117 protein-coding genes, 1 pseudogene, 1 riboswitch and 1 other annotated feature (1 of these 120 running past the window's edge) are annotated in these 115,343 nt (G+C 36.5%); of the genes and pseudogenes, 101 read left to right on the forward strand and 17 right to left on the reverse strand.

The annotated features are described in order from the left end of the window. From JG537_RS03470 to queF, 13 genes and pseudogenes are all read left to right on the forward strand, one after another. A partial coding sequence (locus JG537_RS03470) for a hypothetical protein (RefSeq protein ID WP_199543613.1) occupies positions 1-357 on the forward strand: 357 nt, incomplete at its 5' end. Between the two features lie 471 nt (positions 358-828). Further along, positions 829-2,207 (forward strand): annotated as a pseudogene (locus tag JG537_RS03475) (ISLre2 family transposase). Then, positions 2,191-2,571, forward strand: a complete 381-nt coding sequence (locus JG537_RS03480; protein ID WP_132869026.1) for a DUF1149 family protein — start codon at positions 2,191-2,193, stop codon at positions 2,569-2,571. The pseudogene JG537_RS03475 and the gene JG537_RS03480 overlap by 17 nt, the downstream one beginning before the upstream one ends. After that, positions 2,571-3,419 carry a DegV family protein gene (locus tag JG537_RS03485; protein ID WP_132869027.1) on the forward strand — a complete coding sequence of 283 codons (849 nt, stop codon included), beginning with the start codon at positions 2,571-2,573 and terminating at the stop codon, positions 3,417-3,419. Before JG537_RS03480 ends, JG537_RS03485 begins: the two co-directional genes overlap by 1 nt. A gap of 25 nt (positions 3,420-3,444) precedes the next feature. Beyond that, on the forward strand, positions 3,445-4,212 hold the full coding sequence (gene dapB, locus JG537_RS03490; RefSeq protein WP_132869028.1) for a 4-hydroxy-tetrahydrodipicolinate reductase: 768 nt from the start codon (positions 3,445-3,447) through the stop codon (positions 4,210-4,212). Next, a complete protein-coding gene (locus JG537_RS03495) occupies positions 4,209-5,414 on the forward strand; it encodes a CCA tRNA nucleotidyltransferase (protein WP_132869029.1) in 1,206 nt (401 codons plus the stop codon). Before dapB ends, JG537_RS03495 begins: the two co-directional genes overlap by 4 nt. After that, positions 5,411-7,279 carry an ABC-F family ATP-binding cassette domain-containing protein gene (locus JG537_RS03500; protein WP_132869030.1) on the forward strand — a complete coding sequence of 623 codons (1,869 nt, stop codon included), beginning with the start codon at positions 5,411-5,413 and terminating at the stop codon, positions 7,277-7,279. Before JG537_RS03495 ends, JG537_RS03500 begins: the two co-directional genes overlap by 4 nt. 48 nt (positions 7,280-7,327) lie before the next feature. Then, a complete protein-coding gene (locus tag JG537_RS03505; RefSeq protein ID WP_199543615.1) occupies positions 7,328-9,067 on the forward strand; it encodes an ABC transporter ATP-binding protein in 1,740 nt (579 codons plus the stop codon). Between the two features lie 2 nt (positions 9,068-9,069). Continuing rightward, complete coding sequence (locus JG537_RS03510; RefSeq protein WP_199543617.1) at positions 9,070-10,839, forward strand: ABC transporter ATP-binding protein; 1,770 nt, start codon at positions 9,070-9,072, stop codon at positions 10,837-10,839. Positions 10,840-11,005: 166 nt separating this feature from the next. Further along, a complete protein-coding gene (gene queC / locus JG537_RS03515; protein WP_199543621.1) occupies positions 11,006-11,659 on the forward strand; it encodes a 7-cyano-7-deazaguanine synthase QueC in 654 nt (217 codons plus the stop codon). Continuing rightward, complete coding sequence (gene queD, locus JG537_RS03520) at positions 11,659-12,105, forward strand: 6-carboxytetrahydropterin synthase QueD (protein WP_074560363.1); 447 nt, start codon at positions 11,659-11,661, stop codon at positions 12,103-12,105. Before queC ends, queD begins: the two co-directional genes overlap by 1 nt. Beyond that, positions 12,098-12,811 (forward strand): 7-carboxy-7-deazaguanine synthase QueE, encoded by a 714-nt coding sequence (gene queE, locus JG537_RS03525; RefSeq protein ID WP_199543624.1) that lies wholly within the window; start codon positions 12,098-12,100, stop codon positions 12,809-12,811. The genes queD and queE overlap by 8 nt, the downstream gene beginning before the upstream one ends. Before the next feature lie 153 nt (positions 12,812-12,964). Next, the gene (queF, locus tag JG537_RS03530; RefSeq protein ID WP_074481646.1) at positions 12,965-13,456 is read left to right on the forward strand and encodes a preQ(1) synthase; all 492 of its coding nucleotides are present in this window, start codon (positions 12,965-12,967) and stop codon (positions 13,454-13,456) included. Between the two features lie 39 nt (positions 13,457-13,495). Here the strand turns inward: queF and JG537_RS03535 are convergent, their stop codons facing one another. After that, a complete protein-coding gene (locus tag JG537_RS03535) occupies positions 13,496-13,993 on the reverse strand; it encodes an HdeD family acid-resistance protein (protein WP_199543625.1) in 498 nt (165 codons plus the stop codon). A gap of 235 nt (positions 13,994-14,228) precedes the next feature. On the opposite strand from JG537_RS03535, the gene gdhA reads away from it, so the two are divergent. The 8 genes from gdhA to JG537_RS03575 all read left to right on the forward strand — a co-directional run bounded on the left by gdhA (position 14,229) and on the right by JG537_RS03575 (position 23,278). Further along, complete coding sequence (gdhA, locus tag JG537_RS03540) at positions 14,229-15,578, forward strand: NADP-specific glutamate dehydrogenase (RefSeq protein WP_199543627.1); 1,350 nt, start codon at positions 14,229-14,231, stop codon at positions 15,576-15,578. 157 nt (positions 15,579-15,735) lie between these two features. Next, positions 15,736-16,239 carry a GNAT family N-acetyltransferase gene (locus JG537_RS03545; protein ID WP_199543629.1) on the forward strand — a complete coding sequence of 168 codons (504 nt, stop codon included), beginning with the start codon at positions 15,736-15,738 and terminating at the stop codon, positions 16,237-16,239. Positions 16,240-16,241: 2 nt separating this feature from the next. Next, positions 16,242-16,652, forward strand: a complete 411-nt coding sequence (locus JG537_RS03550; RefSeq protein ID WP_199543631.1) for a peptide deformylase — start codon at positions 16,242-16,244, stop codon at positions 16,650-16,652. Between the two features lie 153 nt (positions 16,653-16,805). Continuing rightward, the gene (locus JG537_RS03555) at positions 16,806-17,246 is read left to right on the forward strand and encodes a MarR family winged helix-turn-helix transcriptional regulator (protein ID WP_199543633.1); all 441 of its coding nucleotides are present in this window, start codon (positions 16,806-16,808) and stop codon (positions 17,244-17,246) included. Positions 17,247-17,249: 3 nt separating this feature from the next. Beyond that, positions 17,250-19,064: an ABC transporter ATP-binding protein gene (locus JG537_RS03560; RefSeq protein WP_199543634.1), complete on the forward strand. Its 1,815-nt coding sequence runs from the start codon at positions 17,250-17,252 to the stop codon at positions 19,062-19,064. Then, on the forward strand, positions 19,054-20,826 hold the full coding sequence (locus JG537_RS03565; protein ID WP_199543636.1) for an ABC transporter ATP-binding protein: 1,773 nt from the start codon (positions 19,054-19,056) through the stop codon (positions 20,824-20,826). The genes JG537_RS03560 and JG537_RS03565 overlap by 11 nt, the downstream gene beginning before the upstream one ends. Before the next feature lie 107 nt (positions 20,827-20,933). Next, the gene (locus JG537_RS03570) at positions 20,934-22,805 is read left to right on the forward strand and encodes a hypothetical protein (RefSeq protein WP_199543639.1); all 1,872 of its coding nucleotides are present in this window, start codon (positions 20,934-20,936) and stop codon (positions 22,803-22,805) included. A gap of 2 nt (positions 22,806-22,807) precedes the next feature. Beyond that, positions 22,808-23,278 (forward strand): pyridoxamine 5'-phosphate oxidase family protein, encoded by a 471-nt coding sequence (locus tag JG537_RS03575; RefSeq protein WP_199543641.1) that lies wholly within the window; start codon positions 22,808-22,810, stop codon positions 23,276-23,278. A 54-nt stretch (positions 23,279-23,332) separates the two neighbouring features. Here JG537_RS03575 and JG537_RS03580 read toward each other — a convergent pair whose 3' ends face one another. Next, on the reverse strand, positions 23,333-24,181 hold the full coding sequence (locus tag JG537_RS03580; protein WP_199543643.1) for an AraC family transcriptional regulator: 849 nt from the start codon (positions 24,179-24,181) through the stop codon (positions 23,333-23,335). Positions 24,182-24,400: 219 nt separating this feature from the next. Between JG537_RS03580 and JG537_RS03585 the strand changes: the two genes are divergently transcribed. From JG537_RS03585 to JG537_RS03645, 13 genes are all read left to right on the forward strand, one after another. Further along, positions 24,401-26,272, forward strand: coding sequence for a glucose PTS transporter subunit IIA (locus tag JG537_RS03585; RefSeq protein WP_199543645.1), 1,872 nt, complete (start codon positions 24,401-24,403; stop codon positions 26,270-26,272). A 13-nt stretch (positions 26,273-26,285) separates the two neighbouring features. Continuing rightward, entirely contained in the window at positions 26,286-27,032 is a 747-nt protein-coding gene (locus JG537_RS03590; RefSeq protein WP_199543647.1) for a ChbG/HpnK family deacetylase, read from the forward strand. A gap of 84 nt (positions 27,033-27,116) precedes the next feature. Further along, entirely contained in the window at positions 27,117-28,034 is a 918-nt protein-coding gene (locus JG537_RS03595) for a glycine betaine ABC transporter substrate-binding protein (RefSeq protein WP_199543653.1), read from the forward strand. A gap of 15 nt (positions 28,035-28,049) precedes the next feature. Next, a complete protein-coding gene (locus tag JG537_RS03600; protein WP_199543657.1) occupies positions 28,050-28,403 on the forward strand; it encodes a putative quinol monooxygenase in 354 nt (117 codons plus the stop codon). Positions 28,404-28,421: 18 nt separating this feature from the next. Beyond that, the gene (locus tag JG537_RS03605) at positions 28,422-28,862 is read left to right on the forward strand and encodes a PPC domain-containing DNA-binding protein (RefSeq protein WP_199543658.1); all 441 of its coding nucleotides are present in this window, start codon (positions 28,422-28,424) and stop codon (positions 28,860-28,862) included. Positions 28,863-28,879: 17 nt separating this feature from the next. Beyond that, positions 28,880-29,665 (forward strand): acetoin reductase, encoded by a 786-nt coding sequence (locus tag JG537_RS03610; protein ID WP_199543659.1) that lies wholly within the window; start codon positions 28,880-28,882, stop codon positions 29,663-29,665. Between the two features lie 21 nt (positions 29,666-29,686). After that, positions 29,687-30,304 carry a hypothetical protein gene (locus JG537_RS03615; protein ID WP_199543660.1) on the forward strand — a complete coding sequence of 206 codons (618 nt, stop codon included), beginning with the start codon at positions 29,687-29,689 and terminating at the stop codon, positions 30,302-30,304. 15 nt (positions 30,305-30,319) lie between these two features. Further along, positions 30,320-31,090 (forward strand): protein-ADP-ribose hydrolase, encoded by a 771-nt coding sequence (locus tag JG537_RS03620; protein ID WP_199543662.1) that lies wholly within the window; start codon positions 30,320-30,322, stop codon positions 31,088-31,090. An 18-nt stretch (positions 31,091-31,108) separates the two neighbouring features. Further along, entirely contained in the window at positions 31,109-31,627 is a 519-nt protein-coding gene (locus JG537_RS03625; protein WP_199543664.1) for a hypothetical protein, read from the forward strand. Between the two features lie 50 nt (positions 31,628-31,677). Continuing rightward, a complete protein-coding gene (locus JG537_RS03630) occupies positions 31,678-32,547 on the forward strand; it encodes an SIR2 family NAD-dependent protein deacylase (protein WP_199543670.1) in 870 nt (289 codons plus the stop codon). 35 nt (positions 32,548-32,582) lie between these two features. Beyond that, positions 32,583-33,461: a nitroreductase family protein gene (locus JG537_RS03635; protein WP_199543673.1), complete on the forward strand. Its 879-nt coding sequence runs from the start codon at positions 32,583-32,585 to the stop codon at positions 33,459-33,461. A gap of 36 nt (positions 33,462-33,497) precedes the next feature. Next, on the forward strand, positions 33,498-34,397 hold the full coding sequence (locus JG537_RS03640; protein WP_199543674.1) for an alpha/beta hydrolase: 900 nt from the start codon (positions 33,498-33,500) through the stop codon (positions 34,395-34,397). A gap of 138 nt (positions 34,398-34,535) precedes the next feature. Next, positions 34,536-37,052: a glycoside hydrolase family 3 N-terminal domain-containing protein gene (locus tag JG537_RS03645; RefSeq protein ID WP_199543678.1), complete on the forward strand. Its 2,517-nt coding sequence runs from the start codon at positions 34,536-34,538 to the stop codon at positions 37,050-37,052. Positions 37,053-37,151: 99 nt separating this feature from the next. Here the strand turns inward: JG537_RS03645 and JG537_RS03650 are convergent, their stop codons facing one another. Then, complete coding sequence (locus tag JG537_RS03650; RefSeq protein WP_199543680.1) at positions 37,152-37,724, reverse strand: NADPH-dependent F420 reductase; 573 nt, start codon at positions 37,722-37,724, stop codon at positions 37,152-37,154. A 172-nt stretch (positions 37,725-37,896) separates the two neighbouring features. On the opposite strand from JG537_RS03650, the gene JG537_RS03655 reads away from it, so the two are divergent. The 9 genes from JG537_RS03655 (at position 37,897) to JG537_RS03695 (ending at position 44,434) form a co-directional block, all read left to right on the forward strand. Continuing rightward, positions 37,897-38,226, forward strand: coding sequence for a winged helix-turn-helix transcriptional regulator (locus tag JG537_RS03655; protein ID WP_039690545.1), 330 nt, complete (start codon positions 37,897-37,899; stop codon positions 38,224-38,226). Positions 38,227-38,344: 118 nt separating this feature from the next. Beyond that, the gene (locus tag JG537_RS03660; protein WP_199543682.1) at positions 38,345-39,298 is read left to right on the forward strand and encodes a zinc-binding dehydrogenase; all 954 of its coding nucleotides are present in this window, start codon (positions 38,345-38,347) and stop codon (positions 39,296-39,298) included. Between the two features lie 8 nt (positions 39,299-39,306). Further along, on the forward strand, positions 39,307-39,756 hold the full coding sequence (locus tag JG537_RS03665; protein ID WP_134775334.1) for a MarR family winged helix-turn-helix transcriptional regulator: 450 nt from the start codon (positions 39,307-39,309) through the stop codon (positions 39,754-39,756). Beyond that, positions 39,749-40,375 (forward strand): ABC transporter permease, encoded by a 627-nt coding sequence (locus JG537_RS03670; protein ID WP_157339483.1) that lies wholly within the window; start codon positions 39,749-39,751, stop codon positions 40,373-40,375. Before JG537_RS03665 ends, JG537_RS03670 begins: the two co-directional genes overlap by 8 nt. 23 nt (positions 40,376-40,398) lie before the next feature. Then, positions 40,399-41,172: an ABC transporter ATP-binding protein gene (locus JG537_RS03675; RefSeq protein ID WP_199544525.1), complete on the forward strand. Its 774-nt coding sequence runs from the start codon at positions 40,399-40,401 to the stop codon at positions 41,170-41,172. Beyond that, positions 41,165-41,791 carry an ABC transporter permease gene (locus JG537_RS03680; RefSeq protein ID WP_199543684.1) on the forward strand — a complete coding sequence of 209 codons (627 nt, stop codon included), beginning with the start codon at positions 41,165-41,167 and terminating at the stop codon, positions 41,789-41,791. Before JG537_RS03675 ends, JG537_RS03680 begins: the two co-directional genes overlap by 8 nt. Before the next feature lie 89 nt (positions 41,792-41,880). Next, the gene (locus tag JG537_RS03685; RefSeq protein WP_199543686.1) at positions 41,881-42,516 is read left to right on the forward strand and encodes a GTP pyrophosphokinase; all 636 of its coding nucleotides are present in this window, start codon (positions 41,881-41,883) and stop codon (positions 42,514-42,516) included. 2 nt (positions 42,517-42,518) lie between these two features. Continuing rightward, positions 42,519-43,199 carry a response regulator transcription factor gene (locus tag JG537_RS03690; protein WP_199543688.1) on the forward strand — a complete coding sequence of 227 codons (681 nt, stop codon included), beginning with the start codon at positions 42,519-42,521 and terminating at the stop codon, positions 43,197-43,199. Between the two features lie 8 nt (positions 43,200-43,207). After that, positions 43,208-44,434, forward strand: a complete 1,227-nt coding sequence (locus tag JG537_RS03695; RefSeq protein WP_199543689.1) for a sensor histidine kinase — start codon at positions 43,208-43,210, stop codon at positions 44,432-44,434. Positions 44,435-44,477: 43 nt separating this feature from the next. Here JG537_RS03695 and JG537_RS03700 read toward each other — a convergent pair whose 3' ends face one another. The 3 genes from JG537_RS03700 to JG537_RS03710 all read right to left on the reverse strand — a co-directional run bounded on the left by JG537_RS03700 (position 44,478) and on the right by JG537_RS03710 (position 46,852). After that, positions 44,478-45,323: an aldo/keto reductase gene (locus JG537_RS03700; RefSeq protein ID WP_199543691.1), complete on the reverse strand. Its 846-nt coding sequence runs from the start codon at positions 45,321-45,323 to the stop codon at positions 44,478-44,480. A gap of 66 nt (positions 45,324-45,389) precedes the next feature. Beyond that, positions 45,390-46,304, reverse strand: a complete 915-nt coding sequence (locus JG537_RS03705) for a LysR family transcriptional regulator (protein WP_199543693.1) — start codon at positions 46,302-46,304, stop codon at positions 45,390-45,392. A gap of 395 nt (positions 46,305-46,699) precedes the next feature. Then, positions 46,700-46,852 (reverse strand): hypothetical protein, encoded by a 153-nt coding sequence (locus JG537_RS03710; protein ID WP_199543695.1) that lies wholly within the window; start codon positions 46,850-46,852, stop codon positions 46,700-46,702. Between the two features lie 25 nt (positions 46,853-46,877). Here JG537_RS03710 and JG537_RS03715 point away from each other — a divergent pair, with 25 nt between their 5' ends. The 13 genes from JG537_RS03715 to fni all read left to right on the forward strand — a co-directional run bounded on the left by JG537_RS03715 (position 46,878) and on the right by fni (position 58,094). Further along, entirely contained in the window at positions 46,878-47,903 is a 1,026-nt protein-coding gene (locus tag JG537_RS03715; RefSeq protein ID WP_199543697.1) for a uroporphyrinogen decarboxylase family protein, read from the forward strand. A gap of 60 nt (positions 47,904-47,963) precedes the next feature. Next, complete coding sequence (locus JG537_RS03720) at positions 47,964-48,842, forward strand: transporter substrate-binding domain-containing protein (protein WP_199543699.1); 879 nt, start codon at positions 47,964-47,966, stop codon at positions 48,840-48,842. A gap of 9 nt (positions 48,843-48,851) precedes the next feature. Next, positions 48,852-49,544: an amino acid ABC transporter permease gene (locus JG537_RS03725; protein ID WP_199543701.1), complete on the forward strand. Its 693-nt coding sequence runs from the start codon at positions 48,852-48,854 to the stop codon at positions 49,542-49,544. A gap of 10 nt (positions 49,545-49,554) precedes the next feature. Continuing rightward, a complete protein-coding gene (locus JG537_RS03730) occupies positions 49,555-50,235 on the forward strand; it encodes an amino acid ABC transporter permease (protein ID WP_199543703.1) in 681 nt (226 codons plus the stop codon). 20 nt (positions 50,236-50,255) lie between these two features. After that, complete coding sequence (locus JG537_RS03735; protein ID WP_199543705.1) at positions 50,256-51,014, forward strand: amino acid ABC transporter ATP-binding protein; 759 nt, start codon at positions 50,256-50,258, stop codon at positions 51,012-51,014. A gap of 137 nt (positions 51,015-51,151) precedes the next feature. Next, the gene (locus JG537_RS03740) at positions 51,152-51,835 is read left to right on the forward strand and encodes an amino acid ABC transporter permease (RefSeq protein WP_199543707.1); all 684 of its coding nucleotides are present in this window, start codon (positions 51,152-51,154) and stop codon (positions 51,833-51,835) included. Beyond that, positions 51,795-52,472 carry an amino acid ABC transporter permease gene (locus JG537_RS03745; RefSeq protein WP_199543709.1) on the forward strand — a complete coding sequence of 226 codons (678 nt, stop codon included), beginning with the start codon at positions 51,795-51,797 and terminating at the stop codon, positions 52,470-52,472. The genes JG537_RS03740 and JG537_RS03745 overlap by 41 nt, the downstream gene beginning before the upstream one ends. Then, positions 52,460-53,224 (forward strand): amino acid ABC transporter ATP-binding protein, encoded by a 765-nt coding sequence (locus tag JG537_RS03750; RefSeq protein ID WP_199543710.1) that lies wholly within the window; start codon positions 52,460-52,462, stop codon positions 53,222-53,224. Before JG537_RS03745 ends, JG537_RS03750 begins: the two co-directional genes overlap by 13 nt. A gap of 34 nt (positions 53,225-53,258) precedes the next feature. After that, positions 53,259-54,137, forward strand: a complete 879-nt coding sequence (locus JG537_RS03755; protein ID WP_199543711.1) for a cysteine ABC transporter substrate-binding protein — start codon at positions 53,259-53,261, stop codon at positions 54,135-54,137. A 166-nt stretch (positions 54,138-54,303) separates the two neighbouring features. Further along, positions 54,304-55,182 carry a mevalonate kinase gene (mvk, locus tag JG537_RS03760; protein WP_199543717.1) on the forward strand — a complete coding sequence of 293 codons (879 nt, stop codon included), beginning with the start codon at positions 54,304-54,306 and terminating at the stop codon, positions 55,180-55,182. Continuing rightward, entirely contained in the window at positions 55,164-56,114 is a 951-nt protein-coding gene (mvaD, locus tag JG537_RS03765; RefSeq protein ID WP_199543719.1) for a diphosphomevalonate decarboxylase, read from the forward strand. The genes mvk and mvaD overlap by 19 nt, the downstream gene beginning before the upstream one ends. After that, positions 56,101-57,099, forward strand: a complete 999-nt coding sequence (locus JG537_RS03770; protein WP_199543721.1) for a phosphomevalonate kinase — start codon at positions 56,101-56,103, stop codon at positions 57,097-57,099. Before mvaD ends, JG537_RS03770 begins: the two co-directional genes overlap by 14 nt. After that, positions 57,096-58,094 carry a type 2 isopentenyl-diphosphate Delta-isomerase gene (gene fni / locus JG537_RS03775; protein ID WP_199543723.1) on the forward strand — a complete coding sequence of 333 codons (999 nt, stop codon included), beginning with the start codon at positions 57,096-57,098 and terminating at the stop codon, positions 58,092-58,094. Before JG537_RS03770 ends, fni begins: the two co-directional genes overlap by 4 nt. 24 nt (positions 58,095-58,118) lie before the next feature. On the opposite strand, the gene trhA is transcribed toward fni, so the two are convergent. From trhA to JG537_RS03795, 4 genes are all read right to left on the reverse strand, one after another. Further along, positions 58,119-58,775 carry a PAQR family membrane homeostasis protein TrhA gene (gene trhA / locus JG537_RS03780; protein WP_074481671.1) on the reverse strand — a complete coding sequence of 219 codons (657 nt, stop codon included), beginning with the start codon at positions 58,773-58,775 and terminating at the stop codon, positions 58,119-58,121. Continuing rightward, positions 58,765-59,208 carry a DUF1836 domain-containing protein gene (locus tag JG537_RS03785; RefSeq protein WP_132869344.1) on the reverse strand — a complete coding sequence of 148 codons (444 nt, stop codon included), beginning with the start codon at positions 59,206-59,208 and terminating at the stop codon, positions 58,765-58,767. The genes trhA and JG537_RS03785 overlap by 11 nt, the downstream gene beginning before the upstream one ends. A gap of 144 nt (positions 59,209-59,352) precedes the next feature. Beyond that, positions 59,353-60,627, reverse strand: coding sequence for a hydroxymethylglutaryl-CoA reductase, degradative (locus JG537_RS03790; RefSeq protein WP_199543725.1), 1,275 nt, complete (start codon positions 60,625-60,627; stop codon positions 59,353-59,355). After that, positions 60,617-61,792 carry a hydroxymethylglutaryl-CoA synthase gene (locus tag JG537_RS03795; protein ID WP_199543741.1) on the reverse strand — a complete coding sequence of 392 codons (1,176 nt, stop codon included), beginning with the start codon at positions 61,790-61,792 and terminating at the stop codon, positions 60,617-60,619. Before JG537_RS03795 ends, JG537_RS03790 begins: the two co-directional genes overlap by 11 nt. A 328-nt stretch (positions 61,793-62,120) precedes the next feature. On the opposite strand from JG537_RS03795, the gene JG537_RS03800 reads away from it, so the two are divergent. From JG537_RS03800 to mmuM, 6 genes are all read left to right on the forward strand, one after another. Beyond that, on the forward strand, positions 62,121-62,960 hold the full coding sequence (locus tag JG537_RS03800) for a thymidylate synthase (RefSeq protein ID WP_199543743.1): 840 nt from the start codon (positions 62,121-62,123) through the stop codon (positions 62,958-62,960). Between the two features lie 82 nt (positions 62,961-63,042). Further along, positions 63,043-63,537, forward strand: coding sequence for a dihydrofolate reductase (locus JG537_RS03805; RefSeq protein WP_074481676.1), 495 nt, complete (start codon positions 63,043-63,045; stop codon positions 63,535-63,537). A gap of 228 nt (positions 63,538-63,765) precedes the next feature. After that, positions 63,766-64,995: an ATP-dependent Clp protease ATP-binding subunit ClpX gene (gene clpX / locus JG537_RS03810; protein ID WP_199543752.1), complete on the forward strand. Its 1,230-nt coding sequence runs from the start codon at positions 63,766-63,768 to the stop codon at positions 64,993-64,995. Between the two features lie 10 nt (positions 64,996-65,005). Further along, positions 65,006-65,599 carry a ribosome biogenesis GTP-binding protein YihA/YsxC gene (gene yihA / locus JG537_RS03815; protein WP_199543755.1) on the forward strand — a complete coding sequence of 198 codons (594 nt, stop codon included), beginning with the start codon at positions 65,006-65,008 and terminating at the stop codon, positions 65,597-65,599. A gap of 136 nt (positions 65,600-65,735) precedes the next feature. After that, positions 65,736-67,112, forward strand: coding sequence for an amino acid permease (locus JG537_RS03820; RefSeq protein WP_199543757.1), 1,377 nt, complete (start codon positions 65,736-65,738; stop codon positions 67,110-67,112). Between the two features lie 10 nt (positions 67,113-67,122). Then, positions 67,123-68,067: a homocysteine S-methyltransferase gene (gene mmuM, locus JG537_RS03825; RefSeq protein ID WP_199543765.1), complete on the forward strand. Its 945-nt coding sequence runs from the start codon at positions 67,123-67,125 to the stop codon at positions 68,065-68,067. Between the two features lie 39 nt (positions 68,068-68,106). Here mmuM and JG537_RS03830 read toward each other — a convergent pair whose 3' ends face one another. Further along, on the reverse strand, positions 68,107-68,775 hold the full coding sequence (locus JG537_RS03830; RefSeq protein WP_199544527.1) for a YoaK family protein: 669 nt from the start codon (positions 68,773-68,775) through the stop codon (positions 68,107-68,109). Between the two features lie 217 nt (positions 68,776-68,992). Further along, the gene (locus tag JG537_RS03835; RefSeq protein WP_199543768.1) at positions 68,993-71,101 is read right to left on the reverse strand and encodes an ATP-dependent Clp protease ATP-binding subunit; all 2,109 of its coding nucleotides are present in this window, start codon (positions 71,099-71,101) and stop codon (positions 68,993-68,995) included. Positions 71,102-71,503: 402 nt separating this feature from the next. Next, positions 71,504-71,639: a sequence feature (ribosomal protein L10 leader region), on the forward strand. A gap of 28 nt (positions 71,640-71,667) precedes the next feature. Here JG537_RS03835 and rplJ point away from each other — a divergent pair. The 3 genes from rplJ (at position 71,668) to JG537_RS03850 (ending at position 73,060) form a co-directional block, all read left to right on the forward strand. Continuing rightward, complete coding sequence (gene rplJ, locus JG537_RS03840; protein ID WP_199543770.1) at positions 71,668-72,171, forward strand: 50S ribosomal protein L10; 504 nt, start codon at positions 71,668-71,670, stop codon at positions 72,169-72,171. Positions 72,172-72,239: 68 nt separating this feature from the next. Next, entirely contained in the window at positions 72,240-72,608 is a 369-nt protein-coding gene (gene rplL / locus JG537_RS03845; RefSeq protein WP_004232036.1) for a 50S ribosomal protein L7/L12, read from the forward strand. Between the two features lie 125 nt (positions 72,609-72,733). Further along, the gene (locus tag JG537_RS03850) at positions 72,734-73,060 is read left to right on the forward strand and encodes a hypothetical protein (RefSeq protein ID WP_199543772.1); all 327 of its coding nucleotides are present in this window, start codon (positions 72,734-72,736) and stop codon (positions 73,058-73,060) included. A 32-nt stretch (positions 73,061-73,092) separates the two neighbouring features. On the opposite strand, the gene JG537_RS03855 is transcribed toward JG537_RS03850, so the two are convergent. Together JG537_RS03855 and JG537_RS03860 are read right to left on the reverse strand one after the other, a co-directional pair. Continuing rightward, on the reverse strand, positions 73,093-73,689 hold the full coding sequence (locus JG537_RS03855) for a TetR/AcrR family transcriptional regulator (RefSeq protein WP_199543775.1): 597 nt from the start codon (positions 73,687-73,689) through the stop codon (positions 73,093-73,095). A 478-nt stretch (positions 73,690-74,167) separates the two neighbouring features. Further along, positions 74,168-75,109, reverse strand: a complete 942-nt coding sequence (locus tag JG537_RS03860) for a polysaccharide deacetylase family protein (protein ID WP_199543776.1) — start codon at positions 75,107-75,109, stop codon at positions 74,168-74,170. 218 nt (positions 75,110-75,327) lie between these two features. Here JG537_RS03860 and JG537_RS03865 point away from each other — a divergent pair, with 218 nt between their 5' ends. From JG537_RS03865 to JG537_RS03945, 17 genes are all read left to right on the forward strand, one after another. Then, entirely contained in the window at positions 75,328-76,614 is a 1,287-nt protein-coding gene (locus JG537_RS03865) for a homoserine dehydrogenase (protein ID WP_199543777.1), read from the forward strand. Between the two features lie 45 nt (positions 76,615-76,659). After that, positions 76,660-77,526, forward strand: a complete 867-nt coding sequence (gene thrB, locus JG537_RS03870) for a homoserine kinase (protein ID WP_132869322.1) — start codon at positions 76,660-76,662, stop codon at positions 77,524-77,526. Then, positions 77,513-78,397, forward strand: coding sequence for an EamA family transporter RarD (gene rarD, locus JG537_RS03875; protein ID WP_199543779.1), 885 nt, complete (start codon positions 77,513-77,515; stop codon positions 78,395-78,397). Before thrB ends, rarD begins: the two co-directional genes overlap by 14 nt. 12 nt (positions 78,398-78,409) lie before the next feature. After that, positions 78,410-80,125 carry an aminodeoxychorismate synthase component I gene (pabB, locus tag JG537_RS03880; RefSeq protein ID WP_199543781.1) on the forward strand — a complete coding sequence of 572 codons (1,716 nt, stop codon included), beginning with the start codon at positions 78,410-78,412 and terminating at the stop codon, positions 80,123-80,125. Positions 80,126-80,308: 183 nt separating this feature from the next. Then, positions 80,309-81,562 carry a bifunctional folylpolyglutamate synthase/dihydrofolate synthase gene (locus JG537_RS03885; protein WP_199543783.1) on the forward strand — a complete coding sequence of 418 codons (1,254 nt, stop codon included), beginning with the start codon at positions 80,309-80,311 and terminating at the stop codon, positions 81,560-81,562. A gap of 36 nt (positions 81,563-81,598) precedes the next feature. Continuing rightward, the gene (folE, locus tag JG537_RS03890; protein ID WP_199543785.1) at positions 81,599-82,162 is read left to right on the forward strand and encodes a GTP cyclohydrolase I FolE; all 564 of its coding nucleotides are present in this window, start codon (positions 81,599-81,601) and stop codon (positions 82,160-82,162) included. Positions 82,163-82,188: 26 nt separating this feature from the next. Continuing rightward, complete coding sequence (gene folP / locus JG537_RS03895; RefSeq protein ID WP_199543787.1) at positions 82,189-82,989, forward strand: dihydropteroate synthase; 801 nt, start codon at positions 82,189-82,191, stop codon at positions 82,987-82,989. 65 nt (positions 82,990-83,054) lie between these two features. Continuing rightward, positions 83,055-83,417 carry a dihydroneopterin aldolase gene (folB, locus tag JG537_RS03900; protein WP_199543789.1) on the forward strand — a complete coding sequence of 121 codons (363 nt, stop codon included), beginning with the start codon at positions 83,055-83,057 and terminating at the stop codon, positions 83,415-83,417. Then, positions 83,414-83,893: a 2-amino-4-hydroxy-6-hydroxymethyldihydropteridine diphosphokinase gene (gene folK, locus JG537_RS03905; protein WP_199543791.1), complete on the forward strand. Its 480-nt coding sequence runs from the start codon at positions 83,414-83,416 to the stop codon at positions 83,891-83,893. The genes folB and folK overlap by 4 nt, the downstream gene beginning before the upstream one ends. A gap of 175 nt (positions 83,894-84,068) precedes the next feature. After that, positions 84,069-84,971: a UDP-N-acetylmuramate dehydrogenase gene (gene murB, locus JG537_RS03910; protein ID WP_199543792.1), complete on the forward strand. Its 903-nt coding sequence runs from the start codon at positions 84,069-84,071 to the stop codon at positions 84,969-84,971. 27 nt (positions 84,972-84,998) lie between these two features. After that, the gene (locus JG537_RS03915) at positions 84,999-86,150 is read left to right on the forward strand and encodes an ABC transporter ATP-binding protein (protein WP_132868816.1); all 1,152 of its coding nucleotides are present in this window, start codon (positions 84,999-85,001) and stop codon (positions 86,148-86,150) included. Continuing rightward, complete coding sequence (locus tag JG537_RS03920) at positions 86,137-86,928, forward strand: ABC transporter permease (protein WP_132868817.1); 792 nt, start codon at positions 86,137-86,139, stop codon at positions 86,926-86,928. Before JG537_RS03915 ends, JG537_RS03920 begins: the two co-directional genes overlap by 14 nt. Beyond that, positions 86,925-87,716: an ABC transporter permease gene (locus JG537_RS03925; RefSeq protein ID WP_199543793.1), complete on the forward strand. Its 792-nt coding sequence runs from the start codon at positions 86,925-86,927 to the stop codon at positions 87,714-87,716. The genes JG537_RS03920 and JG537_RS03925 overlap by 4 nt, the downstream gene beginning before the upstream one ends. Next, a complete protein-coding gene (locus JG537_RS03930; RefSeq protein WP_199543794.1) occupies positions 87,709-88,782 on the forward strand; it encodes an ABC transporter substrate-binding protein in 1,074 nt (357 codons plus the stop codon). The genes JG537_RS03925 and JG537_RS03930 overlap by 8 nt, the downstream gene beginning before the upstream one ends. A 147-nt stretch (positions 88,783-88,929) precedes the next feature. Continuing rightward, positions 88,930-90,462 (forward strand): ClC family H(+)/Cl(-) exchange transporter, encoded by a 1,533-nt coding sequence (locus JG537_RS03935; RefSeq protein WP_199543799.1) that lies wholly within the window; start codon positions 88,930-88,932, stop codon positions 90,460-90,462. A gap of 194 nt (positions 90,463-90,656) precedes the next feature. After that, positions 90,657-91,496, forward strand: coding sequence for a BglG family transcription antiterminator LicT (licT, locus tag JG537_RS03940; protein WP_199543801.1), 840 nt, complete (start codon positions 90,657-90,659; stop codon positions 91,494-91,496). A 355-nt stretch (positions 91,497-91,851) separates the two neighbouring features. Then, a complete protein-coding gene (locus JG537_RS03945) occupies positions 91,852-93,744 on the forward strand; it encodes a beta-glucoside-specific PTS transporter subunit IIABC (protein ID WP_199543803.1) in 1,893 nt (630 codons plus the stop codon). Positions 93,745-93,816: 72 nt separating this feature from the next. Here JG537_RS03945 and JG537_RS03950 read toward each other — a convergent pair whose 3' ends face one another. Then, entirely contained in the window at positions 93,817-94,743 is a 927-nt protein-coding gene (locus tag JG537_RS03950; protein ID WP_199543805.1) for a helix-turn-helix domain-containing protein, read from the reverse strand. Between the two features lie 442 nt (positions 94,744-95,185). Here JG537_RS03950 and JG537_RS03955 point away from each other — a divergent pair, with 442 nt between their 5' ends. From JG537_RS03955 to JG537_RS04030, 16 genes are all read left to right on the forward strand, one after another. Next, complete coding sequence (locus tag JG537_RS03955; protein WP_132869927.1) at positions 95,186-95,473, forward strand: phasin family protein; 288 nt, start codon at positions 95,186-95,188, stop codon at positions 95,471-95,473. Between the two features lie 15 nt (positions 95,474-95,488). Further along, positions 95,489-97,057, forward strand: coding sequence for an ABC1 kinase family protein (locus JG537_RS03960; protein ID WP_199543807.1), 1,569 nt, complete (start codon positions 95,489-95,491; stop codon positions 97,055-97,057). A gap of 110 nt (positions 97,058-97,167) precedes the next feature. Further along, positions 97,168-98,601: a 6-phospho-beta-glucosidase gene (locus JG537_RS03965; RefSeq protein WP_199543809.1), complete on the forward strand. Its 1,434-nt coding sequence runs from the start codon at positions 97,168-97,170 to the stop codon at positions 98,599-98,601. Positions 98,602-98,698: 97 nt separating this feature from the next. Continuing rightward, positions 98,699-98,938 carry a SemiSWEET transporter gene (locus JG537_RS03970; RefSeq protein ID WP_158913965.1) on the forward strand — a complete coding sequence of 80 codons (240 nt, stop codon included), beginning with the start codon at positions 98,699-98,701 and terminating at the stop codon, positions 98,936-98,938. A gap of 192 nt (positions 98,939-99,130) precedes the next feature. After that, positions 99,131-99,433, forward strand: a complete 303-nt coding sequence (locus JG537_RS03975) for a hypothetical protein (RefSeq protein WP_074481706.1) — start codon at positions 99,131-99,133, stop codon at positions 99,431-99,433. 180 nt (positions 99,434-99,613) lie between these two features. Beyond that, positions 99,614-99,940 carry a hypothetical protein gene (locus JG537_RS03980; RefSeq protein ID WP_199543810.1) on the forward strand — a complete coding sequence of 109 codons (327 nt, stop codon included), beginning with the start codon at positions 99,614-99,616 and terminating at the stop codon, positions 99,938-99,940. A gap of 17 nt (positions 99,941-99,957) precedes the next feature. Further along, positions 99,958-100,296, forward strand: a complete 339-nt coding sequence (locus tag JG537_RS03985; RefSeq protein WP_240187133.1) for a hypothetical protein — start codon at positions 99,958-99,960, stop codon at positions 100,294-100,296. 233 nt (positions 100,297-100,529) lie between these two features. Next, positions 100,530-100,847 carry a PTS cellobiose transporter subunit IIB gene (locus JG537_RS03990; RefSeq protein ID WP_074481708.1) on the forward strand — a complete coding sequence of 106 codons (318 nt, stop codon included), beginning with the start codon at positions 100,530-100,532 and terminating at the stop codon, positions 100,845-100,847. Between the two features lie 50 nt (positions 100,848-100,897). Then, positions 100,898-102,871, forward strand: coding sequence for a PRD domain-containing protein (locus JG537_RS03995; protein WP_199543814.1), 1,974 nt, complete (start codon positions 100,898-100,900; stop codon positions 102,869-102,871). A gap of 18 nt (positions 102,872-102,889) precedes the next feature. Further along, positions 102,890-103,204 carry a PTS cellobiose transporter subunit IIA gene (locus JG537_RS04000; protein ID WP_020916861.1) on the forward strand — a complete coding sequence of 105 codons (315 nt, stop codon included), beginning with the start codon at positions 102,890-102,892 and terminating at the stop codon, positions 103,202-103,204. Between the two features lie 22 nt (positions 103,205-103,226). After that, entirely contained in the window at positions 103,227-103,739 is a 513-nt protein-coding gene (locus JG537_RS04005; RefSeq protein WP_132869187.1) for a hypothetical protein, read from the forward strand. Positions 103,740-103,779: 40 nt separating this feature from the next. Beyond that, positions 103,780-105,105, forward strand: a complete 1,326-nt coding sequence (celB, locus tag JG537_RS04010; protein ID WP_132869186.1) for a PTS cellobiose transporter subunit IIC — start codon at positions 103,780-103,782, stop codon at positions 105,103-105,105. Positions 105,106-105,250: 145 nt separating this feature from the next. After that, entirely contained in the window at positions 105,251-106,069 is an 819-nt protein-coding gene (locus JG537_RS04015; RefSeq protein WP_132869185.1) for a Cof-type HAD-IIB family hydrolase, read from the forward strand. Positions 106,070-106,093: 24 nt separating this feature from the next. Further along, positions 106,094-106,747, forward strand: coding sequence for an SGNH/GDSL hydrolase family protein (locus JG537_RS04020; protein WP_199543816.1), 654 nt, complete (start codon positions 106,094-106,096; stop codon positions 106,745-106,747). Positions 106,748-106,841: 94 nt separating this feature from the next. Continuing rightward, the gene (locus JG537_RS04025; RefSeq protein ID WP_199543818.1) at positions 106,842-108,341 is read left to right on the forward strand and encodes a glycoside hydrolase family 1 protein; all 1,500 of its coding nucleotides are present in this window, start codon (positions 106,842-106,844) and stop codon (positions 108,339-108,341) included. A gap of 87 nt (positions 108,342-108,428) precedes the next feature. Then, entirely contained in the window at positions 108,429-109,250 is an 822-nt protein-coding gene (locus JG537_RS04030; RefSeq protein WP_199543820.1) for a Cof-type HAD-IIB family hydrolase, read from the forward strand. 43 nt (positions 109,251-109,293) lie between these two features. Here JG537_RS04030 and JG537_RS04035 read toward each other — a convergent pair whose 3' ends face one another. Further along, positions 109,294-110,625, reverse strand: coding sequence for an alanine/glycine:cation symporter family protein (locus JG537_RS04035; RefSeq protein WP_199543822.1), 1,332 nt, complete (start codon positions 110,623-110,625; stop codon positions 109,294-109,296). A 132-nt stretch (positions 110,626-110,757) separates the two neighbouring features. Then, a riboswitch (glycine riboswitch) is annotated at positions 110,758-110,936 on the reverse strand. 181 nt (positions 110,937-111,117) lie between these two features. After that, positions 111,118-112,518: a MocR-like pyridoxine biosynthesis transcription factor PdxR gene (gene pdxR, locus JG537_RS04040; RefSeq protein WP_199543823.1), complete on the reverse strand. Its 1,401-nt coding sequence runs from the start codon at positions 112,516-112,518 to the stop codon at positions 111,118-111,120. A 105-nt stretch (positions 112,519-112,623) separates the two neighbouring features. Between pdxR and pdxS the strand changes: the two genes are divergently transcribed. The 3 genes from pdxS to pcrA all read left to right on the forward strand — a co-directional run. Continuing rightward, complete coding sequence (gene pdxS, locus JG537_RS04045; protein WP_132869843.1) at positions 112,624-113,499, forward strand: pyridoxal 5'-phosphate synthase lyase subunit PdxS; 876 nt, start codon at positions 112,624-112,626, stop codon at positions 113,497-113,499. An 8-nt stretch (positions 113,500-113,507) separates the two neighbouring features. Then, a complete protein-coding gene (pdxT, locus tag JG537_RS04050; protein ID WP_132869844.1) occupies positions 113,508-114,080 on the forward strand; it encodes a pyridoxal 5'-phosphate synthase glutaminase subunit PdxT in 573 nt (190 codons plus the stop codon). Positions 114,081-114,225: 145 nt separating this feature from the next. Continuing rightward, positions 114,226-115,343, forward strand: the 5' portion of a protein-coding gene (pcrA, locus tag JG537_RS04055; RefSeq protein ID WP_199543824.1) for a DNA helicase PcrA. 1,195 nt of this gene lie beyond the right edge of the window; only the first 1,118 of its 2,313 coding nucleotides appear in the window; it begins with the start codon at positions 114,226-114,228; its stop codon lies beyond the right edge, outside the window.

Consider the following 115,343-nt stretch of genomic DNA (forward strand, 5'->3'; position numbering starts at 1 on the left):
TCGCTAATTGCATTTCTCTTGGGAATTGTTGTTAATATCCTCTATATCTATGAAGACACTTGGTTAGAAAAGTTAGTTCTAGGATTTGGCTTAGTTGTTATTTCAAGTTCTATCTTTGTAGCCTTCTCATTTTACTATGCTTTTGGAGCTATTAGTGAATATGAAACTGTTAAAGAAAATGGTAAGACTTATGTTTTAGCGGGAGAAAGTTTGGGTCTTCATCATTACTTTCGTCATAAGTATGAAGTGGTATCTAAATATCTCCGCTATGCTAAACCGATTGATTATGATATTGATCATCTTAGTGAACGAGTTTACGATGGTAAATCTTATGAGGAGTACTTTGATATTAAATAAGGATTATTTGATACGATAGTACAATCATCATTTTATGACTATAATCCTAAAGAAAACTCTTTAGGATTAAGCCCCTCAGTGTGAAGTCATAGTGTATTTGTCATTTTGAATTAATTCTTAGAAATTTTGGCATAGCAATATTCCCAAAAGTTTTTCGTTTTTTAGAAAAATGTTTGAGGAAAACTATTTAGAGTAGACTTTTTTTCTTTAATTTGAAGGTACGCAGAGATGCGTGCCTTTTTAGATAAAAATAAAAAGTGGCTACAAATCTGCAGTTGCTTTATGGAAGATTTTCTTTAGTAAACAAAGAAAAAGAGTTAGTTTTAGGGGAACTATAGTATAACATGTCATGTTTTTTAGCAAAGAATTTTCTTTTTATTTTTTTTAAATCCTACCAGAAAAGCAGATTGATTAAAAAATGGGGAACGGCTTTATACAATAACATCAGATTATTGAAAAGAAAGTGATGATGTGATAAGTTTTGATGAACGAAAAATAAAGGAAGAACTATTTATTCAAAACAGCAAGGAATTTCATCGTTTTGTTGAGCACTATGACAGTCAGATGGTTCCTGTCATGAAAGCTAATGACTATACATGTATTCATTCAATGGAACGCACAGTTGCCTTTACTTTTGGAGAGTTTACCTTCAGACGTCGGCGCTGGAAAAAGGGAAATAAATGGGTGGTTCCCGTTGATGATAAACTGGGCTTAGCAAAGAACGTTAGGTTTTCTTTAGCCTTGATGTACCAAATAGCTAGATTAGCGACAATGATGCCATACAATAAAGTACTACAAGTGATTGAGATGACTTATCATATTACCATTACAAAACCAACAGTTGTTAAGGCGGTGAAGTTATGTGAGACACTTTTAGAAGAGCGAAAAGCCTATCGCTTTTTCGAGGAGGAGTTACAACCTGAGAAGAAGAAAGCTAATATCATCTATATTGAGGGAGATGGTGTCATGGTAAAGGCTCGTAAACAAGGTGATGATAATCGACGTTTTGATTTGTCACATTTTATTGTACATACAGGTAGCCAGAAAGTGAGCCAACAGCGATCAAAGCTTATTGATAAGAAAGAATTTATTAGCATGAATAATCGTCTTGCTAGAAGTCAAGTCATTGATTATTTATATAATACCTTTGAGATAACTGAAGAAACGATTCTGATTACTAATTCAGATGGCGGACACGGCTATACACCGTATGTGTTTAAAGAAATAGCGAAAGCTTTAAATATCAAGCGACACGAACATTTTTGGGATTCTTATCATGTTGACCAATTGATTAAAAGTTATTTTAAGCCTTATTCGGGACAGCTTATTGAAGAAGCTTTACAAGCATTTATCAGCACAGCAAAAGTCAACTGCAGTCGGTTTTTGATACAATAGAGAGTATTTTAACAACAACTGAAGAAGAGGTTATCTTTGAGAATACAAAGCAACGGATTTTACAAAATTTTAGATATACAAAACCTGCTAGTTTACGAGGGCTTCAAAAAGTTAGCCTTGCTGTGATGGAAACGCAACACCGTAAAGTCACTTATCGGATGAAGCGACGTGGGATGTACTGGAGTGATTTGGGTGCTGAAACAATGAGCCAAATGATTCTGTTAATGTATGAAGGACAGTTGCAAGAGGTTTTCTTTGGAGATTGGAGACAAGAATATAAGAAAATTACCGATTTGGACCATCTAACCGCCGAAACCATAAGACAGCAGATGAATTATACTGAAGAAAAAGACTATCACATACAAGTTCAAAGAAAAGCGTGCAAAATAGTGCTGAATTATGCTATAATGAAAAGTGATATACAAAGAGGAGATAAGTATGGAATTAGTACGTGAAAAAGAATTTGTCAACCAATACCATTATGATGCAAGAAATCTCGAATGGGAAAAAGAAAATGGTACACCGAAGACTAATTTTGAAGTCACATTTCAATTAGTGAAAAAAGACACAGACAGCAACCAAACAACAATTGTTTCTGTTTTACAATTTATGGTCGTAAAACAAGAGTTTGTTATCAGCGGAGTTGTCTCACAAATGGTTCACATTCAAAATCGTATTGTTAATGAACCTAGTGAATTCACTAAGGACGAAGTTGAATATTTGGCAGCACCGTTATTGGATATCGTGCAACGCCTAACATACGAAGTAACCGAAATTGCCCTCGATCGTCCAGGGGTTAAATTGGAGTTTAGAAATTAATGAAATTAGCAGTTATAACAGATACAACCGCAGTTTTGTCAGATGACCTTAAGGCAAAAGAGAATCTTTTTGTCTTAGATATCCCAATCATGATTGGTGGGATTTCTTACGTTGAAGGGAAAGATTTAAGCTTAGATGATTTCTATAGAAAAATGGCTATGTCACCAACCCTTCCTAAAACAAGCCAACCAAGTCTAGCTAAATTAGATGAAATTTTGACTAAACTTTCAACTGAAGGCTATACTCACGTTGTTGGATTGTTCTTGTCATCAGGCATCTCAGGATTTTGGCAGAATATCCAATTCTTGATTGACGATTATCCTGAATTAACGATTGCATTTCCAGATAGTAAAATCACATCAGCACCATTAGGTAGCATGGTTAAAAACACACTTAATTGGGCTGAAAATGGTATTTCATTTGATGAGATTTTAGCTAAATTGCAACAACAAATTGATGGAACAAGTGCTTTTATCATGGTGGATGACTTGAACCACTTGGTAAAAGGTGGTCGTTTGTCAAACGGTTCTGCTTTGATTGGTAATTTGCTTAGCATTAAACCAATTCTTTACTTTAATGATCAAGGTGTTATTGAAGTTTATGAAAAAGTACGAACTGAGAAAAAAGCCATTAAACGTCTTGTCGATGTGTTATCAGATGTGACAAAAGATGGGGAGTACGAAGTCTTCATCATTCACTCTCGTGCTGAAGAAAAAGCACAACACTTCTATCAAGCTTTGGCTGAAAGCGGTGAAACGAAGAATCTTGAAATTGTAACATTTGATGGCGTAATTGCTACTCATTTGGGGGAAGGCGCAGTTGCATTTGGTTTCACACCAATTGTCTAAGTCTTAGAGAGGAAAAGGAAAAGACATGAGTATTAAAGTTATCGTAGCAGGTTTTAAAGGAAGAATGGGTTCAGCAGCAGTAAACATGGTTAAGGGAGATGATGAATTAACCTTAGCAGCTTTGCTTGATCCATTTGCCACAGAAAAAGAAGTTGATGGCGTTCCAGTCTTTACTGATAAATCACAATTAGTTGGGTTTGATGCTGACGTATGGGTTGACTTTACAATGCCAGCTGTTGCTTATGAAAACACTCGTTTTGCTTTGGAAAATGGTTTTGCTCCAGTTGTTGGAACAACAGGATTTACTGAAGATGAAATTGCTGAACTTATCACTCTTTCTGAAAGCAAAAAAATTGGTGGTCTCATTGCCCCTAACTTTGCTATCGGAGCTATTTTGCTCATGGAATTTGCCGCTAAAGCTGCCAAATACTTTCCGGACCTTGAAATTATTGAACTACATCATGATAAGAAGAAAGATGCTCCTTCAGGAACAGCTGTGAAAACAGCTGAATTGATTCGCGAAGTGCGTCAAGCTAAAAAACAAGGGGCACCTGATGAAGTTGAAACACTTAAGGGGGCGCGTGGTGCTGATTTTGATGGCATGCGCATCCACAGTGTTCGTTTACCTGGCTTGGTTGCTCACCAAGAAGTCATTTTTGGAGCACAAGGTGAAGGTTTGACACTTCGTCATGATTCATATGATCGTATTTCATTTATGAGTGGCGTTAATATTGGAATTAAAGCAGTTGTGAAACAAGATAAACTTGTTTATGGTTTGGAAAAATTACTATGAAATTAAACAATCTGCCTTCTGAATTTCAGAAGGCTTTACCAATTTTAAAAAAAATTCGTGAAGCAGGCTATGAAGCTTACTTTGTTGGTGGGAGTGTTCGTGATGTTTTGTTGAACCGTCCCATTCACGATGTTGATATTGCAACAAGTTCTTATCCAGAAGAGACAAAGAGCATTTTTCATCGTACTGTTGATATAGGTATTGAGCATGGAACGGTGCTTGTCTTAGAAGAAGGCGGAGAGTATGAAATTACGACTTTCCGTACAGAAGATGTTTACGTGGATTATCGCAGACCAAGTAGTGTATCATTTGTTCGCTCACTTGAAGAAGATTTGAAGCGTCGTGACTTCACGGTAAATGCTTTTGCACTTGATGAAACAGGTTTAATTATTGATAAATTTAATGGCTTATCTGACTTGAAAGCCAAGTTGTTGCGTGCCGTTGGTAATCCAGCAGAGCGTTTTAATGAAGATGCTCTTCGCATTATGCGAGGTTTCCGTTTTTCAGCTAGTCTTGATTTTGATATTGAACCTGAAACTTTTGCTGCCATGGCAGCACATGCCCCCTTACTTGAAAAGATTTCGGTAGAGCGCTCTTTTATTGAATTTGATAAATTATTGATGGCTCCTTTCTGGCGTAAGGGAATTAAAGCTATGATTGCAAGCGAAGCCCAAAAATATCTTCCGCATCTTGAGAACGCTCATGACAACTTGCAACAATTTTTAGATGATTTAGCTTGTGATTATCATTTTAAAAGCTCTGAGCAAGCTTGGGCAGCTTTGTTATTAGCATTAGATGTTAAAGATGTTCGTGCCTTTTTGAGAGCTTGGAAGACATCAAGTCAATTCCAAAAAGATGTTGAAAAAATTGTCTCAATTTATCGTTTCCGTTTAACAAATGAGCTTGATAAGATGGAAATGTATTGCTATGGTCGTAATCTGATTGAGCAAGCTGAAGATCTTCGTTCTGGTTTTGGTTTGGCAGTTGATTTTGATATCATTGACCGTTTGGATAAAGAATTGACGATTCATGATAAACATGAAATCGTGGTTAATGGTGGTATTTTAATTAAAGAATTACAATACAAGCCAGGCCCTGAACTTGGTCAAATTTTAAAAGAAATCGAAAAACAAGTTGTACTTGGTAAGCTTGCCAATGATAAAGAAGCTATTTTTGAATTTATTAGAAAGGAAAGTAAATGAGCGATTTTATCGTAGAACACTTAACGAAATCTGTTGGTGACAAGACAGTATTTCGTGATATTTCCTTTATTATTCATGATTTTGACCGCATTGGGATTATCGGGGTTAACGGAACTGGTAAGACAACCCTTTTAGATGTTATTTCGGGACGTCTTGGTTTTGATGGTGATGTGTCGCCATTTTCAGCTAAGAATGGATATAAAATTGCCTACTTAACGCAAGAACCAGAATTTGATGATGACAAGACGATTTTAGATACTGTTTTGTCTTCTGATTTGCGTGAGATGACTTTAATCAAAACTTATGAAACATTGATGGCTAATTATGATGAGGCTAATCAAGATAAGCTTGAAAAAGTCATGGCCGAAATGGATTCACTTGATGCTTGGGCAATTGAGAGTGAAGTCAAGACTGTTTTAACGAAGTTGGGCTTGGAAGACTTGTCACAAAAAGTTGGCGATTTGTCAGGTGGACTTCGTCGTCGTGTTCAGTTAGCCCAAGTCTTGTTGAATGATGCTGACTTGTTATTACTTGACGAACCAACCAACCATTTGGATATTGATACCATTGCTTGGTTGACGAATTTCTTGAAAACATCTAAGAAAACCGTTCTTTTTATCACCCACGACCGATATTTCTTGGATAATGTGGCAACACGTATCTTTGAGTTGGCTAATAGTCAATTGACAGAATACCAAGGAAATTATCAGGATTATGTGCGTTTGCGTGCAGAGCAAGATGAGCGTGATGCGGCTACGCTTCATAAAAAGAAACAACTTTATAAGCAAGAGTTGGCTTGGATGCGTACGCAACCACAAGCGCGTGCGACAAAACAACAAGCGCGTATCAATCGTTTCAATGATTTGAAAGCTGATTTGTCAGGAGCAACACAATCATCTGAGCTTGAAATCAATTTTGAAACAAGCCGTATTGGTAAAAAAGTTATCAATTTTGAAGATGTTTCTTTTGCTTATACTGATAAACAAATTTTGACTGACTTTAACCTTTTGGTGCAAAATAAAGATCGCATTGGTATCGTTGGTGACAATGGTGTCGGAAAATCAACGCTTCTTAATTTGATTAATGGTGATTTGCAACCAACAAGCGGAAAACTTGAAATTGGTGAGACTGTTCGTATTGGTTACTTTTCACAGTTGCCAAAAGACATGGACGAAGACAAACGTGTCATCAATTATTTGCAAGAAGTAGCAGATGAAGTGAAGACAAGTGTCGGAACAACAAGTGTGACGGATTTGTTAGAACAATTCCTTTTCCCACGTTCGACTCATGGAACATTGATTTCAAAACTATCAGGTGGTGAGAAAAAACGTCTTTACCTTTTGAAGATTTTGATTGAAAAACCAAATGTTCTTCTTCTAGACGAACCAACAAACGATCTTGATATTGCAACTTTGACAGTGCTTGAAAGTTTCTTACAAACATTTTCTGGTCCTGTAATTACCGTTAGTCACGACCGTTATTTCCTTGATAAAGTAGCCAATAAAATTTTGGCATTTGAAAATGGTCATGTGAGAGAATTCTTCGGTAACTATACAGATTATCTTGATGAAAAAGCATTTGAAGAAAATGCTGCTGTGCAAGTCAAGAAAGAAGCGCAACAAAAGACTGAAAAAGAAAAAACTAAGCAAAAACGCATGTCTTACTTTGAAAAACAAGAATGGGAAGTCATCGAAGATGAGATTGCCAAACTTGAAGAAGACATCGAATCTATTGAAGCTCAAATGCAAGAAAATGCCAGTGATTATGGCAAACTAGCTGAACTTCAACGTTCATTGGATGAGACAAATGAAACTCTCCTTGAAAAATACGAAAGATATGAATACCTAAGTGACTTAGCTGAATAAGCAAGGTCACTTCTTTCATATAAAAAAAACATATAGAAAGGGAAGACTATGAAACTAATTTGGACTTATTTGAAAAGATATCCCAAATGGCTAGTACTCGATGTTATTGGGGCATTGACTTTCGTTGTGGTAAACCTGGGTCTGCCGACGGCTCTTGCTCGAATGATTGACCAGGGGGTTACAGTAGGAAATAAGGAAAAAGTATATTTCTGGGCAATTGCAATGCTTGTTGTCATTGTTTTAGGGACAATCGGTCGTGTTGTCCTTGCCTATGCAGCTGGGAAAATTACGACGAACATGATTAAGGACATGCGTAACGATATGTATGATAAGTTACAGCAATATTCACATCAAGAATATGAACAAATTGGTGTGTCTTCCTTAGTCACTCGTATGACAAGTGATGCCTTTATTTTGATGCAATTTGCTGAGCAAACACTGCGAATGGGTGTCATTACGCCTTTGATGATGATATCTAGTGTGGTTATGATTTTGGTGACAAGCCCATCCCTTGCTTGGATTGTAGCTATTGCTATTCCATTTTTGGTCTTGGTTGTCTATTATGTGGCGACACGAACTCGTCCATTATCTGAAAATCAACAAGCTACTCTTGATAAAATCAACCAGTACGTTCGTGAGAATCTGACTGGCTTACGTGTTATTCGTGCCTTTGCTAGAGAAGATTTCCAAGAAGAACGTTTTGGTCGTAAAAATGATGAGTACAAAGATTTGTCAAGTCGCTTGTTTATCTTAACTGGTTTGACAGAGCCTTTATTCGTTCTAATCATTATTTCAATGATTGTAGCTATTGTTTGGTTTGCTTTGAATCCACTTTCTCATGGGGATTTGCAAATTGGTAATTTGGTGGCTTTTATTGAATATAGTTTCCATGCTTTATTCTCATTTCTTTTGTTTGCCAATTTCTTTACCATGTATCCTCGTATGGTGGTTTCAAGTGAACGTATTTCGGAAGTTATGGCGATGCCAATTTCCATTGACCCAAATGAGGATGGTGTGATTGAGACGGCTACAAAAGGTTATTTGGAATTTGATAAGGTAACCTTTGCTTATCCAGGCGAGACGGAAAGCCCAGTCCTAAAAGACATTTCCTTCAAGGCAAAACCTGGTGAAACCATTGCCTTTATCGGGTCTACAGGTTCTGGTAAGTCATCACTGGTTAACTTGATTCCACGTTTTTATGACGTGACGCTTGGTAAAATTCTGGTTGATGGCGTTGATGTTAGGGAGTATCAACTGAAAGCTCTTCGTCAAAAGATTGGCTTTATTCCGCAAAAAGCTCTGCTATTTACTGGAACCATCGAAGAAAACTTGAAGTATGGTAAGTCTGATGCGACAAGTGAAGAATTGCAAGCGGCAGCTGATATCGCACAAGCTAAAGAATTTATTGAAAGTCGTGATGACCGTTATCAAACACATTTAGCTGAAGGCGGAAGCAATTTGTCAGGTGGTCAAAAACAACGTCTCTCAATTGCGCGTGCGGTGGTTAAGAAACCTGATATCTACATTTTTGATGATTCTTTCTCAGCGCTTGATTATAAGACAGACGCTCAACTGCGTGCTCGCTTGAAAGAAGTGACGCAAGAAGCAACCGTTTTGATTGTGGCGCAACGTGTGGGAACAATCATGGATGCCGATCAAATCATTGTGCTTGATAAAGGTGAAATTGTTGGGCGTGGCACACATGATGAATTGATGCAATCAAATGACATCTATCGTGAAATTGCCAACTCACAATTGAACAAAGCAGAAGAAATGAAAGGAGAATAAGAATGTCAAAACGAAATGTTTTTCTACGTTTATGGGATTATCTCCGACAATATAAAGGTGCACTTTTCTTAGCTGTTTTTCTAAAAATCTTTAGCAGTGTCATGAGTGTACTTGAGCCATTTGTGCTTGGTCTTGCTATCACAGAATTGACATCAAATCTTTTGGATATGGCTCATGGTGTGGCTGGAGCGCACATTAATATTTCTTATATTGCCATTATTTTGGTGCTCTACTTTGTCCGAGGTATGGGGTATGAGCTAAGTAGTTATGGTTCAAACTTTTTCATTACCAAAGCGGTGCAAAAGACCATTCATGATTTGCGTCGTGATTTAAGCGAAAAAATTAATAAGATTCCAGTTTCTTACTTTGACAGTCAGCAATTTGGTAATGTTTTGGGACGTTTTACATCTGATGTCGAAACGGTGTCAAATGCACTTCAACAAAGTTTCCTACGTATCATCGAAGCATTTACAACCATTACCTTGGTTATTTGCATGGTGCTTTATCTTAACTGGCGACTTGCTTTGGTCGTGATTGCGATTATTCCAATCACTTACTTCAGTGCCAAATTCATCTTGGGCAAATCACAACCTTACTTTAAAAAACAAGCTGACGCTCTTGGGGATATGAATGGTTTTGTTCAGGAAAATCTATCTGGTTTTAATGTTATTAAACTTTATGGTCGTGAAGACATTTCTAGCCAAGAGTTCCGTGAGATTACTCAGAATTTGCAAGAAGTTGGATTTAAAGCAAGCTTTATTTCTGGGATTATGATGCCAGTGTTAAGTGCGATTTCGGATATGGCTTATTTAATTATTGCAGTTTTGGGTGCTCTTCAAGTTCTTTCAGGTCAGCTAACTGTTGGTAATATGCAAGCTTTTGTTCAATACGTATGGCAAGTGAGCCAACCGGTTCAAACTATTACTCAATTAGCTAGTGTGCTTCAAAGTGCTAAATCATCACTTGACCGTATTTTTGAAGTTCTTGATGAGCCAGAAGAAGCAGCACAAGTGACTGAAAAACTAGAACATGACTTGTCTGGTCAAGTAACCTTTGAAAACGTATCTTTCCAATATGTTGCTGATAAACCATTGATTCGTAACTTTAACTTAGAGGTTAAACCGGGTGAAATGGTTGCCATTGTTGGTCCAACGGGTGCTGGTAAGACAACGCTGATTAATCTTTTGATGCGCTTTTATGATGTGACGGATGGTTGCATTAAGGTCGATGGTCACGACATTCGTAACTTGTCACGCCAAGATTATCGCAAACAATTCGGAATGGTATTGCAGGATGCTTGGCTTTATGAAGCAAGTATCAAAGAAAACCTTCGTTTTGGGAATTTGGATGCGACAGATGAGGAAATTGTAGCAGCAGCAAAAGCCGCTAACGTCGATCACTTTATCCGCACTCTTCCAGGCGGCTACAACATGGAAATGAACCAAGAATCAAGTAATGTCTCACTTGGTCAAAAACAACTCTTGACCATTGCGCGTGCTTTGTTAGCTGATCCTAAGATCTTGATTTTGGATGAAGCAACATCATCTGTTGATACGCGTCTAGAACTCTTGATTCAAAAGGCTATGGAGAAATTGATGGAAGGTCGTACAAGCTTTGTGATTGCGCACCGCTTGTCAACCATTCAAGATGCTGATAAAATCTTGGTGCTTAACAATGGTCAAATTGTTGAGCAAGGAAACCATGAAAGCCTTCTAGCCGCTAAAGGTTTCTATTACGATTTATACAATAGTCAATTTGCTAAAAACAATTAAGCATTGAATATCTTTCATAAAGATGATATGATTATTAGGTAATAATAACGATGTTTGGGAAAAGCCATCGCTAAAAAAAACCAGCCTAATGACTGAAATTAGCGCCCCTGTGGATTCCCATAGGGGCTTTTTCTTTGCCCAGATATCTTAGAAAAGAGATATTGAAATGAAACGTCAATCAGCTCTTGTCGTCTTTAGTGGCGGACAAGATTCAACAACTTGCCTATTTTGGGCTTTAAAGCATTATGAACATGTCGAAACAGTGACTTTTAATTATGGTCAACGTCACAGTCTTGAAATCGAAGTTGCCAAACACATTGCTGCTGAGCAAGGTGTTAAAAATTATTTGCTTGACATGTCATTGCTTGGGCAATTAACGGAAAATGCATTGACACGTGATATTGAGATTGAAAATCCAGACGATGATGTACCAAATACTTTTGTTGACGGGCGCAATCATTTGTTCTTATCATTTGCTGCAGTGCTTGCCAAACGACTTGGGATTACTGACATTATCACTGGGGTTTGTGAAACAGATTTTTCAGGCTACCCTGACTGTCGAGACGCTTTTATCAAATCACTTAATGTGACTTTGAACCTTGCCATGGATTATAACTTTGTAATTCAAACACCTCTTATGTGGCTTGATAAATCAGAAACTTGGGAATTAGCTGACAAACTTGGAAAATTTGACTACGTCCGTGAAAATACTTTGACATGTTATAACGGCATCAAAGGAAGCGGATGTGGGGAATGTCCATCATGCAAACTTCGTCAAGCAGGTCTTGAAAAATACTTGGCAAGAAGAGGTAAGGCTTAATGTTTTTGGCACCAAAGGAAATTAAAGAACCAACCGGTGAATCACTGGTATATTGTCCACGTCGTGTCATGGTTTCAAAGGAATTCACTTTTGATGCAGCACATCATTTGTTTAATTATGATGGCAAGTGTAAGGCACTTCATGGGCACACTTATCGATTGCAAATTGCTGTTTCAGGATTGCTTGATGAACGTGGCATGTCAGTTGATTTTGGAGATATTAAGCAGATTTATAAAGAACATTTGGAGCCGCATTTGGACCATCGCTACCTTAATGAAAGCTTACCTTATATGAATACAACGGCTGAAAATATGGTTTATTGGATTTTTGAGCAGGTAGCGAAGCATTTGCCAAAAGAACGTCAAATCAGAGTAGAATATGTCCGTTTGTACGAGACACCAAGTTCTTTTGCTGAGTTCAGAAGGGAGTGGCTTTTAGATGACTAAACGCCCACTAATGATTCCTGTGCTTGAAATTTTCGGACCAACCTTTCAAGGAGAAGGGCGAGCGATTGGTCAAAAGACAATGTTTGTCAGAACGGCTGGGTGTGATTATCACTGCGCTTGGTGTGATTCAGCCTTTACCTGGGATGGTTCAGAAAAACCAAAACGTATGACCGCTGGTGAAATTATTGCAGAGCTAGATAAGTTGGGAGCTTATGATTATGTGACTTTGTCAGGTGGAAATCCCTGTCTTTTAGGAGCCAACATGGGGGAATTGGTTGCTAAGTTAAAAGCGCGTGGGGTGACACTCGGTATTGAAACCCAAGGGTCACGTTGGCAAACTTGGTTAAAAGACATCGACCAAGTCACTCTTAGTCCAAAACCACCATCAAGTCAGATGACTGTCAATTTTGAGACTTTAGATTTTATCGTGTCACAATTGGATAAAAATCAAGTTACTTTTAAAATTCCAGTTTTTGACGCTGCTGATTTGGCTTTTGCTAAGATGATTCAAAAACGCTATCAGCCAGACGTTTTGTATTTGTCAGCTGGAAATCCTGAACCACATGTTAGTGGAAATATTGTAGAGCATCAGCTTGATCGCTTGCGCCAACTTTGGGAGACAGTTGCAGCAGATCCTGAATGGAAGAGTGTTCGCGTATTACCACAACTACACACGCTTTTATATGATAATAAACGTGGCGTTTAATAGGAGATTTAAATAAATAGAAGCGCTGCTTGATTGTATGCGCTAGTTTTGGGAGAAATGCTATAACCGATTAAAGTGACAAATCATGGGTGTTTTGTCACAATTACACATATAATTTGATAAGCAAAAATGGAATTAAAAAAGGAGATTTAAATGACACGAACAGATGAAATGAAAGATTTAACCCTTTTGGGGAATCAAAATACGAAATATAAATATGACTATGACCCAAGCATTCTGGAATCATTTGATAATCGTCATGTCGATAATGACTACTTTATCAAATTCAATTGTCCAGAATTCACATCACTTTGTCCGATTACTGGGCAACCTGATTTTGCGACAATCTATCTTTCTTACATTCCAGATAAACTTTGCGTTGAATCAAAATCGCTAAAACTGTATCTTTTTAGTTATCGAAACCATGGCGATTTCCATGAGAATTGTATCAATACGATTGGTAAGGATTTGATTGCGCTTTTGCAACCACGTTATCTAGAAGTTTGGGGTAAGTTTACGCCACGTGGTGGTTTGTCGATTGACCCTTATTTCAATTATGGAAAACCAGGAACAAAATATGAGAAAATGGCTGATTACCGTCTGATGAATCATGATTTGTATCCTGAAACCATTGATAATCGTTAAAAATAAAAAGCCTTTGGATATTTCCGAAGGCTTTATTGATTATATTTTAAATGAAAAAGTAATTCCAGAAACACCTATTGCCATGAGAAGAAGACCAGCAAGTCTACCAATAAAAATGGCTGATAGGGTTGGATTGAATAGAAGGAACAAACCTAGAAGGATGGCAATAACAGCCGATGATAGGAAACGGTTGGCATCATAAAAACCAGCTTTTCGCATTTGGAATCCACCAATCAAGCGTAAGAAACCACTGATTAAAATCCAATAAGCTGCAATGGTCATAACGGCGTTTGATAGCGACATGGCTGAGCTAGATAACAAGATAATCCCAAAGACAATGGATAAGATACCTTGTAGTAAGTACCAAAGAGAACGGTTGACGCTACTTGAATACATGAAAAGACTTGTGAAACCAGATAGAAAAATAATAATAGCGATAATCCAACCAATCATAGCGGTTGTTGTGAATGGATGAATAAAGAGGAAAAGTCCAATAAGCAGGGCAATAATCCCTGACCAAAGTGATAAACGTTTCATAATGATACCTCCTATATTGTCACCCTTATCATATCATATTTTATAGAAAAAAGATTGTTAAAACATGCATTAAATAAGGTCTTGAAACGGTGTATAACATGACGTGTAATGTTTTATAACATCGAAATGGAAAAATTTTCAAAAAGTTGCAGTAAATGCTTGACAGAAATATTCAGAAAATTTATAATATTTAATGTAATACAAAATTACAATCTCGTTTTTGGAGGAAATATATATGACAACAGGTAAAGAGTATGTAGCTGGCGTCTTTGAAAAGGTTAAAGCTCAAAATGCTCATGAACCCGAGTTTCTACAAGCTGTAGAAGAAGTGTTTGAATCACTTGTTCCAGTGTTCGATAAATACCCAAAATACGTTGAAGAAAATCTTCTTGAACGTTTGGTAGAACCTGAACGCATCGTTTCATTCCGTGTTCCATGGGTTGACGATAAAGGTCAAGTCCAAGTGAACCGTGGTTTCCGTGTTCAATTCTCATCAGCAATTGGTCCTTACAAAGGTGGTCTTCGTTTCCACCCATCAGTAAACCAATCAATCATTAAGTTCCTTGGATTTGAACAAATCTTTAAGAACTCATTGACTGGTCAACCAATTGGTGGTGGTAAAGGTGGTTCTAACTTTGATCCTAAAGGTAAATCAGATAACGAAATCATGCGTTTCTGCCAAAGCTTTATGACAGAGTTGAGCAAACACATTGGAGCTGACACTGACGTTCCTGCTGGTGATATCGGTGTTGGTGGTCGTGAAATTGGTTACCTCTATGGCCAATACAAACGTCTTCGTAACGAATACACTGGTGTTCTTACTGGTAAAGGACTTACTTATGGTGGTTCTCTTGCTCGTACTGAAGCAACAGGTTATGGAGCTGTTTACTTTGCTGAACAAATGCTGAAAGCACGTGGTGAAGATTTTGCTGGTAAAGTAGCTCTTGTATCAGGTTCAGGTAACGTTGCTATTTACGCAACTGAAAAACTTCAATCACTTGGTGCTAAAGTTGTTGCTGTTTCAGATTCATCAGGTTATGTTTATGATCCAGAAGGTATCGATGTTCCACTTCTTAAACAATTGAAAGAAGTTGAACGTACACGTATCGTGAAATACGCTGAAGCTCGTCCAAGTGCAACTTTCACACCTGCTAACGAAGGGACTATCTGGTCAATCAAAGCAGACCTTGTCTTCCCATGTGCTACACAAAATGAAATCAATGCTGAACAAGCTAAAATGCTTGTTGACAATGGGGTCATTGCTGTTACTGAAGGTGCAAACATGCCTTCAACATTGGAAGCTATCGAAGTCTTCCAAAAAGCTGGTGTTTCATTTGGTCCTGCCAAAGCAGCCAACGCTGGTGGTGTAGCTGTTTCAGCCCTTGAAATGGCACAAAATAGCCAACGTACACCTTGGACTTTCGAAGAAGTAGATGCTAAACTTTACAACATCATGAAAGGCATTTACGAAAATGCAGCAGCTGCAGCCAAAGAATTTGATGCAGAAGGTAACCTTGTTGTTGGTGCCAATATTGCTGGATTCCTTAAAGTTGCTGAAGCAATGTCAGCACAAGGTATTGTTTAACATATTACCTTAGAACCGTTCAGACGGATTCAACAAGCCATTTTTATCTTAAATTAATTCTCTAATATCAAATAACCGAATCGAGCTCGCAAATGTGAGCTCTTTTGGTTACTTTAGTTTTTTGTTATAATAATTTTATTGAAAGTGAGGCCTGCTTATGGTGGTAGTGAGAGAAGCTTTAACCAGTGATGCTAGGGATATTTTAACGTTTTGTCGGCAGATTGGTTCTGAATCAGATAACTTGTCTTATGGTCATGAAGGTTTAGGAATTTCTGTTTCTGATGAAGAAAAGCTATTGACTAAGGTCCATGAAGATGAAAGGTCATGTTTTTTAGTTGCTAAAGAGGCTGATGAGTTAGTTGGAACTTGTAATTGTAGTGGTTTTCGTAAGGCTCGTCTATCTCATCGTGCTGAGATTGGTATTGCAGTAAAAAAAGACTATTGGAATCAAGGAATTGGTCGTCAACTTTTAACTCATTTAATAGACTTAGCTAAGCAATCAGGCTTGAAAGTTCTTTCGCTTGAAGTTCGTTCTGATAATAGCAGAGCTATTCACCTTTATAAGAGTATGGGGTTTCAAAAAATCGGAACATTTAAAGATTTTATGGAAATCAATGGGAATCCCATCGACTTTGATATTATGGAATTATTTTTGGAGTAAACATGATTAAAGACATTGTAAGAGATACCTTTTTCTTGGCGCAAAAGTCAGAAGAAGCAACAAAAGAAGATTTGTATTTAGCGCAGGATTTACAAGATACTTTGAATGCTAACCGTGCTAACTGTGTTGGAATGGCTGCAAATATGATTGGTGTTAAAAAACGCGTCATCATTGTTAATATGGGTGTGGCTGATTTGGTCATGTTCAATCCAGTTATGACAAATAAATCTCTTCCTTTTGATACGGAAGAATCTTGTTTGTCTTTATTGGGATCACGTCCGACACGTCGTTATCAAAAAATTGATGTGACATTCAGAGATAAAAACTGGAATCAGCAAAGTCTAACGTTGACAGGGTTAGCAGCACAAATTTGTCAACATGAGTTGGATCATTTAGAAGGTATTATTATTTAAAAGTAATAGAAACGTTGATATATCAGCGTTTCTTTTTGTATGTGTAAAAAAATACTTATCATGAGAACTTTTTTCTTGACATTAGTTCTCATAAGAACTATAATGTGTTCTACAAGAATAAATCTTGAAAACTTTTCAGAAAGTGAGGAAAAAATGCGAGAAAGAGATCCATTTTCACAATTTCGATATTTTATTAATTTGATGGAAAACCGTGTTCATGAGGTCGGAGAGGCTCATGGCGTTGAAAATCTTGCAGGTCCACAAGGTTTTGCAGTTTTATATTTACGTGAAAATGAAGATAAAGAAGTTTTCATTAAAGATATTGAACGTAAACTTAAAATATCAAAATCTGTAACCAGCAATTTGATCAAGCGAATGGAAAAGAACGGGTATATTAAGGTCGTTCCATCAGAAGTTGATAAGCGTTACAAGCGTGTTGTTTTGACAGAACTTGGTAAAGCAAAATCAAAAGATATCGATGCTTTTCATGAAGCTATTCATAAGCAAATTTTGAAAGGGATTAGTCGTGAAGAATTGGAACTCTCAATGAGTGTCTTTGATCGCATTTTGAAAAACTTAGAAAACAAGGAGTAACGCATGTTAAAAATTTTTAAACGTTTAACGGCAAAAGAAGTCGTCATGATGCTTGTTGCCGTCTTATTTGTGTGTTTGAATGTTTTCTTGGATTTAAAAATTCCGGATTACATGTCTGACATCACATCCTTGCTCTCAACTCAAGGAACAGAAGCCAAGGATATTTTTGCTTGGAATCTTGATGCCCCTGGTATGCGTATGGTCTTGCTTTCTTTAGGAAGCTTTGCTGCGTCAGTAGTTGTCGGATTCTTAGCAGCCCGTATTGCAGCAAGTTTTAGTACACGCTTGCGCGATGATATTTTCCACAGTGTCTTAGATTTTTCAGATGCGGAAATCAAGAAATTTTCAATTCCAAGTCTTTTGACACGTACGACTAATGATATTACACAAATTCAGTTAGTCTTTACAATGGGACTTCAAGTCATTACTAAGGGACCGATTATGGCAATCTGGGCAATCACAAAGATTGCTGATAAAAATCATGAGTGGTTGTTAGTGCTTGTTGTTGCAGTAGCTGTTATGATTTTGATGTTGATTTTCTTGTTAATGATGGTTATGCCAAAACAACGTATGATTCAAAAATTAACAGATAAATTGAACAGTATTACACGTGAGTCATTGACAGGTATTCGTGTTGTTCGTGCTTACAATGCCGAAAGTTATCAAGATGGTAAATTTGCTAAAGCCAATGATAACGTGACAAACTTTAACCTCTTTATCAACCGTTCAATGGCTTTGATGTCGCCAGTTATGACAAGTATTTCAAGCGGGATGACTCTGGCAATTTATTGGATTGGTGCTTTCTTGATTGAAGATATTGCTATTCCAAAAGATCCAACTAAAATTGCTGGTGCCATGCAAGATAAGGTAAATATCTTCTCAGATATGGTGGTTTATTCATCATATGCCATGCAAGTTGTTATTGGTTTTATGATGATGATTATCGTTTTCTTCATTCTTCCCCGTGCGGTTGTCGCTGCAGGGCGTATTAATGAAGTCTTGGATACAAAACCATCTGTTATTTACCCTGAAGAAAGTAAAGCTCAGCCGGTCGAAAAAGGTTCTGTTGAATTTGATGACGTGTCTTTCCGCTACAGCGATCATTCGGAAGCTGTTTTGGAACATGTTTCCTTTAAGGCTAAAGCAGGTGATACGGTTGCCTTTATCGGATCAACAGGTTCTGGTAAATCTACTCTAGTTAATTTGATTCCTCGTTTTTACGATGCAAGTGAAGGAACAATCAAAGTTGACGGTGTTGACGTTCGTGATTACGATCATGACACGCTTCATAAGATTGTTGGTTACATTCCGCAAAAAGCTGTGCTCTTTAGTGGAGATATCGCTTCAAATATGGACATGGGTGACAGCAATAGTTCACCGCTTGATGAAGATAAGATGTGGGAAGCACTTGATTTGGCACAGGGTAAAGACTTCGTTGAAAGTAAAGAAGGTCAACTAAAAGCTAAAGTTTCCCAAGGTGGTCAAAACTTCTCAGGTGGTCAAAAACAACGCTTGGCGATTGCGCGTGCCCTTGCCCGTAAACCTGAAATTATCATCTTTGATGATTCATTCTCAGCGCTTGATTATAAGACTGACCGAATCCTTCGTTCTCAATTGAAAGAACGTACAGCTGACATGACGAAGTTGATTGTTGCCCAACGTATTTCAACAATCATGGATGCCGATCAGATCTTAGTCTTGGATGAAGGTAAAGTAGTTGGTCAAGGTACTCACGAAGAATTGCTTGCTAATAATGACGTTTATCGTGAAATTGCCTACTCACAATTATCTAAGGAGGAATTAGAAAATGGAAAATAAGAAAAAAGTATCCTTCTATGGCAGAATGAAGCCATACATTAAAGGTTTCCAATTTCCATTTATCCTTGCGGTAATTGGAGCCATTATTTCAGCGACTGTTACTGTTATTGGTCCTGATAAATTAAAAGAAATTACAAACACCATTATGAAGGGGTTGACACCTACTAAAATGGGAACAATTCCTGGTGTTGACCTAGATAAGGTTGGGCAAATTGCTTTAACTCTTGCCATTTTATATGTGATTTCTGCAGTTGTTGGTTACATTCAAAACTTTACAGTAGCTACCATCGTTCAACGTTTCTCTCAACGTTTGCGTGCAGCTATCCAAGTTAAAATTGACCGTGTGCCACTAAATTATTTTGATAGTCATTCACAAGGGGATACCCTTTCTCGTGTGACAAATGACGTGGATTTGCTTGGTCAATCTCTTAACCAAAGTTTGGGAACATTGGTCACTTCAGTGGTTCTTTTGATTGGTTCGATTTTCATGATGTTCCATTCAAATGTCAGCATGGCACTAACAGCAATTGGTTCAGTCTTTATCGGATTCTTGCTAGTTGTTGTGATTATGGGGTCATCACAACCCTTGTTCAAACGCCAACAAAATAACTTGGCAGCGGTCAATGGTTATGTCGAAGAAATTTATTCTGGTCACAATGTGGTGACAAGCTACAACGCCTCTGAAGAAACAAGTGAAGCCTTTAAGAAACTAAATACAAACCTCTATAATTCAATGTGGCAATCACAATTCTTATCAGGTATTATGATGCCGCTCATGATTTTCATTGGTAACTTTGGTTACGTTATGGTCTGTGTGGTCGGTGCCGTTAAAGTGATTAATGGTGATATCACAATGGGTGATGTGGTTGCCTTTATGACATACGTGCGTATTTTCTCACAACCATTATCGCAAATTGCCCAAGCCTTCACACAAATGCAATCAGCAACAGCCGCTATGAGTCGTGTTTTTGAATTTCTTGAAGAAGAGGAAATGGAAGATGAATCACACAAAGAACGTCAATTGTCTGATGTTAAAGGTGAAGTTACCTTTGATAATGTCTTCTTTGGTTATTCTAAAGATAAAACCATTATCCATGATTTCTCTGCGGTAGCAAAACCTGGTCAAAAGGTTGCTATCGTTGGACCAACTGGTGCTGGTAAGACAACCATCGTTAACCTTCTTATGAAATTCTATGAAATTGATAAAGGCCAAATTGCTATCGATGGTGTTGACACACGTTTGATGTCACGAGAAGAAGTCCATGACCAATTCTCAATGGTGCTTCAGGATACTTGGCTCTTTGAAGGAACCATCAAAGAAAACTTGATTTATAATCAAGAAAATATCACTGATGACCAAGTAGTAGCAGCAGCTAAAGCAGTTGGTGTTCACCACTTTATCATGACGCTTCCTGATGGCTATGACACTTACCTTGATGATTCTGTTACCCTTTCAATCGGTCAAAAACAACTCTTGACTATTGCGCGTGCCCTCTTGAAAGATGCTCCGCTTCTTATTCTAGATGAAGCAACATCATCAGTCGATACACGTACGGAAGAATTGATTCAAAAAGCTATGGATAAATTGATGGAAGGTCGTACCTCATTTGTCATTGCTCACCGTTTATCAACGATCAAAAATGCTGACTTAATCCTTGTGATGAAAGATGGTAACATCATTGAACAAGGCAGTCATGATGAATTGATGACAGAAGGTGGCTTCTATGCTGACCTTTACAACTCACAGTTTGAAGTAGCATAAAGATGTTAGAAAACTAGAGCTTTTCTAGTTTTCTTTTTTTGTTCAAAATAGTAAAAATATTTGACTATATTTTTAAGGTATGGCATAATGTGAAAAAGGAAGATGCTATGAAATTTATTTATTACTCACTCACTGTTAAAGATTCTTTGAAATTACATCTTTGGTATCAAGGAAAATACGCTGTTTATGATTATTTTTCGGACAGCAAATTATTTAAAGAGAAGCTAGATTGGATTGTTAGAAATAAAACTTTTTACAAGATTTCTTATCGGGGAAATCATATTGAAAAACCATTGATCGTTCTGATTGCTATTTTATTAAAGGAGAAAGTTGCTGCTGACATTTTCCTGCAAAAATTTCAAGAATTGAATACTTCTGATATGGCTCCAACCAAGCGTCTGAATGATACACTTAAAACGTTAGACTTAAAAGTCGATTTTTATGAGGACTATTTAGCCTTATTGTCTCATCCGTTGATGCTTGATATTGAAACCTTTGATGGCAGAATTTATCATAACTCATTTGAACGCTTGGAAATTCAATCGTTGCTGCCACCTGCTAAAAATCAGAGAGAGTATTTATCGCATCTAGAAATTATTTTTAGAAGTAAAGCTTTTCAAGAAGTTTTTCAACAAAAAAGATATCTGTTAGAAACGTTTAAGGGAAATTTTCATATTCCTGTTAATGAAACAACGACAGATGCGCAGTTGACAGAATCATTTTATACAAAATCAAAATTACAGGATGCCTATTCAGTTTTTATTCCCAAAAAATACAAGCCTTTTTGCTATTTTTTACAAGGAGAATTGAAACAGTTGTACGATTGTTATCAATCCAGAAATCCTAAAAAAGCAATCCGACGAACTTTTGGAAAGAATGGTGCCGTAACTCAACTTTCGCATTTTGCGATATTATCAGGAGCATCAGCTCCAATTGGCTTTTATGTTGAAAATTATAATCCCCAAAAATCATGGTCGACTCAAGTTAAAACCAAAAGATATGAAAGAGGTATTCGTCTTGATTTGACGCACATTCAATCGTATATTATGTTAGAAACGGTAAAAGATTCTTATTTTAAACGTCAGTTAGCACGGGTCTTGGGCAGATGGCAATCTGAGCCTGAGCATCGTTTAGCACTTAATCGATTGTTGTATCCCATTCAAGGAAGTATGGATACACCTTTTGAACATGATTTACACACACCAAGATATGCTTACAGCATGCGGTTGGTTCATAATCTTTTGTTGGTTGGTTTACTAAAAACACTGACTGATGAAGGAATGATGCCAATTAGTTTGAATAATGAAGTCATTTTCTTTGAGATAACAAATTTTAATCAGAAGCGATTTGAAGAATGTCTTCGTGTGTTGGATGTTTATTTTGACTATCGCTTTATTGAAAATTTAATCATTAAGGATACCAATAATTATACTTACTTTGATACGAAGACTAAGCAGCACGTTTTTAGGGGAGCATCTTTTAATCATCATGAAGGTTCTGATGTGACGACTAACATGGACAATCCGCCGATTGTTGACTGGGTCTTACAAAAAATGATTACTGAAAATGGTGATTTTGATGAAAATCTTATTTTTAAGTATCTAAAGTTCTTTTTAGAAGAGAAACCTCTTGATACAATCAAAGAATTTTTCATGGTTCCAATTTATCCAATAAAAGCAAAGTTTCAGTATTTATTCAAAGGTGAGACTTATCTTGAAGTTACCTCAGCAGAGGCTTTTTATGCTTCAACTGATGTCAAAAATGCTTGGCAGTACCGACAGTATTTCAAAGGTAAGAAGATACCATTTTATCAAATGCCTGCCATTTTAGAAAAATATCACATCAAATCAGAGAAATTTTTATATGAAGTTGAACATAGTCGATTGATACTTAAAGAAATCGATGATTTACAGATTGAAAATATTGATCTAATGTATTACGCGAATTTAATTAACCGCGAAATCAATCTTTGGAGGTGAAGATGAGACAGCTAGAATTTTTTAAATCGTTGAATTATGATGATGGTTTAGAAGTTACAAAACAAGTCTTGGAAAGATTTCCTTTACAATATGGTACAACACTTGGTCTAGACGGTCATCCTCAAATTAGAGCACTGGAATTTAAATTTGAAGATGATGGTGTTTTATATTTTGATACTGTGACGTTTTATCAGTCTTACAAAGAATTGTTAAATCATCCTTTTTTACAAATTTGTGTTTGTGACCAGGAGACGATGACTTATCTAAGACTTGGTGGTAAAGTTAATTTTACAACTGATAAAGATATTATTAATCGTTGTTTTGTTCAAAGTCCCGTTTTAACTTCTCAATTTGGTCAACAACGAGATAAAGTAATTGCTTATTATTTAACGGATGTTTGGGTAGAATTTAATTCCTTTTTACCAGAATTGCCAAAGAGAAACTATCATTTAAAAAATAAGTATGATGCCTAAAAAGCCTTCTTATTACATTCTCATTTTAAGAGTTTGTAATAAGAAAGGCTTTTTTTACATTTTGTATAAGTGCCGATACTCAGAAGGAGTGTAGCCGATTTTTTTATGAAAAGTATTATAGAAGTAAGATAAATTAGAATAACCGCAGTTCTTGGCAATATCTTTAATGCTTTGATCGCTAAATAACAGCTTCTTTTGCGCTTCGCCTAGTCTACAGCTGACAATATAGTTGTTTACAGTATAACCAATATATTTTTTGAATTGTCTAGAGAGGTGGAAAATGCTGACGTGAAATTTATCTGATAAAAAGTCTAGTGATAGCTCATCTTTGTAGTGGTTGTCGATGTAACTTCTAATTTCCCGAATAGAATTTTCCTTTTCAGAGAAAGGTTTATTGCGATAATTTTGTGTCTTGAAGGCTACAATATTCAACGCTGACATCATCAAAGCACTAACAAGTTCAAGATTAATCTCATTTTGATTAGTTATTTCATCTAGGATTTGACGAAATAGGATCTCTAGAATAGGATGCTGTTCTCCACTAGATAAAACTGGAGAAACGTCATTTCTTAAAAGGCAATTTTCGGGCATATTTTCTACTTGAATTCTAGTTAGATTGATACAAATTTGCTCAACAGGTTCGCTTGGGTTACTTTTTTCAGCGTGTGGGGTATTCTGATTTTTAATGACAATATCTCCCGCAACAGCTTCATAAACATTTCCATCAATATATAGTCCACATTTGCCTGAAAGAATGTAAGAAATTTCAATACTGTTTTTATGGCTATGTAAGTTAAATGACCATGTGGGATCATCTTTCGCTTGAATATAATTAATATTAATTAGTTCAGGTTGACCTAATCTAGGTAATTTTGTTTTATCTTTGAAGTGATATGTAAACATGTCGGACCTCCTAAAAAAGATTATAAAGTGGAAAAATAAAAATAGCAAATGAAAAGATGAGCAAGATTTGAAATAAAGGAAACGCATACATTTTTAAAAAGTATGGAAAATGCTGCGCTTTAATAGGGATGAAATCATAAAAAACAGCAATTAATTAGAATAGAAAAAGTGCAAAAAACAGAATATACTTTAAGCAATTAAAGAAAAAGGAGTTTACATATGGAAAAACAAAATTTTAGAACAACTGCTGAGGATGTTCTGAAAGCAGTTGGAGGCAGTGACAATATTGTTAGTGCAACACATTGTATGACACGTTTACGCCTGAATCTAGTAGATGAGCAGAAAGCAAATGATGAAGCTGTTAAAGCGATAAAAGGCGTTATTGGAGTTAACCACCAATCAGGTCAATATCAGGTCATTATTGGTCAAACTGTTGACAAAGTTTATGCTGAATTTTCTGGATTAATTGGGAATAAAAGCCAAATTCAAGCTGCAGATTCAGATACCCCAAAGAAAAAGCTAACGGTTAAGGAAACTTTCTCAAGGGTACTTGATTATTTATCTGGAAGTATGACGCCACTCATTCCAGCTATGATTACTGCTGCTATGTTTAAGACAATCCAGGTTATCTTAGGTCCAGATTTATTTAATCTGATTGGTACAAATAGTGATATTTATCAACTTTGTGGCTTTCTATACAGTGCATTTTTCTATTTCTTACCTATTTTCCTAGGATTTACAGCTGCTAAAAAATTAGGTGCCAGTCAAGTTATGGGACTTTACGTAGGAGCGATGTTACTTGTTCCAGAATTGGTTCAGTTAGCGGAGAAGTCGTTTAAAGTTTATGGTTTTATTCCAACAACTATCCACGATTATTCTCAATCAGTAATTCCTGTTGTTTTAAGTGTGTGGGTAATGTCATACATTGAAAAATTCTTCAAAAGAATTGTTCCAGCTGTTTTGTCGACAATTTTTGTCCCATTTTTAACAATGATCGTCATGACACCATTAGTTTTAGCACTATTAGCACCAATTGGAAATATTTTTGGACAATGGATTGGTGATGGATTAATTTCATTTGGCAATATTGGTGGATTCGTTGCGGTAGCTGTAGTAGCTGCGCTTTGGGAGCTACTGGTAATGACAGGTATGCATATGGTATTGATTACATTTGCCTTGACTGCTTTAATGACAAATGGAGTTGATAATTTTGTTATGGTAGCGGCTGTATTAGCTACTTGGGCTACGTTTGGTTTATCTCTCGGTGCTGCCCTTAGAATTCGAGATAAAGAAGAAAAAGCGTTGACTTTTGGTTATGTTGTTAGTGGTATTGTGGGAGGAGTTACAGAACCTACAATTTACGGCGTTATGTTAAAATATAAGCGAACAATCGCTGCCTTGATTGTTGGAGGAGGTTTTGCAGGTGCTTATGCAGGGCTTACACATGTCGGAATGTATGTAGCTGGTGCTTCGAATTTTCTTAGTGTTGTTGGTTATTTTGCCGGTGGTCGAACAAATATTATTAACGGTTTCATTGCGACTGCAATTGCATTTTTTGGAACTGCAGCTTTGACTTATTTCTTTGGTTTCCGTGATGATGAGTATCAACTTGGAGAAGTAGATGACGGGCTTGATACTAACATTAAAATTTTTAGTCCATTAACTGGAGATGTGGTGGCACTATCAGATGTAGAAGATGAAGTATTTTCTTCAGGAGCTATGGAAAATGGTATTGCCATTTTACCAAGTGAAGGTCGAGTGGTTGCTCCTGCTGATGCTGAAGTCACTTTACTTTTCCCAACTAAGCATGCTATTGGTTTGAAAACTATTGATGGAGCCGAAATTCTTATCCATGTAGGCATGGATACCGTAAGCCTAAACGGTAATGGATTTGACTCGTATGTGTCAATAGGTGATAAAGTTAAAAAAGGTCAAACATTACTTACCTTTGATGTTGAGAAAATTAAAAAAGCAGGCTTAACTACCGTAACACCAATTATTATTACCAATACAGCTGACTATCAGTCGATTAACTTATGCAAAGATAACAAGGTTACTTTCGAGGATTTCTTGTTAGAGTTAGTAAAATAAAGGAGATGAACTGATGAAAAAAATTTTGTTAAGAGCAGATGATTTAGGATACTCAGAAGCTGTCAATTACGGCATTGAAAAATCAATTAAAGATGGTTTAATTAGAAGTTTAGGCGTCATGGTCAATATGCCTGCAACAAAGCACGGGGTTGATTTGATTAAATCATATGATATTGCACTTGGTGTTCACACTAATATTTGTGCAGAAAAACCGTTAACAGATCCAAAACTTATTCCTAGTTTGGTTGATGATAATGGCTACTTTAAATCATCAAGAGTTTATCGAGAAAGTAAAGAAGATTTTGTTGTTTTTGATGAAGTGGTCATTGAAATTGAAGCTCAGTATCATAAATTTGTAGAATTATTTGGACGAAAGCCAGATTATTTTGAGGGTCATGCAGTAGCTTCTCAGAATTTTTTTAAAGGCTTAGAGTATGTTGCTAAAAAATACGATTTAAAATATTCAGGAATTTCTTTTGATGGTTCACCTATAACAATTGGACAATCTGGAGTTGTTTTTAACATGGAATCAATGTCTCCAGACTATGATCCATATGATATGGTAAAACGTATGGTTGCTAAAGATGAAGGAGCTGTGCAACTTGCTGTTTTTCATCCAGGTTATTTAGATGATTATATTTTGTCTCATTCAAGTTTAACGCTTCCTCGTACTAAAGAAGTTGCAGTCTTAACTGATGAAGGTTTTAAAAAATGGTTGATTCAACAAGAAGTTGAGCTAATTGATTATAGAGATTTATAAAAAATAAAGTAAAAATATTTGACTAATCCAGCTTATACTGATATATTTAAAAAAGTAAAAATATTTTACTATTAGGAGGATGCAATGAAAAACAAGAAAGTTCTGGCAGCGCTTATTGGGATTATTATTCTGGCGCTTGTTGCTGGTATTGCACTTTGGAAGAATAACCAAGCTGATAAATCGACATCTAAAGCAAGTACAACAATTAGAGTTGGATCAAAAGATTTTACAGAAAGTCTAGTCGTTTCAGAAATTTATGCTTTAGCTTTAGAGGATAATGGCTATAAGGTCGACCGAGTTTCTAATATTTCGAGCTCACTAATTCATAAATCACTTGTGAATGATGAGATTGATCTTTATCCAGAGTATACAGGAACTGCCTTGCTAACAATTCTTGGTGATGATATGGAAACTGATCCTGACAAAGTTTATCAAACTGTTAAGAAAGAATATGAAGAAAAATATAACTTAACTTGGTTGAACTACTCAGAAGCTAATGATAGCTCAGGCTTAGCGATGCGTAAAGAAACTGCTGATAAGTACAATATCAAGACAATTTCTGACTTACAAAAAAATGCAAGCAATATTCGTATGGCATCACAAGGTGAATACGAAGAACGCGAGGATGGACTTCCAGCATTAGAAAAAGTTTATGGTGAATTCAATTGGAAATCATCTAAAGTTTATGACAACAGCTTGAAATATCAAATTCTTGAAAATGATGAAGCAGATGTGACACCTGCTTATACAACTGAAGGGCGTTTAGCAGAAACTGATAAATTTGTTTTGCTTGAAGATGATAAACATGTGTGGCCACCGTATAATTTAGCGCCAGTTGTTAGAGATAATATTTTGGAAGCTAATCCAAGTATCAAGAAAATTCTTAATAAAGTTTCAGCAAAACTTGATACCGAAACAGTCACAAAACTTAATGCTAAAGTTGACGTTAACGGTGAAGAGTACACTGATGTTGCAAAAGAGTTTTATGATAGCATCAAATAAGAAAGAGGAATAATAATGATTGAAAACAGCATTATGTATTTGGTAGAAACAAAAGTTGAAGAAAAAAACTTGCCAACCTTGAAAGAATTAATTTCAAAAATGGTAGCTCAAACTGAAAAAGAAGAAGGTGCTTTAGCATATCACTGGTCAATTAAAGGAGACACTGTCTTTACAATTGAACATTATCGTGATAACGCAGCGACAAAATTACACTTAGATGGTTTTTCTAAAAATTTTGCTGAGGACTACATGAACTTAGTTACTGTGACAGCATGTACCGTTTATGGAAATCCCAATGCTGAAGTTAAAGAAATTTTAGATGGCTTTGGTTCAGTTTATCGTGACACAATTGAAGGATTTGTTAAATAAGAAAGAAGGCATTGTTTAATGTTTTATGAAAAAGTTGGAAATGATTATTTATTACGATTGGAAAAAAACGAAGAAGTTTTAGATAGCATTCAAAGGCTTTGTCAAAAAGAACATATTCTTTCAGCTACTTTTCAAGGAATTGGAGCTTGTGATGATGTCATAATTTCAACCTATATACCAGAGAAAAATGATTTTGTTAATCACGAAAAAACAGGAATGTTGGAAATGGTATCACTAATGGGAAACGTCCGATTAAAAGATAATCAATTTGATCAACATGCTCATGCTAGCTTTTCTTTCTTGGAAGATGATAAGGTAAATGTTTTAGCTGGTCATTTGGCAAAAGCTAGAATTTCTTATACAGCTGAAATTCGTTTGACACCAATTGATGGAAAAGTAACATTGACGCTTGACGAAAAAACAGGAATTGATGTTTGGAATCTAAAACAATATCTATAAAAGGGGGAGTATTTTATATGAAAAAAGTAGCTATGGTAACTGGTGGAGCACAGGGAATCGGTGAGGCTATTGCAAAACGATTAACAAAAGATGGTTTTGCGGTTGCCATTGCTGATTTAAATGTTGAAAAGGCTGAATCAGTTGTTGACGATATTAAAGCAAGCGGAAGAGAGGCAATTGCGGTTTGCATTGATGTTTCTGATCAAGAGAGTTTCCGTGATGGTGTTCGTTTAGCTGCTGAGCGTTTGGGAGGGTTCGATGTTTTGGTAAATAATGCAGGTATTGCACCTGGATCAGTTATCGAAGAAGTTACTCCAGAAGATTTTGATAACATGTTTCATATTAATGTAGCAAGTATTGCTTGGGGGATTCAAGCGGCTATTGAACAATTTAACAAAAAAGAACGTAAGGGCTCAGAAATAATTGGAAAAATTATCAACGCCAGTTCACAAGGTGGTGTAGTTGGGAATGCCGGCGCCTTTCTTTACAGCGGATCAAAATTTGCTGTTCGAGGAATGACACAAGTTGCTGCAAAAGACTTGGCTTCACGAGGAATTACTGTTAATGCTTATGCTCCTGGTACAGTAAAAACACCAATGATGTTAAATGCTGTTAAGGATATTGCGAAAGCTAACCAACAAAGTGAAGACTGGGCGCTAAATCAATTTACACAGTTTATTACTCTTGGTCGCTTATCTGAACCAGAAGATGTGGCTGCTGGTGTGGCTTTCTTGGCAAGTAGTGACTCAGATTATATGACTGGTCAAACACTAGAGATTGACGGTGGAATGCAATTCCATTAATGAAATGGGGCAATAAATAAGATGCAAGATTTTTTAAACTCAAGCATTTTAAAAGCAGTTGGAAGCCATTTTAAAGTTGTTAAAAATGACTTGACTTCAGAGAACTTACTTCAAGTCGTTAAGGATAAAAATATTCTTGAGGATGATGAAGCAACTTATGTAAAAGTACTTAATAGTGATTTTCATGATGGTGTTATTGAAGTTGATGTTTTAAGTCGTCTGTTACCAGATGCTCCAGAACATGCGCGTGGCTTTATTGGGCTTGCTTTTAGAATTTCAGAAGATGATTCAAGTTTTGAGTCATTTTATATTCGACCAACAAACGGTAGAGCGGATACTCAGTTACGACGTAACCGGACAACACAATATTTTTCTTATCCAAATTTTAAGTATTTTCACTCCAGAGAAACGAATCTAGGAGAGTATGAGTCATATGCTGATATTGCTTTAGATGAGTGGATTCATCTAAAAGTTGTTGTAGCTGGTGAAAAAGCTCAACTATATCTCAATCATCAAGAAGAGCCAGTTTTAATTGTCAACGATTTGAAACATGGTGATAGTAAAGGTCAAATCGGTATGTGGGTCGATATTGGGACAGAGGGTTATTTCAAAAATCTTGAAATAACAGCAACTGATTAAAAAGAAGGTCGAGCAATGAATCAAAAAGAGCGTCGTTTGTTTTTGATAAATGATTTATTACATGAAGCAAATATTAATGCCAATATTCCAAGAAGTGAATCTGATCAGAAACTTTTATTGAGAGCTTTATTTAATGTCCGTGATCCAAAGCCAGCGTCACCTCGTTTTTTAAAAATTCAAGATGATTATTTGCAGGAAGCGCTGAGGGAAAAAGGTATAACTCAGCTGTCAGAGTTAAATCAAGTAGCGCCTCAGATTTATATTTGGCGTGGAGATATAACTACTTTGCAGGTTGATGCTATTGTCAATGCAGCAAATAAGTATCTTCTTGGGTGTTTTGCTCCAAACCATTCTTGCATTGATAATGCTATTCATACTTTTTCCGGTATTCAATTACGTTTAGCCTGTAATGATTTAATGAAAGAACAAGAAGGACATGAAGAGAAAACTGGTCAAGCTAAAATAACACCGGCTTTTAATCTCCTAAGTCGATATGTTATTCATACAGTAGGACCAATTATCTCTGGAAAATTAACTGATTATGACCGTCAGCAATTGACCTCATGTTATGAATCATGCCTTAAATTGGCTGATGAAAATCAAGTGTCAAGCATTGCTTTCTGCTGTATCTCAACAGGTGAGTTTCACTTTCCAAATGATGAAGCAGCGAGAATTGCAGTTGCGACCGTCAAGCGATATTTGAATGAAAGCGGAAGTCAGATGAAGGTGGTTTTCAATGTTTTTAAAGAAAAAGACGAAGAAATTTATTATAGCCTTTTTAAATGAATTTAGAATGGAAGAAACATGGGCAAAGAATTGATGTGGGTGTGTGGTTTGCTTCCTCAAAAAGAACAAGAGAAATTAGTAGAAATCTGTAAAGAAGCAAATCGTGAGATTGGATTACCAGAAGTGGTTTTCAAATTTCCCTTGCATATTTCAATGAAGAAGAGCTTTTATGTGACAGATTTTGAAAGTGTAAAAAAAGAAGTTGTATCATATATTCAAAAACGAGGACCTTTAACGTGTTATGCAGATTCGATAATAAAATATAAAGGAATGATTTGGCTTCCGATAAAACTTACCAAAGACATTAATGACTGGCATAAAGATTTAGACGAACTATTGAGTAAAACGTACGATGTGTCGATTGATAGTTTTGACGCTAATTTTAAACCACACATTAGTCTTTTTACCAAGGGAAGTCAAAAGCAAATTGATGAAGTGTACAAAAAATTGCTACCAGCGATTTCAGAAAAGCAATTACAAATTCGGAAATTTGTTGTTGGGTCATCTAAACATAGTGATGACTATTTTACGGTGTAATGATAAGTAATTGGCATCAAGATTAAAATGTTAAGTGAAAGTGGTGTTTAATGATTTTTAAGAAGAAATTGAAAAAATCTACTAATCCTTATTTGGCTAATCTTGAAAAAGCAAGGTTAGCGCTGATGGAAGCTGATGCCATTTTGATTGGTATTGGTGCAGGAATGTCAGAGTCAGCAGGACTCAATTATTCTGGTGAGCGATTTGAACAATATTTTTCAGATTTTAAAGAAAAATATGGCATAGAGGACATGTATTCTGGCGGTTTTTTTGAATTTTCCAGTCGTGAAGAATATTGGGCATGGTGGAGCCGCCAAATTTATTATAATCGCTATGATACGATTGTTGGAAAACCATATAAGGATTTACTAGAATTAGTAAAAAATAAAAATTATTTTGTGTTGTCAACAAATGTTGATCACCAAATTCAAAAAGCTGGTTTTAAAAAAGAACGTCTATTTTATACTCAAGGCGATTATGGCTTGTTCCAATGTTCGGTACCTTGTCATGAGGAAACTTATGATAATGAAAAACTCGTACGTCAAATGATTGAAGAGCAAAAAGATTTGGAGGTTCCAAGTGAATTGATTCCACGCTGTCCAAAATGTGGTGCTGAAATGATGTTGAATCTAAGAGCTGATGATCGTTTTGTTGAGGACGAAGGATGGCATCAGGCAAAATCAAATTATAGTAAATGGCTTTCTGAAAATGTTGATAAAAAGATTGTTTACCTTGAATTGGGTGTTGGGATGAATACGCCTGTTATCATTAAATATCCATTTTTAAAAATGACAGTTAGTAATTCAAAAGCAACATTTATAACGATTAATCAGACACCTTTTGTGTATCCTGATGAAGTACAAAAACAAACGATTCAATTTCAATCAGATATTGGTGAAGTTTTAGCAGAGCTAAGGTGATTAATAATACAGCGTTTAAAAGGAGTTGAAGACGAGTGGGTGTAGAATCAAAAACACATTTTCATGTTGATAAATCAAAGTGTATAAAGTGTGGTCGATGTGTCAATACGTGTAGTGGCATGGTGATTGAATTTGGAAAAGATGGCTATCCATACATGAAAGAATTTTCACGTTTTGGTTGGCAAGGCTGTTGGAAATGTCAACACTGTTTAGCGGTTTGCCCAGTTGGAGCGATTTCTATTTTTGATAAAAAGCCAGAAGATTCTCTTCCGTTACCACCAAAAGAAATGGGAACTTATATGGAAGAGTTGGTTGCTAGTCGTCGTTCTTGTCGCCGATTCTTGGATAAAAATGTCAATCCTGATATTATCACAGGGATTTTAGATGCAATGGCTCAAGTTCCGACAGGAGGAAATGCTCAGTGGGTGGAATATACTGTTATTGATGATAAGGAGCGTGTCAATGACATTCGAAAAAAAGCGTATGCGATTATGGAAGAAAAAGCAAAGCATCACAAATATACGCACAGTTTTAACAATTTTTACTACAAGAAAATGAAAGAATCTGAAAAGAGTGTTCGTAAGGATGATATGCTATTTTGTGGTGCTCCACACCTATTTATTGCACATGATCGAAATCGTGGTAAGTGGTCTGAGGATTCAAAAATTAACTGCCATATTGCAACAGCTTATTTTGAATTGTTGTGTAATGCACATGGTTTGGGAACAGCAATTATGAGTTATCCTGCGGAAGTTCTTGAAGAATTAGCACCAGAAGCTAGAAAAATGCTTGGGATTCCTGAAAATCACTATGCTAGTCTTATTGTTGGTTTTGGTTATCCTGAAATTAAATATGCGCGTGGTGTGCAAAAAGATAGAAGTCGTAAAACACATCGTTATACTGATTCGAAGTAAAAAAAGATTTTTTAACATGAAAAAGGAATTTTAACAATGAATGCAGATGTTTTAGAAAAGATGCGTGAAAATCAGCATATCTACAATGACAAAGCTATTAATGAGCATTGGGATGATTATGATGCTGTTGCAAAAGAAAATATTTTTTATATTGATGATCATGATGAAAATCATTTATTAGATGTTTATTCACCTCAATCAAATCCTAATGCAGTACTGCCTGTCATCGTTTTAATCCATGGAGGTGGCTATGCTAGTGGATTTAAAGAACTTAATCGCCGTATTGGTCGATTGATTGCGAGTGAGGGCTTTCATGTAGTAAATATTAATTATTCACTAATGCCTGAGGTTTCTTTTAAAGAAGAACTTAGTGAAATTTCTACTGTTTTAAACTGGATTTCTGATAACAGCACAGTGTATGGCTTTGACAAACGTAAAGTTTCTTTAATGGGAGATAGCTCAGCCGGTCATCTTGTTATGCTTGCAGCGGCAGCACAATATAATTCTGAAACTCAAGATTATTTCGGAATAACCACATATGAGTATGGCTTAAAAGGAGTTATTTCTGTTTGTCCTGCTTCGTTTGATGCAATTAATAACTCATCAAATGAAATTAACCAGCAAGTCAAAAATGTACTTTCTGATTGGTTAGATAATGATGAATATGTAAGCCAGTCATCATATCAAAAATTTTTAAATCAAAATTATCCTGAAATTTTGATCGTAACAACGCCAGAAGACTCTATTTTAGCACAAGAATCTATCAATATTCATAACTTTATGGTTGAAAAGGGTATTAAACATCGTTTCAAATCTTATTCTCCTCAATCTAATAAGATTGATCATGTGTTTAACATCTTATTCCCAGAGTATGAAGAAAGTAAACAAGCTAATCGAGATATCATTGACTATTTAAAAGAGATGTCTTCACGTTAATTGTATTTATTAAGAAAATTTATCTGGAGCTTTCCATATTTTAAAAGTGACCTTTGATTGTTTGGGCTATATCTAAGTCATGATGGAGAGGACGATCCATGGTAGGTTTTCTTTTTTTTAGAAGAAGGAGGAACTTTTATGAAAAGAATCACAGAAAATACTGTACAAGATTTTGAAATGAAGCATGCTAAACTTATTAAAGATTTAGCACCTGAAACAACTTTGTTTTTAAAACAAAATGGAGAATTTCCACTGGCGAATGCTGGAAAAATTGCTGCATTTGGTAAGGGGGTTCGACATACTATCAAAGGTGGAACAGGTTCAGGTGATGTCCACGTCAGAGGTTTTGAAACAATCGAAGAATCACTTGAAAATGCGGGATTTACTGTTACTAGTAAGAAGTGGTTAGATAGTTTTGATATAGTATTAAAAGAAACACAAGATAAGTATTATGCTGATACGAGAGCAGCAGCCATAAAAGCTGGTGTTAATCCGATGATATATGCTTTTGGACAGACAAGTCCTGACCCAGTGTATGATTTTGACCTATCTGGTGAAGGAGATACGGCAATTTATGTCCTATCAAGAATCTCAGGTGAGGGTAGTGATCGTCGCGACGAAAAAGGTGATATTAAGTTATCAGATGAAGAAGTTCGTGATATCCTCAAGTTGAATAATCAATATGAACATTTTATGTTAGTCCTAAACGTAGGTGGTATGGTTGATTTACGACCTGTTCTTGAAGTTGAGAATATTCTATTATTGGGGCAGTTAGGTGGCCCGACTGGGCAAGTCCTATCTGATATTCTTTTAGGAAAGGCTAATCCTTCTGGGAAATTAACCATGACATGGACAGCATTAGAAGATTATCCTTCAACAGATGGTTTTGGTGACTGGAATGATACTTATTATAAAGAAGGTATCTATGTCGGCTATCGCTATTTTGATACGATTAACAAGTCAGTACTATTTCCATTTGGATATGGCTTAAGTTACACAGATTTTGAATTTAAAACAGAAAAAACAGAAGTTGTTAATGACAATATTAAAGTGACAGCATCAGTCAAAAATATTGGACAGTACAGTGGTAAAGAAGTACTTCAGCTTTATGTTTCATTACCAAGTGCTAAACTTAACCAGCCTTATCAAACTCTTGCAGCTTTTGTTAAAACACCAGAACTTAGTTCTGAAGAAAGTGCTAAAGTTGTTTTAACTTTCAAATTTAGCGATTTAGCAAGTTTTGATCAAGAAAAGGCAGCCTATATTTTAGAAAAAGGCGATTATGTTTTGCGTTTGGGAAATAGTTCTCGTAACACTGAAACCGTTGCCATTCTTCAACTTGATAAAACTACAACTGTTAGACAAGTCAAAAATGTTGCAGCGGTTGTTGATGAAAATTTCAAGGAAACTAAATATCAAGTTGTTAATCGCAATGAATCTTTTGAAAATCTTCCAATCTTTTCCATATTATCAAATGATATTAATACAGAAGTGATTGAATATGCTAAAAAAGCTACCGAACTGGTTTCAAAAGGATTTATTCACTGGAATGATGTTGTGTCGGGAACACACACACTCGAGGACTTTGTTGCACAATTTAGTGAAGAAGAGTTGGCACGAATAGCTTTGGGACACTTCGATGAAGATCAAACTGATTCAAGTGTACTTGGTTCTGCAGCTGTTTCTGTTGCTGGAGGTGCAGGTGAAACAAGCCTGATGTTTAAAGAAAGTCATGGCTTACCTAGCTTAGCTATGGCTGATGGTCCTGCAGGGATACGTATTAGTTCTTCATATAAAATTATTAATGGTAAAATTAAATCAACAGGTGTCTCTTTTGGAGATGATGTCGTTGCTTTGTTAGGCCCAGATTTGGTCAGTGAAGAACAAAGTCCGGATGAAATTAATGCGACTGAATATTATCAACCTACGACAGCTATTCCAATTGGAACAGACTTAGCTCAATCATTTAATCTTCCATTGATTGAATCGATTGGAAATTTAATTGCTGAGGAAATGACTATTTACGGAGTTCATCTTTGGTTAGCCCCAGCTTTAAATATCATGCGTTCGCCACTTTGTGGTCGTAATTTTGAATATTATTCAGAAGATCCGTTGGTTTCTGGACTAGTTGCTGCAGCAATTACAAAGGGTGTTCAAAGTCATCCAGGATGCGGGGTAACTCTTAAGCATTATGCAGCTAATAATCAAGAGACAAATCGCTATACATCAAATAGCGTTTTGTCTGAACGAACATTACGTGACATTTATTTACGAGGTTTTGAAATAGTTGTTAAAACAGCTAAACCAGTATCAATTATGAGTTCATATAATTTGATTAATGGCGAACATATCAATAACCGTAGAGATTTGATGACTAATGTGTTGCGGGATGAATGGCAGTTTAAAGGCTTTGTAATGACTGATTGGCTGATTACGACAACTATCATGCTAAATCCAAATAGTAAGTATAAACAAGCTAGTGCGGCTGGTTGTGTACTTGCTGGAAACGATATGACAATACCAGGAATGCAATCTGATTTGGATGATATACTTGAAGCTCTTCATAACGAATCTCACCTTTATCATCTTACAAAAGCAGATTTACAAACTGCAGCTTTATCTGTTCTATCAGTCGTTAAACAACTATCTGTTTAAGTAAGACTGTCTGTTTATTATGCAAAAAACCACGTTCAGTTGAACGTGGTTTAATGAATGACTAGGCAAAAATCGTTGCTTTACAGATAGGAGTTGGGATTATTTGTACAAGCCAAAGCCACCTGTCCAAGAAATTTTTTCTTGAACGGCAAGAACAAGTTGAAGAAAACCAAACGATTCTAGTTCACGTGCACGTTTAAGTGAACCAGCATCAAGAACATTGAGTCCTGAACCAGAAAGCGTAGTAGTGAAAGTAGTTTTGGCATCTTCGTCATCACCTGCAACAAGAACAGTTGTTTGGACAGCATCTGCAACTTTTTTAGTTGTCAAACTTGCAGCAAAGTTTGTATTGAATGCTTTAAGGACCTTAGCACCAGGAACTTTTTTGGCGATTTCGGCTGCCGCAGAGCTATCAGCTGGAACAACCAAACTGTCAAAAGTATTGAAATCAAGTGGGTTAGTAATATCCACTACGATTTTGCCATTTAGTGCGCTAGCATATTTTGAAAGAATATCATCTACTGCAGGATACGGAACAGCTAGGATAACAATTTCGCCTAAAACAGCATCAGCTTCATGCCCGATAAGTGTGACAGTGTTTCCAGCTTCTTCATAACGAGCTTTCAAAGCTTGTCCCATATTGCCTTTACCAAAAATTGAAATATTAGCCATATTATAAGACCACCTTTTAATGAAATTTAGCTTGCTTTGTTCAAGCTATGGTTATATAATAATCCCACATATTCCAAAAAGGAAGTACGCACTTTAAAGTGCCATAGTTACTAAAAGGTACCAAATGACTAAAATCAACTATTGTGGGAAATAAATTTTTTTGAGGTAAAAAATGAAAAAAGAATTACCAGAATGTCCAGTTGAAACTACATTAACTTTAGTAAGTAATAAATGGGTTGTCCTCATATTACGGGATTTATTTACAGGAACCAAACGATTTGGTGAATTAAAAAAATCTTTGACGCCCATCAGCCAAAAAGTCTTGACTCAGCAATTGCGAGCCATGGAATCAAATGGTGTCGTTCATCGTGAGGTTTACGCCGAAGTTCCACCACGTGTTGAGTACTCACTGACAGATCTTGGATTAAGTTTAAAACCAATTGTGATGAGCATGCAGGATTGGGGAAATTGGTATAAAAAACGAGTTGAATTAGAAAAATAATGTTAAAACTAGGCACTAAGTCTAGTTTTAGTTAGAAGAAAAAATAGTCAAAAAAATTGACTATTTTTTCTGACTATGACATAATATAGACAAAGAAAAACGATTTGAAAGGTGAAGTATGAAAGCTATTGTTGTTAGAAAACCAGGTGATAGTAGCGTCCTAGAAGTGACTCAAGTGGCCAAACCAAGTGTAAAACCAGGTTGGTCTTTAGTTAAAGTCATGGGATTTGGTATTAATCGTTCTGAGATTTTTACAAGACAAGGCTTGTCGCCAAGTGTTAATTTTCCAAGAATTTTGGGAATAGAATGTGTTGGAGTAGTTGAAGAGACGACAGATGCTATACGCTTACCAGTTGGTCAGAAAATCATTTCGATTATGGGAGAAATGGGACGTGATTTTGATGGCTCATATGCTGAATATGTTCTCTTGCCAAATGAGCAAATTTATCCTGTGACGACAGATTTGGACTGGAAGACTTTAGCAACAATTCCTGAGACATACTATACCGCCTTTGGTGCTTACAAAAATTTAAAGATTGAGTCTGATGATGTTGTCCTAGTGCGTGGTGGGGCAAGTGGTGTTGGCACAGCATTTGTAAAGTTGGTGAAGGCTAAGTTTCCTGAAGTTAAGGTTTATGCGAGTGTTCGTAATGCTGCTAAAAAAGCACAGCTTTTATCTGTGGGGGTTGATGATATTGCGATTGATGACAATGGGCTTTTAAAAACAGACCTGACATTTACCAAAATTTTAGAGCTGGTTGGACCTGCGACTATAAAAAATAGCATCGCACATTTGGAAGAAAGCGGAATTATTTGCTCTTGCGGTCAACTTGGGAGAAAATGGTACTTAGAGGACTTTGACCCGATTATGGAATTGCAAAATAATGTTTATCTGACAACTTTTTATTCAGGAAATGTTTCCCAAGAAAAGATTCAAGAGATGTTAACCTACATTGAACAAGAACATGTCGATATTTGTCCTGAGAAAGTTTTTGATTTGGAGAATATAAAAGCTGCGCATGATTATCTTGAAAGTTCGCAAGCTTTTGGAAAAGTTATTGTTTTAAATTAGGAGGAAATATGGTTAGTAACGCAAAAAAATACGCTCGTTTACGTGACGAACAGTACGCTTTATTTGAAAATTACGCTAAAAAACATGGATTAAACAGCAAGTCATTATTAGTTTTTATGTGGATTTATCACAATTCATACGGTATGACTCAAGAAAGTATCGCAAAAAGAACATTTTCAACAAAACAAGTTATTCAAGCGATTGTAAAAACTTACATCAAAAAAGATATTCTATATTTAGAGCCTTCTAAAAAAGATGGTCGCAAAAAAATTGTTCGTTTGACTGAAAAAGGTGAAAAATTTGCTGCAGAATTGTTGGAACCTTTATCGAACTTTGAAGCGCAAGCAATGGCAGCTTTAAGCAAAGAACAACAAGAAGTTTTATTGTCAGCGACCGCGATGTTTACAGAAAATTTAAGAGGGCTTTTAGAAAACCATCAGGTAGAAAAAGATGATTAATGATATAGCGAGTTATTTCGCCAAAAATTGGGAAACTTATTTAGGTTATGTTTGGCAGCATGTGAGCCTCAGTATTGAAGCCTTGCTGATTGGAGTTGTAATTGCTTTGCCACTTGCTTATCTTTCGTATGAGAATGCTTCGGTAAAACAATTCGCAACGCTTTTGACGCAAGGCTTACGTGTTATTCCAAGTTTGGGGATTTTGTTTATTTTGATTCCTTTTATTGGGGTCGGACGTTTGCCAGCCTTGATTGCTTTAGTGATTTTAGGGATACCGCCGATTTTGCTAAATGCTATTGTTGGGTTGTCCTCAGTTTCGAAAGATTTATTAGAAACAGCTTTGGGGCTTGGCATGACGAAATTTCAGCTGGTAAGAAAAGTTCTATTTCCACTTGCCCTTCCGCATTTTTTAAATGGGATAAAACTAGCTTTAGTAGAAATAATTGCTAGCGCTACTTTAGCGACATACATTGGAGCAGGTGGTCTTGGGACTTTAATTTTTACAGGGTTAGGGCTTTACCGATACGACCTTTTGGTGATAGGTGGCGGATCTGTCGCTCTGCTTTCATTTCTTAGTATGGTGATTTTTGATTTAAGTATTAAAGGTTTAGAGCATTAGCAATGAAGAATAGAAAAGAAGATATGTCAGAAAAAACAATTATTCAATTTGAACAGGTGAGCAAAGCATATGGTGAGAAGACTGTTGTAGATGATATCAATTTGGAAATCAAAAGTGGTGAGTTTATCACCATTTTAGGGACTTCAGGTTCTGGTAAGACAACCTTGTTAAAAATGATTAACAAACTGATTGAACCAACATCAGGTAAGATTTTCTTTGCTGGGGAAGATATTGAGCAGATGGATTCTGTTAGTCTTCGTCGCCAGATTGGCTATGTTGTCCAACAAATTGGTTTATTTCCACACATGACAGTTGCTGAAAATATTGCAACTGTTCCAAAGCTATTAGGTTGGGACAAGGCTCGGATTGAAAATCGCGTGAAAGAACTTTTGGATTTGGTGCAATTGCCGATGGCTGATTACGGTAATCGTTACCCAAGTGAATTGTCTGGTGGACAGCAACAGCGAATCGGAGTAGCGCGTGCTTTAGCAGCTGACCCCGATGTTATGTTATTTGATGAACCGTTTGGTGCCATTGATGCGATTACGCGAAATGATTTGCAAGGAGAATTGCAAGCTATTCATCAAAAACTTAATCAAAAGACCTTTGTTTTTATCACTCACGATATTTACGAAGCTTTTAAATTGGGAACTCGCGTCATCATTATGGATAATGGTAAAATTTGTCAATTTGATACTCCTGAAAATATTATCAAAAATCCAGGCAATGATTTTGTTCGAAAATTAATTGAAACGGCAAAGCAGCAAGAACAATTGTGGGAGGCAAGCTATGATTGATTACTTTAAGGGGGCGTCCGATAAGTTAATCACAGCCTTGATTGAACACATTGAATTAACATCTATATCTTTGGTTTTTGCTTTAATATTTGCAGGACTTGTGACAGTGCTTTTGCTTTTTTATCCCAAAATTCGACAAGCTTCTGTTTACATCTTGTCACTTTTGTACGCTATCCCAAGTTTTGCTTTATTCACCTTGTTGATTCCTTTGACAGGGCTCGGACAAAGAACAGCGATTGTAGCACTTGTGATATATGCACAATACACACTAGTTCGAAATTTTCTTTCGGGACTAACAAATGTTGATTCAAGTATTCTTGAGGCTGCGACAGGTATGGGCATGACAAAATGGCAAGTTTTGATGATAATTCAGCTTCCTTTGGCGCAGTCGTCAATTTTTGCAGGACTTCGTTTGGCTACTAATTCAATTATTGCTATAGCAACTATTGGTGCAACAATTAATGCGGGTGGAATTGGGACTATTTTGTTTGATGGACTTCGAACGATGAGTCTAGTTAAGCTCCTCTGGGGTATTATTTTGGCAGTTGGTTTGAGTTTACTTGCTAACTTACTTTTCTACTTAATTGAAGAATTATTTAAAAATGAAAAAGCTGGCTAGACCGGCTTTTTATTTGTCTCGATAGCTTGATTTATCTTTATTTTAAGGAATTTTGCTATAATTGAGATATCACTTAGTTAGGAAATAATATGACAGATACAATTTATGGAGAATATGCTGAGTATCTTCCTTTGATTTTAGAAGACTTTAGCCAGCGTATTCAAGAAAAAAATGACCTGACCAAGAAAGAGACAGGTTATAAGTTATTTGAGCATTTGATTTCACGTGTTAAAACACCTGAAAGTATGGTCGAAAAGTGCCAACGAAAGGGTTTTGAAATCTCAACGGAGTCAGCACTAAGACAAATTCGTGACAGTATCGGTTTACGTATTGTTTGTGGTTTTGTCGATGACATTTATCGCTTGGTTGATGTGATTCATTCTTTTGAAGATTGCAGGATTGTCGGTGAAAAAGACTACATCAAAAATGCCAAACCAAATGGTTACCGTTCTTATCACATGATTGTAGAGGTTGAGACACCTTATCCTGATTGTCTTGGAAATGAGCAGGGCTCATACTTTATCGAAATTCAGCTTCGCACCATTGCCATGGATTCTTGGGCGAGTTTGGAACATCAGATGAAATACAAGCATGACATCAAAGACCCAAAACGTATTGTGCGTGAGTTAAAACGCTGTGCTGATGAATTGGCTTCCTGCGATTTGACTATGCAAACTATTCGCAACTTGATTCAAGAAAGCTCTCGACTTGAAGGAGACGACTAATTATGAAAGTACTTATAGCAGAAGACGAAGTTCAGATGAACCGCGTGTTGACAACTGCCCTTACGCATGAAGGTTATGAGGTTGACTCGGTTTTTGATGGGCAAGCAGCGGTTGATAAAGCTAAAGAAAATGCCTATGATGTCATGGTCATGGACATTATGATGCCAAGAAAAACAGGGATTCAAGCTGTACAAGAAATCCGTCAAACTGGTAACCAAGCTCACATCATCATGCTAACAGCTATGGCTGAAATTGATGACCGTGTTACAGGGCTTGATGCTGGAGCGGATGATTACCTTACCAAGCCATTTTCTCTTAAGGAGTTGTTAGCCCGCCTACGCTCGATGTCACGCCGAGTGGATACCAACTTTACGTCAAATATTTTAAAACTAGGTAGCGTTACTCTAAATGTTGGTGAGCAGGAATTGGCTAGTCAAAATACCATCCGCCTAGCAGGGAAAGAAGCTAAGATGCTTGAGTTTTTCATGTTAAACCCTGGCAAGAAACTCTCAACAGAGCAGCTTTTCAATCATGTCTGGGCAAGTGATAAGGATGACCCAGAGATTGATGAGGGGTATGTCTTTATCTATGTCTCTTATCTCCGTCAAAAACTCCAATCTGTGGGAGCAAATCTTGTGATTGAAGGAGAAGACATGAGTGATTATGAATTGAAAGAATTGTAGGTGACGCTATGTTTCGTAAACTTCGTCTACGTTTTATTGCCATTGCCTCATTAGCGATTCTAATTGTGCTGTTTTCGGTTGTTGGTGTTTTGAATTCGGCTCGCCATGTTCAGACTGTCGATGAGATTAATAAAATTTTGACTCTGCTTTCTGATAATGGCGGAAGCTTCCCTAGCATTTCAAAGACCACAAGTGAGCTAGGAAACACTGTATCAGTAGACACTCTTTTTCAATACCGTTATTTTAGTGCCAAAATGGACCATGACGGCAATATCATCTCCTTAAATTCTAGTAATATTTCTGATTTGACGGACCAAGAAGTCAAAGAATTTTTGGAAAGAATCAGTCATTCTAAGGATACGAGAGGGGATTTTTCTTATCACCACCACACTTATTCTTACATGGTGTCTGAGACTAGTCGTCGTAGCGATTTAATCGTGGTACTAGATTCGACTAATCAATTTAGAGATAATATGACTCTGGTGCATTTGTCGATTTGGATGTCAGGAATTAGTTTTATTTTCTTTGTCTTGGTGATTTCGATTGTGTCTGGCAAGGTGATTAAGCCATTTATTCGCAATTATGAGCGGCAACGTCGTTTTATCACCAATGCAGGGCATGAGTTGAAAACGCCTCTTGCTATCATTTCAGCTAACAATGAACTGGTTGAGTTGATGAATGGTGAGTCAGAGTGGACTAAAAGCACTAATGATCAAGTGGAACGAATGACTGGTTTGATTAATAGCTTAGTTGCCATGGCACGCTTGGAAGAACAACCTGAGTTAGTTCTTACCAATGTGAATTTTTCAGACATTGCTAGAGATGCTGCTGAAGACTTTAAAGGACCAGTTATCAAGGATGGCAAGGAATTCGTCATGGACATTCAGCCAAATATTCATGTTAAGGCTGAAGAAAAATCGTTGTTTGAACTTGTTACGCTTTTGGTTGATAATGCCAATAAATATTGTGACCCAGCTGGCAAGGTTTCGGTGACCCTAAGCAAGAACAGATTGTCAAAAGCTAAACTTGAAATTTCTAATACCTACACCAAAGGAAAAGACGTTGATTATACGAAATTCTTTGAGCGTTTTTACCGAGAAGATGAATCGCATAACAACAAGACTTCGGGTTATGGCATTGGTTTATCAATGGCACAAACCATGGTCAAACTTTTCAAGGGCAATATCTCTGTGACATATAAAGACGATACCATCACATTTGTGGTGAGTTTGTAAATAATGATAAACAAAAAGGCAGCAATCTTGCTGCCTTAATTTTTTATGCTTTATAACCTGATAGGCGTTTGACTTGTTCGATGCTTTCATTTGGTCCATAGTTGTTTGGAAAACGGTCGAGTTTTGCGATGGTATCAAGGTCATTTTGGCTGAGTTCAAAATCAAAAACGTTAAAGTTTTGTCTGATACGATCTAGGTGAACAGATTTTGGAATGGTCAAAATATCATTTTGAAGTTGCCAACGAAGAATGACTTGAGCAACGGTTTTTCCGTGTTTTTCAGCAATGCTGTTTAGGGTAACGTCGTTGAAGATATCATCCTTTCCTTGGTTAAATGGACTCCAAGCTTGTGTTGCTATACCAAATTCTGCATTAGCCTTGCGAAGTAAGTTTTGTTGTTTGTAAGGATGAAGCTCAATCTGGTTGAGGGCTGGAACAATTTCAGTATTTAAGGCAAAATCCGCGATGCGTCCAGTTGAGAAATTGGAAACACCAATTGCTCGAATGCGACCTTCTTTATAAAGGTCAGCCATGGCACGCCAGGCACCGTGTGTATCCCCATATGGTTGGTGAATGAGATAGAGGTCAAGGTAATCAGTACCGAGTTTTTTTAGACTTTCTTCAAAAGCTTTTTTGGTTTCGTCATAGCCAAGTTGGTTTATCCAAGTTTTTGTAGTGATGAAAATCTCTTCTCGTTTGATACCTGAAGCTTTAATGGCACTGCCGACAGCCTCTTCATTACGATAGAGCGCAGCTGTGTCAATCAGGCGATAGCCTACTTCGATAGCGTTTTCCACGGCTTTTTGGCATTCATCTTGGTCAAACATTTGCCAAACACCAAAGCCGAGTTTGGGGATTTGAACACCGTTGTTTAAGGTTTTAAATTCCATAAGCGTCCTCCTTTTTTCCTTTATTCTAGCATAAAAGACTTACAAGCTTAAAAGATATGACTTGAACTAGAAAAGTTGACTCTTGTCTGAGAATTCTTCTAAGCTGAGTTTGATTTCATTGATGAAACTTGCTCCGATGTCAGAGAGTTTTTTCTTGCGATTGGTCACATAACCTAGTGTGTGTTTAGGGCTATTTTGCAAAGGAATGAGAACAATCTGGTTTTTAACAAAACTATTGACGATGCCAAGACCTGAAGCGTAAGCGTCTGTTGCGCAAAGTAAATTCATGACAGTTCCACGGTCATTGCTGTAGAGAATGCGTTGTTGGTCATGAATATCAAGAGCATCTTCATCAAAGTTCAGTCCAGACTGTTCTTGACGAAAGCGAATTTGATTATATCCTTTTAAGTCTGTTTCTGAAATGACAGATTTGTGAGCCAAAGGATGGTCACGACGTAAAAAGACACGCGTTGGAAATTCTCCCAGCGAGGTAAATTCCAAATCATGATATTGCAAAGCTGATGATAAAATATGTTCATTCTCATCATCTAGGTAAATAATCCCAAGGTCAGCTTCAAAAGAAGCGACGCTGTCTAAGATTTTTTTAGTGGTCGTTTCAATGGTTTGAAATTCTTGATAATCTTGTTTAAATTCTTGGGCGACTTTAGCAAGTGGAATAGATAAAAAGTCGTAGTGATGAGAAGCAACCGTAAAACTTTTCTTAAATTGATCATGGTAGCGTTGTTGTAATAAATCTAATTCTCCAATGATGCGTTTAGCATACTTTAAAAAATCATGACCATCCTCAGTTAAACGCGTACCTGTATTAGAGCGCGTGAAAAGCTGGACTCCTAATTCAGTTTCTAAATCTTTAATAGAGCAAGACAAGTTGGGCTGAGTCATGTATAATTCCTTAGCGGCCTGGCTAAAAGACCCTACGCGAGCGACGACTTCGACATAACGACATTGTTGGAAATTCATAAAACATCATCCCTTCTTGTAATAATTGTTAATATTATAGTGAAAATACATTAAAAAATCAGCAAAATTCTGATAAGAATATCTTAAGTACTGATAAAAAAATCCTATAACCTGCGATAAATATGCTTAATTATTAGCCGATTTTATGGCTGGCAATAAAAAGAATAGATTTTTCTAAAGAGCTTAAAGCTGATACAATAAGCTTAGAAAGCTACTCGGAGGTGATGTGTCAATGCTCTTAACAGAAAAACACTTAAGAAATAGCTCAATTGCTGTTACAATTATTCTTGTCATATCTCTTCTTTTTTTTTAAAATTGTGCTTCCTTCAAAGTCTATCAAACTAGTAAACGATTATCTCATATTCGAAAGGAAGATATTGTTCGAATTCAAAGTCTTAAGAGTTTGACACATTTACCTTACGAGTAAAAAGTTGGAGATAAAATGTCTCCAACTTTTTTTCTTTTTTATACCATAACTCATTTTTATGGCTGAGCATAAATAAAATAGATTTTTCAAGTCCGATAAAGCGTGATAGTATAATTGCCATACCAAATACAAAGGAGATTACGCTAATGACAACAAAAAGAGAGTGGGTTTTAAAAGCCTTTAAAAATGAAAAAGTTGATAGAGTTCCAGTCGGATTTTGGTATCATTTTACAACAGATGATGAACGGAGCGATGGTTTCAATCCTGTTATTTTTAATAAAAATATCGCTGGGCACAAACGATTTATCTCAGATGTCGATCCAGATTTTGTAAAAATCATGAGTGATGGTTTCTTTACTTATCCAAATGATGCTATTCATGAAAGTATTAAATCGATTCATGAACTTGAAGGGATTACCTCTATTGGAGAAAATCATCCATGGATTACAAAGCAAGTTGAACTTGCTAAAAAAATTCGTGAAGATTTCCATGAAGATATTGCATCTTTCTATAATATCTTTGCTCCAGCAACTTATCTCAAATGGCATCTTGATGGAAAAGGTGGCAATGGGGATAAAATTATTGAAGATTTTATCAAAGAAGATCCAGAATTAACGAAGAAAGTTCTCGATGTGATTGCCTTTGATATTGCACTTCTAACAAAACGTTTGATTGAAGAAGCTGGCGTTGATGGGATTTACCTCAGTGTTCAGAATTTGCAGGATTCACGATTGAGTCGCATTGAATATGACCATGTTATCAGACCGGGCGAATTACATGTTTTAAACCGAGCTATTTCAGCCGGTGGAACAAATATTCTTCATATCTGCGGTTATGAAGGTGCTACAAATGATATTTCGTACTACACTGATTATCCAGCTGATGTCATTAATTGGGCTGTTGAATTGGAAGGTGTTAGCCTATCAGAAGGACGTCAGTTATTTGGTGGAAAAACGGTTCTCGGTGGCTTTAGAAATACTGAAAATGATTTGCTTTATCGAGGAAGTAAGGAAGCTATTCAAGACAAAGTTAAACAGTTGCTTGAAGAAGCGGGACGTCAAGGCGTTGTTATCGGTGCTGATTGCACGGTGCCAAGTGATATTGCCTCAGAACGTATTGCTTGGGTGAAAGAAGCTGTTCTTGATGAGGTTCTTGTCAAAGCAGCCGTTTGATTTTATGAGTTTTTAGGAATGAAAGAAAAGTTTTAGGTAAAAAGAAAAGGAGTGGGTTATATGAGTAAGAAAAAATGGATTATTTCTGGTGGTGTTATTGTAGCACTTGTTGCAGCGACAGTTGTCGGACGTCAATTAACAGGTAAGACATCAGCAAGTGCAGACAGTTCATCGAATAAATCTGACAAAGTAACAACTTTGCAAGTCGCTCACACACAAAATTATGTTCCATATGATTTTGTCAATGACAAAGGTGAAAGTGATGGATTTGAAGTTGCAGTGTTAAAAGCTGTTGATGACAAGCTAAAAAATTATAAGTTTGATTATACGGGAACAAGCGATGAAGATTTATTGATTGGTCTTGAATCAGGCAAGTATGATATTGGTGTCAAAGGGGCTTGGTACACCGAAGAACGCGCGCAAAAATTCATTATTCCTGATGAAGCCATTGGTGCTAGTGTAATTGGATTTGCCATTCGAAAAGCTGATGAAGGAAAATACAAAGACATTGATTCATTTGCCAAAGATGGTGGTAAGTTGGTTCCAATTTCGCCACAAAATGCTCAATATAATGTCATTCAAGAGTACAACAAAAAAGCTAAACACCCAATTGAACTCAAAGAATCTGAAAGCTTCTCAGTTGCGGATGCCTATGCTTGGGTGCTTGAAGGTCGTTATGACGCTTATTTCTCAATTAAATTGTCATTTGAAGAAGCTGTCAAAAAAGAAGATGGGGCTTACCATCAGTATGCAGACCAATTGACATGGTTCCCATATAAAGGTATTGAAACATACCCATTGATTCATAAAAATGATACTAATAAAGCATTTGCAAAAGAATACGATAAAGCCATCAAGGAATTGCAAAAAGATGGTACAATTGCTAAACTTTCACAAAAATACTTTGGAGAAGATGTCTTTAGTTATGTAACAGATTAGGAGGTAGCTATGGTTTCTTATGAACCGTCTCGTGTAATAAGAGTAATTCCAGATATTTTAACAGCTCTACCTCTTACTTTATGGGTCTTGGCATTAACTGTTTTGTTAGGAAGTTTATTAGGTTTCTTGTTAGCTTATGCACAACTATCAGACGAACATGGCTTTTCCATTTTAGCTAGAGGCTATGTCTTTATACTAAGATGTACACCACCAATTGTTCTTATCTTCCTTGTTTTTTATGGTTTACCTCGTTTTTTAGAATGGTGGTTAGGGATTGATGTAAATGGCTGGTCTCGTTCGATATTTGTGATTTTAGCAATGACTTTGCTCTTTGCGGCAAGTATTTCAGAAGTCTTTAAATCTTCGTATTTAGCCTTGCCAAAAGGACAACTAGAAGCTGGTCTTAGTATTGGTTTAACAGATTCTCAGACTTTTGTGCGTATTCTTTTGCCTCAAGCTTTTAGAATTGCCCTTCCTAACATTACAAGTGCCGTGATTAATTTATTAAAGGATATTGCTCTAGCTTACACCATTGGATTAGTGGATTTGATGGGTGAAGGCAATCTTATCATTTCGCGCAACATGGGCAATTATTCTTTGGAAACTTATACCGCAGTTGCCATTATTTACTGGAGTTTAGCACTGATTTTGTCTGTTGTTACTCATGTGATTGAAAATGATTTGGATACTAGAGAGGGTTAAGGAGGAGATTATGGATTTTTCTTATATTTTGGAAACATTTGTGAAGACTCTCGCTGGTATTCCGGTGACGTTAGGAATTATGGTGGTTTCGATTCTTTTGAGTTTTTTTCCAGCACTTTTCTTGGCCTTGGGGCGTATTTACAGGGTCAAAGGGGTGACAACATTTTCAGTGATTTACCTTGCTTTTATACGATCAACACCGGCTATTTTATTGATTTTATTTTTCTACAGCCTTTTTCCAAGTTTGATTAATCAATTATTGAAAGCATCAGGTTTTAACGTTTTTGACATTAATCCCATTTATTATGCATTTGTTATCTTCGGTCTAATGACGACTGGAAGTCTTTCTGAAATTATTCGCTCGGCAATTTTGACGGTTGATAAGGGGCAGTTAGAGGCAGCTCTTGCTATTGGTTTGTCAAAAAAACAAGCTTATCTCAGGATTGTCTTTCCTCAAGCAATTCGTCAGGCTTTGCCAAATCTCTGTAATTTAGTGATTAATCTTGTCAAAGGTACCTCTCTTGTTTTTGTAATGACAGTAAAAGATATTACAGCGATTGCGAAAATTGAAGCTGCTTATGGCTACCATTATTTTGAATCCTATTTTGTTATTTTTATTATTTACATTGTGATTTGCGGGCTTATTCAATATGGATTTAAAATCTTGGAAAAACGGGCACAAATTGGTTGATCTAAAGTGAGGAGTTTGTTATGTTAACAGTGAAAAATATCGAAAAATCATTTGGAGATAAGAAAGTTTTAGATGGCATTAGTTTGACAGTTAATCAAGGAGATGTTGTGGTGATTTTGGGACCATCAGGGTCAGGGAAAACAACTTTTCTTAGGTCTTTAAATTACCTTGAACATGCGGATGCGGGAGAATTAGAATTAGACGGAAAATCTTATGATTTAGCAAAAATCAGCCGTAAAGATGTCCTTGAAATTCGAAAGAAAACAGCTTTTGTTTTCCAAAATTATAATTTATTTGCCAATAAAACAGCACTTGAAAATATCTTAGAAGGCTTAGTGATTGCTAGGAAAGTGCCCAAAGAAAAAGCTATTCCGATTGCTGAAAATGCTCTTAAAAAAGTTGGGCTTTTAGAGAAAAGAGATTTTTATCCGAGCCAATTATCAGGTGGCCAGCAACAACGGATTGGAATTGCGCGTGCCATCGCTGTTAAACCAGAAGTAATCCTTTTTGACGAACCAACGTCAGCGCTTGACCCAGAATTGATTGGTGATGTTCTTGACGTGATGAAGGAATTGGCCGAAGAAGGCGTGACAATGGTTGTTGTGACCCACGAAATGAGCTTCGCGCGTGATGTGGCAACACACATTATCTTCATGGAGGGTGGACATATCATAGAAGAAGGTGACCCGAAAGAATTCTTCACACGACCAAAAGAAGAACGTACCAAACAATTCTTGACACGAATTATTCCAGAACTTAATATAGACCCAGTGATTTGAAAAATGTCGGCATGCTTTTGTGCCGATGTTTTTTTAGTTAGATTATAAATATTTTTTATGGCGAAGCATAAATAATTTAGAGTACACGAGTTTGGGATATTTTCCTATAATACCTTTATAACGTTTGGAGGGATATCATGTTAGATTGGGAGTTTATTTATGCGAATATTCCTTTGTACCAACAAGCTTTGCGATTAACGGTTAGGCTGGCTTGTTTTGGTATTTTAGGAGCGTTTGTTCTAGGCTTTTTGATTAGTCTGATTAAATTCTATCGGATTCCAATTCTGAGTCAGCTTTGTCAAATTTACATAGAACTGTCACGAAATACACCTCTTTTGATACAACTCTATTTTCTTTACTTTGGTTTACCAAAGATTGGTTTGGTCTTATCATCAGAGCTTTGTGCGGTTGTAGGGCTAACTTTTTTAGGGGGATCTTATATGGCTGAATCATTTCGTTCAGGCTTTGAGGCTGTTTCAAAAAGGCAGTACGAAGTAGGGTTAAGTCTAGGCTTGACGCCAGTTCAAAATGTCTTTTATGTGATATTTCCTCAAGCACTTGCTGTGGCTCTACCATCTTTAGCTGCTAATGTCATTTTTTTAATTAAGGAAACTTCTGTTTTTTCAATTGTTGCTTTAGCAGACTTGATGTATGTAGCTAAAGATTTGATTGGACTTTATTATGAAACAGATGAAGCTCTTTTGATGCTAGTGCTCGCTTATCTGATAGTCCTGCTACCAATTTCATTGCTAGCAAGACTAGTAGAAGGGAGGTTACGTCATGCAGGATTCAGGCCTTCAAGTGATTTTTCAGGGGAATAATCTTCTTCGCTTGTTTAAGGGGTTACTTGTAACCATTGATATCTCGTTACTGTCAATTGTGATTTCATTGATTTTAGGGTTTGCTTTTGGATTTGTGATGATATCGCACTTTCGCATTATTCGGATACTTTCACAGCTCTATTTAGAATTTATTAGGATTATGCCACAGTTGGTTCTTTTGTTTTTGGTTTATTTTGGACTTGCTAGGAGTTTTAATCTAAACCTATCTGGAGAACTTGCAGCAGTCATTGTTTTTTCAATGTGGGGGACAGCTGAGATGGGAGATCTTGTCCGCGGGGCACTAACCTCTTTACCTAAGCATCAATTCGAAAGTGGTCTAGCTTTGGGGTTAACTAAACGGCAATTGTTTATCTATGTGATTATTCCACAAATTTTACGTCGCTTATTACCCCAAGCTGTAAATTTGATGACAAGAATGATTAAAACGACTTCATTGGTTGTCTTGATTGGAGTTGTTGAAGTGGTCAAAGTTGGGCAAGAGATTATTGAAGCTAATCGATTAACAGTTCCAAGTACAGCAATTTGGATTTATGGCTTTATTTTCATCTTGTATTTTGCCATCTGTTTTCCAATCTCGCGATTGTCAATGTACCTAGAAACTGTATGGAAGGAGTAACAGAATTGACAAAAGTTTTAGAACTCAAGAAAATAAAGAAATCTTATGATAGTCAAGTTGTTTTGGACAATGTGTCTTTTTCAGTTGACGAGGGTGAAGTTTTAGTCATTCTAGGTCCTTCTGGATGTGGAAAATCAACTTTACTTCGCTGTATTAATGGTTTAGAGCCAATCCAATCTGGGGAAGTTCGTCTAGAGGGTGAAAATATTTTAACAACCCCTAAAAATTTACCACAGATTCGTCAAAAAATAGGCATGGTTTTTCAGTCTTATGACCTTTTTCCTCATTTGACTGTTTTAAAAAATCTATTGCTAGCACCGATTAGAGCTCAAAAGCGCTCAGCAAATGAAGTAAGGAAAGAAGCTTTGCAGCTGCTAGAACGTGTTGGGCTATCTGGAAAAGAAAATAGCTATCCGCATGAATTATCTGGTGGACAACAGCAGCGTGTTGCTATTATAAGAAGTTTGCTCTTACATCCAGAGGTTTTATTATTCGATGAAGTGACAGCTTCGCTTGACCCAGAAATGGTGAGAGAAGTTTTAGAGTTGATTGGTGAATTAGCAAACGAAGGTCGGACAATGATTATTGTGACCCATGAATTACAATTTGCTAAAGCAATCGCGGACCGTGTGATATTTCTTGAGAAAGGTCATATCGTTGAAGAAAGTGATGCTGAAACATTTTTTTCTCAACCGAAAACCCAACGTGCTCGAGATTTCTTAAATGTCTTTGATTTTTCAACGGTTGGTTAATATGTGTGATTATTTTTATAAAGGAGATATATATATGAAAATTGTAAAACGTTTTTTGGCACTTGCTAGTCTATTATTCCTTGTTTTGTTGGTAGGATGTTCAGCATCGAAATCATCAACGGCATCAAGTTCGTCATCATCATCTGCAAATACAGCTAAAGCTCGTTCTCTTGATGCAATTAAGAAAAGTGGTACTATCAAAATTGGTGTTTTCTCTGATAAAAAGCCATTTGGCTACGTAGACGATAAAGGGAAATATCAGGGATATGATGTTTACTTTGCTAACCGTTTGGCAAAAGATCTAGGTGTGAAGGTCAAATATGTATCAGTTGATCCCGCCAGTCGTGTTGAATATTTGACATCAGCAAAAGTAGATATTATTCTTGCAAACTTTACTGTGACTGATGAACGTGCTAAACAAGTTGACTTTGCTTTGCCATACATGAAAGTAGCACTTGGTGTCGTTTCTCCGAGCGATCATTTGATTTCATCTGTTGATGATTTAGAAGGTAAAACACTTATTGTAGGTAAAGGAACAACAGCTGAAACTTACTTTGAAAAGAATTATCCAAAAGTCAATTTGCAAAAATATGATCAATATAGTGAAGCTTACCAAGCTCTGTTAGATGGTCGTGGCGATGCACTTTCTACAGATAATACTGAAGTACTAGCTTGGGCTTTAGAAAACAAAGGATACCAAGTAGGTATTACAAGTTTGGGAGATACCGACACTATTGCACCAGCAGTCCAAAAAGGAAACACTGAACTTCTTGATTGGATTAATGATGAGATTAAAACTTTAGGAAAAGAAGACTTCTTCCACAAAGATTATGACAAAACCCTTGCCCCAGTTTACGGCGATGCTGCTAAAGCAGATGATTTAGTTGTTGAAGGTGGAAAAGTTGACAAATAAATCTTTTGAGATAACATTGTGAAATTGATAAAGTCTGAGAGCCTGACATCTCGGACTTTTTACTATGCCTTTAAATTTTAATCCCCAACATTTTTTAGTAAAAGTCGCTTTTTTTGTGGAACAATGATAAAATGGAGTGTAGACTAAAAAAATATAAGAGAAGAAAATGACTAAGAAAATTGGCGTCGGAAAGGCGCATAGTAAGATTATTTGGATGGGTGAACATTCAGTTGTTTACGGTTATCCTGCCATTGCTATTCCACTTCAAGGAATTGAGGTTGAATGCCGTATCTATCCAGCTGATGAAAAGATTCACTTCGATTATTATGACACATTATCAACGGCTGTTTACGCAGCGCTAGAGTATTTGAATCACACAGATGTTTCCATCACTTATGCTATTCGTTCGGAAATTCCGCAAAAACGTGGTATGGGATCATCTGCAGCCGTTTCAATTGCTGCTATTCGTGCCGTGTTTGATTACTTTGAGCAAAGTATTGACATGGATACGCTTGAAATTTTGGTCAATAAAGCAGAAATTATTGCACATTCAAATCCAAGCGGACTGGATGCTAAGACTTGTTTGAGTGACAAAGCTATTACCTTTATTCGTAATATTGGCTTTAATACGCTGGATTTGGATTTAGAGGCTTATCTGGTCATTGCTGACACAGGGATTTATGGCAATACCCGAGAAGCTGTTGAGAAAGTTGCCCAAGCAGAAGAAGCTAATTTACCACATTTGGCTGCCTTAGGTGATTTGACAGAGTTGGTCCAAAAGGCTATCAAAGAAAAAAATATTCAAAAAATCGGACCACTAATGACGAAAGCTCACACAGAACTTCAAGCTATCGGAGTTAGTATCGATAAAACCGATAAATTAGTTGAGATCTCTTTAGAAAACGGTGCCCTTGGTGCCAAAATGAGTGGTGGCGGACTAGGGGGCTGTATCATTGCCCTTGCAGAAACAAAAGCTGCCGCAGAAAAAATTAGTAAAGCATTAACAGAAGGAGGAGCGGTTCAAACGTGGATCGAAAAATTGTAACGGTAAAATCATATGCCAATATCGCTATTATCAAATACTGGGGGAAAGCTGATGCGGTCAAGATGATTCCAGCAACCAGCAGTATTTCATTGACACTGGAAAATATGTTTACCACAACAAGTGTTTCCTTTTTACCAGACTCAGCGACGCATGATGAATTTTACATCAATGGTGTTTTACAAGATGAAAAAGAACACGCTAAAATTTCTGCCATTATTGACCAGTACCGTGGGCAGCGTTCTGAATATGTTAAAGTTGAAACAAGCAATAATATGCCGACTGCTGCTGGACTTTCATCAAGTTCTAGTGGGCTTTCAGCTCTTGTTAAAGCTTGTAACGAACTCTTTGAAACTGGTCTAAGCCAGGCCGAGTTAGCCCAAAAAGCAAAATTTGCTTCAGGATCATCTTCACGTTCCTTCTTTGGACCACTTGCTGCTTGGGATAAGGATACTGGTGACGTTTATCCTGTTCAAACAGATCTTAAATTGGCAATGATTATGCTAGTTTTAAGCGACAGCAAGAAACCAATTTCTAGCCGAGAAGGTATGAAACGTTGTGTAGAAACGTCAACAACATTTACGGACTGGGTGAAACAATCTGAAAAAGATTATAAGGATATGCTTGCTTATTTGAAAGCTAATGATTTTGAAAAAGTTGGAGAATTGACTGAGCGTAATGCCCTTGCTATGCATGATACTAACACTCATGCTAACCCTCCGTTTAACTATTTAACAGATGAAAGCTATCAAGCAATGGATTTTGTCAAACAACTGCGTGCTGAAGGTGAAAAATGTTATTTCACAATGGATGCTGGTCCAAATGTCAAAGTTCTTTGTCTTGAAGAAGATTTGGAACGTTTGACAAAACGCTTCGAGGAAAACTATCGTGTCATTGTTTCACGAACCAAGGAATTACCAGATGAAAATGATTAAGGTTCAAACTGGCGGAAAGCTCTACATTACTGGTGAGTATGCCATCTTAACACCAGGTCAAACAGCTATCATAAAAAATATTCCCATTCACATGACAGCAGAAGTCAAAGGAAGTCCAGAGATTAAATTATTTTCTGATATGTTTGACTATGCTGTTGGGATGACGGAAGATAACAATTATGCTCTTATTCAGCAAACAATTGTGACACTTTTTGACTATCTAGGGAAGTCAGCTGAAGCAATGCCACCTTTTGAGTTAAGCATTACTGGAAAGATGGAGCGTGATGGCAAGAAGTATGGCATTGGATCAAGTGGTTCGGTTACTGTCTTAACTCTTAAAGCTTTGTCTGCCTTTTATGATTTGAATCTGTCAGCTGATTTGTTATTTAAATTAGCTTCTTACACATTGTTAAAAATGGGCGATAATGGGTCAATGGGTGATATTGCTTGTATTGCTTATGATGATTTGGTTGCTTTTACCTCATTTGATCGCCCAAAAGTCGCAAAGTGGATTGCTGAAGAATCTATTCAAGAAGTCCTTGATAATGATTGGGGTTATCGGATCGAAAGAATTAAACCAGCATTGCCTTGTGAGTTTTTGGTCGGTTGGACTAAGCAACCGTCAATTTCAAAAGATATGATTAATCTGGTGAAATCAGCCATCACACCTGAGTTTTTAGCAGAGACACAAAAACAAGTACTGATTTGTCAAAAGGCTCTAGAAAGTGCTGACAAAGAAACTGTTAAAACATCACTTCAAAAAGTTAGTGATTTACTGCTTGGCTTAAGCTCAGCTATTTATAACGATAAATTAAAAGCTCTAAAAGCTGCTGAAAAAGGTTTAGACGTGATTGCTAAATCATCAGGCTCAGGTGGAGGCGACTGTGGTATTGCAATATCATTTAGCCCTAATGATAGTAAAGAACTCATCAAACGTTGGCAAGAAGCTGGTATTGAGCTACTAGATTTGGAGGAATTAGCATGATGAACCGTAAAGATGAGCATATCAAGTACGCTCTTAAATACCAATCTCCTTATAATTCTTTTGACGATATGGAGTTGATTCATCATTCCCTTCCAGATTATGATTTAAGTGAGATTGATTTGCATACGCACTTTGCAGGACGAGATTTTGATTTTCCCTTTTATATCAATGCTATGACTGGCGGTTCAGAAAAAGCAAAAGCTGTTAATCTTAAATTAGCTCAAGTTGCTCAAGCGACAGGTCTTGTTATGGTTACGGGCTCATATAGTGCTGCTTTGAAAAATCCTGCTGATGATTCTTATCCAAGTAAGGCTGATTATCCAGATTTGTTGTTAGCGACAAATATTGGGATTGATAAATCCTATGAGCTTGGATTACAAACTATTGAAGAAATGCAGCCAATTTTCTTGCAGGTGCATGTGAATCTAATGCAAGAGCTTTTGATGCCAGAAGGAGAGCGTGAATTCCGTTCTTGGAAGCAAAATCTAGTTGATTACGCAACTAAAATGCCAGTTCCAGTTATCCTGAAAGAAGTCGGTTTTGGTATGGATTTAAAAACGATTGAAACTGCTTTTGAGCTGGGGATTAAAACTTTTGATATTTCAGGACGTGGTGGAACAAGTTTTGCTTATATTGAAAATCAACGTGGGGACAATCGCTCCTATCTTAATGATTGGGGTCAAACGACTGTTCAAAGTCTCTTGAATGCTCAATCTATGGTCGATAAAGCTGAGATTTTAGCATCTGGTGGAGTTCGTCATCCGCTTGATATTGTGAAATGTTTAGTACTTGGTGCTAAAGCCGTTGGACTATCACGTACGGTTTTAGAGTTGGTAGAAAAATACCCAGTTGAGAAAGTCATTGATATCATTAACAGTTGGAAAGATGATTTGCGACTAATCATGTGTGCTCTTAACTGTAAAACAATTAAAGACCTAAGACAAGTTGATTATCTTTTGTATGGAAAATTGCAAGAAGCCACAAAAAAACGCTGATTCATGGGAATCAACGTTTTTTTATTATAGCATGAAGTAAACGATGGCGATGTATTGAAGTACAGAAGCAAGCAAGATAAATAGGTGCCAAATCATATGATCATATGGACGTTTTCTAGCATAGAAAACAGCACCAATTGTATAAGCTAAACCACCTGCAACCATTAAACTCCAAAAGACAACTCCAGTTTTGCTAATAATACTTGGAATGATGAAGATGACTAACCATCCCATTAACAAGTAAAGAAAGAGTGAGAATTTTTCATTGATTTTCTTGGCGAAAATTTTGTAAAGAATACCAAAAATTGTAGCACCCCATTGCAATATGATAATTAAGTAACCTAACCAGCCACCAACAAGTGAAAGAGCGACAGGAGTATAAGAACCTGCAATAGCAATATAAATCATACTGTGATCAATGATACGTAAGATGAATTTTTGAGGTGAATCATATTGCATTGAGTGGTAAATGGTTGATGATAGAAACATCAAGAACAAGCTGATATCAAAAATTGACATCCCAACAGCAGCCTGCATGCCATAGTGGTGATAACTGTAAATAGCAGTAATTGGTAAAAGAACAAGCATTGCTACCGCACCAACTGCGTGAGTGACGCTGTTTGCGACTTCTTCACCAAAAGAAAGGCGTTTACTGAGTTTAAGAGTCATGCTAGCTTTCATGAGATTCTCCTTCTAATTCGTGAACCAATTCATGGGTTTGAAAATACAATTTCAAAGTTTGACAAGCAGAGACAACCACAGGTGGTAAATCATCAACTTTTTCACCGTTCATACAAGCTACAAAATCATCATAACGTTTTTGCGACTGGTCATCAGCTGTCAAAAGTGCTAACGTTTGACTAATTTCTTGGATAGAAAAGACATTTTTCAAACTTGTAATCACAATCAATCGAGCAACTTGTTTGCGATTGTATTTCTTTTTAATTGGTTTTTCGAGATGTCCATGTTTGACATAATTATTTATCATTGAAGCTGTTAAGCCTTTGCCATCTTGCTGGTTGGCTTGTCCAACTTGATTAACGTAAAGCAGTACTTGGTCTAAGTACAAATCAATTTCTGGTAATTCAGACCATTTTGGATAAGTTGGTTTCATAAAGTTATATCTACCTCTTTATCTAGTATTGATAACTAGATTATATAATTATCAAAAAATAAAGTCAAGAAAAAAACTGTCCAGTGGACAGTTTTTTCACGAGCCTGAAAATAGGAAAACGAGTCAAGTCCAGTGGACAGTTTTTTAGTTATCTCTAAGATTTAGTAAGATATGCTGAGCAGTTTCTAAATTCATATGTGGTGCTTCTAAAAGAGCTTTAACCACTTCAGAAACTTCTTTATCCTTGGCACCAGCAAGAAGTGCTAGTGATTTTGCTTGCAATTTCATGTGACCTGCTTGGATACCAGTAGATGTCAAAGCTTTAACAGCAGCAAAGTTTTGAGCTAAACCAACTGAGACAATGATTCGTGCAAGTTGACGAGCATCTGGCTGACCAAGAAGATTATGAGCGATTTTAACAGTTGGATTAAGGCCGATAGAACCGCCTTTTGTTGCAATTGGCATTGGCAGAGTTAGCTGACCTCGAAGCACCTGAGAGTCCTCATCAAAAGTCCAAGTGGCTAGACCACGGTACTGACCGTCTTTACAAGCATAGGTATTAGCGCCTGCTTCGATAGCACGCCAGTCATTTCCAGTTGCCATAACGACAGCATCAACACCGTTAAAAATACCTTTGTTGTGAGTGCTTGCACGATAGACATCTTCCTGGGCAAGCTTGCTTGCTAAATGGAATTTGCGAGCTAATTCATGAGCTTCTTCTTTATTACGGCTGAGGTAACGTAGGTCAACTTGACATTCTGCAGTTACTAAAGATTCAGTCGCATAGTTTGATAGAATTGCCATTAAACTTTTTCCGCCAGAGAGTTCTTCAAGACTTGGTACTAAAGCTTCCATCATGGTGTTGACCATGTTAGCACCCATGGCTTCCTGAGTATCAACTGTCAAATAGACAATCACGAAATCATCTTTTTCATCGATACTCAATTCACGAGCACCACCCCCACGTTTTACAATAGAAGGGTGAGCATCGTTAGCTAAGCTTAGCAATTGTTCAGAATGTTCGACGATAGCCTTTTTAGCGGCGCTTTTATTTGGAACGTCATAAAGAGCAACTTGCCCAATCATTTTACGTGAGTGAATTTGAGTTTTGAAACCTCCAGAACGTTTGATGATTTTAGCAGCAAAACTTGCAGCAGCAACCACAGAAGGTTCTTCGGTTACCATAGGAACATTAAATACTTTGTCATCAATTTGAAAATCTGGTGCCAATGAAAATGGCAATGAAAAAGTTCCTAAAAGATTTTCTGTCATTTGATTAGCCGTTTCAAGTGACAGAAGTTTATTAGCTTTTAAGTGTTCTAAGTTATCAGCACTGATAAGTTCATTATTTTCCAGATGTTCAAGGCGTTCAGCCAACGTTTTTTTGGAGAATCCTCCCCAAGTCACTTTATTTGTCATTTACTTTACCATAGATTCTTTGATGTTCACGAATTTCTTTGAGAGCATAGGCTCCAGTTTTGTATTCAGTAATAGTTGCATTACCTTCAGCATCAATCACAGGCTCTTCAAAGAATATTTTTTCATAGTCTTCAACTGATAAACGGATACGTTGTTTAAGTGTTTCGAGACGATTTGTTTGAAGCATATCTTTAAAACCATCGACCAGTGTTGCTGAGAAAATTTCTGCTACAGCACCGCTACCATAACTAAAGAATGCAATATTGTCACCAGCCACAAGATTTTTAGAGTTTTCAAGAAGTGAAAGAAGCCCTAAATAAATTGACCCTGTGTAGATGTTTCCAACTTGTTTACTATAGATAATAGAACTTTCAAAGTTTTCTTTGAGTTTTTCTTTAAGGTCCTCTGGTAGGTTTTTATCCATTACTTTGTTGAAGCCTTTGAGAGCTAATTTAGGAAATGGAAGGTGGAAACAGAAAGCTGAGAAGTCAGCAAGTGAAGTGTCAAAACGTTTTTGGAACTCAGCCCAAGTTGTTTTCAACATGTCAAGGTATTGTTTTGTTGAGTAAATACCGTTAACAAAAGGTGTTGTTGAATAGTTTGGACGCCAGAAATCCATGATATCACGTGTTTGAGCAACTGATTTATCGTTAAGAAGTAGGATACGTGGATCTTTTGAAATCAACATAGCAATACTTCCAGCACCTTGAGTTGGTTCACCTGGTGTGTTAACACCATAATGAGCAACGTCTGAAGCAATCACGAGAACTTTTGATTCAGGGTGCTTTTGAACATGCAAGCGAGCATAGTCAAGAGCAGCTGTTGCACCATAGCAAGCTTCTTTCATTTCAATACTACGAGCAAATGGTTGAATTCCTAGAAGACTGTGGATATAAGTAGAGGCTGCTTTACTTTGGTCAATTGATGATTCAGTTGCCACAATAATCATATCGACAGTTTCTTTGTCTTCTTCGCTTAAGATACTTTCTGCCGCAGATGCACCAAGTGTCACAATATCGTCATTGACTGGTGTGATACTTAGATTATTTAATAGGAGACCTTTGCTGTATTTATCTGGATCAACATTGCGGCTCTCGGCCAAGTCGTCCATATTCAGCACGTATTGTGCTGTTGCAAATCCTATTTTATCAATACCAATTTTCATGAAAAAACCTTTCTCTTTATTGAATTTCCAATAAATGTTAGGGGGTTAAATTCGTACTTTCTTACCTAACAAGTCATTAAAAGGCGGGGAAGTCCTTTTAAAAAAGAAATCCTTTTTTATCAAATTACGGCGTGACGAATAATTGTCCATTCATAATTCTACCACAAAGTATGCAAAATGCCCTATAAAAAATTCGTTTGTTTTATCCTTCAAAGTAATAGCGAATTCAGCCAAATTCGTTAAAAATACTAGCTTTTTTAGTATTTTTCAGATAAAATAGGAAGGAATGATTTTTTTAAATCAATAAAATCAAAGGAGAATGGATAGCATGACTAAAGCAGATGTTATTTTTAAAGAAAATATCAAGAAAATTATGAATGAAGGGGTATTTTCAGAGAATGCACGTCCTGTTTACCAAAGTGGTGGGCAAGCAAATTCTAAATATGTAACAGGTGCTTTTGCGGAATATGACCTTAGTAAAGGTGAGTTTCCGATTACAACCCTTCGTCCTATTCCGATTAAAAGTGCTATCCGAGAAATCTTTTGGATTTATCAAGATCAAACCAATGATCTTTCAGTTTTAAATGATAAATATAATGTTAAATATTGGAATGATTGGGAAGTTGATGGGACTGGTACAATCGGAGAACGCTATGGTGCAGTTGTTAAAAAGCATAATATTGTTCGAAAAATTTTAAAACAACTTGAAGAAAATCCTTGGAATCGTCGTAATGTCATCTCGCTTTGGGACTATGAAGCGTTTGAAAATACTGATGGTCTTTTGCCATGTGCTTTCCAAACCATGTACGATGTTCGTCGTGTTGACGGTGATATTTACCTTGATGCGACATTGACACAACGTTCAAACGATATGTTGGTTTCACACCATATTAATGCCATGCAATATGTCGCCCTTCAAATGATGATTGCAAAACACTTTGGTTGGAAGGTCGGTAAATTCTTCTATTTTGTTAATAATCTACATATTTATGATAACCAGTTTGAACAAGCAGAAGAATTATTACGCCGTCAACCAACTGACTGTCAACCACGTTTGGTTTTGAATGTGCCTGATGGAACAGATTTCTTTGATATTAAACCAGAAGATTTTGAATTAGTTGATTACGATCCCGTTAAACCTCAATTGAAATTTGATTTGGCTATTTAATCTTTTTCAGTGGCTTTCGTATCACATTTCAGCAATTTTATAGGAAATCTGATAAAATGAAGGTAATGAATGAGAGGATAATATGACAAAGAAAATCGTTGCTATCTGGGCGGAAGATGAAAATCGCTTAATTGGGGTAAATGATGGTTTGCCTTGGCGTCTCCCAAAAGAATTGAAGCATTTTAAAGAAACAACGATGGGACAAGCTCTTTTGATGGGGCGTGTGACCTTTGACGGCATGAAACGTCGTATTTTGCCAGGTCGTGAAACCTTGATTTTGACTCGTGACAAAACATTTGAAGCAGACGGTGTAACAGTTGTTCATGATATGGATGACGTATTTGAGTGGTTTAAGAACCATGATAAGACACTTTTCGTAGTCGGTGGAGCAAGTATTTATAAGACCTTTTTACCTTACTGTGACGCCATTATTAAAACAACAGTTCATGGTGAATTTGAAGGAGATACTTATTTCCCAGAGGTCGACTTAAAAGACTTTAAAAAGGTTTCTGAGTCATTTAATGAAAAAGATGACAAAAACGCTTACGATTTTACGATTACAGTTTTTGAAAAATAACACAGGGAGAAAGGAATGCAAAGAAGTATTTTCGGTGTATTCACGGCTCTACTAGCAGTTATCTGTTTTTTGTGTGCTCTCCCAGCACTTCGAAAAAAACGCTATGGATTGGCTGCACTTTTGTTTTTGAATGCATTTACTAACGTTGTAAATACCATTCATGCCGTGTATGGTACCTTGTTTTAATTAATATATATATAGAAAGAATAGAGTTAGAGAGAACAAAAAATGGTTGGAAATCGAACAAATGATGTAAAAGTATATTGCTCATTTTGTGGAAAAAGCCAAGAGGAAGTTAAAAAAATTATTGCTGGAAACAATGTTTTTATCTGTAATGAATGTGTGGCTTTATCCCAAGAGATTATTAAAGAGGAGTTAGCAGAAGAAGTTCTTGTAGATTTGGCTGAAGTTCCAAAACCAAAAGAATTATTAGCTACTCTTGATGAATATGTTGTCGGTCAAGAACGCGCAAAACGTGCCCTCGCAGTGGCTGTCTACAACCACTACAAACGTGTTTCTTTTGCCGAAAGTCGTGATGAAGAAGATGTTGAATTGCAAAAATCTAACATCTTATTAATCGGACCAACTGGTTCAGGGAAAACTTTCCTTGCTCAAACATTAGCCAAAAGCTTGAATGTTCCATTTGCGATTGCTGATGCGACATCATTGACAGAGGCTGGTTATGTTGGTGAAGATGTTGAAAACATCCTTTTGAAATTAATTCAGGCAGCTGACTTCAATATTGAACGCGCAGAACGTGGTATTATTTACGTTGATGAAATTGATAAAATTGCCAAAAAAGGTGAGAATGTTTCAATCACTCGTGATGTTTCAGGTGAAGGGGTTCAACAAGCTCTTCTTAAAATTATTGAAGGAACAATTGCAAGTGTTCCACCACAAGGTGGTCGTAAACACCCTAACCAAGAAATGATTCAAATCAATACTAAGAACATTCTTTTCATCGTTGGTGGTGCTTTTGATGGTATCGAAGACATTGTCAAACAACGTCTTGGTGAAAAAGTTATTGGTTTTGGACAAAATAACCGTAAGATTGATGAAGGTGCTTCTTATATGCAAGAAATCATCTCAGAAGATATTCAAAAATTCGGTTTGATTCCAGAATTTATCGGACGTTTACCTGTTGTAGCAGCACTTGAACAATTGACTACAGATGATTTGGTACGTATCTTGACTGAACCTCGTAACGCTTTGGTGAAACAATATCAAACCTTATTGTCTTATGATGGTGTTGAATTGGAATTTGATGAAGATGCCCTTCAAGCTATTGCTAATAAGGCTATCGAACGTAAGACAGGTGCACGTGGACTTCGTTCAATCATTGAAGAAACGATGATGGATATTATGTTTGAAATTCCTAGTCGTGATGAAGTCACTAAAGTCCGCATCACAAAAGATGCTGTTGAAGGCAAAGATAAACCCATTTTAGAGATTGCCTAAGGAGAAGAGAATGACTGAGTATTTAAATACCCATAATGCCTCACTTCTGTTAAGTGCAGCTAATAAAACACATTATCCGCAAGATGATCTGCCAGAGATTGCTTTGGCTGGTCGTTCTAATGTTGGAAAATCTAGTTTTATCAACACGCTGTTAGGACGTAAGAATTTGGCTCGTACTTCTAGTAAGCCTGGTAAAACACAATTATTGAATTTCTACAATATTGATGATAAATTGCGATTTGTCGATGTTCCAGGTTATGGTTACGCTAAAGTATCGAAGGCTGAGCGTGCTAAATGGGGCAAAATGATTGAAGAATACCTTGTTAGCCGTGATAACTTACGTGCGGTTGTTAGTTTGGTTGATTTTCGTCATGACCCAAGTGCTGATGACATTCAGATGTATGAATTCTTGAAGTATTATGAAATTCCAGTTATCGTGGTAGCTACAAAAGCTGATAAAATTCCACGTGGTAAATGGAACAAGCATGAATCAGCTATCAAGAAAAAAATGAATTTTGATAAATCTGATAAATTTATTGTCTTTTCATCAGTTGACCGTACTGGTTTAGATGAATCATGGGACAGTATTTTGGAAGAATTGTAATAATGAAAGTTTGAATGAAAAATTCAGGCTTTTTTTCATTGTTATAGTTTTTAACTAATGGATTGATAGTTAAACACTATTATCATTTCTTAAAATCTTGTGATATGATAGATATATTACAGATTGAGAGGCGTATATGGAAAATCATAATTTTGAAAATGAAGGCCAATTTCAGCGTAAGATGACTAGTAGACATTTGTTTATGTTATCTTTAGGTGGGGTTATTGGGACAGGCTTGTTTTTAAGTTCTGGTTACACGATTGCTCAGGCAGGTCCTTTAGGAGCTGTTTTATCTTATCTGGTTGGCGCGGTCGTTGTGTATTTGGTGATGCTATCCTTAGGTGAATTAGCAGTTGCTATGCCAGTTACAGGGTCATTTCATACCTATGCTACAAAATTCATCAGTCCAGGAACTGGATTTACAGTGGCATGGTTATACTGGATTTGTTGGACGGTTGCGCTCGGAACAGAATTCTTAGGAGCGGCAATGCTGATGGGACGATGGTTTCCAGATGTGCCAACTTGGATTTTTGCGACATTTTTCGCCTTGGTAATTTTTGCCATTAATGCTTTAAGTGTTCGAAGTTTTGCGGAAGCTGAGTCATTTTTTGCTTCAATTAAAGTTATTGCAATCATTATCTTTATCATACTAGGTCTTGGAGCTATGTTTGGTTTGGTTAGTTTTGATGGGCAACATCAGGCTATTTTATTTACCAATTTAACTGCTAATGGTGCCTTTCCTAAGGGACTTGCTGCGGTAGTTTCAGTAATGTTAGCTGTTAACTATGCTTTTTCTGGGACAGAATTGATTGGGATTGCCGCTGGTGAAACTGATAATCCTAAAGAGGCTGTGCCAAAAGCAATTAAGACAACTATTGGACGCTTAGTGATTTTCTTTGTTTTGACTATTGTTGTCTTGGCTTCGCTTTTACCGATGAAGGAAGCAGGTGTTTCAACTGCACCATTTGTTGATGTTTTTGACAAGATGGGAATTCCTTTTGCAGCTGATTTGATGAATTTTGTTATCTTAACGGCAATTCTATCAGCTGGCAATTCAGGACTTTATGCATCAAGTCGTATGCTGTGGTCACTGGCAAATGAAGGCATGCTTTCTCAGAAAGTTGTTAAAATCAATGAACATGGAGTTCCGATGCGTGCGCTATTGTTATCGATGGTTGGAGCAGTGCTTGCTTTGTTTTCTAGCATTTATGCCGCTGACACGGTTTACCTTGCATTGGTATCAATTGCTGGGTTTGCTGTGGTAGTTGTTTGGTTATCAATTCCATTAGCTCAGATTAATTTCCGAAAAGTCTTTTTGGAAAATCATTCTTTAGATGAATTATCGTATAAAACGCCATTTACACCAGTTTTGCCTTACGTTACAATTATTCTATTATTGATTTCTATTGTCGGAATCGCTTGGGATGCTTCACAGCGAGCTGGCTTGTATTTTGGGATTCCGTTTATTGTGTTATGCTATTTGTATCATTATTTACGTTTTAAAAAATGGTAGGAAAGATCTTATGGGAAAATTTAAAGAAATACTAGCGTCAAATGATTATATAATTTTGGATGGGGCGCTAGGTACTGAGTTAGAAAATCGTGGATATGACGTTTCTGGAAAACTATGGTCAGCAAAATACTTACTTGAAAATCCTAAAGTTATCCAAGACTTGCACGAAGATTACTTGCGCGCAGGCGCTGATATTGTAACAACATCAAGTTATCAGGCAACTGTTCAAGGGCTTGAAGATCATGGCTTATCTGAAGTAGAAGCACTTAAGACGATTGCTTTGACAGTCGACTTAGCTAAAAATGCTCGTGATAACTTTTGGCAAAGTTTATCTGATGATGAGAAAGCAAAGCGTCACTATCCCTTGATTGCAGGTGATGTTGGTCCGTATGCTGCTTATTTAGCAGATGGTTCTGAATATACTGGAGATTATCAGTTGTCTAAGGAAGCTTTCAAAGATTTTCATCGTTCACGTATTAAAGCTTTACTCCTGGCTGGTAGTGACTTTTTAGCTATCGAAACAATTCCAAATGTAGTTGAAGCGCAAGCATTGATTGAATTGTTAGCAGATGAATTTCCTGATACGGAAGCTTACATGTCCTTTACGGCACAAGATAGTCAGAAGATTTCCGATGGAACGCCAATGACTGAGGTTGCAAAACTCTGCGACAGCAGCAAACAAATTCTTGCTTTTGGGATTAATTGTAGCCGACCAGCGATTATTTCAGATTTGTTGAAAGCTAGTCGTACAATTTCTCAAAAACCTTTAGTAACTTATCCAAATTCTGGAGAAATCTATGACGGGGCAACACAGACTTGGAAATCATTACCAGACAATTCACATACCTTGTGTGAAAATAGTCAAGTTTGGCACCAACTAGGTGCAAAAGTTGTTGGTGGTTGCTGTCGAACAAGACCTGAAGATATTAAATTATTAGCCACAAAATTGAAATAAAAAGAGGCTGGGACAAAAATGTCCAGTCTCTTTTATTTATTAGATATTTGTTTTTTGAAGACGGTAGCGAATAACTACACTTGTGTAATGATAAATGATAGTAGCTAATACGAGCGATACTATCCAGATAGTTCTTACTTGAATGAAATGGTGGACAATCGCGACAAAAATGGCACCGATGATAAAGCTAACAACAACCAAAGAATAGTTGACTGCTTGACGTTTCATCTTAGCTGTTTTTTCTTCAACCGTTAGATAATTGTGCCATGCTGTGATCATTTTTCGGTAGTTCCCAGAAGTCATCAAAATTGAGTAAGCATGTGATTCAATTTGACTACCAGAGAATGTCAAGGTTAGTAAGCCGGTACCCAATGCCAAAAGGATTACCCATAGCAAACGATTTTCAGGTAATAGTGGCAAAGCGATGGTTACAACTAAAAGTGGTAAAATAGCATAGGCACGCCAAAATGCTGTTTTTGCTTTAGCACGTACACGTAATCCAAACATAAATCCAAGTGAAAAGAACAAAACTGAATAGAAACGGATGAGTGTTTGATGAAGTGAACTATGACCGATATCAGCGATAAGAAAAAGAATATTTCCGGTTTGAGTGGCAACTAGCGTATCAAATTGAATCTGACAATAGACATCTAGGGCTCCACCTAAAAATCCGAGTAAGACTGCTTCAAAACGACTGTTCTGAGGCATGTATTCTAAATCATTCACACCATGTCCTTCTTTCTAATAGAGTCAACAGACTTATTGTAACATTTTATATGATAAGGTACTAGGGGATTTTTAGAAAAATCTTGTTAAAACCATATGAGAATATAATATAATAGAAAATAGCCCAACCTAAGGAAATTAGGTTGGGCTATTAGGAGATTAGGAGTGCTTAGAAAAGTTGGAATTGCCACTACATGGCTTATTTTTCGCTGATAACAAGTTCTCCGTCAACCATATCAGCTTTAAGGTGTTTAACATCTGTGTGATCAAGGTAGAAATCAGTGATTTTATCACGAATTTCTTGTTCGATAACACGGCGGAGTGGTCGAACACCCATGGCTTCATCGTAACCTTCTTCGATAAGGTGTTTTTTAGCATCATCGCTAACGACTAGATCAATACCTTTCTTAGCGATAGTCTTGCTGACTTCTGCCAACATCAAGTCAACAATGTCATTCAAATCTTCCTTAGTTAAGTGAGAGAATTCGATAATACCATTGAAACGGTTAAGAAATTCAGGACGGAAGTAAGGGGCGATACGATCCATAATCTTCATGTCTTTATCTTCTTGACCAGTCAAAGCTTCATTACCAAATCCAGCATTTGAAGTAGCAATGATAACAGTGTTTTTGAAGTTAATTGTGTTACCTTGACCATCTGTCAAACGACCATCATCCAAAACTTGAAGCAGAAGTGTGATAACTTGTGGGTCCGCTTTTTCAATTTCGTCAAGAAGGACGATTGAGTAAGGATTACGACGAACACGTTCTGTAAGAGTGTTGTTGTTGTCATCATAACCAACGTAACCAGCAGTAGTACCGATTAATTTTGAAACTGCAGTACGATCTGAGTATTCAGACATATCAAGACGAATGATAGCATCTTTTGAACCAAACATATCAAGAGCTAATTGTTTAGCAAGTTCAGTTTTACCAACACCAGTAGGTCCTACAAAGAGGAAGCTACCAATTGGTCGGTTACCTTCGTCAAAACCAGCACGGTTACGGCGAATAGCACGAGCAACAGCATCTACAGCTTCGTCTTGACCAATGACTTTACCTTTCAAACGACTAGCCAATTCTTTCAAACGTTCGATATCACTTGCGCCCATGTTTGAAACAGGCACACCAGTTAGACGTTCAACGGATTCAGCAACGTCATTAACGGTGGCAGTAACTTTCTTGTCTTCAGTGTGATTATCGATTTGTTTTTGCAATTCTTCGATACGCACTTTGGCATTAAGAGCTGCTTCGTAATCTTCTTTAGCGGCAGCGGCTTCTTGTTTTTCTTTTTGTTCTGCGATTTCTTTTTCCAAAGATTTCACATCAGTAACAGGATGTTGTGCAGCTAGGTGAGCGGCAGTCATATCGATTAAGTCAATTGCTTTATCTGGTAAACTACGTTGTGGAATGTATTGAATTGAGAAATCAACAGCTGCTTTCAAAACGTTATCAGGAAGAATAACGTTGTGGTGTTTTTCGTACAAGTCACGAATACCCATCAAGATGTTAAAGCTGTCTTGAGCAGAAGGAGCGTTAACTTTAACTTCGTTGAAACGACGTGCAAGTGCAGCATTTTTCAAAATGGTATTGCGGTATTCATCTTGTGTAGTTGCACCAATAACAGTCAATTCACCTCGAGAAAGGGCTGGTTTAAGAATATCAGCCAAACCTTTTGAACCAGAATCACCACCAGTAGAACCGGCACCAAGAATTTGGTGAATTTCATCGAAGAAAAGAATGATGTTACCAGCATCTTTAACTTCTTTAACAAGGTTTTGGATATTTTCTTCAAAAGCTCCACGGTATTGTGTACCTGCTTCAAGACCAGCAATATCAATAGAAATAATTTCTTTGTTTTTAATCGCTGCAGGGACATCGCCATTGACAATAGCTTGCGCTAATCCTTCAACAACTGCTGTTTTACCAACACCGGCATCTCCAACAAGAACTGGATTGTTTTTTGTACGACGAGACAAGATTTCAGCAGTCTCTTGAATTTCTTTATTACGTCCAATAACAGGATCAAGTTCGTTATTACGAGCACGTTCAGTCAAGTTAGTTCCTAATTTTGCCAAGATGCCATCTTCTTTAGGAGCAGAAGCTGGAGTACCTTCTTGGTATTCAGGATTTCCAGGAAGTTTACCTGTTTGACGGTATTGAGCGAACTCTTCAGGAGTCACTTCACGCCCATTGATAAGGTAGCGTTTGTTTTCTGAATTATAGCCTCCCATGTTTCCCATTAGTTGATTGAAGATATCATCCATGCTTCCAAAAGGATCTCTTCCGTAAAATTGATTGTTTGCCATATGTTATTACCTCTTTTCATTTTTAAGATTATTCCAAATGATATTATTGTACGATTTGGAAGATTGAAGGTAGTTTCTCTTTAGTCTTTACATATCGGAGTAGAGAGGTCGTATTTAAAGAGAACTATCAATTGTTCCTATCAATCACCTTCTGAGGATATAATACACCTTTGGTCAGTAAAAGTCAAAGATTTATGCGCAAAAAATCTGACTTTTTTAATTAGTAAGCGTTTGATAATTTTTATAATGATACTATAGTATGATTGTAAGAGGATGGGTTGAAATAAACAAAAGTATTTTGCTCCTGTTAATTAATAGTAGAAAATCTTAAAAATAAAAAAATTAATAAAAAATAATCAAAAAGTGTTGACAGCTTCTAGAATCTAAGTTATAATGATTAAGGTTTTGTAATGAAACTGACCTAAGACAGCAGGGGAGCCGTGCTCGTAATATTCCTGCCGAGGCACAAAACGTAATGATGAAATAACGTATTTGTACTTTCGTGTCTAGGTTTAGGTGCGAATTTTTTTGTACCTAGCCCAAAAATAATAACGGAGGTAAAACTAATGAGTGAAGCAATTATTGCTAAAAAAGCTGAACAAGTTGATGCTGTTGCTGAAAAAATGAAAGCTGCTGCATCTATCGTTGTTGTTGATTCACGTGGTCTTACAGTTGAACAAGATACAGTTCTTCGTCGTAATCTTCGCGAAAACGGTGTTGAATTTAAAGTTATCAAAAATTCAATCTTGACTCGTGCAGCTGAAAAAGCAGGTCTTGACGGAATGAAAGATCTTTTCGTAGGACCATCTGCAGTAGCATTTTCTAACGAAGATGTTGTTGCACCAGCAAAAATTCTTAGTGACTTTGCTAAAGATGCTGAAGCACTTGAAATCAAAGGTGGGGCAATCGAAGGCGCTGTATCTTCAAAAGAAGAAATCGCTGCTCTTGCATCATTGCCAAACCGCGAAGGACTTCTTTCTATGCTCCTTTCTGTACTTCAAGCGCCAGTTCGCAACGTTGCACTTGCTGTCAAAGCAGTGGCAGACAACAAAGAAGACGACGCTGCTTAATGCGTATGGTAGCCTAAGGCTACAAACAATTATCTAATAAAACATTAATATTTTTGGAGGAATCTACAATGGCATTGAACATTGAAAACATTATTGCTGAAATTAAAGAAGCTTCAATCCTTGAATTGAACGATCTTGTAAAAGCTATCGAAGAAGAATTTGGTGTAACTGCAGCTGCTCCTGTAGCTGTAGCTGCTGCTGGTGCTGCAGACGCTGGTGCTGCTAAAGACTCATTTGACGTTGAATTGACTTCAGCTGGTGACAAAAAAGTTGCTGTTATCAAAGCTGTACGTGAAGTTACAGGTCTTGGTCTTAAAGAAGCTAAAGCTCTTGTTGATGGTGCACCTGCTAACGTTAAAGAAGGCGTTGCTACTGCAGAAGCTGAAGAAATCAAAGCTAAACTTGAAGAAGCTGGAGCTTCAATCACTCTTAAATAATAGAGTAACTACTCAAGTAGCTTAATAAAACAGAACCACTAGTCAATTGACTGGTGGTTTTTTTGTTGACAATTGTGAAGTGGAAGACTAAAATTTGGGTAACAGTACTTGCTAGGAGAAGTCAGATGAAGAGATTCTCGTTGTATGTTAGGTTGCTATATGGTGTTATATTTCTAGTAACTATCGCCTTTGTTCTACTTTCACCAGAAGAAGATGCACTTCATTTTAATAGTGGTTTAATGGTTGGTAAAGAAAGTAGGATTAAATTTTTTATTTATCCATTTCTTACTTTTATCCTTGGAGAGGCAGGGATTTTTTGGTCAAAATGGTATCGTAAAAAGACTAATCTGAGAAGTTATCCCATACTTTTAGCAAGTGAAATCAAATTCATTCAGATCATATCATTGATCGTGTTGATTTTCATTTTAGTCATGCTACATCAAGTGTTTTAATATTACTAAAAAAGATAAGAACTCTGAAATTATCAGAGTTCTTGTTTTTCGATTTGTGGATTTAGATCAAAGAATTTAGCTAATTTAATAATGAGTTGTTTAACATCTTGGGTAATTTCTTCAGGTTTCTCAGGATTTTCTTTTTTAAGCCAAGTTCTGAGAATATTATAATAACCTCCAGCGATAAATTCAACTGCATAGTTGATTTTTGCGACATCATCATTATAAGCAAACCAAGGTAAAGTAATACTATCAAATATTTTTCTGGTTCGGCTATCAAATTTTTGAAAGAAAAGATCAAAATGTTGGTGCTTGATTAATATTGATAAGACTTTGCGTTTACGATACCAGAATTCTAGTGAGCCAGCAAGCATTTCATCAAAAATATCAGATTGGGCGAAGTTTTGCCGTTCTTTTAAATACTCATTAATCACTTTTTCAAAATAGTAATTTAAGAGTTCTTGTTTATTGGCAAAGTGACGATAAAAGGTTCTTCTTGAAACTTGGGAGATTTCGAGAATGTCTTTAATTTTGATTTCTTCGAACTTCTTATCTTTCATCAGGCAGATGAGGGCGTAAAACAATCTGTCTTTTGTATTTTTAATTTGTTTAACTTTACCACATACCATAATATAATCCTTTCTTTTTGAGCAAAAATGGGAAATGGATCTGAGTATTAGTTAAGGTTATTATAGCACTCTCTTGTTAAAGTCTGGGAAAAGAACTTAACTCTAAAACGTTTTCTAAAAATGTAAACGTATTAAATGTTGAGGATAGCTCTTTCAATTAGAATGTAAAGACTTATTGAAAAATCATTGGTGATATAGACAGCGTCTTAAAATTGTGTTATGATATGACGAGTCAAAGGGAGAGTAAGTTATGCAGCAAAGTAAGAAATTATTTCCAGTTATGTCATTGGTTTATCTGGTAATTTATTTAGTTGCCATTATTTATAACATTGAGCACCATCAGAAACTTTTTGTCTATCTGTGGTCAGCTTTGTTTTTAGGAAATTTAGCTTATATCATTTATAGTTTAATCAAAATGTTTCGAAAAACAAATCATTAATGAAAAATTGACTAAAAAGAGCCTTACTGAGGCTCTTTTTTATTGGTTGATACTTGCCATAAGGCTATCTGCTGTTGTTTCTGGTAAAATTCGAATGCGATCTAATGATAGTAAACCGTCATTTTTATCAGCAATTCCTTCATTTGTTGTAATACCAAGCTTATAGTTGAGTTCACCAGCGAGTTGAAGAGTGGTATCAGAATAACGTCCTGCAGGATAGGCGATTGTTATGGTATCTTGTGATAAGTTGTTATCAAGGTAGCTTTTGGCATCGGACATTTCTGTTTTTTGAGTATTGTCATCACTAGCAGATAAGTCTGGGTGGGTTGAAGTATGACTTTGGAAAGACATCCCTTGTCCTTTCATTTCAAGCATCTGGTCGAGACTTAAGTTAGCAGAATTTCCGACAGTACTTGTGATAACGTTATTAGTTGCTTTGGCTTTATATTTTTTTAAAATGGGGTAAGCATTGTCATAGAAATCCCATAAACTATCGTCAAAAGTTAACCAAATGATTTTTGAATTTCCGTTTGGAAGAACATTTTCTGTTAGAACTTTATAAGCTTCTTCAGGAGTTAAAAAATAGTATCCTTCGTCAGAAAGTCGCTTGATGTGACTTTCGAATGTTGTCGGATCTACGATAAGGTTAGCGTTTGAAGCTTCCTCGGGAGCCATGACGTGAATGGCGTGATACATTAGAATTGGAAGAGAAACGTCAGAATCTTGCTGAACCCAGTTAACTTCGCTATTATTGTCATTAGCTTGATTTACTGAAGTTTGCTCGGTAGAAGGAGTGGTTGACGTTTGTTGATCTGATTTTTTTGAGATTTGTTCAGTTTTTTCTGCTGATAGAATCGAATGACTCTCTTTTAGTGTGAAAAAGAGTATGGCGCCAGCTATGATACAGGCTAAAAATAGAATAATATTGACGAGTAAGAGTGATTTTTTACTTTTTTTCTCGTGTTTGTGTCGTTTTTTCATGAAAATCTCCCCTGAAACAAAATCTGTTTCTATTGTACTGTTTTTTTAGTACAAAAGAAAGAATTTACCTTAAATTAGGGAAAGATTTTTAGACTTCGTTATTTTTCTGTAAATTCTGAATAATTTTATGGTATAATGTAGAAAATGTTTTTATTTTAGGAAGTGCTGGTTGTAAAAATCACTTTTCCGTTCGAAAATTACTTACTAAGGAGAATAAAATGTCAATAAAAATTGCTTTGCTCGGTTTTGGTACAGTTGCTAGTGGTGTTCCTTTCCTTTTGAAAGAAAATCATTCAAAAATTACTGAAGCAGCTCACGACACCATTGAAATCGCTAAGGTTCTTGTCAAAGACGATGAAGAAAAAAATCGTTTGTTGGCTGCCGGAAATGATTATAATTTTGTTACAAACGTTGATGAGATTTTAAGTGATGATAGCATTGACATTGTTATTGAATTGATGGGACGTATTGAACCAGCTCGTACTTTTATTACTAAGGCTCTAGAAGCTGGTAAAAATGTTGTTTCTGCAAACAAAGATTTGATTGCTACACATGGTAAAGAATTGATTGCTCTTGCAAAAGACAAGGGTGTAGCTTTCTACTATGAAGCTGCTGTAGCGGGTGGTATTCCAATTCTACGTACTCTTGCTAACTCACTTACTTCAGATAAAGTGACTCGTATTTTGGGAGTTCTTAACGGAACATCTAACTTTATGATGACTAAAATGGTTGATGAAGGTTGGACTTACGAAGATGCGCTTAAAACAGCTCAAGAGCTTGGTTATGCTGAAAGTGACCCAACAAATGACGTCGAAGGTATCGATGCTGCCTATAAAGCTGTCATTTTAAGTCAATTTGGTTTTGGAATGACGATTGATTTTGATGATGTCGCGCATAAGGGAATCACAACGATCACACCAGATGACGTTGCTGTCGCTCAAGAACTTGGCTATGTCATCAAATTGGTCGGAGATGTGCGTGAAGTTGAATCAGGTATCTCAGCAGAAGTTTCACCAACTTTCTTGCCAAAAGCACATCCGCTTGCTAGTGTCAACGATGTTATGAATGCTGTCTTTGTGGAGTCAATTGGTATCGGGGAATCAATGTATTATGGACCTGGTGCTGGTCAAAAACCAACAGCAACGTCTGTAACTGCTGATATTATCCGTATCTGTCGTCGTATTAAAGACGGTAATGTTGGGAAACCATTTAACGAATTTGTTCGTGAAACAACATTGGCAAATCCTGCAGATGTGAAGAGCCATTATTACTTTGCGATTAATACCCCTGATAAAAAAGGTCAATTGCTTCGTTTGGCTGAAATCTTCAATTCAGAAAATATTTCATTTGAACAAGTGCTTCAACAAAAAGCAAACGGAACTCGCGCTCGTGTTGTTATCATCACTCATTCAATGAGTAAGACACAATTGGCTGCCGTTACTGAGAAATTGGAAGCTGAAGAAGATTTCAAAGTGTTGAACACACTTAAAGTATTAGGTGAATAAGCAGTTAAAAAGTGAAAGGAAGCTCGTTTGAGCATTAATAGTGATATGAAAATTACAGTACCAGCAACCTCTGCTAATGTTGGACCAGGTTTTGACTCTGTCGGTGTTGCGGTTTCTAAGTACTTGACTATCGAGGTTTTAGAGCCTGCTGACCATTGGGAAGTTTTGCATGATTTAGGTGATGTTCCAAGTGATGGTACAAATCTTTTGATTACAACAGCTTTGCAAGTGAAATCTGATTTAAAACCTCATCGTATAAAGATGGTATCTGATATTCCTTTAGCTCGTGGTTTGGGATCATCCTCATCTGTTATTGTTGCAGGAATTGAGTTAGCCAATCAATTGGCTGGCTTGAACCTGTCTGATGATGAAAAATTGACACTTGCAACTAAAATTGAAGGGCATCCAGATAACGTAGCGCCAGCTATTTTTGGTAATCTAGTGGTGTCATCATACGTTGACGGAAAAGTAAATAGCACAGTGGCTACTTTCCCAGAAGCATCATTTGTTGCTTTTATCCCAAACTATGAATTAAAAACAAGCGATAGCCGTAATGTTTTACCTGTTCAATTTTCTTACAAAGAAGCAGTAGCAGCCTCATCAATTGCTAATGTTGCTATTGCGGCGCTTTTGACAGGTGATTTGGAAAAAGCTGGGAAAGCTATTGAAGCAGATCTTTTCCATGAACGTTTCCGTCAAAAATTAGTTAAAGAATTTGCTCAGATTAAAGAAAAAGCGCATCAAGTTGGAGCTTATGCAACATATCTTTCAGGAGCCGGACCAACTGTTATGGTGTTAGCACCAAAAAATCAAGAAAGCAATGTTTTAAAGGCTATTCAATCACTTCATTTAAATGGTGAAGTTGTTGCTTTACATGTAGATACTAAAGGAGTATTTGTTGAAAAAGACTAATTTAGGTTTTCTACTTGGTTTAGTAACCTACATTTTGTGGGGATTTTTATCTCTTTATTGGAAATTACTTTCAGGTGTTAGTTCATATAACACCTTTTCTTATCGTATCATTTTTACGGTGCTTACCATGCTAGTTTACATGGTTCTATCACGTAATCAGAGACGTTACCAGATTGAAATTCGGGAATTAGTATCTGATAAAAAGAAGCTATTTATGATGGTTTTAGCTAGCTTTTTGATTGCCATTAACTGGCTCACCTATATTTATGCGGTAGCTCATGGCCAGGCGACACAAGCAAGTTTTGGATATTACATTATGCCTCTTGTTTCAATTCTGCTTGCTCTTATTTTCTTACATGAGCGTTTGAGCCCATGGATGAGCTTAGCTATTATCATTGCTGGAATTGGTGTTGGTGTTTTAGCTGTTGATACTGGTCAAATCCCGCTTATATCAGTTCTTCTAGCGTTATCTTTTGGCTTATATGGATTGGTCAAGAAAAATGTTCGTCTTTCAAGTGATGTAGCAATGTTGGTTGAAAGTAGTTTAGTTGCTCCGTTTGTTTTGGTCTATTTGCTAGCTTTTAGTAAAGAAAGTATGCTAGATTACTCGTGCTTTGAAAACATCTTACTAATACTTTCTGGCGTGGTAACAGCTGTTCCTTTGCTGTTATTTGCCGAAGCTGTTAAACGGGCACCGTTAAACATTATTGGGTTCATTCAATACATTAATCCAACCATTCAATTGATTATTGCAGTTCTCATTTTTAAGGAGACAATAGCTTCAGGACAGCTCAAAGGTTTTGTCTTTATCTGGATAGCCATTGTTGTTTTTGTTCTTGGACAATTTATTGTCATGCGAAAAAATAAGTAGTTTGGAGCTAATATGCACAAAAAGACTGTTGTTGATTTTAAGGAACTAGGTCAGCGTTTGATTTTCGAGAAACCTTTAGCAGAGCTAGCAACAAAATCAGTAGCTGATGTTAAGAAAATCTTACAAGCAGTAGAAGATTATCAAAAACAAGGTTACTATGTTGTTGGTTATCTAAGTTACGAGGCTGCCAATGCTTTTGATAACAAGTTTTCGGTCAAATCAGAGGTTCTTTCTGGTGAATATCTTGCTTATTTTACGGTTCACAAAGCGGTAAAAATAGAGGTATTTCCTTGTCAATCACAAAAATCTGTTAATTTGCCGAAATCATGGCAGTCAAAAACAAGTAAGGAAACTTATGAAAAAGCAATTCAAAGGATTAAAGAAGAAATCAGGCAGGGAAATACCTATCAAGTAAACTATACTTTGCAATTAACGAGTCAATTAGAGGGTGATGCTTTTGAGTTATATAATCATTTAGTGGTTGAACAAGAAGCAGCTTATAATTGTTATATTGAACACGATGATTTTGCCATTTTGTCTGTTAGTCCTGAGTTATTTTTTAAGAAAAAGGGTCAACAGTTAGTGACACGTCCCATGAAAGGAACAGTTGCCCGTGGCAACACTGACAAGCAAGACTTGGCTAACAAAGAATGGCTAGCACATGATAGTAAAAATCGTGCTGAAAACATGATGATTGTTGATTTGTTACGCAATGATATGGGACGTATTTCAGAAATTGGTAGTGTTCAGGTTACCAAACTTTGTGATGTTGAGCAATATTCAACAGTTTGGCAAATGACCTCAACTATTGAAAGCCAATTACAGTCCGATAAAACTCTCTTAGATGTTTTTTCTGCTCTTTTTCCTTGTGGTTCAATCACAGGCGCTCCGAAAATTGCTACCATGTCGATTATCAACCAGCTAGAGCCCCATCCTCGTGGTGTTTACTGTGGAGCAATCGGAATTTGTCTACCTAATGATGATGCTATTTTCAATGTTGGTATTCGTACCATTCAAAAGCATGGCAGTCAAGCGATTTATGGTGCTGGCGGCGGCATTACTTGGGGTAGTAATTGGAAAGACGAGTTTAAGGAAACGTGTGATAAATCTGCGGTTTTGTATCGTAATCAACCAAAATTCGATTTAATTACCACAGCAAAAGTATCTGGTAAGCAAGTCGTCTATTTAGAGGAGCATATTAAGCGCTTGAAAGAATCAGCAAGGTATTTTGCTTACCCATTTTCAGAAAAGATATTTTATGCCAACTTGTCAAGTCAGCTTAAAAACCTAGATGATTGTGATTATCGTATGAGACTGTCACTGAATCGTAAGGGAATATTTAAGTTTGAAACTGTGAAACTTCAAGCACTGCCACAATCATATTTGCAAGCTAGGCTTGTTAAGCGTAATGAGTCGATTGAAACGCCATTTACCTATTTTAAGACGTCTTATCGTCCTCATCTTCCAAGTAGTGAAAATGAGAGTATTTATATTTCAGAAAATGGTTATCTTCAAGAGACAAGTATTGGCAATCTAATTTTAGAAATAGACGGTAAATGGTACACACCACCAGTTGACGTTGGTATTTTAAATGGTATTTGTCGTCAACGTCTTATAAAAGAAGGACGTGTTGTTGAGCGTTATTTGACAGAAGCTGATTTAGCAAGAGCCAGTCATCTATATGCTTGTAACAGTGTTCGTGGTGTTTATGAAATTACTGTCATTTAAATAGCAAGTAGCTCTGTCTAAAATCATTAGATTGAGCTTGCTTGTGCTATAATAGAAGTGTTATTGTATTTTTATAAGAGAAAGGTATATGCGCTAAAAGCTTATCATTGAAAGATTTAGAGGTAAATGTCTCAATCTTATTTTAATGTCAACAACTTTTGGTCATAGTAGGACATTCATCAAATGAATTATCAAGAAGCTTTAGATTGGATTCATGGCAAGTTAAAATTTGGTATTAAGCCTGGATTAGAGCGAATGGCTTGGATGCTAGAAGAACTTGGTAATCCTCAAGAGAAGCTTGCCGCTGTTCATGTTGTCGGGACAAATGGTAAAGGATCAGTTACTAGCTATTTGCAACATATTTTTTCACTAGCTGGCTATGAAGTTGGGACATTTACGTCACCTTATATTGTCGATTTTCGTGAACGTATCAGCTTAAATGGGCAAATGATTTCAGAAAAAGATTTTCTTGAATTGGTTGAACGTGTTCGTCCAGTTGTGGAACGATTGTCCGTTGAAACTAATTTGGAACCTGCAACAGAGTTTGAAGTTATTACTGTCTTAATGTTTGAATATTTCGGTCACATGCATCCAGTAGACATTGCGATTATTGAGGCTGGAATGGGTGGCCTTTATGACTCAACAAATGTGTTTAAGGCTTTAGCGGTTCTTTGTCCATCAATTGGTTTAGATCATCAGAATGTTTTAGGGGAATCTTATGCGGAAATCGCTGCGCAAAAAGTTGGAGTTTTAAAAGAAAAAGTACCATTTATTTTTGCGACAAATCGTGCAGATGTTCGTCAAGTCTTTGCTGATAAAGCTAAGTCTTGTCAAAGTCCCCTTTACGAATTTGGTAAAGATTTTTTAGTAAAAGAAAATGAAAACGGTTTTGATTATCTAGGACACGAGACACTTGAACAAGTTGAATTAGCCATGCCAGGAAAACATCAAATTAGTAATGCTAGTCTTGCAATTACAGCAGCATTTATGTTACGTAATCGATATCCAAAAGTGACTAAGGGAATTATCAAGGTTGCTTTAGCTCAAACGCATTGGGTAGGACGTACAGAACTAGTCTTTCCAAATGTCATGATTGACGGGGCTCATAATAATGAAAGTGTTCAAGCTCTTGTTAATGTTATGCAAAAATATAAAGATAAACATTTGCACATCTTATTTGCAGCGATTGATACTAAGCCTATTGATTCAATGCTTGATTTGCTTAGTCAGTTATCCGATGTAGATGTGACAACTTTTGTTTATCATAATGCATTGCCGTTAGATAAATACCCAAGTCAATACCATAAAGTTGCTAAATGGCAAGATTGGATTGATCAGATTGACTTTGGCAGCCAAGAAGATTTTTATCTTATTACTGGTTCACTTTACTTCATTTCTCAAGTACGTCCTGTACTTTTGTCAAGACAGCAAAATTAAGCTATAATAGAAAAAATAAAAAGATTGGAAAAGAAAATGGCAAATCAAGAAAAACTCGAAGCAGCAGTTTACCAACTTTTAGAAGCTTTAGGAGAAGATCCAAAACGCGAAGGGTTATTAGATACTCCTAAACGTGTTGCAAAAATGTATCAAGAGATGTTTTCAGGCTTAAACGAAGATCCAAAAGACCAATTTACAGCCGTATTTACCGAAAATCATGACGAAGTTGTTCTCGTTAAAGATATTCCGTTTTACTCAATGTGTGAACACCACTTGGTTCCTTTTTATGGAAAAGCTCATGTTGCTTATTTGCCAAGTGATGGTCGTGTAACTGGTCTTAGTAAATTAGCGCGTGCTGTTGAAGTGGCTAGTAAACGTCCTCAGTTGCAAGAACGTTTGACTGAGCAAGTAGCTACAGCTTTGGAAGAAGCGCTTCATCCAAAAGGTATTTTTGTGATGATTGAAGCTGAGCACATGTGTATGACAATGCGCGGTATTAAAAAACCAGGTAGCAAAACAGTGACAACCGTTGCTAAAGGTATTTTTAAAGAAGATCGTGAAGAACGTAAAGAAATTTTATCTTTGATTTTAGGAAAATAGTTAGATAGATTGCTAAGGGGACTGTTATGAAAATTGGTAAACACGATATTGATGGAAAAGCTTGTATCATGGGCGTTTTAAATGTCACTCCAGATTCATTCTCTGATGGTGGGGCTTATACATCAGTTGAAAAAGCTCTTGCTCAAGCTGAAAAAATGATTGCTGAAGGTGCCAAAATCATTGATGTTGGTGGTGAATCGACTCGACCAGGTTATACATTTGTCGAAGTCCAAGAAGAGATTAATCGTGTCGTACCAGTTATCAAAGCATTAAAAGAAAAATTTGATGTTTTAGTCAGTATCGATACTTATAAAACAGAAACAGCTCGTGCAGCCCTAGAAGCTGGTGCTGATATCTTAAACGATGTTTGGGCAGGACTTTACGATGGCCAAATGTTGGCACTAGCAGCAGAAAAGAATGTTCCAATTATCTTGATGCATAATCAGGAAGAAGAAAAGTATAATGACATCACAAAAGAAGTCTGTGACTTTTTAACTGAACGTGCTCAGGCAGCACTAGATGCTGGAGTTGCAAGAGAAAACATTTGGATTGATCCTGGTTTTGGTTTTGCCAAGAATGAATCACAAAATATTGAACTTTTACAAGGTCTAGATGCCGTTTGTCAGCTTGGGTATCCAGTTCTTTTTGGTATTTCACGTAAACGTACCGTTGATTATCTGCTAGGTGGTGGAACTCTTGCAACGGATCGTGATATGGGAACAGCCGCTTTGTCAGCTTGGGCAATTGCTAAGGGATGCCAAATTGTCCGCGTGCACAATGTGGATGTCAATCGCGATATTGTTAAAGTGATTAGTCAACTCGTTTGAAAGGAGTAAGAGAAGAAAGGTAAGTTTGAGAAGATGTCTCAGACTTTCTTCTTTGTTACAACTATATGGATAAAATTCATTTAAATGGTTGCCGTTTTTACGGTTACCATGGTGCTTTTAAAGAAGAGCAGACTTTGGGGCAGATTTTTGTTGTTGATTGCACTTTGTCTGTTGATTTGCAAAAAGCTTCTCAGTCTGATTGTCTTGAAGACACTGTTCATTATGGTTTAGTTTTTGAAGCTATTAAAAAGCAAGTAGAAGAAAACAAATATATTTTGATTGAACGTCTAGCTGGTGCTATTTGCCAAGATATTTTTGATCAATTTCCACTTGTTCAAGCTATTCAACTAAAAATTTCTAAAGAAAATCCACCGATCAATGGTCATTACGATTCTGTCGGAATTGAGTTAGAACGGGAGAGAGCATGACAAGAGTTTATTTGAGTTTAGGCAGTAATATTGGTGATAAAAAAGCATACCTAGATGCCGCTCTTGAGAGACTAAATCAGCTTCCTCAAACCTCAGTTACTATTGTTTCATCTTTTTATGAAACAGATGCTTGGGGTAAGACTGACCAAGATGACTTTTTGAATATCTGTTGTGAATTGGAGACAAGTTTACCTGCACAGCAGTTGCTGTCAGATTGCCAACAAATTGAAAAAGATTTGGACCGTGTTCGTCATGAACATTGGGGACCGCGTACCATTGATATTGATATTCTTTTGTATGGTAACGAGGCTATTAATACAGAGAATCTTAAGGTGCCACATCCTTACATGACAGAGCGCGCTTTTGTTCTTATGCCTTTATATGAGATTGCTCCGTTTCTTAAGATTTGTGGCGAATCTATTACATCTTATTTAAAAACATTAAATCTTGAAGAAGTGCGAAAACTTCAGTCTTAAATATCGTCAAAAGCTGATTTTTTTGTTATAATTAAGGTCGGCTTTATGCCGATTTTTTAGTAGATAATAAAAATCATTTGATCATAAATGAGCTAATAATATTTGTAAATGTATTGGTTGATTTTAATCAAACGATTATTATAATTTTGATTAATAGTTTTAGAGTTGGAAGAAAATGTTAGAATTTTTAAATGATGAACTAAAAGGGATTGATATTCGTGTTAATGAACCTTTAAAAAAATATACGTACACTAAAGTGGGAGGTCCAGCGGACTATCTCGCTTTTCCACGTAATCGTTATGAATTAATTCGTATTGTTGAATTTGCTAACAAAAATGATATTCCATGGATGATCCTTGGTAATGCTAGTAACATCATTGTTCGCGATGGTGGTATCCGTGGTTTTGTTATCATGTTTGATAAATTAAACACTGTAACCGTGAATGGCTATGTCATTGAAGCAGAAGCTGGTGCTAACTTGGTTGAAACAACACGTATCGCCAAATACCACAGTTTAACAGGTTTTGAGTTTGCTTGTGGTATTCCAGGTAGCGTTGGTGGAGCTGTCTTTATGAATGCAGGAGCCTATGGTGGTGAAATTTCACACGTATTGGTGTCAGCTCAAGTGCTTACTAAAGAAGGTAAAATCAAGACAATCGAAGCTCGTGATATGAAATTTGGTTATCGCCACTCAGCTGTTCAAGATAGTGGTGATGTTGTGATTTCAGCAAAATTTGCTCTTAAACCAGGTGATTATGTTTTAATTGAGCAAGAAATGGCTCGCTTAACTCACTTACGTGAATTAAAACAACCTCTTGAATATCCTTCATGTGGTTCAGTGTTCAAACGTCCAGTAGGTCACTTTGCTGGACAATTAATTACAGAAGCTAATTTGAAAGGTCATCGTATTGGTGGCGTTGAAGTTAGTAAGAAACATGCCGGATTTATGGTAAATGTCGCTGACGGTACAGCTCAAGATTATGAAGATTTGATTGCTTACGTTATTGACACTGTTGAGAAAAATTCAGGCGTTCGTTTAGAACGTGAAGTTCGCATTATCGGCGAGAAAAAAGATTAAAGAAGCTCTATGGAGGTTTTATGAGAATTGACTAAACCAATTATTGCATTTAAAAACGTATCAAAAGTATTTGAAGATAACGGTACAGTTGTTTTAAAGGACATTAACTTCGAACTTGAGGAAGGAAAATTTTATACCTTGCTTGGTGCTTCAGGTTCAGGTAAATCAACGATTTTAAATATCATCGCTGGTCTTTTAAAACCAACAACAGGTGATGTTTTCCTTGACGGCGAACGTATTAATGATATTCCTATTAATAAACGTGATGTTCACACCGTTTTTCAAAACTATGCCCTTTTCCCGCACATGAATGTTTTCGAAAATGTCGCTTTTCCTCTAAAATTAAAAAAAGTCGATAAAAAAGAAATCGAACGACGCGTGGGTGAAGCGTTAAAAATGGTACGTTTGGCTGGTTTTGAGAAACGTCCAATTCAGAAGTTATCAGGTGGTCAACGTCAACGTGTTGCGATTGCGCGTGCAATTATCAATGAACCACGTGTTGTCTTATTGGATGAGCCTTTATCAGCTTTGGATTTAAAACTACGTACAGAGATGCAATACGAGCTTCGTGAATTGCAACAACGACTTGGCATTACATTTGTTTTTGTTACACATGATCAAGAAGAAGCGTTAGCAATGTCAGACTGGATTTTTGTCATGAATGATGGTGAAATTGTCCAGTCTGGTACTCCAGTTGATATTTATGATGAGCCAATTAACCATTTTGTAGCAACCTTTATTGGTGAATCTAACATCATTCCAGGTAAAATGATTGAAGATTATTTGGTTGAATTTAATGGTAAACGTTTTGAAGCAGTTGACGGTGGTATGCGACCAAATGAAGCTGTCGAAGTGGTCATTCGTCCAGAAGATTTACAAATTACAATGCCAGAAGAAGGGAAATTGCGTGTTAAAGTTGATACGCAGCTTTTCCGTGGTGTGCACTACGAAATCATTGCACACGATGAACTTGGTAATGAATGGATGATTCATTCAACACGTAAGGCAATTGAGGGTGAAGTTATTGGTCTTGATTTCACGCCTGAAGATATCCATATTATGCGCCTTAATGAAACAGAAGAAGAATTTGACGCTCGTCTTGAAGAATATGTTGAAATGGAAGAACATGAAGATGGTTTGATTCATGCCATCGAGGAGGAGCGCAATGAAGAAAAATAGTTTCTTCTCGATTCCATATATTTTATGGTTGTTACTTTTTGTTATTGCTCCCGTTATTTTGATTTTATGGCAGTCTTTCTTTGACATTCAAGGTCATTTTACTTTGGATAATTACAAGACTTTCTTTAGTTCTTGGACTTATCTTCGAATGAGTTTTAACTCTATTCTTTATGCTGCTATTATTACTTTAGTGACTTTGTTGATTTCTTATCCAACAGCGTATTTTTTGACACAACTAAAGCACAAGCAATTATGGTTGATGCTTGTAGTCTTGCCAACTTGGATTAATCTTTTGTTGAAAGCATATGCGTTTATGGGAATTTTTGGTCAGCAAGGTGGGATTAATGCCTTCCTTTCATTTGTTGGTATTGGTCCAAAACAAATCTTGTTTACAGATTTTTCATTTATTTTTGTAGCTTCTTACATTGAAATTCCGTTCATGATTTTACCGATTTTTAATGCACTAGATGACATTGATGATAATCTTATTAATGCTAGTCATGATTTAGGTGGTAATAATTTACAAACATTTACAAAGGTTGTCTTTCCACTGTCTCTAAATGGTGTGAGAAGTGGTGTTCAGTCAGTCTTTATTCCTAGTTTGAGTTTGTTCATGTTGACACGTTTGATTGGTGGTAACCGAGTGATTACACTTGGTACAGCTATTGAACAGCATTTCTTAACAACGCAAAACTGGGGAATGGGTTCAACCATTGGTGTGATTTTGATCATGGCAATGCTTGTGATTATGTGGATGACTAAGGAGAGACGAAAATGAAAAAAATTGCAAATTTATATTTGACTTTTGTCTTTATCATCCTATATATCCCAATTGCTTATTTGATTTTTTACTCATTTAACCAAGGTGGTGATATGAATGGTTTCACTGGTTTTACCATGGAGCATTATTCAGAGATGTTTGCTGATAATCGTTTGATGCTGATTTTGGTGCAAACTTTCTTTCTAGCCTTTTTGAGTTCGATTATCGCAACAGCAATAGGGATATTTGGAGCAATCTTCATCTATCAGGCGCGTCGTAAACACCAACAATCTATTCTTTCGATGAATAATATTTTGATGGTGGCACCGGATGTTATGATTGGTGCAAGCTTTTTGATTCTCTTTACGCGACTAGCTGATTTGTTCCATTTTAATCTTGGGTTTATGACGGTCTTGCTTAGTCATATTGCTTTTTCAATTCCGATTGTCGTGCTTATGGTTTTGCCACGCCTTAAGGAAATGAATGATGATATGATTAATGCTGCTTATGATCTTGGAGCAACACCATGGCAAATGCTTAAAGAGGTTATGTTACCTTATTTAACCCCTGGTATTATTTCAGGTTTCTTCATGGCATTTACGTATTCACTAGATGATTTTGCTGTAACATTCTTTGTTACTGGGAATGGCTTTTCAACGCTTTCTGTTGAAATCTATTCACGTGCGCGCCGAGGAATTTCTCTTGAAATTAATGCACTTTCAACGATTGTCTTTATCTTTAGTGTCTTGTTGGTAATTGGTTATTACTTTATCTCACAAGATAAGAAGGGAGAACGTGATGCGTAGATTATATTCATTTGTTTTAGGACTCATTGCGGTGACCCTTATCTTATTTGGTGTTTCAGTTTACATGCAAAAGACCTCAAGTTCCTCAAGTCAATCTGATAAATTGGTGATTTACAACTGGGGAGATTACATTGATCCAGAATTGATTACAAAATTCACCAAGGAAACCGGTATTGAAGTGCAGTACGAGACATTTGATTCCAATGAATCAATGTACACTAAAATCAAACAAGGTGGAACAACTTACGATATTACCGTTCCATCTGATTATATGATTGATAAGATGCGCAAAGAAAATCTTCTGATCAAATTAGATAAATCAAAAATTGTTGGTTTAGATAATATTGGTCAAGAATACCTTGGTATGAGTTTTGATAAGAATAATGATTATTCTGTACCATATTTCTGGGGAACACTCGGTATTGTATACAATGATACCATGGTTGATAAAGCACCGGAACATTGGTCAGATTTGTGGAAGTCAGAATATCAGAATGATATCATGCTTGTCGATGGTGCTCGAGAAGTGATGGGAATTGGACTTGGAACACTTGGTTATAGCTTAAATACCAAATCTATGACTGAACTAAACGCAGCTTCGGCGAAATTAGATGACTTAACACCAAATATCAAAGCTATCGTTGGTGACGAGATGAAAGGCTATATGATAAATGGTGATGCTGCTATAGGTGTTACCTTCTCTGGTGAAGCTAGTGAAATGCTTGATTCAAATAATCATTTGCATTATGTGGTGCCTAGTGAAGGTTCAAATCTTTGGTTTGATAATCTGGTTATTCCAAAAACGGCTAAGCATATTAAAGAAGCTTATGCTTTCATTAACTTCATGTTAAAACCTGAAAATGCTGCACAAAATGCAGAATACATTGGCTATGCTACTCCAAATGATAAGGCTAAAAAGCTTTTACCTGATGAAATCAAGGAAGATAAAGCATTTTATCCCCCAACAGAAACCTTTAAACATTTAGAGGTTTATGATAACCTTGGCCAAAAATGGCTGGGTATTTACAATGATTTGTACTTACAATTTAAGATGTATCGTAAATGATAATAAAAGAGTTTGGAATTTTTCCAAGCTCTTTTTTTGATGAGGTCGAAATCAGCTTAAAGTTTTGATAAAATAGTAGTGAGATATTTTTTGAAAAAAGTTTGAAATTATTTTGGTATTTTCAATAGGATTAGTTAGGAGTCTAAAATGGAAAGTTATCGTAGAGAGTACGAATTTTCACTGTCCTCAATTTTATGCTTCGTATGGCGTGGTGTTATTGTAGGCTGTGTTTCAGGAAGTGTGGTCAGTCTCTTTCGTCTCTTGATTGCTAAAATTTTTGCACAAGTTGTAAAATGTTATGAGCTATCACATGAACAACCAGCTTTGCTAGGTCTGATTTTGTTAGTGAGTGTACTAGTCGTCTTAGCTATTGGCTTTTTGGTTAAGTCTGATCCAGATATTAAGGGTTCAGGAATTCCACATGTTGAAGGTGAGTTAAAAGGCTTACTTCATCCGAATTGGTGGTCTGTACTTTGGAAAAAATTTGTCGGTGGTGTTCTTGCTATTTCAATGGGATTTATGCTAGGGCGTGAAGGCCCAAGTATTCAATTAGGCGCAATGGCAGGAAAAGGTGTTGCAAAATCACTAAAAGCTCAGCGAATGGAACAACGTGTTCTGATTGCAAGTGGTGCAGCAGCTGGATTATCAGCGGCTTTTAATGCTCCGATTGCAGGTTTACTTTTCGTAGTAGAAGAAATTTATCATCAATTTTCTCGATTGGTTTGGATTTCTGCACTTGTTGCTAGTTTGGTTGCTAATTTTATTTCTTTAAACATTTTTGGCTTAACACCAGTACTGGCTATGCCAAACGATCTTGCGATTTTACCTTTAAATGATTATTGGATTCTTTTGTTGCTAGGGGCCTTCTTAGGTTTGATGGGTTACCTTTATGAAAAAGTAACGTTGAATGCCAATCTTTTTTATGATTTCTTGGGTAAAATCTGTCATCTTCCAAATTATTTTTATGGTGTATTTGCAGCAGTTCTGATTTTACCAATTGGTTATTTTTACCCACAATTATTGGGCGGTGGAAATGGCTTGATTACTTCACTATCGACAAGTCATTTGACTTTAGCAGTTGTTTGTCTTTATTTTATTATTCGTTTTGCATGGAGTACTCTCAGCTATGCTAGTGGGTTACCAGGTGGTATTTTCCTTCCTATCTTGACCTTGGGTTCACTTTTAGGATTTGGCTTTGGTTTGGGAATGCAACAAATTGGTTTTGTCGGAACATCGGTCTTGGTTAATTTCCTTGTTCTTGGTATGGCAGGATATTTTGGAGCCATTTCAAAAGCTCCGCTGACTGCTATTATTTTGGTAACTGAAATGGTTGGAGATTTTCGCCAATTGATGACGATTGCTGTTGTTACCCTAGTTGCTTATATCGTTATGGATGTGTTAAAAGGTGAGCCAATTTATGAAGCAATGTTAGCTAATCTATCTATTCCAAAAGACCGTGAAGTGATTGAACCGACATTAATTGAATTAACAGTGTCAGATAAAATCGCAGGTAAACGTGTTCGTGACTTGACCTTGCCTAAAAATGTACTTATCACAACTCAGATTCATCGTAAAAAATCTGAAGTGGTTTGTGGGAGTACCGTTTTAAATGCCGGTGATACTATTTTCTTGGTTGTTAATGAACCTGAAATTGGTAAAATCCGCAAATTATTAATGTAATTAGATTTATATTTTTGTATCCCCTTTCATTTTGAGTGAAGTTTTGGTAAAATGGATATTAGTAAGAGGATTGTTACTGGTTAAGCAGGCAAAACCTAGTGTACATATGAAGCATTGTGTTTTGGAACATATTACCTTTTGTGTACGCTAGTTTTGCCTTTTCTTTCCGAATTTTTTTGAGGGAGTAGTAGATAATGAAGATAGATAAAGTCTATAATAACAATGTTGTCTTAGCTAAAGGTGATGAAGGAGAAGAAATCATTGTTATGGGGAGAGGTCTTGGATTTCAAAAGAAATCTGGTGATGAAATTGACACATCTTTAGTTGAAAAAACGTTTGTTATGCAAGATAGTACTGCTACAAATGAATTAACGCGTGTTTATATTGATTTGTCACCACTAGAGACAGAGGTTGTTCTTGATATTATTAAGCACGGTCAGGAAGTCTTAAAAACTACTTTTGATACACCTTTTTATATTGCGCTAGCTGATCACCTTCATTATACTCTTCAACGATCTCGTGAAAATTTGATTATTCAAAATCCATTATCATGGGAAATCCGTAAGTTTTTTCCAAAAGAGTATCAACTTGGACGAGATGCTTTGAAGATTGTCTTTGAAAAACTAGGAATCATTCTTCCAGAAGACGAGGTTTCTTCAATTGCACTTCATTTTATCAATGCTCAAAAAGATTCTGGCTTAGTTGAGCAAAGCTATCAGATTTCAAAGATTGTGACTGATATCTTAGGAATTGTGCGCCTGTTTTATGGTAAAATTGCTGATGAGGATTCTGTGAGCTATAATCGATTTATCACGCATACTCAGTATTTTGCTCAACGTGTCGTTAATGGCGTAGTGCAAGGAAAAAATGATAGTTTTTTGTATGAACAAGTTAAATTAAACTATCCTGATGCTTTTTCGTGCTCAGAAAAAATTAAGAACTATATTGAATCATCTTATGATTTTCCAATGAGCCGAGATGAGCAGGTCTATATTACCATCCATATCCAACGCTTAGAAACAAGTAGTAATTAAACAGTATTCTTCTCGTCAACTGTCGAGAAGATTTTTTGTAAAAAAATTGAACCTGAAAATATCTTGAAAAATTTTGAAAGATGCTTTAGAAATAATAAAATGCAACAGATGCTTTTCAATAATTTATGAAAACGGTTTGTTTTTATTAAAAAAACTCCGATAAAGCGCTTGCATTTTGTGAAAGAGCATGCTATACTATGAATTGTTAAAAGGATTGTTACTGATAAGCAGGCAAAACCTAAATAGATACAAGATAGTTTTGGCGTTACCGCATATGTGGGCGCAGAAAATTGTTTCGTATTTATTTAGGTTTTTTTCTGTTTCTAAGAAAGAACATTAAGAAAGGAGCCAGCTTATGGCTAAAGATTATACTGAATTGGCACAAGATATTGTTGCTCACGTTGGAGGTAAAGACAATATCATTAAATTAGTTCACTGTGTGACTCGCTTGCGTTTTACTCTAAAAGATGAGAGTAAAGCTGATGATGACTATCTTAAACAACGTGATGGTATTGTCACAGTTGTTAAAGCAGGTGGTCAATACCAAGTGGTTATTGGTAATCATGTACCAGATGTCTATGATACTGTTTTGAAAGTTGCTGGTATTCAAGGTGAAGGTGGAATTGATGTGAATGAAGGAGATGTTCCTCAAGGGAATCTTCTTGATCGTTTTATTGCATTGGTATCAGGTCTTTTCCAACCAATGCTTGGCGCATTGTCTGCAGCAGGTATGTTGAAAGGGGTAGTCGCTATCCTTGCAGCGTTTGGGGTTTCTGATACCAGCGGACTGTATGTTATTTTAAATGCAGCCGGTGATGGTTTCTTCCAATTCTTACCAGTTATCTTAGCATTGACAGCCGCTAAGCGTTTCAAAATGGAACAATTTACAGCTTTGGCTCTAAGTTTTGCTCTTGTTTATCCTGATATTGCAACAAGCTTTGCAAATGGAAATGTTGATTTCTTGGGTATCCCAGTCATTTTCCCAGCATCAACGTATCTATCAACTGTGTTGCCAATCATCTTGACAGTTTATGTTGGTTCTAAAATTGAACATCTCCTTAAGAAAATTGTTCCTGATGTTGTTAAAGTTTTCGTTGTTCCATTCTTTGTACTTTTGATTACTGTTCCGTTAGCATTCTTAATCATTGGACCAGTAATGAACTGGGCTTCTGATTTAATCGGTGTTATCTTCACAGGTATTTACAATATCAGCCCGATTTTATATGGATTGATTCTTGGTGCTTTGTGGCAAGTATTGGTTATGTTTGGTCTTCATTGGGGACTTGTACCACTTGCAATTTTGGAATTACAACAAAACCCTTCAGGTGTAATCCTTGTTGCTTCAATCGCTATCTGTTTCTCACAAGCAGGTGCATTGCTTAATATTATGATTCGTACAAAAGAATCTAAAGTTCGTGAATTAGCTATTCCAGCGTTTATTTCAGCACTCTTTGGTGTTACTGAACCTGCTATTTATGGTATTACACTACCAATGCGTACACCATTTATTATGACCTGTGTTGCAGGTGCCATTCAAGGTGCTTTCCTTGGTTTGTTTAATGTCAAAATGTACGTAATGGGTGGTATGGGACTGTTCTCAATTCCGTCATTTATCTCAAGTGAAAATGGTTCAAACCTTGTTTACTACTTGATTGCCATTGCCATGAGTTTTGTTCTTGGTTTTGTATTGACACAATTTGTTAAAATCCCTTACCTTTACGGAGGTCCAAAAGATGCCTCTGCTATAACTGAAGAAAAAGTAGTAGAACCTGTTAATGATTTAAAAGAATTAAAACAAGAAATCATTGCAAGTCCAATGATTGGTAAAGTGGTTAAACTTGAAAATGTTCCTGATGAAGTATTCGCAACAGGCGCAATGGGGAAAGGAATTGCTATTGATCCAGCCGATGGTATTGTAGTAGCTCCTGCATCAGGTGAGATTACACTTGTTTTCCCTACAGGACATGCTATTGGTATGCGTACTGAAAATGGAGCAGAAATCTTGATTCACGTTGGTATGGACACAGTTTCACTAGCTGGTAAAGGATTTAAAACCTTTGTTCAAGTAGGAGACAAAGTTGAAGCAGGTCAAAAATTGCTTGAATTTGATTTGACAGCTATTCGTGATGCTAATCTCCCAGTTATTTCACCTGTGATTGTTACAAATTCATCCGAATTTGAAGATGTTTTAACAATACAAGATAGTCGTGTTAATGCAGGGGATTACCTCCTAACAACATTAGCTTAAAAATAAAAAGGGCGCGAAAGCGTCCTTTTTAAGTGATTACAGATAAGAAAAAAGCTGAGAAACATCAGCTTTTTAGTGTGTATTTCTGGCAGGGTTAATTAATACACGACTTTCTTTTTGTTTGCTAAATTGTTTACGATACTGGCTTGGTGTTAATTCGTAGTAGCGTTTAAATTGACGATTGAAGTTTGATAAATTGTTAAATCCGACAGCAGTAGCAATTTCAAGAACAGGATTTGAAGTATTAATTAACATATCACAAGCTTTGTTTAAACGTACTTGAATGATAAATTCAGTGCACGAACTTCCAGTATGTTGTTTAAAGACTGCCATAAAATGTGTCTTACTATATCCCATGAATTGAGAAAGATAGTCGATGGATAGATTTTTTTGGTAGTTATTATTAATAAAATCAATTAATTCACGTATCTGTTCATTTTTGCGATAGGTATCATCGGTATTTTTTCGCAATACGTATCGGTAGTAAAAGAGCAGGTATAGAAATTCATTGAGTTTTGATTTGAGCATCAGTTCAAAATGACGTCCTTCATTTTTTGAAAGCTCAAAAATTGTAAAAAGGCACTCTTTAATTTCTTCGTATCCTTCCATTCCTGGTTGAATACGTGGTACGAATTTATAAAGACTGGTCTGCAAGGGTTGCAAATAGCGTAAGCTTACTTGGTCGACAATTGAATAGCCAATCATATCTAAGTGAAATCGGAAAGTATCAGTGACATGTCTTTGGTTTTCTAAAGGATGAATAGAATGCATGCCATTTGGTCGTATGAGGATAATATCACCTGCTTGACTATTAAAGTAATCGTAATCAATGTGAAAACGCGCAGACCCTTCATAAATGTAATTAATTTCAATTTCTGGATGCCAGTGGAAAAGCACGTCAGGACGGCCATTCTCAACCACTGTGCTGTAATAATCATAGGGAAGAAGGTGCTTACTTTCATCTATTTTAATTTCATGAGCTGGATTTGATTGTTTCATATAATAACCCTTCTAATCATATCATAGTATTATAGTACCTTTTTATTGTAGCACAATTGTTTTCAAAATGGAAGCGTATTCCAGAAAAGGTTTTCATAAAATGTTTCAAAAAATTATCAGATAAAAGTATTATAAATGAGAAGGATAGTGTAAGAATGTCTCTAAGAAGGCGATTATAATAAGGGTGTAAAATCATATAGCAAGACCTTTTTTGATCGTGCAACAATATGATTTTTAGTCACAAAGACTTATTTGTTTACATTTTTAAAAGCTTCGCAAGGCAATTTAATCTCCTTTGTTAACTGCGGAGCTTTTTTGGTTGAAAAAGTTTAAGGTGTCAGAATCTTTCATGAAAAGACTGTTTCTTTTAGAAATTTTATCGCAAAAGTAGTAGAATGAAAGGGTAAACATATGTTATTTAGTCATTCAAGGAGGAATAATCATGGAAGAATTGAAAAAAGTTCTCTTAGCTGGGATTGGTTTGACGTCTATGACTTTGGAAAAAGCAGATGCTTTTATTAAAGAATTAGTTGAAAAAGGACGCCTCACTGTTGACGAAGGAAAAGAATTGCAATCTGAACTAAAACGAAAAAGTGAAGATGAAGCACAAGAGTTTTTGGATGAATTAAACGAAAAAACAAAAGCTGTTCAATATGCTACCAAAGAAGATGTTTCTCGTCTTGAAGACAAAATTGATGCACTTTTGAAGAAGTCAAATATCTTACATTAGAAATATTGGTGGGTTATGTCAGGTAGACGTTTAAGAGAAATCATTGGTGCCTTCAGTTCAGTAGGCTTAACTTCTTTAATCGAAAAAGGAAAAGCAGCCGAAGATAAATCAACGCCGCGTAAGCTTCGTTTAGCTTTTGAAAAGTTAGGGCCAAGTTTTGTCAAAATTGGACAAATCTTATCTACTAGGAGTGATTTATTTCCAGAAGCTTATGTTAGAGAATTAAGTAAGTTACAAAGTAACGTGCTTCCCTTACCTCAAGAAATTGTTATGCAGGCTATCTCTGACGAACTTTCCGGGCCAGTTTCAGCTTATTTTGCTGAAATCACGCCAGAACCTTTGGCAAGTGGGTCAGTAGCTCAGACACATCGAGCGCGTTTATTAAATGGACGCGATGTCATTATTAAAATTCAGCGTCCACATTTGCCTGAAATCATTGAAGAAGATTTAACGCTTTTGATTCGTCTGTCAAGACGTGTTCCAAAAGCTTTGCTTCCAATGGTCAATTTGCCAGAGGTTTTGCAACAAATCAAGGAAAGTTTGACACGTGAAATTGATTTTCGTAATGAAGCACAAGCCATGATTGCTTTTGCCGGGTTAAACCAATCAAGCAAGTGTATTGCCAGTCCAGAGGTCTATGATGAGTTTACGACACCTCGCATGTTGGTTGAAGATTACGTGTCTGGTATCCCAATTAATCATTACGAAGAATTAATTAAAGCGGGTTATGATTTAGAAGACATTGGTAAAAAACTCATGCTAAGCTTTATCAAGCAAGTCTTTAAAGATGGTTTTTTCCACGGTGATCCTCACCCAGGAAATCTTTTTATCTCCGATGGAAAAATTTATTTTATTGACTTTGGAATCATGGGGAGACTTGATAATGGCATGCGCGTGGCTCTAAATGACATCCTCTATAGCTTTACCGCTCAAGACGTTGAAGGTATGATGCAAGGAATTTTGTCTGTCACAAGTTTTGACACATCGATGAACAAATCAGCTCTAGCTCAAGACGTCGAACGTATGCTTGCTAAGTATTCAAGCCTTGATGTAGGTGTCCTATCGATTACTGATCTTATCGAGGATTTATTAAATGTCTTTGTTAAAAATGGCTTGAAAGCTTCACCGCAGATTACTATTTTGGAAAAAGCTGCGCTGCAAATTGAAGGGATTTTCCGTGAATTAGCTCCGGAAGTTGATTTAATGACACTTGCTAAGAATTATTTCCTAGAAAATATGGGACCTGACATGCTCAAACAAGCTTTGAATAAAGAAACGCTTTTGATTGAGCTTTTTTATCAGTTAAAAAATGGTAAAAATATCCCACGTCGACTTAATCAACTTTTGGAACAAGTTCTAAATGGGCGAATTTTGGTTAATCATGATTTGTACGATTATACCAACCGTATTAAGGTTTTTAATCGTTTTGTTAATCGTTTTGTGTTGAGCTTGCTCTTTTTTGCAGTATTGATAAGTGCGGCAATTTTGAGTTTTAACCAGAACTTAGAAATCCTATCAAATGGCCTTTTTGTCGTGGCTTTACTGCTCTTTTTATGGGACCTTGTTCTTATCTTGAAAAAATAAAAAAACTAACAAGATAGAAGGAATTTCCTAATGACTTAGGAAATTTTTTCTATTTTTATTTTTGTAACCGCTTGCTATAATGACAGTGTATTAAACAAGGAGGATTCGTAATGGCTAAGTTACCAGATAATTTTTTGTGGGGTGGTGCAGTTGCTGCTCACCAACTTGAAGGTGGATGGAAAGAAGGAGGAAAAGGACTCAGTGTTGCTGATGTGATGACAGCTGGTCGTCATGGTGTTCCTCGTGAAATCACTGATGGTGTCGTGGAAGGAAAATATTATCCAAACCATGAAGCTATCGATTTTTATCATCACTATAAAGAAGATATTGCATTGTTTGCTGAAATGGGCTTCAAATGTTTCCGTACATCAATTGCATGGACACGTATTTTCCCAAATGGGGATGAATTGGAACCAAATGAAGCAGGATTGCAATTCTATGACGATTTGTTTGACGAATGTTTGAAACATGGTATTGAACCAGTTGTCACATTGTCTCACTTTGAATTGCCATACCACTTGGTTAAAGAATATGGTGGCTTCACAAACCGTAAATTGGTAGATTTCTTTGTTCGTTTCGCTGAAACATGTTTCCGTCGTTACAAAGACAAAGTAAAATATTGGATGACATTTAACGAAATCAATAACCAAGCAAACTATCAAGAAGATTTTGCACCATTCACAAACTCTGGTATTGTCTACAAAGAAGGCGATGATCGCGAAGCTATTATGTATCAAGCAGCTCACTACGAATTGGTAGCATCAGCTCGCGCAGTTAAAATTGGCCGTGAAATCAAGCCTGATTTCCAAATTGGTTGTATGATTGCGATGTGTCCAATCTATCCAGCAACATGTAATCCAAAAGACATTTTGATGGCTCAAAAAGCTATGGAAAAACGTTATTACTTCACTGATGTACACGTTCATGGCTTCTATCCAAACCATATTCTTAAATATTGGGAACGTAAAGGCATCGATGTTGACGTGACTGAACAAGATTTGGAAGACTTGAAGACAGGTACTGTTGACTACATCGGATTCTCATACTACATGTCATTTGCTATCGATTCACACCGTGAAAACAACCCACACTTTGATTACCTTGAAACAGAAGATTTGATTAAAAACAAATACGTTAAAGCTTCTGAATGGGGTTGGCAAATTGACCCAGAAGGCCTTCGTTACAGCTTGAACTGGTTTACAGATATGTATCATTTGCCACTTTTCATCGTGGAAAATGGTTTTGGTGCCATCGACCAAGTTGAAGAAGATGGTATGGTTCATGATGATTACCGTATTGATTACCTTGGTGCGCACATCAAAGAAATGATTAAAGCTGTCGACGAAGATGGTGTTGATTTGATGGGTTACACTCCATGGGGTTGTATCGACCTTGTTTCAGCAAGTACAGGTGAAATGCGTAAACGTTACGGATTTATCTATGTTGATAAAGATGACGAAGGAAATGGAACATACAAACGTTCACCTAAATTGTCATTTGACTGGTATAAGAAAGTGATTGCTTCTAACGGTGAAGAAGTCTAAAACTGTTAATTAATTTATTTAACAAACCTTTGTGGGGGTGTAATCTCTTACCCCATGAAGGTTTTTACATGGTTATAAGAAAAGAGAGTAGGTCTTTATGATTGGATATATTGCGGCTTGTTTGACAACTTTTGGCTTTTTGCCACAAATGATTAAGGTATTAAAAACTAAAGATGTTGAATCCATTTCACTTGGCATGTATACTATGTCTGTAACTGGTATGGCTTTATGGTTAGCGCATGGGATTTCTGTTTCAGATCCTGCCTTGATCGTTGCTAATTCAATTTCAGTTGCCTTAGCAGGAATTATCCTTATTTGTAAAATAATTTATAAATAATTTTTAAAAGTCTTTTAAATGTTGATAAATCAATGTTTTAGAGGCTTTTTTCTTAAATGGAAGTGAGTTATTCTTCCTATTTAATTTCTGAAAAAGGACTTTACAGAAAATAATTGACAGGGGTTTCAAAAAGGATTATAGTTATCGTATAAATTTTAAAGATCCCTTAATGAAGGGGCTAAGGAGGCTATTATGGTGACGATTTTAGCAATAATTTTTGGAATATTGTTAATTATCGCGATTGTGCGTGTCATCCAGTTGAAAACTGGGGTTACCAAACGCTTTGGTTATCACTACACGATTACCATGCATCATGGCCTGAAGTTACCAGATTTAACAAGAAATGACAATCTCAAAGGAAAGATTAAGATTATTTCGGCAACGGAAGACACCTGCATGGTACAATCAAAGATTAACGATACTGAGCTGAAAACAACCTTAATGAAAGATTATGGACTGGATTCAACTCAAGTGCAGGTTGAGAATACTCAGTAAGCATGAATGAGTAATTTTTAGGAATAGGACATTAGGAACTAACAAACGTGTGCAATAATTATTATGTTAATGATTTAGACATTTTGTTTTAAGAAATGATGTTTTCTTTTGAATGAATGTCTTATAATGTCGGTGAAGTGTTAAAAATACTTCAGACAATTAGGTTAAAGGAGATTAATGATGTTAAAAGTGCTATTAATTGTTTTAGTTGTTGCTTTTGTTGTGGCTGGTATCTACAATGTTAGAAATCAACTATGGGTGTCAAAGGCATTTGGTTACGATTACGTAGTTGTCATGAAAAATGGTGCAAAACTTCCTGATTTGGCAAGCAATGCTGGCCTAAAAGGAAAAATCAGAGTTGTTGGTTCATCAGATGATACTTGCAGTGTTCAATCACACCTCAACGATGTGGAATTGAAAAAGATTTTGATGGCAGATTATCACTTGTCAGACGAACAAGTTTATATCCGCCCAGCACAACTCTCAGGTGCAGTTGGTATGATGTAGTTTAGGAGATGACGAATATGAGCATTAAATGGGTTATTATTATCGTATTTTTAGTTCTCATTGCTCTTGTTTACTTTTTGACTAGCAAATATCGAAAAGTTTATGATAGTCAAGGTCAACGAATGAGTGGTCCATATATCATCACCTTTTCAAATCCTAATGAGCTTCCTGATATTTTAGCTAATCAAAAGATTGCTGATACGATTCAAGTGCTTCACAAAGATTCAAAAAGTTATCGTGTTTATTCTATAATGAACGATGAAAAATTGAAAAAACTAATTACTGATGAGTTAGGCTTACAAGAAAATCAAGTTTCTGTGAATTATACAAAATTATTTATTCCAGCATTCTTTTAAGATAGTCAGACTAGTTTTCCCTAGTCTGGCTCTTTTTTTTCTAAAAAACTGAAGATTTACAGCAAATTTCCGTAGTGATTGCAGTTTGGTTACGGAAAAAAATGTACCTAAATGGAATTTTTCCGTATTAGTCGTATATTTTTCCGTATTGCAAAGGAAAAAGAATGCGTTTACATAATGATGGCGTTTTCATATAATATCAGTGTAAACAAAAAACAAAGGAGATTCACATTATGGCTAAGAAAGCTTTAATTATCTGTGCAGGCGGTATGTCATCATCAATGATTGCTAAAAAAACAATGACATTCCTTCAAGACAAAGGCGAAGACATCGAAATGGATGCTGTTGGTGTTCCAGAAGGACAAAAACGTATCGAAGCTGATAAATACGATTTGTATCTTGTTAGCCCACAAACAAAAATGAACTTCAAACAATTAGCAGATGCAGCTGCTAAAACAAACAAACCAATCGTTCAAATTCCACCACAAGCTTACATTCCAATTCCAATGGGAATCGAAAAAATGGCAGCCTTGGTTCAAGAAAACATCTAATGCCTGATGTGATATAATAGTTCTAATGGTACTTGGAGGTGTCCTGTTCTGTGTTAAATAAAAAAGAAAAACAAATTATTCAATATCTTACAAAAGATAAAGAACAATTTGTGACTAGTAAAGAACTAGCAGCGCATTTAGGATGTTCGGATAGAACAATTAGAACTTACTATAAAACACTTGTTGAAAAATTAGATTTTTATTCAGGAATTGATTTGATTTCAAAGCAAGGATATGGTTATAAGCTAGACATCGTTGATGATGACGCTTATGCCGATTTCTTGGAAGAAAATCATATCAATGATAACCATTTTAATTATCAAAACATTACAGATATTAACGATCGCTACAATTTTCTGTTAAACAAACTTTTGTTTGAGCAAAATGAAATTTATTTTGATGATTTAGCAGATGAGTTATTTGTTAGTCGATCAACATTATCTAGTGACTTTAAAAAGATTAGAGAAAAGTTTAAACCATATCATTTAAAAATTGAGAGCAAAGCCAATAAGGGTGTTTATGTGATGGGGCAAGAACGTGATAAACGTCGATTCATCATGGACTACTTTATCGATTCTGGTTTCATCAACACCATGCATTCATATGTTGATAATGAATTGCTTAATCAAAAGATTTCTTTTGAAGAATTAACAATTATTGTCCTTGATGAATGTCGGGAAGGTGGTCTTAAATTATCAGATTTTGTGATTCAAAATTTGGTCATCCATATTGCCTTAGCGATTAGACGTATTACTGAAGGTTTTCAAATCAGTAAGGTGTCAGAAGATGAATTGGTGCTGAGAGGTTTGGCAGAGCGTCAAATTGCAGAAAATATTCTAAAGCGTGTTTCAAACTCAACGGGGATTCACTTCCCGATTGAAGAAATTGATTACATTACGTTACACTTGGTTTCAAAAGGTCACGGGAATGCTTGTCATATTTCTGAAGTATTGCAAGAACAAATGCGACAAGAATTAATTGACAGTATCGACCAAGTTAATCCAACTGTGAAGAATGATTTTCAATTGATTGAAGGACTCCTAGCTCACTTGTCTACGATGTTTATTCGTTTGCAAGGTCGAGTTGAGATGGAAAATCCATTAACATCAGAGATTCGAGCAAAATACAATGACATGTATGAGTTAGCAGAGCACGTGGTTAAGAATATGCCAACCTTCAGCGCTTACACTTTAACACCAAATGAAATCGCCTACATTGCTCTTCACTTTATGGCAGCAAAGGAAAGATATAAGGAGCAACGTAAATACAATGTTCTTGTTATCTGTGCTACTGGTTATGGTAGTGCTCAAATGTTGAAGAGCCGAATTGAAAATGAGCTCGGGAACTTAGTTTCAATTACGGATGTGATTGGTTATTACGAAATCAATGATGAAAAGTTAAAAGGTATTGATTTTATTGTATCTTCGATTGACTTATCAAACTTGATTTTCAATATTCCAGTTTTCACGGTTTCAGTCTTTTTAAATGATGATGAGCTGAAGGATATCAAACAAGGAATTTCTCACTTGAACACCTCTTTAGCAAAAATAGAAGATCGTCAATCAGAACTCAGTGTAAGCGATGTGTTTGACGATTACTTCTCAGAAGATTATTTTTTCCTTCTGTCAGATGCGTCAAAAGAAGAAGTACTTCAAATTTTGGCTAATAGCATTTCAGTTAATGAAAACGAGCAGTTTGAAAAACGCTTGTTGGATATGATGAAACAGCGTGAAGCAATGAGTTCAATTGTTTTCGGGAAAAACATCGCTGTTCCTCATCCGCTGAAAGCCGTAGGAAGTAAACATCACTTTGCCGTAGCAATTGTTAAAAACGGAGTGAAATGGGATAAACAATATCCTTCAATTAAAATCGTCTTTTTAATGTCAATGTCAATTCATGATAATGATGGCTTACCAGAGTTGACATCTGCCATTGTAGATTTGGTTGATAATCCAAAACTTCAAGAACGTATGTTAACTTGTCAATCATTTGATGAATTTAAAAAAATATTTTTAACTATTTAAAAAGGAAGTAGGAGTTATATGAATTCAGAAGAATTGCAAGTTGCAGCATTTGAGATTATCTTAAATTCCGGTAACGCACGTTCAATCGTTCACGAGGCATTTGATGCCATGCGCGAAGGTAACTATGCGTTAGCAGAAGAAAAATTGAAAGAATCAAATGACGAATTACTAAAAGCCCACCAATCACAAACACACTTGTTACAAGAATATGCAGGTGGTAAAGAAGTTAATGTTGAAATCATCATGGTTCACGCTCAAGACCACTTGATGACAACAATGACTCTTCGTGAAGTTGGACTTGAAATGTTAGAGTTATACAAAAAAATCGGTTAGTTAGGCAAGAAAGGAGATAGCTATGGCTGCTTTAACAGAAAAGGAGAAAAGAGAATTAGACGCAACTAGACGTGAAAACGGGATAAAAAACATGTACTACACACGTTACTTCCTTATTCGTTACATCGTCGCCTTCTTCTTTTTCATCAATCTGTACTGGATTTTGATGTTCTTATCAGCCAGTCACATCAGTCTAGTTATTATTCCTGTTCTTATGGCTGTCTTTGGTGCCATTTGTATGTGGGAACAATCACGAATGTATTCAAGGGAACAAAAACCAGCGATTAAAACGCAATTTTATTTCCAAACGATCATTGCTTTAAATATCATTTTAATTATTGCCACTTTATTTAAGCAATATCACTATTTTTATCCATTCTTATCTGAGAATGGTACGACTCAACTTATCCTAATCGTGATGCTTTTACTTGGGATTATAATTTCATCATGGATGTTAGTTAAAATTGGTCGTATCAACCGTAACTCAGATAAACAATATTATCGCATTCAAAAATATTTGGCATCAATCAATTAGTTAACAACAAACATTCAACAGTTTTTAGGAGGAGAAGAAAATGTTTGAATTTTTAGAAAAGTACTTAATGGGGCCGATGGCTAAAGTTTCTGCTTGGCGTCCTGTTCGTGCCATTGTTGCCGCTGGTATGGCCAGTATTCCGTTTACTATCGTCGGATCTATGTTCCTTGTCTTGAGCATTATCCCACAAGCCTTTCCAATTCCTGCCTTAACATCAATTTGGGCAAACTCAGTTGATAAGATTGCACCACTTTACTTGCAAGCTTACAACTGTACAATGGGTATCTTGTCACTATACTTTGCCATTGTTATTGGTTATGAATACACTAAAATTTTCGCTGATGAAGAAGAACTTGATGTAGATCCAGTTTACGGTGCTCTACTTTCAGTATTTGCTTTCTTCTTGACAATTCCAGAGTTGCTTGTTAAAAATGGTTCATTTGACTATTTGAACGTTAAAGGTGCTACAATCAATGGTTGGACTGTTGGTGGTAACAGCTTGGCTCGTTTGTCAACTTCAGGTATGTTTACAGCTATCTTGATGGCTATCCTTGCTGTTCAACTTTACCGTGTATGTATCAAACGTCACTGGGTTGTTAAAATGCCAGAAGCAGTTCCTTCAGGGGTTTCTCGCTCATTCTCAGCTTTGATTCCATGTGCTTTCGTAGCTATTGTCGTTCTTGTTATCGATGGTGTGTTCATCGCACTTGGTACTGACATTTACAATGTCGTTGCTATTCCATTTGGTTTCGTTCGTCACATTGCAAACTCTTGGCTTGGTATTGTGGTTATTTACCTTCTTGTTCACGCTTTGTGGATTGTTGGTATCCACGGTGCTAACATCGTTATGGGTCTTGTTAACCCAATCCTTTTGTCAAACATGGCAGAAAACGTTGACGGAGCACACATTGCTTTCGCCGGTGAATTCTCAAACTCATACGTTATCATGGGTGGTTCTGGTGCAATGCTTCTTGCTTGTGTATGGCTTGCAGTAGCAGCTAAATCATCACAACTTAAAATGCTTGGTCGTGCAGCTATGGGTCCTGCAATCTTCAACATCAACGAACCATTAATCTTTGGTCTTCCAGTTGTTTACAACCCAATTCTTGCCCTTCCATTCATCCTTGCACCAATCGTGAGTGCTTCAATCGCATATTGGTCAATCAAACTTGGTTTTGCCGCTGTATCTATCATTCAAACTCCATGGCCAACACCAATCGGTCTTGGTGCCTACATCGGATCAGGTGGTAACATCGGTGCCGTTATTACAGCTCTTGTTTGTGCTGTAGCAGCATTCTTTGTTTGGTTCCCATTCCTTAAAATGTATGATTTGAAACTTCTCAAAGAAGAAGGCGTAGAAGCTTAATAGAATTAAGAGCGGGTATATCCCGTTCTTTTTTGTTTGAAAATGAAAGTCAACAATTTTTTCCGTATCATAGTATCATTTTTTCTGAATATACTCAAAGAATTTTTCAGTCAGCTAGCGTATAATGGGGGACAAGGAGGGTGTTATGACAGTTAAAGTAATTGCAACCGACATGGATGGTACATTTCTAACAGATACAAAGACATATGATAAGGTCTTATTTGAACGACTTTTTGACCATTTTATGGAAGAAGGAATTAAATTTGTTGTTGCTAGCGGTAACCAATATCGCCAAATTATCAAACAATTTCCAAGACACAAACACCAGATGTCATTTGTAGCTGAAAATGGCGGACATATTATTGAAAATGGTAAGACATTGCAAGAAGAATTCGAGACGGTGGAAGCTGTTTCGGCATTGGTAAATTATATCGAGGAAAATTATCCTGACACCGTGATTAATCTAGCTGGAAAAACATCGTCATATTTACCAGTGACAACACCGAAAAAGATAAAGGATTCATTGAGTTATTATCTACCGGTTTTAAAATACGTTGAAGACCTTCATCCAATTCCTGAAGACGATTATTTCAAAGTGACTTTACTAGTTCGTGACGAGTTAACTTTTCAAGTTCGCGATGAAATCAATACACTTTTTGCAGACTATCAATTAACTGCGACCTCTAGCGGTTTTGGTTGTATTGATGTTATTCCTTCACACGTTCATAAAGGAACTGGGCTTGATTTCTTATTAGATCATTGGGGATATGGTCCAGAAAACCTTATGGTATTTGGTGACGGTGGAAATGACATCGAAATGTTAAAATTGGCAAAATATTCTTTTGCCATGGCAAATGCTTCGCAGGAAATCAAAAATGTTGCTCATTACCAAGCACCATCAAATCAAGAAAATGGTGTTTTACAGGTTTTAGCTAACCATTTTTTGAAAGGTTCTGATTTGTGATAAAATAGTCACAAAGGAGAAAAAATGACTGATTTCCAAGAATTATATCACCAAGCAGATGTCAAAGAATATCGTAATTATGTGTTAATTGATCAGCAAAATCAATTGTGGGATAAATTTGATGCTTTAAATAGCAGTGCTTCTCACCCCAATATCGTTTTTGCTGGGGATTCTATCACGGAATATTTTCCCATTCATGAATTGTTGTCATCAGATTTAACCCTTTATAATCGTGGCGTCCATGGGATTAATAGTCTTCATCTATTGGAACATCTGGATAGTCAAGTCCTTAATTTATCACCGCTTAAAGTCTTTTTATTAATTGGTGTTAATGATTTGAAAAATCGAAGACCAGAAGAGGTTTCTCAAACCATCAAAACGATTATCGAGAGAATTCAGGAACAATTGCCTAAAACTCAGATTTTCTTATTGTCTGTTTTTCCGATGAATGAATCGCCTGAATTTGTACGCACACCAAGCCTGCGAAATAATGCAAGCATTTCACAACTTAATAAACTATTAGAACAATTGGCTAGTCAGCAAGTTAAATGGCTTGATTTACATGATTTATTGTGTGATGCTTCTGGACAGTTAAAACGTGACTGGACAATTGATGGACTTCATTTGACCGTTGAAGGCTATCGTGCCATTTCAAAAGTGATTCAAACTTATCTCTAATGGGATAGTATTAGTTTCTAAGATAATAATGCAAGATTGCGCTTTCAAATGACGGTATAATATTATTGTACTTAATTGAAAGAAGGAACAAAGTATGACAAAAGCATTTCCAAAAAATTTCCTTTGGGGTGGGGCAATTGCTGCTAACCAAGCTGAAGGTGCTTATAATGAAGATGGTCGTGGACTTGTTGCGACTGATGTGACAACAGGTGGTAGTGTTGATGCACCGCGTTACATGACTTATATTGATAAAGATGGCAAGCCTGGTAAAGCGCCAGCCATGGGACACAATGGTAAAATTCCTGAAGGCGCCAAATATGCGGTGCTTGACACAGAGCATTATCCAAACCATGTAGCCGTTGATTTCTATCACCGCTACAAAGAGGATATTAAGTTGTTTGCCGAAATGGGTTACTCTGTTTTCCGCTTGTCAATCTCTTGGGCGCGAATTTTTCCAAATGGTGATGACAAAGAGCCTAATCAAGCTGGGCTAGATTTTTACCGTTCTGTTTTTGAAGAATGCCGTAAATATAACATTGAACCATTGGTATCAATTTGGCATTTTGATACACCACTTGCTTTGGAAGAAAATTATGGCGGATGGAAAAATCGTAAACTGATTGATTTTTACGTGCGTTACTGTGAAGTGATTTTCAATGAATATAAAGATTTGGTTAAATATTGGCTAACTTTCAACGAAATTAATAACACAACCATGTTTCTTGATATGTTTGGTTCAAAAGCCAGTGACGCTGACTATCAAGAAGGTTATCAAATTCTTCACCATCAATTTGTAGCATCATCTAAGGCTGTACAAATTGGGCATGCCATTAACCCTGATTTCATGATTGGAAATATGATTTGTGGCATTACTTTCTATCCTGGAACTTGTGATCCTGCAGATATCTTAGCAAACGAGCACAAGTGGCAGTCTGGCATTTATTATTGCGGTGATGTTCAAGCTAAAGGAAGATATGGTACTTATGCCAAACGTCTTTGGAAAGAGCATAATGTTGAACTTGATATCACTGAAGAAGATCTTGAAGATTTGAAACGTGGTACGGTTGATATGTATACTTTCTCATATTATATGTCAAATAATGTGACTACTCATACTGGTGGTGAACAGGTTTCTGGTAACTTTTCAGCTGGTGCTAAAAATCCTTATTTGACTTACTCAGATTGGGGTTGGGCACACGATCCAACGGGGCTTCAATATTACCTTGAAAAAATTTACGACCGTTATGAAATTCCTTTAATGGTGGTTGAAAATGGTCTTGGTGCTTTTGACACGGTAGAAGAAGATGGTTCTATTCATGATAATTACCGAATTGATTATCACCGTGCTCATATCAACGCCATGGCAAATGCTATTGAAAATGGTGTTGACCTTATCGGTTACACAACTTGGGGATGTATTGATATTGTTTCAGCCGGTACTGGTGAAATGCGCAAGCGTTATGGCTTTATCTACGTTGATATGGATGATGCTGGGAATGGTACTCTTAACCGCACACCAAAAGATAGTTTCTATTGGTATAAAGAAGTTCTTGCTACTAATGGCCAAAAAGCTATTAAAGAAGCTGAAAAATAAAAAAACAATGCTCCTGCAACATGTGGGAGCATTGTACTAGTATCAAAGCTAGTTCACTTTAGTTTTAAAATAAGAATGGAAGATGTGATGATAAAGATAATAGCCGTTGATATGGATGGAACATTTTTGGATGAAGAGGGAAAATTTGATGCGAACCGATTTGAACAGTTACTAGATGAATTAGATAGACGTGGTATTTTATTTGTTGTCGCAACTGGAAATCAAATTTCAAGAATGAAAATCGTTTTTGGGGATTTTGCTAAACGGCTAGCTTATGTTGTAGGAAATGGCAGTCATTTAGTTGTCAAAGATAAGACGATTTATTTAAAAAACTTAAGTTCACAGCAACTTCAACATTTTTTGGATTATTATCAAAATCATTTTGACGATTATCACATCGTTATTTCATCCCCAGAGCATTCCTATATGACTAAAGGTGCTTATGCTTGTCAGAATTTAGCAGATGAAGCAACTCTAGATTATTACAATGCAAGTTTTCCAAACGTGATTTTACTAGATGACGTGTCTGATTTGCCAAAAGAAACAATTAATAAAATCACAATGCAATTGCCTTTGGCGGTATTTGAGAAAGTTAGCGCTGATTTTAAAAAGGAATTTCCTGATTTGGTTCCCATGGCGAGTGGCTTTGGTGCAATTGATGTGGTTTTACCGGGAGTAGATAAAGCTTTAGGCTTGAAAGAGTTGATGAGATTTCGTGAAGTATCGGCTAATCAACTAATGACTTTTGGTGACGGGGAAAACGATATTGCTATGTTGCGCTTAGCTAAATACTCCTATGCTATGGAAAATGCGCCTGAACGTGTAAGAGCATCTGCTAATTTTTTAGCACCATCAAATGCTAAAGCAGGTGTTTTTCAAGTCATTGAAAATTATTTAGCTAATCAATAGACATAAAAATAGCTAGGAGTAAGATTGAACTCCTAGCTATTTGTTATTTCATGCGAGCAAAATAATTTTTAGTTTCATGGATAATAACTGGTGAGAGGGCAAGTAAAGCGATAAGGTTTGGAAGAGCCATTAACCCGTTAACGATATCCGCAATAATCCAAATTAATTCCAATTTGAGGAATCCACCTAGGGCAACCATGATGACAAAAATAACTCGGTACAGTTTGATGTGTTTTGTTCCGAAAAGGAATTCAAAGCAACGTTCACCATAGTAAGACCAACCAAGGATTGTTGTAAAGGCAAACAAGACCAAACAGAATGTAAGAGCAAGTGCACCTGGTGTTCCAAAGAGTGATGAAAAGGCTGCTTGAGTTAACGGAGCCCCTTCAAGACCAGCTACTGTCCACTTTTGCGTAACAATGATTGAAAGGCCAGTCAAAGTACAGATGATAATTGTATCAATGAAAGTACCAGTCATTGAAATAAGGCCTTGTTCAACAGGTTCTTCTGTTTTAGCGGCTGCGGCAGCAATTGGAGCTGAACCTAGACCAGATTCATTTGAGAAGACTCCACGTGCAATACCTTTTTGGATAGCATCTTTAACAACAGCTCCGGCAAAACCACCGACAGCAGCAGTACCAGTAAAGGCACCAGAGAAGATTTCACCAAATGCAGGTAGAATTTGGTTTGCATTGCAGAAAATAACAGCAAGTGTTGCTAGGATATAAATGATTGCCATGAAAGGAACTACTTTTTCAGCAACTTTTGAGATTGATTTAATTCCACCAAAGATAATAATAGCAACTACTACAGCAACAACGATACTAACGATTTGTGGCGCTAAGCCAAATGAATTTTCAAGTGATGAAGTAATTGAGTTAACTTGAGAGAAGGTACCAATACCAAAGTAGGCAACAAGGATACCTGCAATGGCAAAGAAGACGGCAAGTGGTTTCCAACGTTTCCCCATACCGTTTAAGATGTAGTACATTGGTCCACCAGAAACTTCGCCGTTATCATCACGCGTACGATATTTGATAGCAAGAAGCCCTTCAGAATATTTTGTTGCCATTCCAAAGAAAGCAGCCATCCACATCCAAAAAAGTGCACCAGGTCCACCGGCCTTGATAGCTGTTGCAACCCCAACAATGTTTCCTGTACCAACAGTGGCAGCAAGAGCAGTTGCAAGAGCAGCAAAACTTGAAATATCCCCTTGACCTTTATCGTCAGCGAAAATGAGTTTGAAGGCCTTAGGTAATTTTAAAACCTGAAGTAAACCAAGACGAACTGTTAAGTAGATCCCAGTTCCCACTAAAAGAATAAGCAGTGGGGCACCCCAGACAATATCATCTAACATTGTAAAAAAGTTAAGCATATACGAAAAAACTCCTACTAAATATAGCTCCCACGATGCCATTTAGAATAGAAAAAGGAGTTATCATTACGATAACTCCTGAAAAGTGATAAGAAGACTGACAAAGATAACTCAACCTTACCTGTTAATCGATTCTTATCTTCTGTCCTTTTGCCTGAGAGTTTGAGCTAAACTTAGCGTTCAGCCTTGCCCCTTCGGCGCCTATCTAGTTCTTTTGTGTCAGTATTACAATACTTAGTCCTTAAAAACATACTGATTCACAAGAGTGCTAGTGTAATAAATTATTACTAGGTCTCTCCAGAAGTCCGTCCATCACCCAGTCCCTGTCTATGACACCTGAGAGCGTAACTCCTTCGGCGAAAGGCAAGCTTTCTTCTCCTGAATGACATCATTCGGTTTGCTATTTGATTTGAATACTATGTTAAAGCAAAAACCGAACTTTGTCAATAGTATTTTTTAAATTGTTTGGGAAAAATATAAAATGTGAAAAAATTAGAGAATAATTTGGGATAAAATATTAATAATCTTTTCTAAGTCTTGATTTGAGATATTGGCGTAGTTTACGATAAAACACTTGTCAAACTGCTTATTTTCGCCATGATAGTAGTGAGAAATTGGTGTTATTTGCAAGTCATTTTTGAGAGCCTGCTGGCAAATTTCTTCTTCAGATAAACGACTTTTTATGGTCATAATAAAATGCAAACCAGACTCTTCTTCATGGATGCTGATGTGATTTTTTAAAGGACTTGCTAATAAATTTTGAATCAGATAATCACGTTTTTTCTGATAATACAGGCGCATTCGATTTAAATGTTTTTCAAAATAGCCGTCTTGCATAAAATAAGCCAGCGTATATTGCTGTAAATTAGAGACAGTATTGTTGTAAAAGCTGAGCTGTTTTTCAAAGCGCTCTAGTAATTGTGGTGGTAAAATCATATAACTAATACGAAGGGTAGAAGCTAAGCTTTTACTAAAAGTATTGATATAGATGACTTTTCCAAGACTATCGATTTCTTGAAGGCTTGGAATTGGTAAGCCATGAAAGCGGAACTCACTGTCGTAGTCATCTTCAATGATATAGCGATCTCCTTGATTTGCCCAGCTGAGAAGTTCATAACGCTTGCTAATGGAAAGAATAGCACCTGTTGGAAATTGATGAGAAGGCGATAGATGGACAATGTCAGCATTTTTTTCTTTTAGTTGAGACATACTAATGCCGTCTTCTTCCATATCGATAAAGGTTTGTTTGACCTTGAATTGTTGGTAAATTTTTTGAATTTTTGAGTAGCTTGGTTCTTCCAGCGCGACTGTTTTATCCAATCCTATCAACTGAATGAGAATAGTATACAGATACTCTGTCCCAGCTCCAATGATAATTTGTCGAGGATTAACAGCCATTCCTCGATAGTCATTTAAGTGTTTGGCAATGGCTTGTCTTAACATGAGAACTCCCTTACTTGGTGAGGGGTGAACAAGTTCATTTTGACAATTGTTGAGGACTTGTCGAACAATTTTTGACCATGTTGCAAAAGGAAAAGTCTCAGAATTGGTTTGGTTGTTGCTTAGTCGTAAACTTGGTTTGACCTCATCTGGCATGCTTTCTGGGTTTGAAAGTAACCTTATTGTTTTTTCAACAGGTGGATGATGAGGATTGATTTTTGATACAAAGAATCCTTTTTTAGCTTGGCTGTAAATATAGCCTTCAGCTTTTAATTGCTGATAGCTTGTTTCTACCGTAACAATAGACACCCCAAGGTGTTTGGCTAAATTACGTTTTGAAGGAAGCTTTTCACCTGCTTCAAGAATGCCAGTTGTAATATCGTTTTTAATAGCTCGATAGAGCTGTTCATAAAGGGGAATAGATGCGTGATTGTCCAATGAATATGTAAGCATAAAACCTCCAAACTGACCCTATAAAAAAGTTTTTATTTGACGCTTGATACCATGTCAGTTTTTATTATAATGAAAAGCAACAAAAAAGTAAATGAGGTATTTCTAATGACAAATCAACGTTATCAACTCAACAAACAATTGGCCCAAATGCTTAAAGGTGGTGTTATCATGGATGTCACTACACCAGAACAAGCGAGAATCGCTGAGGCAGCAGGTGCGTGTGCTGTCATGGCACTTGAAAGAATTCCAGCAGATATTCGTGCAGCAGGTGGTGTTTCACGCATGAGTGATCCTAAGATGATTCAAGAAATTCAAGAGGCTGTTTCTATTCCAGTTATGGCAAAAGTTCGCATCGGTCATTTTGTAGAAGCCCAAATTCTTGAAGCCATTGAAATTGACTACATCGATGAAAGTGAAGTGCTATCACCGGCAGATGATCTTTATCATATTGATAAGACAAGCTTTGATGTTCCTTTTGTCTGTGGTGCTAAGAATCTTGGAGAAGCTCTACGTCGTATCGCAGAAGGAGCTAGTATGATCCGTTCTAAAGGTGAGCCTGGTACAGGCGATGTTATCCAAGCTGTGCGACATTTACGCCAAATGAATCAAGAAATTGCTCGTTTAACTTCTCTTCGTGAGGATGAATTGTATCATGCAGCAAAGGAACTTCAAGTACCATATGATTTGGTTAAAGAAGTTCATGAAACTGGTAAATTGCCAGTTGTTCTATTTGCTGCAGGTGGTGTGGCTACGCCTGCTGATGCAGCACTTATGATGCACCTTGGAGCAGAAGGTGTCTTTGTCGGATCAGGAATTTTCAAATCAGGAGATCCAGAAAAACGTGCTCGTGCGATTGTTCAAGCAGTGACTAATTATCAAGATAAGAAACTACTTGCAAAATTATCAGAAAATCTTGGTGAAGCAATGGTCGGGATTAATGAAGATGAAATCCAATTGCTTATGGCTGAACGTGGCATTTAGGAGGTTGTATGGTTTTAATTGGAGTACTTGCTTTACAAGGCGACTTTGCAGAGCACAAAGCAAAATTAGCTTCGCTAGGAGCTAAGACTTTTGAAATTAGACAGTTAAAGGATTTAGAGGAACCTTTAGATGGTCTTGTTTTACCTGGAGGAGAATCAACCGTTCAGGGAAAACTATTACGTGACTTGGGACTTTTAAAACCTTTGCAAGAAAAAATCAAGCAAGGATTGCCGGTCTTAGGCACTTGTGCTGGTTTGATTCTTCTTTCTGAGAAGGTGGAAAACCAAACAGACAATTACTTAGGAACATTGCCAGTAACCGTTAAGCGTAATGCCTACGGAAGGCAATTAGGAAGTTTTCATGCCAATCTTGACTTTGCTAAATTAGGTCAAGTCCCTGCAACATTTATCCGAGCTCCTTACATCAGTGAGGTTAGAGACGGCGTTGAGATTTTATCACAACACGATGGAAAAATCGTCGCTGCCCGTTACCAAAATCAAGTTGGTTTATCTTTTCATCCAGAAGTTGATGATAACGATATTGTGCATTCTTATTTCTTGAAGATTTGTCAAACAAAGTAAAACCAGCCAACATTATTTCTTTAAAAAATGGTACAATAGAAAAGCATTGATTTTAATGAAATAATTAATATAGAGAGGAATAAATCTCGGATGGTTTTCATGGCTGATAGGAGCTGATGGCAGAACCTCCGTGGTCTTTTATACGATGAATCCTTTATTAAATGGTATGAATGATAAGCAGGCTGAAGCTGTTAAAACGACAGAAGGTCCGCTTTTGATTATGGCAGGTGCGGGCTCTGGGAAGACTCGCGTGTTGACACACCGCATTGCTTACTTAATTGATGAAAAATTTGTAAATCCTTGGAATATCCTTGCAATTACCTTTACCAATAAAGCTGCCCGTGAAATGCGTGAACGTGCTATGGCTTTGAATCCAGCGACTGCAGATACCTTGATTGCGACTTTCCACAGCATGTGTGTGCGTATTTTACGTCGTGATGCTGACCATATTGGTTACAATCGCAATTTCACTATCGTGGATCCAGGTGAGCAACGTACGCTCATGAAACGTATTTTGAAGAATCTTAACCTTGATCCTAAAAAATGGAACGAACGTGCGATTCTTGGAACTATTTCAAATGCTAAAAACGATTTGCTTGATGAAGTGGCTTACGAAAATCAAGCAGGTGATATGTACACGCAAATCGTGGCAAAATGTTACAAAGCTTACCAAGCTGAACTTCGTCAAAGCGAAGCTATGGACTTTGATGACCTTATCATGTTAACCCTTCGTTTGTTTGACCAAAATCCTGATGTGTTAGCTTATTATCAACAACGCTACCAATACATTCATGTGGATGAGTATCAAGATACTAACCACGCGCAATACCAATTGGTCAAACTTTTGGCTTCCCGCTTTAAAAATATCTGTGTCGTTGGTGATGCCGACCAATCTATTTATGGTTGGCGTGGTGCGGATATGCAAAATATCCTTGATTTTGAAAAAGATTACCCGGAAGCTAAGGTTGTTATGTTGGAAGAAAACTATCGTTCCACTAAGAAAATCTTGCAAGCAGCAAACGCTGTTATCAATAACAACCGCAATCGTCGTCCGAAAAAACTTTGGACTCAAAATGCTGATGGGGAACAAATTGTTTACTACCGTGCGCGTGATGAACGTGAAGAAGCAGTCTTCGTTGCTTCAACGATTGACAATATTGTCCGTGAACAAGGGAAAAACTTTAAAGATTTTGCGGTTCTTTACCGTACCAATGCGCAATCACGTACTATTGAAGAAGCGCTGCTCAAATCAAATATTCCATA

It is taken from the genome of Streptococcus vicugnae (genome assembly GCF_016461705.1).
GTDB lineage: Bacteria > Bacillota > Bacilli > Lactobacillales > Streptococcaceae > Streptococcus > Streptococcus vicugnae.

Bases quoted from the DNA above. Each gene is read 5' to 3' on its own strand.
- mmuM (WP_199543765.1), top strand. From the start codon at position 67,123: ATGGGAAAATTTAAAGAAATACTAGCGTCAAATGATTATATAATTTTG.
- folB (WP_199543789.1), top strand. From the start codon at position 83,055: ATGGATAAAATTCATTTAAATGGTTGCCGTTTTTACGGTTACCATGGT.
- JG537_RS03660 (WP_199543682.1), top strand. From the start codon at position 38,345: ATGAAAGCTATTGTTGTTAGAAAACCAGGTGATAGTAGCGTCCTAGAA.
- JG537_RS03930 (WP_199543794.1), top strand. From the start codon at position 87,709: ATGCGTAGATTATATTCATTTGTTTTAGGACTCATTGCGGTGACCCTT.
- pabB (WP_199543781.1), top strand. From the start codon at position 78,410: ATGCACAAAAAGACTGTTGTTGATTTTAAGGAACTAGGTCAGCGTTTG.
- yihA (WP_199543755.1), top strand. From the start codon at position 65,006: ATGACTGAGTATTTAAATACCCATAATGCCTCACTTCTGTTAAGTGCA.
- JG537_RS03740 (WP_199543707.1), top strand. From the start codon at position 51,152: ATGTTAGATTGGGAGTTTATTTATGCGAATATTCCTTTGTACCAACAA.
- JG537_RS03550 (WP_199543631.1), top strand. From the start codon at position 16,242: ATGATTAAAGACATTGTAAGAGATACCTTTTTCTTGGCGCAAAAGTCA.
- JG537_RS03655 (WP_039690545.1), top strand. From the start codon at position 37,897: ATGAAAAAAGAATTACCAGAATGTCCAGTTGAAACTACATTAACTTTA.
- clpX (WP_199543752.1), top strand. From the start codon at position 63,766: ATGGTTGGAAATCGAACAAATGATGTAAAAGTATATTGCTCATTTTGT.
- JG537_RS04035 (WP_199543822.1), bottom strand. From the start codon at position 110,625: ATGCTTAACTTTTTTACAATGTTAGATGATATTGTCTGGGGTGCCCCA.
- JG537_RS04015 (WP_132869185.1), top strand. From the start codon at position 105,251: ATGACAGTTAAAGTAATTGCAACCGACATGGATGGTACATTTCTAACA.
- JG537_RS03955 (WP_132869927.1), top strand. From the start codon at position 95,186: ATGGAAGAATTGAAAAAAGTTCTCTTAGCTGGGATTGGTTTGACGTCT.
- JG537_RS03560 (WP_199543634.1), top strand. From the start codon at position 17,250: ATGTTAAAAATTTTTAAACGTTTAACGGCAAAAGAAGTCGTCATGATG.
- JG537_RS03990 (WP_074481708.1), top strand. From the start codon at position 100,530: ATGGCTAAGAAAGCTTTAATTATCTGTGCAGGCGGTATGTCATCATCA.
- JG537_RS03855 (WP_199543775.1), bottom strand. From the start codon at position 73,689: ATGGTATGTGGTAAAGTTAAACAAATTAAAAATACAAAAGACAGATTG.
- gdhA (WP_199543627.1), top strand. From the start codon at position 14,229: ATGACAACAGGTAAAGAGTATGTAGCTGGCGTCTTTGAAAAGGTTAAA.
- queF (WP_074481646.1), top strand. From the start codon at position 12,965: ATGACACGAACAGATGAAATGAAAGATTTAACCCTTTTGGGGAATCAA.
- JG537_RS03865 (WP_199543777.1), top strand. From the start codon at position 75,328: ATGTCAATAAAAATTGCTTTGCTCGGTTTTGGTACAGTTGCTAGTGGT.
- JG537_RS03960 (WP_199543807.1), top strand. From the start codon at position 95,489: ATGTCAGGTAGACGTTTAAGAGAAATCATTGGTGCCTTCAGTTCAGTA.
- JG537_RS03725 (WP_199543701.1), top strand. From the start codon at position 48,852: ATGGTTTCTTATGAACCGTCTCGTGTAATAAGAGTAATTCCAGATATT.
- JG537_RS03585 (WP_199543645.1), top strand. From the start codon at position 24,401: ATGGAAAAACAAAATTTTAGAACAACTGCTGAGGATGTTCTGAAAGCA.
- JG537_RS04025 (WP_199543818.1), top strand. From the start codon at position 106,842: ATGACAAAAGCATTTCCAAAAAATTTCCTTTGGGGTGGGGCAATTGCT.
- JG537_RS03605 (WP_199543658.1), top strand. From the start codon at position 28,422: ATGTTTTATGAAAAAGTTGGAAATGATTATTTATTACGATTGGAAAAA.
- JG537_RS04030 (WP_199543820.1), top strand. From the start codon at position 108,429: ATGATAAAGATAATAGCCGTTGATATGGATGGAACATTTTTGGATGAA.
- JG537_RS03805 (WP_074481676.1), top strand. From the start codon at position 63,043: ATGACAAAGAAAATCGTTGCTATCTGGGCGGAAGATGAAAATCGCTTA.
- JG537_RS03650 (WP_199543680.1), bottom strand. From the start codon at position 37,724: ATGGCTAATATTTCAATTTTTGGTAAAGGCAATATGGGACAAGCTTTG.
- JG537_RS03685 (WP_199543686.1), top strand. From the start codon at position 41,881: ATGACAGATACAATTTATGGAGAATATGCTGAGTATCTTCCTTTGATT.
- JG537_RS03745 (WP_199543709.1), top strand. From the start codon at position 51,795: ATGCAGGATTCAGGCCTTCAAGTGATTTTTCAGGGGAATAATCTTCTT.
- JG537_RS03570 (WP_199543639.1), top strand. From the start codon at position 20,934: ATGAAATTTATTTATTACTCACTCACTGTTAAAGATTCTTTGAAATTA.
- JG537_RS03785 (WP_132869344.1), bottom strand. From the start codon at position 59,208: ATGAAACCAACTTATCCAAAATGGTCTGAATTACCAGAAATTGATTTG.
- JG537_RS03835 (WP_199543768.1), bottom strand. From the start codon at position 71,101: ATGGCAAACAATCAATTTTACGGAAGAGATCCTTTTGGAAGCATGGAT.
- thrB (WP_132869322.1), top strand. From the start codon at position 76,660: ATGAAAATTACAGTACCAGCAACCTCTGCTAATGTTGGACCAGGTTTT.
- folE (WP_199543785.1), top strand. From the start codon at position 81,599: ATGGCAAATCAAGAAAAACTCGAAGCAGCAGTTTACCAACTTTTAGAA.
- JG537_RS03575 (WP_199543641.1), top strand. From the start codon at position 22,808: ATGAGACAGCTAGAATTTTTTAAATCGTTGAATTATGATGATGGTTTA.
- JG537_RS03850 (WP_199543772.1), top strand. From the start codon at position 72,734: ATGAAGAGATTCTCGTTGTATGTTAGGTTGCTATATGGTGTTATATTT.
- JG537_RS03755 (WP_199543711.1), top strand. From the start codon at position 53,259: ATGAAAATTGTAAAACGTTTTTTGGCACTTGCTAGTCTATTATTCCTT.
- JG537_RS03750 (WP_199543710.1), top strand. From the start codon at position 52,460: ATGGAAGGAGTAACAGAATTGACAAAAGTTTTAGAACTCAAGAAAATA.
- JG537_RS03885 (WP_199543783.1), top strand. From the start codon at position 80,309: ATGAATTATCAAGAAGCTTTAGATTGGATTCATGGCAAGTTAAAATTT.
- JG537_RS03590 (WP_199543647.1), top strand. From the start codon at position 26,286: ATGAAAAAAATTTTGTTAAGAGCAGATGATTTAGGATACTCAGAAGCT.
- JG537_RS03705 (WP_199543693.1), bottom strand. From the start codon at position 46,304: ATGAATTTCCAACAATGTCGTTATGTCGAAGTCGTCGCTCGCGTAGGG.
- JG537_RS04000 (WP_020916861.1), top strand. From the start codon at position 102,890: ATGAATTCAGAAGAATTGCAAGTTGCAGCATTTGAGATTATCTTAAAT.
- JG537_RS03735 (WP_199543705.1), top strand. From the start codon at position 50,256: ATGTTAACAGTGAAAAATATCGAAAAATCATTTGGAGATAAGAAAGTT.
- JG537_RS03920 (WP_132868817.1), top strand. From the start codon at position 86,137: ATGAAGAAAAATAGTTTCTTCTCGATTCCATATATTTTATGGTTGTTA.
- JG537_RS03620 (WP_199543662.1), top strand. From the start codon at position 30,320: ATGAATCAAAAAGAGCGTCGTTTGTTTTTGATAAATGATTTATTACAT.
- JG537_RS03950 (WP_199543805.1), bottom strand. From the start codon at position 94,743: ATGAAACAATCAAATCCAGCTCATGAAATTAAAATAGATGAAAGTAAG.
- JG537_RS03975 (WP_074481706.1), top strand. From the start codon at position 99,131: ATGGTGACGATTTTAGCAATAATTTTTGGAATATTGTTAATTATCGCG.
- JG537_RS03980 (WP_199543810.1), top strand. From the start codon at position 99,614: ATGTTAAAAGTGCTATTAATTGTTTTAGTTGTTGCTTTTGTTGTGGCT.
- JG537_RS03565 (WP_199543636.1), top strand. From the start codon at position 19,054: ATGGAAAATAAGAAAAAAGTATCCTTCTATGGCAGAATGAAGCCATAC.
- queE (WP_199543624.1), top strand. From the start codon at position 12,098: ATGACTAAACGCCCACTAATGATTCCTGTGCTTGAAATTTTCGGACCA.
- JG537_RS03790 (WP_199543725.1), bottom strand. From the start codon at position 60,627: ATGACAAATAAAGTGACTTGGGGAGGATTCTCCAAAAAAACGTTGGCT.
- pdxS (WP_132869843.1), top strand. From the start codon at position 112,624: ATGACAAATCAACGTTATCAACTCAACAAACAATTGGCCCAAATGCTT.
- fni (WP_199543723.1), top strand. From the start codon at position 57,096: ATGATGAACCGTAAAGATGAGCATATCAAGTACGCTCTTAAATACCAA.
- queD (WP_074560363.1), top strand. From the start codon at position 11,659: ATGTTTTTGGCACCAAAGGAAATTAAAGAACCAACCGGTGAATCACTG.
- queC (WP_199543621.1), top strand. From the start codon at position 11,006: ATGAAACGTCAATCAGCTCTTGTCGTCTTTAGTGGCGGACAAGATTCA.
- rplL (WP_004232036.1), top strand. From the start codon at position 72,240: ATGGCATTGAACATTGAAAACATTATTGCTGAAATTAAAGAAGCTTCA.
- JG537_RS03830 (WP_199544527.1), bottom strand. From the start codon at position 68,775: ATGCCTCAGAACAGTCGTTTTGAAGCAGTCTTACTCGGATTTTTAGGT.
- JG537_RS03545 (WP_199543629.1), top strand. From the start codon at position 15,736: ATGGTGGTAGTGAGAGAAGCTTTAACCAGTGATGCTAGGGATATTTTA.
- JG537_RS03970 (WP_158913965.1), top strand. From the start codon at position 98,699: ATGATTGGATATATTGCGGCTTGTTTGACAACTTTTGGCTTTTTGCCA.
- murB (WP_199543792.1), top strand. From the start codon at position 84,069: ATGTTAGAATTTTTAAATGATGAACTAAAAGGGATTGATATTCGTGTT.
- JG537_RS03625 (WP_199543664.1), top strand. From the start codon at position 31,109: ATGGGCAAAGAATTGATGTGGGTGTGTGGTTTGCTTCCTCAAAAAGAA.
- pdxT (WP_132869844.1), top strand. From the start codon at position 113,508: ATGGTTTTAATTGGAGTACTTGCTTTACAAGGCGACTTTGCAGAGCAC.
- JG537_RS03925 (WP_199543793.1), top strand. From the start codon at position 86,925: ATGAAAAAAATTGCAAATTTATATTTGACTTTTGTCTTTATCATCCTA.
- JG537_RS03860 (WP_199543776.1), bottom strand. From the start codon at position 75,109: ATGAAAAAACGACACAAACACGAGAAAAAAAGTAAAAAATCACTCTTA.
- JG537_RS03555 (WP_199543633.1), top strand. From the start codon at position 16,806: ATGCGAGAAAGAGATCCATTTTCACAATTTCGATATTTTATTAATTTG.
- folP (WP_199543787.1), top strand. From the start codon at position 82,189: ATGAAAATTGGTAAACACGATATTGATGGAAAAGCTTGTATCATGGGC.
- pdxR (WP_199543823.1), bottom strand. From the start codon at position 112,518: ATGCTTACATATTCATTGGACAATCACGCATCTATTCCCCTTTATGAA.
- JG537_RS03535 (WP_199543625.1), bottom strand. From the start codon at position 13,993: ATGAAACGTTTATCACTTTGGTCAGGGATTATTGCCCTGCTTATTGGA.
- JG537_RS03795 (WP_199543741.1), bottom strand. From the start codon at position 61,792: ATGAAAATTGGTATTGATAAAATAGGATTTGCAACAGCACAATACGTG.
- JG537_RS04005 (WP_132869187.1), top strand. From the start codon at position 103,227: ATGGCTGCTTTAACAGAAAAGGAGAAAAGAGAATTAGACGCAACTAGA.
- JG537_RS03800 (WP_199543743.1), top strand. From the start codon at position 62,121: ATGACTAAAGCAGATGTTATTTTTAAAGAAAATATCAAGAAAATTATG.
- JG537_RS03630 (WP_199543670.1), top strand. From the start codon at position 31,678: ATGATTTTTAAGAAGAAATTGAAAAAATCTACTAATCCTTATTTGGCT.
- JG537_RS03720 (WP_199543699.1), top strand. From the start codon at position 47,964: ATGAGTAAGAAAAAATGGATTATTTCTGGTGGTGTTATTGTAGCACTT.
- JG537_RS03665 (WP_134775334.1), top strand. From the start codon at position 39,307: ATGGTTAGTAACGCAAAAAAATACGCTCGTTTACGTGACGAACAGTAC.
- JG537_RS03700 (WP_199543691.1), bottom strand. From the start codon at position 45,323: ATGGAATTTAAAACCTTAAACAACGGTGTTCAAATCCCCAAACTCGGC.
- celB (WP_132869186.1), top strand. From the start codon at position 103,780: ATGTTTGAATTTTTAGAAAAGTACTTAATGGGGCCGATGGCTAAAGTT.
- JG537_RS03710 (WP_199543695.1), bottom strand. From the start codon at position 46,852: ATGGCAATTATACTATCACGCTTTATCGGACTTGAAAAATCTATTTTA.
- JG537_RS03505 (WP_199543615.1), top strand. From the start codon at position 7,328: ATGAAACTAATTTGGACTTATTTGAAAAGATATCCCAAATGGCTAGTA.
- JG537_RS03730 (WP_199543703.1), top strand. From the start codon at position 49,555: ATGGATTTTTCTTATATTTTGGAAACATTTGTGAAGACTCTCGCTGGT.
- JG537_RS03690 (WP_199543688.1), top strand. From the start codon at position 42,519: ATGAAAGTACTTATAGCAGAAGACGAAGTTCAGATGAACCGCGTGTTG.
- JG537_RS03935 (WP_199543799.1), top strand. From the start codon at position 88,930: ATGGAAAGTTATCGTAGAGAGTACGAATTTTCACTGTCCTCAATTTTA.
- JG537_RS03500 (WP_132869030.1), top strand. From the start codon at position 5,411: ATGAGCGATTTTATCGTAGAACACTTAACGAAATCTGTTGGTGACAAG.
- JG537_RS03985 (WP_240187133.1), top strand. From the start codon at position 99,958: ATGAGCATTAAATGGGTTATTATTATCGTATTTTTAGTTCTCATTGCT.
- licT (WP_199543801.1), top strand. From the start codon at position 90,657: ATGAAGATAGATAAAGTCTATAATAACAATGTTGTCTTAGCTAAAGGT.
- rplJ (WP_199543770.1), top strand. From the start codon at position 71,668: ATGAGTGAAGCAATTATTGCTAAAAAAGCTGAACAAGTTGATGCTGTT.
- JG537_RS03695 (WP_199543689.1), top strand. From the start codon at position 43,208: ATGTTTCGTAAACTTCGTCTACGTTTTATTGCCATTGCCTCATTAGCG.
- JG537_RS03640 (WP_199543674.1), top strand. From the start codon at position 33,498: ATGAATGCAGATGTTTTAGAAAAGATGCGTGAAAATCAGCATATCTAC.
- JG537_RS03580 (WP_199543643.1), bottom strand. From the start codon at position 24,181: ATGTTTACATATCACTTCAAAGATAAAACAAAATTACCTAGATTAGGT.
- JG537_RS03495 (WP_132869029.1), top strand. From the start codon at position 4,209: ATGAAATTAAACAATCTGCCTTCTGAATTTCAGAAGGCTTTACCAATT.
- JG537_RS03770 (WP_199543721.1), top strand. From the start codon at position 56,101: ATGAAAATGATTAAGGTTCAAACTGGCGGAAAGCTCTACATTACTGGT.
- JG537_RS03645 (WP_199543678.1), top strand. From the start codon at position 34,536: ATGAAAAGAATCACAGAAAATACTGTACAAGATTTTGAAATGAAGCAT.
- JG537_RS03600 (WP_199543657.1), top strand. From the start codon at position 28,050: ATGATTGAAAACAGCATTATGTATTTGGTAGAAACAAAAGTTGAAGAA.
- JG537_RS03595 (WP_199543653.1), top strand. From the start codon at position 27,117: ATGAAAAACAAGAAAGTTCTGGCAGCGCTTATTGGGATTATTATTCTG.
- JG537_RS03670 (WP_157339483.1), top strand. From the start codon at position 39,749: ATGATTAATGATATAGCGAGTTATTTCGCCAAAAATTGGGAAACTTAT.
- JG537_RS03610 (WP_199543659.1), top strand. From the start codon at position 28,880: ATGAAAAAAGTAGCTATGGTAACTGGTGGAGCACAGGGAATCGGTGAG.
- JG537_RS03965 (WP_199543809.1), top strand. From the start codon at position 97,168: ATGGCTAAGTTACCAGATAATTTTTTGTGGGGTGGTGCAGTTGCTGCT.
- trhA (WP_074481671.1), bottom strand. From the start codon at position 58,775: ATGAAAGCTAGCATGACTCTTAAACTCAGTAAACGCCTTTCTTTTGGT.
- JG537_RS03715 (WP_199543697.1), top strand. From the start codon at position 46,878: ATGACAACAAAAAGAGAGTGGGTTTTAAAAGCCTTTAAAAATGAAAAA.
- JG537_RS03510 (WP_199543617.1), top strand. From the start codon at position 9,070: ATGTCAAAACGAAATGTTTTTCTACGTTTATGGGATTATCTCCGACAA.
- mvk (WP_199543717.1), top strand. From the start codon at position 54,304: ATGACTAAGAAAATTGGCGTCGGAAAGGCGCATAGTAAGATTATTTGG.
- JG537_RS03680 (WP_199543684.1), top strand. From the start codon at position 41,165: ATGATTGATTACTTTAAGGGGGCGTCCGATAAGTTAATCACAGCCTTG.
- JG537_RS03820 (WP_199543757.1), top strand. From the start codon at position 65,736: ATGGAAAATCATAATTTTGAAAATGAAGGCCAATTTCAGCGTAAGATG.
- JG537_RS04020 (WP_199543816.1), top strand. From the start codon at position 106,094: ATGACTGATTTCCAAGAATTATATCACCAAGCAGATGTCAAAGAATAT.
- dapB (WP_132869028.1), top strand. From the start codon at position 3,445: ATGAGTATTAAAGTTATCGTAGCAGGTTTTAAAGGAAGAATGGGTTCA.
- folK (WP_199543791.1), top strand. From the start codon at position 83,414: ATGACAAGAGTTTATTTGAGTTTAGGCAGTAATATTGGTGATAAAAAA.
- JG537_RS03675 (WP_199544525.1), top strand. From the start codon at position 40,399: ATGTCAGAAAAAACAATTATTCAATTTGAACAGGTGAGCAAAGCATAT.
- JG537_RS03485 (WP_132869027.1), top strand. From the start codon at position 2,571: ATGAAATTAGCAGTTATAACAGATACAACCGCAGTTTTGTCAGATGAC.
- JG537_RS03480 (WP_132869026.1), top strand. From the start codon at position 2,191: ATGGAATTAGTACGTGAAAAAGAATTTGTCAACCAATACCATTATGAT.
- JG537_RS03945 (WP_199543803.1), top strand. From the start codon at position 91,852: ATGGCTAAAGATTATACTGAATTGGCACAAGATATTGTTGCTCACGTT.
- JG537_RS03615 (WP_199543660.1), top strand. From the start codon at position 29,687: ATGCAAGATTTTTTAAACTCAAGCATTTTAAAAGCAGTTGGAAGCCAT.